Genomic DNA, 112,362 nt, shown 5'->3' with positions numbered 1-112,362 from the left:
GAGCAGCAGCACCTCGTCGGGCCCGCGCAGCAGCGCCTCCAGGACCAGCCGCTTCTGCTCACCGCCGGACAGCGTGCGCACCTCGCGCCACTGCGCCTTCTCGTACGGGACGCCGAGGGCCTGCATCGTGCACATGTCCCAGACCGTCTCGGCCTCGTACCCGCGCACCTCCGCCCAGTCGCTCAGTGCCTGCGCGTACGTCATCTGCGCGGCCTCGTCGTCGGTGGTGAGGATCAGCTCCTCGGCCCGGTCGACGGCGTGGGCGGCCTCCCGGATCCGGGGCTGGGCGACGGACACCAGGAGGTCCCGCACCGTGCGCTCGTCGCGCACCGAGCCGACGAACTGCTGCATCACGCCGAGTCCGCCGCTCACCGAGACCGAGCCGCCGTGCGGCTGGAGGTCCCCGGCGATCAGCCGCAGCAGCGTGGTCTTCCCGGCGCCGTTCGCCCCCACGAGGGCGACCACGGCACCGTCCGCGACGCGGAACGAAGCATCGCCGAGCAGCACCCGCCCGTCCGGTAGGTAGTACTCGAGATGGCCTGCTTCAAGATGTCCCATACAGAGCATTGTCACGGGCCGCGAAGCTGAGGCCCAACCGGTTTGCGTTCCGTCTAGGATTCGGCGCATGAGCTTTGGGCAAGGGGGGCCCTCCTGGGGGCCCGGGGGCACTGGGACTCCGGACTGGGCGGCGCTGGCCGAGGCATCCGCCGCACGCGCCAGGCGCAAGAAGTGGCTGATGATCGGCGGGGGCGCGCTGGCCACCGCCGCGGTTGCCGCGATCGTGGCGACCGCCGTCATCTCGACCAGCAAGAACGGCTCCGGCGGCACGTCCGGGAAGAACGCGAGCGAGCTGCCGTCGGCGACCGCTCTGCCGAGCGAGACGGCGGAGCCCGAGCCGTCGTTCTCCTCGGTCGCCCCGCTGCCCCCACCGGACCCGAAGGACTACATATCCGACGTGAAGAAGGACCGGGCGCCGGTCACCGTCGACGCCTTCTTCCCCGGCAAGAAGCTGACGATGGGCACCCGCGTCTACGCCAAGGGCGCGACGCACAGCACCACGAAGTGCGCCACGACCACCAAGGACGCACTGGGCTCGATCCTCACGAACAACGGCTGTGACCAGGTCATCCGTGCCACGTACAGCCGCAGCGGCGTGGCGGTGACCATCGGACTCGCGGTCTTCGAGACGGAGGCCCGGGCGAAGAAGGCCGCCCAGCAGGCCAGCGGCAGCATCGCCGCGCTCAGCGGCTCCGGTGTGCCGGCGTTCTGCCGCCCCGGTTCCGTCTGCCGCCGCACGTCCAACTCCTACGGCCGGTACGCCTACTTCGCGATCAGCGGCTTCACCAGCGGCAAGAGCGTCACCAAGGCCGACAAGAACGTGTTCGCCGTCGGCGACGACCTGACGAACTTCACGTTCCGCCAGATCCGCCACCGCGGCGAGGTCCAGGCCTCGGCCGCGGCCACCGCACCCACCACCTGACCTGACCCGCACGCCGTTCCGTCCCGTCACTTCTCCCGGATGAGGAGGACCGCTGCTGTGCGTCTCGTCTTCCTGGTCTCCTTCCTGCGCATCCTGCGCCACCGCGACGCGATCGGCGTCGACCTGGCGCCCGACGAGGCCGTGGTCCTGGACCCGCCGGACGCCCAGCTGCGCGCCGCCCTCACCGCGGCGACGGCGGGCGATCACACCCCGGCGCGGGAGCTCCTCGCCTCGACGCGGCTGCATGCCCAGTGGGAGCGCAGGGACGCGTACGTGAGCCGGCTGGCCCGGACCGCGCTGCACCACGACGGCTGGCTGGACACCTGGCTGGCGGAGTCCCCCGACGACCCCGACGCGCTCCTCGTCGTCGCCGATCTCCACCTCCACCAGGCGTGGAAGGTACGGACGGACGCCCGCGCGAAGGATGTCGAGCGGGACCAGTTCCAGGCGTTCTTCGCGCTGCTGGAGGACGCCGTACCGGTGATCGGCGCAGCGGCCGAGCTCAATCCCGCCGATCCGGTCCCCTGGCGCATCGCGCTCACCCACGCCCGCGGCACGCAGGCCCCGCGCGAGGTCTTCGACGCGTATCTCGCCGAGGCCGAGGCCCGCGACCCGCACCACTTCGGCTGCCATGCGCAGGCGCTGCAGTACCTGTGCGCCAAGTGGTACGGCTCGCACGAGGAGATGTTCCGGTACGCGGAGCGGGTGGCCGAGTCGGCCCCGCCCGGGTCCAGGCTGCACGCGCTGCCGCTCCAGGCGGCGCTGGAGTACCGGCTGTCCGAGGCGGACGGGCCCGAGGGCCCCGACCCGTACGGCCCCGAGGCCGACGCCGCCATCACCCGCGCCCTGGCCCTCTCCGACACCTACGACGGGGCGGGCGACCGCGAGGCGGCCGGCTTCCGCAACGACCTGGCCCTGCTGCTGCTCATGTCGGACCGGCCGGCCGAGGCCCTCGACGTGTTCCGGGCCATCGGCGTCCACGCGACCGAGCACCCGTGGAACCGGCTCGGCGACCCCCGTACCGAGTTCCTCGAAGCCCGGTCCGACGTCCGGCTCGACCTCGCCTCACGGATCCCGCTCTTCGGCCGCCCGCCCGAGCCGCCCGCCACCGCCCCGGACTGGGCGGCCCTGACCCCGCGCGCGGTCGCGATCGTCCCCGCACCCCCGGCCGCCGTGGCCCAGGCGGCCCTGATCTGCGGCTTCTCCTTGCGTACGGCCCCGGCGGGCGAGGGCTGCAGCTATGTCGAGGTGGTCCCCGAGGCCACCCGCGGCCGACGTGCGGCGCTGCTCCCGGAGGAGCCGCTGACGGCGGCGGCGGAGACCTTCACGACCGGGGAGAGCTGGCCCGCGCTGATCCTGCACCGCACCCCCGAGCGCTGCACCGTCACCGCCCTCCACCAGGGCCGGCAGGTCGCCACGCACACCTGGGACGCCGAGTCCCCCGCCCCCGACCACGCCGACGTGACCGCCGTCGCCGGCGAGCTCGCGCATCTGTACCGGGTGGCGGACCCGCGCCCCCTGGCCCACATCCTGCGCGCCACCGGCGACCCGGTCCGCCACCAGGCCGATCTGGTGACCGCCCTCGGTCTGCCGCCCGTACCGCCGGGGTTCGGCGGGGATACCGAGGTCCTCGGCGAGATCCCCGGCGCCCGGGTCCAGGCCCGCCGCTCCATCCTGGCGGGCATGCGCGACACGATGACGACGAGCACCGGCAGCCATCCGCGCGCGCCCCGCCCCGACACCCCGAGGACGGGCCGCTGGTGGCTGACCCGCTGCGCCGCACTCGTGGCCGTCGGCGCCGCCGCGGTCCTCGCCTGGTGGAGTCCGCGGATCGGCTGGTTCCGCTCCTCGCTGCTGAGCGGCGCGGCCCTGTACCTGGCGGGCACCCTCACGGCCGCCCTGCTCCGGCGCGGACGCACCGCCCCGTGACCGGCCGTCAGCAGCAACCGGCCCCCGGAAGCGTCCGCACATTGCGCGCCTCCACCGCCCTGGCCGCGAGCAACTCGTCGGCGGGGTAGGCGACTTCCTCCAGCGTCAGTCCGTGCGGCCGCACCACGTGCACCCCGGGATCGCGCACCCTGGCCGCCAGCACCTCGGCCGGCCAGGGAGAGGGCCGACGCCCGTCGCCCACGAACAGCATCGCCCCGACCAGCGCACGCACCATGTTGTGGCAGAAGGCGTCGGCCTGCACGGTCCCGGTGATGATCCCGGACGCCTCGTCACGTACCCAACTCAGCTTCTGCAGGGTCCGGATGGTCGTCGCACCCTCGCGCTTCTTGCAGTACGCCGCGAAGTCGTGCTCGCCCGTCATGTGCGCCGCCGCCGCGTTCATCGCGTCGAGGTCCAACTCCCGGTCGTGCCAGAGCACATGACCGCGCACCAGCGGATCCACCCCGCCGGGACCGTCCGAGATCCGGTACGCGTACCGGCGCCACAGGGCCGAGAACCGGGCGTTGAACCCGGCCGGTGCCTCCTCGATACGCCGGATCCGCACATCGGGCGCCATCCGCCCGGCCATCCGCCGCAGCAGCTTGTCCGCGTGCTCGGCCCACACCCCGGCCGGCAGGTCCACGTGCGCGACCTGGCCCCGGGCGTGCACGCCCGCATCGGTGCGCCCGGCGACGGTCAGGTCGTAGGTGTGCGCCGAGCGGGTCACGGTCCGCAGCGCATCCTCGATCTCGCCCTGGACGGTCCGCCGGCCGGTCTGCTTCGCCCAGCCCGAGAAGTCCTTGCCGTCGTACGCCAGGTCCAGCCGCACCCGGACGAAGCCGGGCTCCACCACGTCACTCACACCGCGATCCTCTCAAGATCCGTACACAGCGAAACGGGCCCGCACCGCCCCGAAGGGTGATGCGGGCCCGTCCAGAGGTCTCAGAACGCTCAGGCGTCCTTGGACTCCTCGTCGGCCTCGGCCGGCTTGGCGTCCTCGACGGACTCGACCGGGGTCTCGTCCTTCTTGAGGGCGTCTTCCTTGACCGCACGCTTCGTGGCAGCCTCGGCCTCACCGGTGGCGGCCTGCGCCACGGTCAGGGCCTCGACCAGCTCGATGACGGCCATCGGGGCGTTGTCGCCGCGACGGTTGCCGATCTTGGTGATACGGGTGTAACCACCGGGGCGGTTCTCGTACCGCGGGGCGATCTCGGTGAAGAGCGTGTGCACGATGCCCTTGTCCGTGATCGACTGCAGCACCAGGCGACGGTTGTGGATGTCGCCCTTCTTCGCCTTGGTAATGAAACGCTCGGCGACCGGACGCAGGCGGCGGGCCTTGGCCTCGGTCGTGGTGATGCGGCCGTGCTCGAACAGCGACTTCGCGAGGTTGTTGAGAAGAAGCTTCTCGTGCGCAGCGCTGCCGCCCAGACGGGCACCCTTGGCGGGCTGAGGCATGGTTTTCTCCTTGTGTGCTGCACCGGCCGTATCAGGTACCGGTGTCAGTTCCCGTGAGGCGGTCGCCACACGGAAGTGTGTGTCTGCCGGTCCGGCCCGAAATCAAGCCCGTCCGGCGATCGAGGGCAGAGCCCTCGTCCGGTCCGGGGCACCCGGAGAACCCGGGCACCCCAGCCGGAGGCGTACTAGTACTGCTCGGTCTCCACGAAACCGGCGTCCGCGTCGTCGTCCGCGCCGAACGCGTCGGCGGCGGCGGTCGGGTCGAAGCCGGGAGGCGAGTCCTTCAGCGCCAGGCCCATACCGGCCAGCTTCGCCTTGACCTCGTCGATCGACTTCGCGCCGAAGTTGCGGATGTCGAGCAGGTCCGCCTCGGAACGGGCCACGAGCTCGCCCACCGAGTGGATGCCCTCGCGCTTGAGGCAGTTGTACGAGCGGACCGTGAGCTCCAGCTCCTCGATCGGCAGCGCCAGATCGGCGGCGAGAGCGGCGTCCGTGGGCGAGGGGCCCATGTCGATGCCCTCGGCGTCGATGTTGAGCTCGCGCGCCAGACCGAACAGCTCGACCAGGGTCTTACCGGCCGACGCCATGGCGTCACGGGGACGCATGGCCTGCTTGGTCTCGACGTCGACGATCAGCTTGTCGAAGTCGGTGCGCTGCTCGACACGGGTCGCCTCGACCTTGTACGTGACCTTGAGCACCGGCGAGTAGATGGAGTCGACCGGAATCCGGCCGATCTCCTGGCCCACCTGCTTGTTCTGGACGGCGGAGACGTAGCCGCGACCGCGCTCGACGGTCAGCTCCATCTCCAGCTTGCCCTTGCCGTTCAGCGTGGCCAGGACGAGGTCCGGGTTGTGGACCTCGACACCGGCCGGCGGGGCGATGTCGGCAGCGGTGACCAGGCCGGGACCCTGCTTGCGCAGGTACATCACGACCGGCTCGTCGTGCTCCGAGGAGACGACCAGCTGCTTGATGTTGAGGATGAGGTCGGTCACGTCCTCCTTGACGCCCGGCACGGTGGTGAACTCGTGCAGGACACCGTCGATGCGGATGCTGGTGACAGCGGCACCCGGGATCGAGGAGAGGAGCGTGCGGCGCAGGGAGTTGCCGAGCGTGTAGCCGAAGCCCGGCTCCAGCGGCTCGATGACGAACCGCGAGCGGAACTCGTCAACGACCTCTTCGGTCAGCGACGGACGCTGAGCGATAAGCATGTGTGAATCCTTCAGTCGTGGGCGCCCACTATTTGACACCCGACAGATGAAACAAGGATACGGGCGGCACACCCCCGTAGGGGGCATACCGCCCGTACCCACGCTACTGACGCACGGCCGTCACCGGCCGTGGCGGATCAGACGCGGCGACGCTTCGGCGGACGGCAGCCGTTGTGCGGCGTCGGGGTGACGTCCTGGATCGAACCGACCTCCAGGCCCGTGGCCTGCAGGGAGCGGATCGCGGTCTCGCGGCCGGAGCCCGGACCCTTCACGAAGACGTCAACCTTGCGCATGCCGTGCTCCTGCGCGCGGCGGGCGGCCGACTCGGCGGCCATCTGCGCGGCGAAGGGGGTGGACTTGCGCGAGCCCTTGAAGCCGACGTGGCCGGCGGAGGCCCAGGAGATCACGTTGCCCGAGGGGTCCGTGATCGAGACGATGGTGTTGTTGAACGTGCTCTTGATGTGCGCGTGGCCGTGAGCGACGTTCTTCTTTTCCTTGCGACGCACCTTCTTGGCTGCGCCCTGACGACCCTTGGGGGGCATGTCTTGACTCCAGATGGAGAGGGGAGGTGATCGGTCCTACAGCGAAGACCGCTGGATGCTGCGGATGTCCGGCGAACCGGACGCTCGCAGTGCGTCCGCTGAGGACTACTTCTTGCCCGGCTTCTTCTTACCGGCGATCGCGCGACGCGGACCCTTGCGGGTACGTGCGTTGGTGCTGGTGCGCTGACCGTGGACCGGCAGACCGCGACGGTGGCGGATGCCCTGGTAGCAGCCGATCTCGATCTTGCGGCGGATGTCGCCCTGGATCTCGCGGCGAAGGTCACCCTCGGTGCGGAGGTTGGCGTCCACGTACTCGCGGATCTTGACCAGGTCCTCTTCGGCCAGGTCACGAACGCGGGTGTTGGGGTTCACGCCGGTGGTGGCGAGGATCTCCTTGGACCGGGTGCGCCCGATACCGAAGACGTAGGTGAGGGCAACCTCCACGCGCTTTTCGCGCGGGATGTCAACACCTGAAACGCGTGCCATTCAATGGCTCCAGTTGTTATGTCGGGGGTCTTCCGCAGCGCCACTCCCGACCGCCGACCTCTCGCGTGGAGAGGTGGTACGCCCGGGTCTCCGGCCCCCGCCGGAGGTGTCGTCAGCCGTGGCTTGGACGGGCACTGCGTATGTACGTTTACGTGCGTCGCGCGAAGTACTGCGAGATGCGAGGGGGTCGTGCGTCAGCCCTGGCGCTGCTTGTGGCGCAGGTTGTCGCAGATGACCATGACCCGACCGTGACGGCGGATCACCTTGCACTTGTCGCAGATCTTCTTGACGCTCGGCTTGACCTTCATGGGATGTCAGGTTCTCCGGGTCAGTGCCAGCACCCCGCCGAAGCGAGATGTGGGCAAGATCTACTTGTAGCGGTAGACGATCCGGCCACGCGTCAGGTCGTACGGGGAGAGCTCCACCACGACCCGGTCGTCCGGGAGGATACGGATGTAGTGCATCCGCATCTTGCCGGAGATGTGCGCGAGGACCTTGTGACCGTTCTGGAGTTCCACCTTGAACATGGCGTTCGGGAGGGACTCGATCACGGTGCCCTCAATTTCGATGGCACCTTGCTTCTTGGCCACGCTTCGCCTTTCGAATCGGCTACCTTGATCGACTTCCGTCACTCGTATGCGGACACACGGATGCACGAGAGCCGACGAGTCAGTCTACGTCAGCGGACTCCAAAAGACGAATCCGTCAAGTTTGCCCACCGCGGGAGATCCTTAGACCTCGCGGTGGCCGGCAATCACCCCAGGGGGTCGGGCGCCGCCTCCACTCCGTACTGCGCCAGCTTCTCGCGGCCGCAGTCCGGAGCGGTCAGGACCAGCGGGCCCTGCTCCGTGAGGGCGATGCTGTGCTCCCAGTGGGAGGACCAGGTGCCATCGGTGGTGATGACGGTCCACTCGTCCTCCAGCACCTCGGTGCGGGCCGTGCCGAGGGACACCATCGGCTCGATGGCCAGGCAGAGGCCCGGGACCAGCTTGATGCCCTTGCCGCGCTTGCGGGAGACGTAGTTCAGCACGTGCGGGTCCATGTGCATCTCGGTGCCGATGCCGTGCCCGCCGTAGTCCTCGATGATTCCGTACTTGCCCGTCGCCGGACGGGGCTGGCGGCGGATGTAGGACTCGATCGCCTTCGAGATGTCGACGAGGCGGTTGTTCACCTTCATCGCCGCGATGCCGGCCCACATCGACTCCTCGGTCACCCGGGAGAGCTCGATGAGCTCCGGAGCGTGACCGGTGCCGACGAAGGCCGTGTACGCGGCGTCGCCGTGCCAGCCGTCGATGATCGCGCCGCAGTCGATGGAGATGATGTCGCCGTCCTTGAGGACGGTCTTCTCGTCGGGGATGCCGTGGACGACGACCTGGTTCACCGAGGTGCAGATCGTCGCCGGGAATCCGCCGTACCCGAGGAAGTTCGACTTCGCACCGTGGTCGGCGATCACCTTGCGGGCGACCTGGTCCAGGTCCAGCGTGGTGGCGCCGGGGACCGCCGCCTCGCGGGTGGCCGCGTGAATGGCAGCGACCACCAGCCCCGCCTCACGCATCTTCGCGATCTGCTCGGGGGTCTTGATCTGCACCATTGCGCGGCGCCTTTCTGCATGAGCGGGGACGGGTATTCAACGATACGGCGGCAAACAGTCGGCCGCGGCGCCCAAGGACGCCGCGGCCGAATGCACTGCAAGTACTACGGGTGTGCTCTCAGCCCTCGTCGGACTTCAGAGCCTCCATGGCCCGCTCGGTCACATCGGTGACCTTGCCGAGCGCGGAGATGGTGACCACCAGGTCCTGCGCCCTGTAGTAGTCGATGATCGGCTCGGTCTGCGTGTGGTAGACCTCCAGCCGGGTGCGGACCGTCTCTTCGCTGTCGTCGTCGCGCTGGTACAGCTCGCCGCCGCAGGTGTCGCAGACACCCTCGGTCTGCGGCGGGTTGTACGTCACGTGGAACACGTGCGCGCTCTCGTTACGGCAGACCCGGCGGCCCGCGATCCGCTTCACGACCTCGTCCTCGGGTACTTCGAGGTCGAGCACCGCGTCCAGCTTTACACCCTCGTCCTTGAGCATCACATCAAGGGCCTCGGCCTGACCCACGTTGCGCGGGAAGCCGTCGAGCAGGAAGCCGTTGACCGCGTCCGGCTGGGACATGCGGTCCTTGGCCATCCCGATCGTGACCTCGTCCGGCACCAGCTGCCCCGCGTCCATGAAGGCGCGGGCCTGCTTGCCAAGGTCGGTGCCCTGGCTGATGTTGGCGCGGAAGAGGTCGCCCGTGGAGATGTGCGGAATCGACAGGTTCTTGGCAAGGTACGCAGCCTGCGTTCCCTTGCCGGCACCCGGCGGGCCGACGAGGACGATTCGCATCAGCGGAGGAACCCTTCGTAATTGCGCTGCTGGAGCTGACTCTCAATCTGCTTCACGGTCTCCAGACCCACACCCACGATGATCAGGATGCTCGTCCCGCCGAACGGGAAGTTCTGGTTCGCGCCACCGAAGCCTGCCAACGCCATCGTCGGCACAAGAGCGATCAGACCCAGGTACAGCGAGCCCGGCCAAGTGATCCTGTTGAGCACGTAGCTCAGGTACTCGGCAGTAGGTCGACCTGCCCGGATACCCGGGACGAAGCCACCATACTTCTTCATGTTGTCGGCGACTTCCTCGGGGTTGAACGAAATCGCCACATAGAAGAAGGCGAAGAAGACGATCAACAGGAAGTACGTCGTCAGGTAGTACGGGTGGGTGCCCTTGACGAAGTGGTCCTGGATCCAGGTCGCCCAGCCCGCAGTGGAGTTGGAGAACTGGACGATCAGGGCCGGGATGTAGAGCAGCGAAGAAGCGAAGATGACGGGAATCACACCCGCCTGGTTCACCTTCAGCGGGATGTAGGTGGATGTACCACCGTACGAGCGACGTCCGATCATGCGCTTCGCGTACTGCACCGGGATGCGGCGCTGGGCCTGCTCGACGAAGACGACGAGGGCCACCATCACGAAGCCGATCAGGATGACGGTGCCGAACTCGATCCAGCCGTCCGCGAGCTTGCCGCTCGTCTTGATGGCCCACAGGGCGCCGGGGAAGCTGGCGGCGATCGAGATGAACATCAGGATCGACATGCCGTTGCCGATGCCGCGGTCGGTGATGAGCTCACCGAGCCACATGACGGCGGCCGTACCGGCGGTCATGGTGATGACCATGACGACCGTGGTGAACATCGACTGGTTGGGGACGATCTGGTCGGCGACCGGGCAACCGCTGAAGAGCGCACCGCTGCGTGCGGTGGCCACCAGGCCGGTGCCCTGGAGGATGGCGAGTGCGACCGTCAGATAACGCGTGTACTGCGTGATCTTTGCCTGGCCGGACTGCCCCTCCTTCTTGAGCGCCTCGAGTCGGGGAATCACCACGGTCAGCAGCTGAAGAATGATACTGGCCGTGATGTACGGCATGATGCCGAGCGCGAAGATCGTGATCTGCAGCAGTGCACCACCGCTGAACATGTTCACCAGGCCGAAGAGGCTGTTGTTGCCCTTACTTGCCTGATCAACACAGGTCTGGACGTTCTCGTAGCTCACTCCCGGTACCGGGATGTGCGCCCCGAGCCGGTAGAGCACGATGATGCCGAGCGTGAAGAACAGCTTCTTGCGCAGGTCGGGCGTCTTGAACGCCCGGGCGAACGCGGTGAGCACGGTGCCTCCTGCGACCCCCGCGCAATGCGTAGAGGTGACGGTCTTGAGGATCGATGAATAAGTGATAGCCAAAGGGCCCAAGGCGCTTGCGCCCAGGGCTTACCACAGCAACGGAGGCCACCTTACCGGCGTACATGCCCCCCTAGGAACGACCAACCGGGGATGCCCCATATGAGAGGCATCCCCGGTCGGATGTTCAGGCCACCGAATGGTCCGAGTTGTCTCAGACGAGCTCGGTGACGGTGCCGCCGGCAGCGGCAATCTTCTCCTTGGCGGAGCCGGAGACGGCGTCAACCGAAACCTGCAGCGCTACGGAGATCTCGCCCTGTCCGAGGACCTTGACGAGGTGGTTGTTGCGCACAGCGCCCTTGGCGACCAGGTCGGCCACCGTGACCTCTCCACCCTCGGGGTAGAGCGTCGCGAGCTTGTCCAGGTTCACGACCTGGTACTCGGTGCGGAACGGGTTCTTGAAGCCCTTGAGCTTCGGGAGACGCATGTGGAGGGGCATCTGGCCACCCTCGAAGCGCTCCGGAACCTGGTAACGGGCCTTGGTGCCCTTGGTACCACGACCAGCGGTCTTACCCTTGGATGCCTCACCACGACCCACACGGGTCTTGGCGGTCTTGGCACCCGGGGCAGGCCGGAGGTCATGCGCCTTCAGCGGCTTGTTCTCCGCCATGTCAGTCGACCTCCTCAACCGTCACGAGGTGGCGGACGGTGTGAACCATTCCGCGGAACTCGGGGCGGTCCTCCTTGACAACCGAGTCGTTCAGGCGCTTGAGCCCGAGCGAACGCAGGGTGTCGCGGTGGTTCTGCTTGCTGCCGATGTACGACTTCGTCTGCGTGATCTTGAGACGGGCCATTACGCACCCGCTCCCGCACGAGCACGAAGCAGAGCCGCGGGGGCGACGTCCTCGAGGGGCAGACCGCGGCGGGCCGCGATCTCCTCGGGACGCTGCAGGCCCTGGAGGGCCGCCACGGTCGCGTGCACGATGTTGATCGGGTTCGAAGAACCGAGCGACTTCGACAGGATGTCGTGAACGCCGGCGCACTCCAGAACGGCGCGCACCGGGCCACCGGCGATAACACCGGTACCGGGGGAAGCAGGCTTGAGCAGAACGACGCCCGCAGCCTTCTCGCCCTGGATCGGGTGAGGGATGGTGCCCTGGATACGCGGAACCTTGAAGAAGTTCTTCTTGGCTTCTTCCACGCCCTTGGCAATGGCCGCGGGAACTTCCTTGGCCTTGCCGTAACCGACACCGACGGTGCCGTCACCATCGCCCACCACGACCAGCGCGGTGAAGCTGAAGCGACGACCACCCTTCACAACCTTGGCGACACGGTTGATCGCGACGACGCGCTCGACGTACGCGGTCTTCTCGGCGGCAGCAGCGCCGCCGTCACGGCCCTTCCGGTCCCGCCGCTCGCCGCCACCGGCACCGCTTCCGCGGCGCTGGGGTCCAGCCATTGGATTTACCTCTCTCTGTTACGTCCGCTGTGCGTAGGAACCGGGGCTTAGAACTTCAGCCCGGCTTCACGGGCGGCGTCAGCCAGAGCGGCAATCCGCCCGGCGTACTGGTTACCACCGCGGTCAAACACGACGGCCTCGACGCCTGCGGCCTTGGCACGCTCGGCGACCAGGGCGCCGACCTGCTTGGCCTGGCTGCTCTTGTCGCCCTCGCCACCACGGATGGAGACGTCCAGGGTCGACGCCGACGCGAGCGTGTGGCCCGCGATGTCGTCGATGACCTGAGCCACCATGTGGCGGTTCGAACGCGTCACAACCAAGCGCGGACGCTCCGGCGAACCGGAGATGTGCTTGCGGACGCGGATGTGGCGACGCTTGAGGGCTGCACGCTTGTACGCGTCGCCCTTGGCGATCTTTACGCCGTATGCCATCGCTACTTACCAGCCTTTCCGACCTTGCGGCGGATGACCTCGCCGGCGTACTTGACGCCCTTGGCCTTGTACGGGTCAGGCTTCCGCAGCTTGCGGATCTTGGCCGCGGTCTCGCCGACCTTCTGCTTGTCGATGCCCTCGACGGTGAACTTCGTGGGGGACTCCACCTTGAAGGTGATGCCCTCCGGGGCCTCGATCAGGATCGGGTGGCTGTAGCCCAGGGCGAACTCCAGGTTGGAGCCCTTCGCCTGGACGCGGTAACCGACACCACTGATCTCGAGCGCCTTGATGTATCCCGTGGTCACGCCGGTGATCATGTTCGCCACCAGCGTGCGGGACAGGCCGTGAAGGGCCTTGTTCTGACGCTCGTCGTTCGGGCGGGCGACGTTCAGGACGCCGTCCTCACCCTTGGTGACCTCGATCGGCGACGCGACGGTGTGCGAGAGGGTGCCCTTGGGCCCCTTCACCGCGACCGTGCGGCCATCGATGGTGACGTCCACACCGGCGGGAACCTGGATGGGGAGCTTGCCGATTCGCGACATGAGCTATTCCTCCGTTCCCGACTACCAGACGTAGGCGAGGACTTCCCCACCTACGCCCTTCTTGCTGGCCTGCTGGCCGGTCAGGAGACCGTGGGACGTGGAGATGATCGCCACGCCCAGGCCGCCGAGAACCTTCGGCAGATTGGTGGACTTTGCGTATACACGCAGACCCGGCTTCGAGATTCGCTTGATGCCGGCGATCGAGCGCTCGCGGTTCGGGCCGAACTTCAGCTCGAGGACGAGGTTCTTGCCAACCTCGGCGTCCTCGACCTTCCAGCCCGTGATGAAGCCCTCCTGCTGGAGGATCTCCGCGATGTGCGACTTGATCTTGCTGTGCGGCATCGTGACGTCGTCGTGATACGCCGAGTTCGCGTTACGCAGACGCGTGAGCATGTCTGCGATGGGATCAGTCATGGTCATGAGTTGGCCTTCGGCCTCTCTCGCCGGGGTTTCCTGTATGCGCCATCCCTCTCCCTACTCAGAGGCAGGACGGGTGCGGTGCGGGGACCTACGGCGTAGTAAGTCGGTCTTGGGCGGCAGGCGCCCAACCCCACAAGCCTACGGCATGTGAGGCCGGGCTCCTGCCGACCAGATGCTTACCGAGAGTCTCCGGTGATTCCCAACGCCCAAGGGGCGAAGGAGAATTACCAGGAGCTCTTGGTCACGCCCGGCAGCTCGCCACGGTGAGCCATCTCACGAAGGCACACGCGGCACAGGCCGAACTTGCGGTAGACGGAGTGGGGCCGGCCGCAGCGCTGGCAGCGGGTGTACCCGCGAACGCCGAACTTCGGCTTACGGGCGGCCTTAGCGATCAGAGCCTTCTTCGCCACGGTCAGTTCTCCTTGAACGGGAAGCCGAGGTGACGAAGGAGGGCACGACCCTCGTCGTCATTGGTCGCCGTGGTGACCACGGTGATGTCCATGCCCCGGACCCGGTCGATCTTGTCCTGGTCGATCTCGTGGAACATGACCTGCTCCGTGAGACCGAAGGTGTAGTTGCCACGGCCGTCGAACTGCTTCGGCGACAGGCCACGGAAGTCACGGATACGCGGAAGCGCGAGCGACAGCGTACGGTCCAGGAACTCCCACATGCGGTCACCACGGAGGGTGACGTGGCAGCCGATCGGCTGCCCCTCGCGCAGCTTGAACTGCGCGATCGACTTGCGGGCCTTGGTGACGGCCGGCTTCTGACCGGTGATCGTGGTGAGGTCGCGCACGGCGCCATCGATCAGCTTGGAGTCGCGGGCGGCGTCGCCCACACCCATGTTGACCACGATCTTGACCAGACCGGGAATCTGCATGACGTTCTCGTAGGAGAACTCCTCACGCAGCTTGCCGGCGATTTCCTCGCGGTAGCGCGTCTTGAGACGCGGCGCAGTGGTGGTAGTCATCAGATGTCCTCACCGGTGCGCTTGGCAACGCGGATCTTGTTGCCCTCGTCGTCAAAGCGGTAGCCGACGCGAGTAACGACCTTGTTGCCGTCCTTCTCAACAACCAGCTGCACGTTGCTGACGTGGACGGGGGCCTCGGTCGTCACAATGCCACCGGTCTGCGAACCGCGAGCGGTCTGACCGGCCTTGGTGTGCTTCTTGACCCGGTTGACACCCTCGACGAGGACGCGGTCCTGAGCAGGGTAGGCAACGATGACCTTGCCCTGCTTGCCCTTGTCCTTACCGGTGATGACCTGAACCAGGTCGCCCTTCTTGATCTTCATGCTTACAGCACCTCCGGCGCGAGCGAGATGATCTTCATGAACTTCTTCTCGCGCAGCTCACGGCCCACCGGGCCGAAGATACGGGTGCCGCGGGGGTCGCCGTCGTTCTTCAGAATGACGGCGGCGTTCTCGTCGAAGCGGATGTACGAGCCATCCTGACGACGACGCTCCTTGACGGTGCGAACGATGACGGCCTTGACGACGTCACCCTTCTTCACGTTGCCACCGGGGATCGCGTCCTTGACGGTGGCGACGATGACGTCACCGATGCCCGCGTAGCGGCGACCCGAGCCACCGAGAACACGGATGGTGAGAATTTCCTTCGCACCCGTGTTGTCGGCGACGCGCAGTCGCGACTCCTGCTGGATCACGTCTATCTCCTGATCGTCTGCCGGTTCCCGGCGGGGGCCGCTCCGTTACCGGAACGAACCCCCGCCGAGCCTGGCGGAACCTGCCTGAAGGGGAAGCCCCTCAGGAATTACTTGGCCTTCTCGAGGATCTCGACGATGCGCCACCGCTTCGTGGCGGACAGCGGCCGGGTCTCCATGAGGAGGACACGGTCGCCGACGCCGGCGGCGTTCTGCTCGTCGTGAGCCTTGAGCTTGTTCGTACGGCGGATGACCTTGCCGTACAGCGCGTGCTTGACGCGGTCCTCGACAGCGACGACGACGGTCTTGTCCATCTTGTCGCTGACGACCAGACCCTCACGGGTCTTGCGGAAACCGCGGTCGGTGTTCGTCTCAGTCACAGTGCTCTCGCTCATCAGACGCTCTCCACCGTCTCGATGCCGAGCTCGCGCTCACGCATCAGGGTGTAGATCCGGGCGATGTCCTTACGGACGGACTTGAGCCGGCCGTGGTTCTCGAGCTGTCCGGTCGCCGCCTGGAAGCGGAGGTTGAACAGCTCTTCCTTGGCCTCGCGGAGCTTGTTGAGGAGCTCCTCGTTGCCCAGCTCGCGCAGCTCGGACGTCTTGGTACCGGCCGACATCACGACTCACCTGCCTCGCGCCGAACAATCCGGCACTTCATCGGAAGCTTGTGAGCAGCGCGGGTGAGCGCCTCACGAGCAATCTTCTCGTTCGGGTAGGACAGCTCGAACATCACCCGGCCCGGCTTGACGTTCGCGATCCACCACTCGGGGGAACCCTTACCGGAACCCATGCGGGTCTCGGCAGGCTTCTTCGTCAGGGGACGGTCCGGGTAGATGTTGATCCAGACCTTGCCGCCACGCTTGATGTGACGGGTCATCGCGATACGAGCGGACTCGATCTGACGGTTCGTCACGTACGCCGGGGTCAGCGCCTGGATGCCGTACTCGCCGAACGCAACCTGCGTGCCACCCTTGGACATACCGCTGCGCTTCGGGTGGTGCTGCTTGCGGTGCTTGACCCTACGGGGGATCAGCATTTCGGTCAGGCCTCCGTTCCGGTGCTCTCAGCCGCCGGAGCAGCGGCGGTCGCCTCGGCCTTGGGGGCCTCGGCGGCCGGAGCCGACTGCTGCGGCTTGCGGCCGCGACCGCCACGCTCGCCACCACGGCCACCGCGGCCGGCCGGACGGTCAGCGCCGCCACGGGCCGGGCGGTTGCCCGCACGGGCAGCAGCGTTCTCGGCGCGGACCTCGGCGATGTTCTTGACGTCGCCCTTGTAGATCCAGACCTTCACGCCGATACGGCCGAAGGTCGTCTTGGCCTCGAAGAAGCCGTAGTCCACGTTCGCGCGGAGCGTGTGCAGGGGCACACGGCCCTCGCGGTAGAACTCCGAGCGGGACATCTCGGCGCCGCCGAGGCGACCGCCGCACTGGATCTTGATGCCCTTGGCGCCGGCCTTCATCGTGCTCTGCATGCTCTTGCGCATGGCACGACGGAAGGAGACGCGGGAGGAGAGCTGCTCGGCGACGGCCTGGGCCACCAGCTGAGCGTCCACCTCGGGGTTCTTGACCTCGAGGATGTTCAGCTGGACCTGCTTGCCGGTCAGCTTCTCCAGCTCGCCACGGATGCGGTCGGCCTCGGCGCCGCGGCGGCCGATGACGATGCCCGGGCGGGCGGTGTGGATGTCAACGCGGACGCGGTCGCGGGTGCGCTCGATCTCAACCTTCGAGATGCCGGCTCGCTCCATGCCCTTCGTCATCATGCGACGAATGGCAACGTCTTCCTTGACGTAGTCCTTGTACAGCTTGTCGGCGTACCAACGGGACTTGAAGTCCGTGGTAATGCCGAGCCGGAACCCGTGCGGGTTTACCTTCTGGCCCATTACCGGGTTCCTTCCTTGCTGCTGACGACCACGGTGATGTGGCTGGTCCGCTTACGGATCCGGTAGGCACGGCCCTGAGCACGCGGACGGAACCGCTTCAGGGTCGGGCCCTCGTCCACGTACGCCTCGCTGATGACCAGCGAAGAGGCGTCAGGGTGGTCGTAGTTGTGTGCAGCGTTGGCGATGGCGCTGTCGAGCACCTTGCCAACCGGCACGCTCGCGGCCTGCGGGGCGAAACGCAGGACCGCCTGAGCCTCCGTGGCATCCATGCCACGGATGAGGTCCACCACTCGGCGGGCCTTCATGGGCGTGACGCGGATGTACCGCGCCTGGGCCCTGGCTTCCATGGTTGTCCCTTCGGTGTGAGTCATAGTCGTTTCCACCCCGCGCTAGCGGCGCTTCGACTTCCGGTCGTCCTTGACGTGGCCGCGGAAGGTGCGAGTCGGCGAGAACTCGCCGAGCTTGTGGCCGACCATCGACTCGGTGACGAACACCGGGACGTGGATCTTGCCGTTGTGCACCGCGATGGTGTGACCCAGCATGGCCGGGATGATCATCGAGCGACGGGACCAGGTCTTGATGACGTTCTTGGTGCCAGCTTCGTTCTGGACATCCACCTTCTTGACGAGGTGGCCGTCGACGAAGGGCCCCTTCTTGAGACTGCGCGGCATCTAAACCCGCTCCTAGCGCTTCTTGTTCGTCTTGCGGCGGCGGACGATGTACTTGTTCGATGCCTTCTTCGGCGAACGAGTACGACCCTCCTTCTGACCCCACGGCGAGACCGGGTGACGTCCACCGGAGGTCTTGCCTTCACCACCACCGTGCGGGTGGTCAACCGGGTTCATCGCGACACCGCGGACGGACGGGCGAACGCCCTTCCAGCGCATGCGGCCGGCCTTGCCCCAGTTGATGTTCGACTGCTCGGCGTTGCCGACCTCGCCGATGGTGGCGCGGCAGCGGGCGTCGACCAGGCGGATCTCACCCGACGGCATACGAAGGTGGGCCATGGTGCCCTCCTTCGCCAGCAGCTGCACGGAGGCACCCGCGGAGCGGGCGAACTTCGCGCCGCCGCCGGGCCGCAGCTCGATGGCGTGGATGGTCGTACCGACCGGGATGTTGCGCAGCGCCAGGTTGTTGCCGGGCTTGATGTCGGCGGCCGGGCCGTTCTCGACACGGTCACCCTGCGACAGGCCACGCGGCGCGATGATGTAGCGCTTCTCGCCGTCCGCGTAGTGCAGGAGCGCGATGCGCGCGGTGCGGTTCGGGTCGTACTCGATGTGCGCGACCTTGGCCGGCACGCCGTCCTTGTCGTGACGACGGAAGTCGATCACGCGGTAGGCGCGCTTGTGGCCACCACCCTGGTGGCGAACGGTCACACGACCGGTGTTGTTACGGCCGCCCTTGCTGTGCAGGGGGCGGACCAGCGACTTCTCCGGCGTGGACCGCGTGATCTCGACAAAGTCGGCGACGCTGGAGCCACGACGGCCCGGGGTCGTCGGCTTGTACTTGCGGATACCCATTTCTCAGTCCTCGTCCGATTCCGGACGACTCGACCTCCGTTAGGAGGTCGGGCCGCCGAAGATGTCGATTCGGTCGCCCTCAGCGAGGGTCACGATGGCGCGCTTGGTGTCAGCGCGCTTGCCGAAACCGGTCTTGGTGCGCTTGCGCTTACCCTGACGGTTGATCGTGTTGACCCCGGTGACCTTGACCGAGAAGACCGCTTCGACGGCCTGCTTGATCTGGGTCTTGTTGGAGCCGGGCGCGACGATGAACGTGTACTTGTTCTCGTCGAGCAGCGCGTAGCTCTTCTCCGAAACAACCGGCTTGACGAGAACGTCACGCGGGTCGGAGTAGGTCTTGCTGGTAACGGTCGCCTCGCTCATCAGGCGTCGCTCCCTTCGGTCTCAGCGGTCTGGGGGCCAGACACGAAGGACTCGAAAGCGGCCTGGGTGAAGACCACGTCGTCAGAGACGATCACGTCGTACGTGTTCAGCTGGCCCGGGTCCAGGATGTGCACCTGGGGCAGGTTGCGTGCGGAGAGCCACGCGGCCTCGTCGTTGCGGTCGACGACCAGGAGCACGTTGTTGCGCTCCGAGATCTTGCCGAGCAGCGACTTGGCGGCCTTCGTGGAGACTCCACCCTCGACCACGCCGGTGACGACGTGGATGCGGGAGTGACGCGCCCGGTCGGAGAGGGCACCGCGCAGGGCGGCGGCCTTCATCTTCTTGGGGGTGCGCTGCGAGTAGTCACGCGGCTGCGGGCCGTGGACGACGCCACCGCCGACGAACTGCGGTGCGCGGGTCGAACCCTGGCGGGCGCGGCCGGTGCCCTTCTGGCGGTAAGGCTTGCGCCCACCACCACGGACTTCGCCGCGACGCTTGGTCTTGTGCGTGCCCTGACGGGCAGCTGCCAGCTGTGCGACAACGACCTGGTGGATCAGCGGAACGCTGGTCTTCGCGTCGAAGATCTCCGCGGGGAGCTCGACGGTACCGGCCTTGTCGCCTGCCGGCGAAAGGATGTCAATGGTGCTCATTACCTCAAGCCCCCTTGGCCGCGGTACGGACCAGGACGAGGCCGCCGTTCGGACCGGGGACTGCGCCCTTGATGAGGAGCAGACCCTTCTCCGCGTCAACCGCGTGGATGGTCAGGTTCTGGGTGGTGACGCGCTCGTTACCCATCCGACCGGCCATGCGCATGCCCTTGAAGACACGCCCAGGGGTGGCACAGCCACCGATCGAACCGGGGGAACGGTGCTTGCGCTGGACGCCGTGACCGGCGCCGAGGCCCTTGAAGTTGTGACGCTTCATGACACCGGCGAAGCCCTTGCCCTTGCTCTTGCCCGTGACGTCAACCTTGACGCCGGACTCGAACACCTGGGCGGTGATCTCCTGGCCCAGCGTGTACTCGCTGGCGTCAGGGGTGCGGAGCTCCACCAGGTGGCGGCGCGGAGTCACGTCGGCCTTGGCGAAGTGACCCTTGAGGGGCTTGTTCACCTTGCGCGGGTCGATCTCGCCGAAGGCGATCTGGACCGACTCGTAGCCGTCGCTGTCGTTCGTACGCACCTGCGTGACGACGCACGGACCGGCCTTGACGACGGTCACCGGGACAACCCGGTTGTTCTCGTCCCAGACCTGGGTCATACCGAGCTTCTCGCCCAGGACGCCCTTGATGTTCTTGCTCATCTCGGCCCGTCCCCTCAGAGCTTGATCTCGATGTCGACGCCAGCCGGCAGGTCGAGGCGCATCAGCGAGTCAACCGTCTTGGGCGTGGGGTCGAGAATGTCGATGAGGCGCTTGTGCGTCCGCATCTCGAAGTGCTCGCGAGAGTCCTTGTACTTGTGCGGCGACTTGATGACGCAGTACACGTTCTTCTCAGTGGGCAGCGGCACCGGGCCCGCGACCGACGCACCAGTGCGGGTCACCGTCTCGACGATCTTCTTCGCCGAGGAGTCGATGACCTCGTGGTCGTAGGCCTTGAGCCGGATGCGGATCTTCTGTCCCGCCATGGCTACTAGTAGTCCTGTCTCTCGTAACGCTCTGGAACCCGAGGTTCTGGTAACTCCGCCTCCGACCCACGCGGTCGGGCGTGTCGCATCCCCTCTACGAAAATCTCCCGAAGAAGATCCCAACCAAGGGGGTGCGGGCCTGAGACCGCGCTGCCGGGGGAGGAACCCCACCGGGCGCCTGGCCGGTGCCACACGTACGCTTCCCGAAAGATTCCCGTACGTCCGGCCCTTACAGGGCCGACGAGTACTGTGGGACTCGCTTCCGGTCCTCCCGGCGGGAGGCGCGCAGCATTGACACTCAACCGAGCAACCTGGCTAGTGTGCCATACGGCGCATGAGCCTGGCCAATCGGGCGGAGGATCTTACCCCCCGCGCCGCCGTGGTCAAACGCAGGCACGAACCGCGACCGCCCGATCCGGATATTCGGTCGAGTGCCACCGGCCCCCGCCCCTACAGTGACCGGCCGGGACGGCGACCGACGGGGGCAGGGAACATGCGTACGCATTATCCGCGGACCGCGCATCTGCCCTGGTCACCCGGGGCCACCTCGGACGACGTGCGGATCACCGACCTCGCCGGGCTGACCGGCTGCGAGGTCGTCGTCACCGAGAAGCTCGACGGCGAGAACACCACGTTGTACGCGGACGGGCTGCACGCCCGCTCCCTCGACTCCGCGCACCACCCCTCCCGGAACCGGGCCAAGGCGCTCCAGAGCCGCGTCGGCCCCCGCATTCCGGCAGGGTGGCGGATTTGCGGCGAAAACGTGTTCGCCCGCCACTCGATCCCGTACGAGGACCTGGCGAGCCACTTCTACGGCTTCTCCGTCTGGGACGGGGACCGCTGCCTGGACTGGGACCGGACCGTGGACTTCCTGCGCGACCTCGGCATCCCGACTCCGCCGGTGCTGTGGCGCGGCGTGTTCGACGCCCGGGCCGAGAAGGCGCTGCGTGCGCTGAAGCCGGACACGGAACGCCAGGAGGGATACGTCGTCCGCCCCGTCGAAGGCTTTCCGGCCGCGGCGTTCGGGCGGCGGGTGGCCAAGTGGGTGCGGCCGGGCCACGTGACGACGGACACGCACTGGATGCACGCGGCGGTGGTGGAGAACGGGCTGGGACCCGCCGCCGCCCTGTGGGCCGTGCGCTCGGGCGCCCCGGTGGACCCGGCGGCGCTCGCCGTCGCCGCGGGCACCGGTCCGGGCGACGCGGCGGCGGCCCTCGCGACGGCCGACGCCCTGGACGCGCTGGGCAGTACGGGTGACGACCGGCTGACCGGGGTGCTCGCCGCCCTGCTCCACCGCACCCGCCGGGCGGCCCTCGCGCCGGCGCTCGCCGGACCGCTCGGGATGCCGCTCGCCCGGCGGACCGCCGACCTGGTCGGCCTGTACCCCGCGCTGCACCGCCCCTGTCCGGACGAGGAGCGCCACGGCGGCCTGGCGCGCATGTCGCTCGCCGCCGACCTGCCGGTCCTGCACGCGCTGGCCGGGGTGCTGGCTGACGGGCCCGAGGCCCGCGAGCAGGTGGAGTGGTCGGCGCTGCACGCGGCGGATGTGGCGGAGCCGTCCGGCCTGCCCGAGGCCTTCGCGGACCTGGAGCCGGAGGCCGCGGCCCGCTGCCTGGCGCAGGCCCGCGAGGCGTACGCGCTGGGCCGCGTCACCACCGCGCAGGAGGCGGTCGCCGCGACCTGGCGATGGCGGTCCGGCGACTTCCCGCGCCTGATCCACCTCGCCGGCCCCTCCGGCAGCGGCAAGAGCACCTTCGGCCGCGCTCTGCCGGGCGTCGCCACGTACCTCTCGCTCGACGACCTGCGCGAGTCCCGCGGCTCGCGGTCCGGCCAGAGCGCCAACGCGGACGTGCTGCGCGAGGGGCTGCGGCGCCTGGACGCCGCCCTCGTCCCCGGCGCGACGGTGGTCTGGGACGCCACCTCGCTCAACCCGCACCAGCGCTCCCTGGTGCATGCCGTCGCCCACCGCCGGGACGCCCTGATCACCCACGCCGTGGCATGGGTGGGCGCGGACGAGCTGACCGCGCGCAACAACCGGCGCGCCCACCCGGTACCCCCGGCGGTCCTCTCCTCCCAGCTGCACCGCTTCGTCCCCCCGTATCCCGGCCGGGCCCACCGCACCTGGTACATCGGCACGAGCGGAACCGTGGAGGACCGGACCTGATGCGTACGAGCGAGGAGATCTACCACCGGGTCCGCTGGGACGCCCGGTTCGACCCGGCGCGCTTCGTCCTGGGGGTCGCCCAGCGCGGGCGGGACTCCAAGCGGGTGCCGCTGGAGCGGTTCACGCCGGGCGGGGACATCCCGTGGCACCGGGTGCTGTTCTTCGAGGCGGACGGCGAAGTGGTGTGGGACCGCTCCACGGGCACCGACCGGATCGACACCGCGGACGCGGGCCGGATCCGGACCCCGCGCCGACTGCCGTCCCCCTGCTTCACCTCCCGCACCCCGCACGCCTTCTCCCCGGTCACGGGCTCCTGGGAACCGGCATCCCCCGGCTCACCGGGCCCGTCCGCCGCGCTGACGGTCCTCACCTGGAACACCCTCTGGGACCGGTACGACAGCGACCGCATCGACACCGCTCGGCGCCGCCCGCTCCTGCTGGACGCCCTGCACGCGGCGGACGCGGACGTCATCGCGCTCCAGGAGGTGGAGCCCGCGCTACTGGGGCTGCTGCTCGACTGCGACTGGATACGGGCCGGGTACGTCGTCGCCACCGACCCGGCGGGCCATGACGTACCGGACTGCGGACTGCTGCTGCTCAGCCGGCTGCCCGTGAGCGAGGCGGCTCTGCACGTCCTCGGCCCGCACAAGGCGGTGACCGCGGCTGTCGTCGAGACGGCCGAGGGCCCCGTCACGGTGGCCGTGACCCACCTCAGCAGCGACCACTCCCCCGACGGTGCCACCCGCCGCGCCGCCGAACTGGGCGACCTGGCAACGGGGTTGGCCGGGATCGAGGGCGAGCTGCTGCTCGTGGGCGATTTCAACGACGGCGGGGACCACCCGCAGACCCGGCTGGCGATGACGGACGCGTGGACCGAGGTGCACGGCCCCGCCGACACCACCCCCACCTTCGACCCGTCCGTGAACCCCCTCGCCGCGATCTCCTCCCTGTCCGGCCGCGTCTCCCGGCTGGACAGGGTCCTGCGGCGTACGGAACGGCTGCGCGCCAGGTCAGCGGTACTGACCGGCGAGGTGCCGGACCCGGAGGGGCTGTACGTCTCCGACCACTTCGGGGTACGGGTGGAGCTGGGCCCGCCCGCACCGGCCGCCGATGCGGGTCTCGTCGCCGAGCGGGTCGCCACCGCCCTCCCCGGCGCCCGCATCCACGTCGTCGGCTCGCGGCGGATGGGCTGCGCGCTGCCGGACGCGGACCTGGACCTGGTGGCGGCGCTGCCGGGTGCCCCCGATCCGGCAGGCGTACGAGGGTCGCTGGCCGCCGCGTTCCCGGAGGCGAGGGACCTGCGCGAGGTGTCCGGCGCCCGCGTGCCCGGCCTGCGCTGGTACGCCGACGGCCTCCGGGTCGACCTGGTCACCGTGGCGAGCGGCACCCTCTCCCCCGCCGAGGCGGTGACCCGCCGCGCCGAGCTGGGCGACGCGGCGGCGGTCGCGCTGAGCGCGGTGAGCGACGCCGAAGCGGTGCTCGCGGCGGCGGATCCGCACCGGGACGCGTTCGCCGCTCTCGCCCGGGACGTCAAGGCGTGGGCCGCGGCGAGGGGCCTGGACTCCGCGCCCTGCGGCGGTCTGCCGGGCCTCGCCTGGTCCGTACTCGCGGCCCGTACCGCACACGAGGCAGGCAGCCTGCCGCCCCTCGCGCTGCTCCGGCACTTCTTCGCCACGTGGGCGGCGTGGGACTGGAACGATGCGGTGGGTCCAGGACCCGCCGGGGGCCCGGTCACGGTGCTGACCCCGACGGCTCCGGTGGGCCCGGCGACCCCGTCCGGGGCACCGGTCACGGTGCTGACCCCGACCGCCCCGGTGCGCTCCTGCACCGCACAGGTCTCCGCCGCGGGCCGCGATCTCCTTGCCGTGGAGCTGTACCGGGCCTGGGAGATCGTGGAGGCCGCGGAAGACGGCTCCGGCCCGCGGTCGCTGCTGTGCGCACCGCCGCACCTCCCTGACCTGCACCCTTCCTGGGCCCTCGCCTCCGCGCCCCCGGACGGCCCGGACGAGGGGCGGCTGCGCGGCCGCCTCCTGGCCCTGACCGCCGCGCTCGCCGCTGCCGGCGCCGCCGACTGCCGCATCTGGCCGCGCCCGCTCACCGTCGGCGACCGCACGGGGTACGCGATCGGGCTCGGCACGACCCCGCCACCGGCCCACCGGCTGGCGGAGATCGGGGCGGAGGTGCTGCGGGGCATCCGGGGGGCGTCGCTGGCGCCGGTACGTATATAGGGAGTCGGCGCCCGGCCCGAGGGACGGACCCCGCCCGCGCACCCGGCGCGAAGCCGGCCGCGGGAGCGGGCGCCGACGACGTCGGAGCGGAGGCCGCCCGGCCCCGCGACGCAGTTCCCTCCAGCCGGCCTGAACCGCACCGCGGCCCGGCGGTCCCTGTCCGGTGAATCCCTGACGACGCCAACTCCGCGTTTCCCTACAGTGGTTCGGACACCGGCCACGGGGGGCAACGATGGCGCAACCGGGTACGAGACGTCCGACTGTGCCGCCACCGGGGGCACCTCCCCGCCGGACTCCCGCACCTCTCTTCCGAGTCGTCCCCCGCGCGCGGCGCGGTGTCCTGTGGTGGCTGGGCTGGCTGGTGCCGGTGGTCACCGCGCACCGCCTGTGCTCACCGACCCACCCCGAGCGGGTCAGGGACCGTGTGCTCGGCAGGGCGCAGATCTGGCGCGGTGCACTCGGCCTCGCCCTGACCGTCGCCGCCTGGCTGGCCATCGGCCTCGTGCCGATGAACGAGATCCCCGGCCGCGTCTGGCAGAGCTTCACCTACACGGCCGGCTCCATGCTGATGGTCTTCAACCTCTGCGGCATAGCCGTCGCGTGGGCGCCCAAGGGCCGGAAGTGGGCCGCGGCCAAGATGTGGCGCGGCCCGCTCCTCGCCTACGTCCTCACGTGCGCGTCCTGGATGGTCTTCTTCCGGACCAGCCTCTCCGACTGGCCGCCGAACTCACCCCTGTCCGCCGTCGGCGGCCTGTGGACGGGCTCCTTCGGCCTGTACGGCCTGCTGCTGCTCGTCCTCAACGGAGGGCGTACCGCCGACGTCAACGACAGCCTGCCGGTCCTGCTGCCCACGTTCTTCATGCTCTGCCTGACCCTGCCCACGCTCGGCGACCCGATGTACGACAAGGTCCCCATGGCGGTGCGCCTGATCCTCGGCCTCACCGGCCCGGTGACGCTGGTCTTCCTCGCCTACTGGCAACTGCGACGCCTGCGTGTGCGGCACGGTGTGCGCTTCTCCGACCTGTCGCACGGACCCTGACCGCGTGCCGGGGCACCGCCTGGGCCCGATCCCCGCCCCGCTATCGTCCGAGGCCCCCGCGTGCGTCCGGGTGCGCCCTGCGCCAAGCCTTCATCGAGCGGTCCCACTCGTCACCGGACAGCGCGGTGAGCGAGGCCGGGAAGAGGCCGTCCTCCTCCTTCGCGATGTGGTGGTACAGCTCGTCGACCGCTTCCCGCAGCCGTACGACGTCCTCGCTGCGGCCCAGATCGACCCGGCCGAGGAACGCGGCGAGTTCGCGATGCTCCCGCACCAGTGCGTCGATGTAGCCGGCGTACTCCGCGTCGCCGCTCATCACCTCGAACAACCCCTGCTCCTCCCCCTGCCAATGGGCCCGCAACTCCCGCTCCATCCGGGCCACCAGTTCCGCCGCGGAGTCCCGGTCGCCGGAGTCCAGGGCGCGCAGGGCGCCTCCCGCCAGGTCGGTGACGGACTCGTGCTCCGCGATGAACTCCTTGATCAACGGGATCTCACGGCAGCCGCAGTAGTGGCACATGCGCCCACTTTAGGCAGATATAGAGCATTTCCTGGTGCCGCCTGCCCGGCCACCGGGCACCCGCGCTCTGACAGACTCCCGCCATGCATGTACGTACCACCCACAGCTGGGCCCTGCGCCCCGCCACCCCCGACGACGTCGAGGCCATAGCCGAGATCCGGGCCGTCGTGATGCGCCCCGACCTGACCCGCCTCGGCCGCTACGACGAGCACCGGGTGCGACAGAGGTTCCGGGACAGCTACGTGCCCGAGCACACCTCGGTGATCGTCGTCGAAGGCCGCTTCGCCGGCAGCGTCACCCTCCGCCCCTTCGATGACGGCTGGTGCCTGGAGAGCTTCTTCCTCGACGAGAGGCTCCAGGGACAGGGCATCGGCTCGGCCGTCCTGAGCACACTGCTGGAACGTACGGACGCCGACGGAGCGCCGGTCCGCCTCAACGTGCTCCAGGGCAGCGCGGCCCGACGACTCTACGAGCGGTACGGATTCGCCACGGAACGCGAGGACGCGATCGACGTGTTCATGGTGCGCCACCCTCACACACTCTAGGAACGACGAAGGGCCCCGTCCCACCGCTCGCGCGGTGGGACGGGGCCCTTCTGGTGCTCTTGTGCGGAGCTACCAGATCAGACGCTCAAGGACTTACTTGAGGATCTTGGTGACCTGGCCGGCGCCCACGGTCCGGCCACCCTCACGGATGGCGAACTTCAGGCCCTCTTCCATGGCGACCGGCTGGATCAGCGCGACGTCCATGAGGGTGTTGTCACCCGGCATGACCATCTCGGTGCCCTCGGGAAGGGTCACAACGCCCGTCACGTCCGTGGTACGGAAGTAGAACTGCGGGCGGTAGTTGTTGAAGAAGGGGGTGTGACGGCCACCCTCGTCCTTCGACAGGATGTAGGCCTGGGCCTGGAAGTCGGTGTGCGGCGTGACCGAACCCGGCTTGATGATGACCTGGCCGCGCTCGACGTCCTCGCGCTTGATGCCACGGAGGAGCAGACCGACGTTCTCACCGGCCTGGCCCTCGTCGAGCAGCTTGCGGAACATCTCGATGCCGGTGACCGTGGTGGTGGTCTTCTCGGTCTTGATACCGACGATGTCGACGGTCTCGTTGACCTTGAGGACACCACGCTCGATACGACCGGTGACGACGGTGCCACGACCGGTGATCGTGAAGACGTCCTCGATCGGCATCAGGAACGGCTTCTCGACGTCACGCTCGGGCTGCGGGATGGACTCGTCGACGGCCTTCATCAGGTCGAGAACGGTCTGGCCCCACTCGGCGTCGCCCTCAAGAGCCTTGAGCGCCGAGACCTTGACGACCGGAAGGTCGTCGCCCGGGAACTCGTACTCGGAGAGGAGCTCACGAACCTCGAGCTCGACGAGCTCCAGGATCTCCTCGTCGTCCACCATGTCGGCCTTGTTCAGCGCGACGACGATGTACGGAACGCCGACCTGGCGGGCCAGGAGCACGTGCTCCTTGGTCTGCGGCATCGGGCCGTCGGTGGCGGCGACAACGAGGATGGCGCCGTCCATCTGCGCCGCACCCGTGATCATGTTCTTGATGTAGTCGGCGTGACCCGGGCAGTCGACGTGCGCGTAGTGACGCGACTCCGTCTGGTACTCGACGTGCGCGATGGAGATGGTGATACCGCGCTGGCGCTCTTCGGGAGCCTTGTCGATCTGGTCGAAGGCCGAGGCCTCGTTCAGGTCCGGGTACGCGTCGTGCAGCACCTTGGTAATGGCGGCCGTGAGGGTCGTCTTACCGTGGTCAATGTGACCGATGGTGCCGATGTTGACGTGCGGCTTAGTCCGCTCGAACTTTGCCTTCGCCACTGGGTCCTCCTGCGGAGTGGTTCTGTACGCCTTGCTTCATCGGCGCCAGGTGATCTTTGCTGGGATGCCGGGGCCGGGGGCATTCGACGCATTGCTTGCGCGCCGCGTCAAATGCCCCACCAGGCTCCGGTGATAAGCCTAAAGCGTCAACTCGGGGAGTTACTCGCCCTTGGCCTTCGCGATGATCTCCTCGGCGACGTTCCGCGGAACCTCGGCGTAGGAGTCGAACTGCATCGAGTAGCTTGCGCGACCCGAGGTCTTGCTGCGGAGGTCTCCGACGTAGCCGAACATCTCCGAGAGGGGCACGAGGCCCTTCACGACGCGAGCGCCGCTGCGCTCCTCCATGGCCTGGATCTGGCCACGGCGGGAGTTGAGGTCGCCGATGACATCGCCCATGTAGTCCTCGGGCGTGGTGACCTCGACGGCCATCATCGGCTCCAGGAGCACGGGGGACGCCTTGCGGGCACCCTCCTTGAACGCCTGCGAACCGGCGATCTTGAAGGCCAGCTCCGAGGAGTCGACCTCGTGGTAACCACCGTCGAGAAGGGTGACGCGGACGCCGACCATCTCGTAACCGGCCAGGATGCCGAACTGCATGGCTTCCTGAGCACCCGCGTCCACCGAAGGAATGTACTCACGGGGGATGCGGCCACCGGTGACCTTGTTGACGAACTCGTAGGACGCGTCGCCACCCTCGATGGGCTCGATGGCGATCTGCACCTTCGCGAACTGGCCGGTACCACCAGTCTGCTTCTTGTGCGTGAAGTCGATGCGCTCGACGGCCTTGCGGATCGTCTCGCGGTACGCGACCTGCGGCTTGCCGACGTTCGCCTCGACGCGGAACTCGCGCTTCATGCGGTCGACGAGCACCTCGAGGTGAAGCTCACCCATACCACCGATGATGGTCTGGCCGGTCTCCTCGTCGGAGTGCACCTGGAAGGACGGGTCCTCCTCGGAGAGGCGCTGGATGGCGACACCCAGCTTCTCCTGGTCACCCTTGGACTTGGGCTCGATGGCGACCTGAATGACCGGCGCCGGGAAGTCCATGGACTCCAGGATGACCGGGTTCTTGTCGTCACACAGCGTCTCACCGGTGGTGGTCTGCTTCAGGCCCATGACGGCGATGATGTCACCGGCGCCCACCGACGCGATCTCCTCACGCTTGTTCGCGTGCATGCGGTAGATCTTGCCGATGCGCTCCTTCTTGCCCTTGACCGAGTTCAGCACCGCGGTGCCGGCCTCGAGGCGACCGGAGTAGATCCGGACGAAGGTGAGCTTGCCCAGGTGCGGGTCGCTCGCGATCTTGAACGCCAGGCCGGAGAACGGCTCGTCGTCCGAAGGCTTGCGCGAGATGACCTTCTCCGGGTCCTTGACGTCGTGGCCCTCGATGGCCTCGACGTCCAGGGGGGAAGGCAGGTAGCGGACGACCGCGTCGAGCAGGGGCTGAACGCCCTTGTTCTTGAACGCCGTGCCACAGAACACCGGGGTGACCGTGACGGAGTCCGCGGTGCCCTTCGACGCGAGGGTGATCCGGCGGATCGCCTCGTGCAGCTGCTCCTGGGTGGGCTCCTCGCCCTCCAGGTACAGCTCCATCATGGCGTCGTCGTTCTCCGAGACGGCCTCAAGGAGCTTGCCGCGCCATTCCTCGGCGGCCTCCTTCAGGTTGTCCGGGATCTCGACGACGTTGTACATCTCGCCCTTGGCGGCCTCTTCGGGGTACACGAAGGCCTTCATCGACACGAGGTCGACGACGCCCGTGAAGTCCGCCTCGGCGCCGATGGGGAGCTGCATGACGATCGGAACGGCGCCGAGGCGCGCGACGATCATGTCGACACAACGGAAGAAGTCGGCACCGGTGCGGTCGAGCTTGTTGACGAAGCAGATACGCGGCACGCCGTAGCGGTCCGCCTGACGCCACACGGTCTCGGACTGCGGCTCGACGCCGGCAACACCGTCGAACACGGTGACGGCACCGTCGAGGACGCGGAGCGAACGCTCCACCTCGACGGTGAAGTCGACGTGACCCGGGGTGTCGATGATGTTGATGGTGTGGTCAACATCATTGAGCGGCCAGTGACAGGTCGTCGCGGCGGACGTGATCGTGATGCCGCGCTCCTGCTCCTGCTCCATCCAGTCCATCGTGGCAGCGCCGTCGTGGACTTCACCGATCTTGTACGAAACGCCGGTGTAGAAGAGGATCCGCTCAGTGGTGGTCGTCTTGCCCGCGTCGATGTGGGCCATGATCCCAATGTTGCGGACCTTGGCCAGGTCAAGCGAAGTGGTGGCCATAAGGCTCAATCTTCTCTCGGTCTCGATGGGGTAAGCGACTACCAGCGGTAGTGCGCGAAGGCCTTGTTCGACTCGGCCATCTTGTGGGTGTCCTCGCGCTTCTTGACGGCAGCGCCAAGACCGTTGGAGGCGTCGAGCAGCTCGTTCATGAGCCGCTCGGTCATCGTCTTCTCGCGACGGGCACGGGAGTAACCGACGACCCAGCGCAGCGCCAGGGTGGCGGCACGACCGGGCTTGACCTCGATCGGCACCTGGTAGGTGGCGCCACCGACACGGCGGGACTTGACCTCGAGCGAGGGCTTGACGTTCTCAAGCGCGCGCTTCAGCGTGATGACCGGGTCAGCGCCGGTCTTCTCGCGGAGGCCTTCCATGGCGCCGTACACGATCCGCTCGGCGGTGGAGCGCTTGCCGTTGAGCAGGATCTTGTTGATCAGCGACGTGACAAGAGGAGAACCATAGACCGGGTCAATGATGACCGGGCGCTTCGGGGCGGGGCCCTTACGAGGCATTCTTACTTCTCCTTCTTGGCGCCGTAGCGGCTGCGGGCCTGCTTGCGGTTCTTGACACCCTGGGTGTCAAGGGAGCCGCGGATGATCTTGTAACGAACACCCGGCAGGTCCTTCACACGGCCACCACGCACGAGCACGATGGAGTGCTCCTGCAGGTTGTGTCCCTCACCCGGGATGTAGGCCGTGACCTCGATGCCGGAGGTCAGACGCACACGTGCGACCTTCCGGAGCGCGGAGTTCGGCTTCTTCGGGGTGGTCGTGAACACACGCGTGCAGACGCCGCGGCGCTGGGGCGAACCCTCGAGCGCGGGCGTCTTGTTCTTCTCGACCTTGTCCTGCCGGCCCTTCCGGACCAGCTGCTGAATCGTAGGCACTACTTCTCCGGTTTCTGTGTGCCGTCGGTGAAACTAACCTGGAACACCCACCGACCCACGCGGTCGGGTGTGTCGAATACTGCGGGCCACTCCCCTGGAGCAGTGGAAGCACAGATTGCGGTGGCCAAAGACGGACTCGCCGTGCGGTTGAGGACACGCACACGAGCCCAGGCACACCCCAGGCACAAGGTCTGAGCGTACCTACCTCATCGACTCCGGTCAAAACAAATGCTGTCCGCCCCGACACGCCCGGCCGGCCGTCCGGCTTGCCCTGACCCGTACGGCGTGCCACAGGGCCCCTCACGGGCCTCTCAGCGCCCTCCCGGGCTGTAACCACCGTACGCCGCATCCCGCCGGAGTGACGCATCGCACGCCGAAGGGCGGCCACCCCGTAACGGGATGACCGCCCTCCGGTCGTATCAAGCGACTCGCTTACTGGTTGTACGGACCGTAGTCGTAGTCCTCCAGCGGAACGGCCTGGCCGGAGCCCGTGCCGAACGGCGAGTAGTCGATGTCGTCGTAGCCGACGGCCGAGTACATCGCGGCCTTGGCCTCCTCGGTCGGCTCGACCCGGATGTTGCGGTAGCGGGACAGACCCGTACCGGCCGGGATGAGCTTACCGATGATGACGTTCTCCTTGAGGCCGATCAGGGAGTCGGACTTGGCGTTGATCGCCGCGTCCGTCAGGACCCTGGTCGTCTCCTGGAAGGAAGCCGCGGACAGCCACGACTCCGTCGCCAGCGAGGCCTTGGTGATACCCATCAGCTGCGGTCGGCCGGAGGCGGGGTGACCGCTCTCCTGGACCACACGACGGTTCTCGGTCTCGAACTTCGAACGCTCGACGAGCTCGCCCGGCAGCAGTTCCGCGTCGCCGGACTCGATGATCGTCACGCGGCGGAGCATCTGCCGGATGATGATCTCGATGTGCTTGTCGTGGATCGACACGCCCTGCGAGTTGTAGACCTTCTGGACTTCGCCGACCAGGTGGACCTGGACCGCGCGCTGACCGAGGATCCGCAGCACGTCGTGCGGGTTGGTGGCACCCACGGTGAGCTTCTGGCCCACCTCGACGTGGTCGCCCTCGCCCACCAGCAGACGGGCGCGCTTGGAGATCGGGAAGGGAATCTCGTCGCTGCCGTCGTCCGGCGTGACCACGAGCTTCTTGGTCTTCTCGGTCTCCTCGATCCGGACCCGGCCCGCGGACTCCGAGATCGGGGCGACACCCTTCGGCGTACGGGCTTCGAAGAGCTCGACGACTCGGGGCAGACCCTGGGTGATGTCGTCACCGGCCACACCACCGGTGTGGAAGGTACGCATCGTCAGCTGGGTACCGGGCTCACCGATGGACTGGGCGGCGATGATGCCGACCGCCTCACCGATGTCGACCAGCTTGCCGGTGGCGAGCGAGCGTCCGTAGCAGAAGGCACAGGTGCCGACCGCGGACTCACAGGTCAGGACCGAGCGGGTCTTGACCTCCTCGACGCCGGCGCCCACCAGGGCGTCGATCAGGACGTCACCGAGGTCGACGTTGGCAGGCGCGATGACCTTGCCGTCGACGACGACGTCCTCGGCGAGCATGCGGGCGTACACCGAGGTCTCGACGTCGTCCGTCTTGCGGAGCACGCCGTCGGCACCCTTGACCGCGATCTTCAGCTTGAGGCCGCGGTCGGTGCCGCAGTCCTCCTCGCGAATGATCACGTCCTGCGAGACGTCCACCAGACGACGGGTCAGGTAACCCGAGTCGGCGGTACGCAGGGCGGTGTCCGCCAGACCCTTACGGGCACCGTGCGTGGAGATGAAGTACTCCAGAACGGTGAGGCCCTCACGGAAGGACGCCTTGATGGGACGGGGAATCGTCTCGTTCTTGGCGTTGGACACCAGACCACGCATACCGGCGATCTGACGCATCTGCATCATGTTTCCTCGGGCACCCGAGTCAACCATCATGAAGATGGGGTTCGTCTTGGGGAAGTTCGCGTTCATCGCCTCGGCAACCTCGTTGGTCGCCTTGGTCCAGATCGCGATGAGCTCCTGCGTGCGCTCGTCCTTGGTGATCAGACCGCGCTCGTACTGCTTCTGGACCTTCTCGTCCTGGTCCTCGTAGCCCTTGACGATGGCCTTCTTGGCCTCGGGGACGACGATGTCCGCGACGGAGACGGTGACTCCGGAACGGGTGGCCCAGTGGAAGCCCGCCGCCTTCAGGTTGTCGAGCGTCGCCGCCACGATGACCTTGGGGTAGCGCTCGGCGAGGTCGTTGACGATCTCGGAGAGCTGCTTCTTGCCGACCGAGTAGTCGACGAACGGGTAGTCCTCGGGCAGCAGCTCGTTGAAGAGCGCGCGGCCCAGGCTGGTGCGCAGGCGGAAGGTGTCACCCGGCTGGTACTCGGGCTCGCCCTCCTCGGCGACCGGCGGCACCCAGCCACGCGGCGGGATGGTGCCCACCGGGAAGCGGATGTCGACGGACGACTGGAGCGCCAGCTCGCCGGCGTCGAACGCCATGATCGCCTCGGCCGTGGAGCCGAACGCGCGGCCCTCGCCCTTGGTGTCACGGAGCTCGCCGTCGGTGGTCAGGAAGAACAGACCCAGCACCATGTCCTGCGTAGGCATGGTGACGGGACGACCGTCGGCCGGCTTCAGGATGTTGTTCGAGGACAGCATCAGGATGCGGGCCTCGGCCTGCGCCTCCGCGGAGAGCGGCAGGTGCACGGCCATCTGGTCACCGTCGAAGTCCGCGTTGAACGCGGTGCAGACGAGCGGGTGGATCTGGATGGCCTTGCCCTCGACCAGCTGCGGCTCGAAGGCCTGGATGCCGAGACGGTGCAGCGTCGGCGCACGGTTCAGGAGAACCGGGTGCTCGGCGATGACCTCTTCCAGTACGTCGTACACGACCGTGCGGCCGCGCTCGACCATGCGCTTGGCCGACTTGATGTTCTGCGCGTGGTTCAGGTCTACCAGGCGCTTCATCACGAACGGCTTGAAGAGCTCCAGCGCCATGGCCTTCGGCAGACCGCACTGGTGCAGCTTGAGCTGCGGGCCGACGACGATCACGGAACGCGCGGAGTAGTCCACACGCTTACCGAGAAGGTTCTGACGGAATCGACCCTGCTTGCCCTTCAGCATGTCGCTGAGGGACTTGAGCGGGCGGTTACCGGGACCGGTGACCGGGCGACCGCGGCGGCCGTTGTCGAACAGCGCGTCGACGGCCTCCTGCAGCATCCGCTTCTCGTTGTTCACGATGATCTCGGGGGCACCGAGGTCAAGGAGACGCTTGAGGCGGTTGTTGCGGTTGATCACACGGCGGTACAGGTCGTTCAGGTCGGAGGTCGCGAAGCGGCCACCGTCCAGCTGCACCATCGGACGCAGGTCCGGCGGGATGACCGGCACGCAGTCGAGCACCATGCCCTTGGGCTTGTTGCTGGTCTGCAGGAACGCCGAGACGACCTTGAGGCGCTTGAGCGCACGGGTCTTCTTCTGGCCCTTGCCGGTACGGATGATCTCGCGGAGGCGCTCGGCCTCCTCGTCGAGGTCGAACGACTCGAGGCGCTTCTGCAGAGCAGCGGCACCCATGCAGCCGTCGAAGTACGTGCCGAAGCGGTCACGCAGCTCGCGGTAGAGCAGCTCGTCGCCCTCGAGGTCCTGGACCTTGAGGTTCTTGAAGCGGCTCCACACCTCGTCGAGGCGGTCGATCTCGCGCTGCGCACGGTCGCGCAGCTGCTTCATCTCACGCTCGGCACCTTCGCGCACCTTGCGGCGCACGTCGGCCTTGGCGCCCTCGGCCTCCAGCTCGCCGAGGTCGGTCTCGAGCTTCTTGGCGCGGTTCTCGAGGTCCGAGTCGCGACGGTTCTCGACCTGCTGGCGCTCGACGGAGACGTGGGCCTCCAGCGACGGGAGGTCGCGCGTGCGGCGCTCCTCGTCGACGAACGTGATCATGTACGCGGCGAAGTAGATGACCTTCTCAAGGTCCTTCGGCGCGAGGTCCAGCAGGTAGCCCAGGCGCGACGGGACGCCCTTGAAGTACCAGATGTGGGTGACGGGAGCGGCAAGCTCGATGTGGCCCATGCGCTCACGGCGCACCTTGGCGCGAGTGACCTCGACGCCACAGCGCTCACAGATGATGCCCTTGAAGCGGACACGCTTGTACTTGCCGCAGTAGCACTCCCAGTCCCGGGTCGGACCGAAGATCTTCTCGCAGAAGAGTCCGTCCTTTTCGGGCTTGAGCGTGCGGTAGTTGATGGTCTCCGGCTTCTTCACTTCGCCGTGGGACCAGGTCCGGATGTCGTCCGCGGTGGCAAGGCCGATCCGCAGCTCGTCGAAGAAGTTGACGTCGAGCACTTGTCGTCAATCCCTCTTTCGGGGGTTCGAGCCCCCTCGCTTCACGCGAGAAATCGGGGCACTTCAGCAATGGTCTGAACGGGTCCGGGGAGAGCCGGCCGGATCACGGGGATCCGGCCGGCCAACCCGTCAGACCTCTTCGACGCTGCTCGGCTCGCGCCGGGACAGGTCGATTCCGAGCTCCTCCGCCGCGCGGAAGACGTCCTCGTCCGTGTCGCGCATCTCGATGGACATGCCGTCCGAGGACAGCACCTCCACGTTGAGGCAGAGCGACTGCATTTCCTTGATGAGCACCTTGAAGGACTCGGGAATGCCGGGCTCGGGGATGTTCTCGCCCTTGACGATGGCCTCGTAGACCTTCACGCGGCCGGTCACGTCGTCGGACTTGATCGTCAGCAGCTCCTGGAGGGCGTAAGCGGCGCCATAAGCTTCAAGGGCCCACACCTCCATTTCACCGAAGCGCTGTCCACCGAACTGAGCCTTACCACCCAGCGGCTGCTGGGTGATCATGGAGTACGGACCCGTCGAACGAGCGTGCAGCTTGTCGTCGACGAGGTGGTGGAGCTTGAGGATGTACATGTAGCCGACCGAGACCGGCTCCGGGAACGGCTCGCCGGAGCGGCCGTCGAACAGGTTGGCCTTGCCCGAGGGCTGGACCAGCCGGTCGCCGTCGCGGTTCGGGATCGTGGCCTGGAAGAGGCCGGTGATCTCGTCCTCGCGGGCGCCGTCGAAGACGGGCGTGGCGACGTTGGTACCGGGGGCGACCTGGTCGGCGCCGATGAGCTGCAGGCGCTTGGCCCACTCGTCACCGAGGCCGGAGACGTCCCAGCCGCGGCTGGCGAGCCAGCCGAGGTGGATCTCCAGGACCTGTCCCGGGTTCATTCGGGACGGGACACCCAGCGGGTTGAGGATGATGTCGACCGGGGTGCCGTCCTCCAGGAACGGCATGTCCTCGATCGGGAGGATCTTCGAGATGACGCCCTTGTTGCCGTGACGGCCGGCGAGCTTGTCACCATCGGTGATCTTGCGCTTCTGCGCGACGTAGACGCGGACCAGCTGGTTCACGCCCGGCGGCAGCTCGTCGCCCTCTTCGCGGTCGAAGACGCGGACGCCGATGATCTTGCCGATCTCGCCGTGCGGCACCTTCAGCGAGGTGTCGCGCACCTCGCGCGCCTTCTCACCGAAGATCGCGCGGAGCAGGCGCTCCTCGGGGGTCAGCTCGGTCTCGCCCTTGGGCGTGACCTTGCCGACGAGGATGTCACCGGCCGTGACCTCGGCACCGATACGGATGATGCCGCGCTCGTCGAGGTCCGCGAGGACCTCTTCGGAGACGTTCGGGATGTCCCGGGTGATCTCCTCCGGGCCGAGCTTGGTGTCACGGGCGTCGACCTCGTGCTCCTCGATGTGGATCGAGGAGAGGACGTCGTCCTGCACGAGGCGCTGCGACAGGATGATCGCGTCCTCGTAGTTGTGACCCTCCCACGGCATGAACGCCACGAGCAGGTTCTTACCGAGGGCCATCTCACCGTTCTCGGTGGCCGGACCGTCGGCGAGTACCTGTTCGGCGACGACCCGGTCGCCCTCGGAGACGACGACCTTCTGGTTGACCGAGGTGCCCTGGTTGGAGCGCATGAACTTCGCGATGCGGTACGTGGTGTACGTACCGTCATCGTTCGTCACGGTGATGTAGTCCGCGGAGACCTCCTGGACCACACCGTCCTTCTCGGCCTTCAGTACGTCACCGGCGTCGGTGGCGCAGCGGTACTCCATGCCGGTGCCGACGAGCGGGGCCTCCGACTTGATGAGCGGCACCGCCTGACGCATCATGTTCGCGCCCATGAGGGCACGGTTGGCGTCGTCGTGCTCCAGGAACGGGATCATCGCGGTGGCGACGGACACCATCTGGCGCGGCGAGACGTCCATGTAGTCGACTTCGGTGCCGGGCACGTAGTCGACCTCTCCGCCACGACGGCGGACCAGGACGCGGGGCTCGGTGAAGCGGAGCTCGTCGGAGAGCGTCGCGTTCGCCTGGGCGATGACGTAACGGTCTTCCTCGTCGGCCGTGACGTAGTCGACCTCGTCGGTGACTTGGCCGTCGACGACCTTGCGGTACGGCGTCTCGATGAAGCCGAACGCGTTGACGCGGCCGTACGAGGCGAGCGAGCCGATCAGACCGATGTTCGGGCCTTCAGGGGTCTCGATCGGGCACATGCGTCCGTAGTGGGACGGGTGCACGTCACGGACCTCGAAGCCGGCCCGCTCACGGGACAGACCACCCGGGCCAAGTGCCGACAGACGGCGCTTGTGGGTGAGACCCGACAGCGGGTTGTTCTGGTCCATGAACTGCGACAGCTGGCTGGTGCCGAAGAACTCCTTGATGGAGGCGACGACCGGCCGGATGTTGATCAGGGTCTGCGGCGTGATGGCCTCGACGTCCTGAGTCGTCATGCGCTCACGCACGACGCGCTCCATCCGCGCCAGGCCCGTACGGACCTGGTTCTGGATGAGCTCGCCGACGTTGCGCAGACGACGGTTGCCGAAGTGGTCGATGTCGTCGGTCTCGACGACGATCTCCCGGCCCGACTCGCCGGTCGTCTCGGTCTCACCGGCGTGCAGCTTGACCAGGTACTTGATGGTCGCGATGACGTCGTCGGTGGTGAGCACGCCGGCGTCCAGCGGCTCATCGGCGCCGAGCTTCTTGTTCACCTTGTAGCGGCCGACCTTCGCGAGGTCGTAGCGCTTCGGGTTGAAGTAGAGGTTCTCGAGCAGCGTCTGAGCGGCTTCGCGGGTCGGCGGCTCGCCCGGGCGGAGCTTGCGGTAGATGTCGAGCAGTGCGTCGTCCTGGCCCTGGGTGTGGTCCTTCTCCAGGGTGGCGCGCATGGACTCGTACTCGCCGAACTCCTCGAGGATCTGCTCGGTGCTCCAGCCGAGAGCCTTCAGGAGGACGGTGACGGACTGCTTGCGCTTGCGGTCGATGCGGACACCGACCATGTCGCGCTTGTCGATCTCCATCTCCAGCCAGGCACCCCGGGACGGGATGATCTTGGCGGAGAAGATGTCCTTGTCGGACGTCTTGTCGATCGACGAGTCGAAGTAGACACCCGGCGAGCGGACCAGCTGCGACACCACGACACGCTCGGTGCCGTTGATGACGAAGGTGCCCTTGTTGGTCATGAGCGGGAAATCGCCCATGAAGACCGTCTGGGACTTGATCTCGCCGGTCTCGTTGTTGGTGAACTCGGCCGTGACGAAGAGCGGGGCGGCGAACGTGAAGTCGCGCTCCTTGCACTCGTCGATCGAGTTCTTGGGGGGCTCGAAGCGGTGGTCGCGGAACGTAAGCGACATCGACCCGGAGAAGTCCTCGATCGGTGAGATCTCCTCGAAGATCTCCTCCAGGCCGGACTTGGTGGGGACGTCTTGTCCACTGTCCAGAGCAGCCTCGACGCGAGCCTTCCAGGCGGCGTTACCGAGGAGCCAGTCAAAGCTCTCGGTCTGCAGCGCGAGGAGGTTCGGAACCTCGAGGGGCTCCTTGATCTTTGCAAAAGAGATGCGCAGCGGGGCGGTGCTGGCACCGTTGTTCGTATTCGCGGTCGAGGCGTTGCGCGAGGCGGCCAAGAGGGGGTCCTTCCGAGGGCTCGGACTCACTACGCGCGTACCGGTCCCAAACTGGACAGGTGGACAGATATCCCAGGTGAGGGACGAACGGTCCACGGTGCACAAGATGGGTATGCCCCTGGTGACGGGCAGGAGGCAGCTAACAGGCAGCGCAAAGGGTCAGTGTAGCCAAGCGGCACACTGATGTCCAGTCGGGGTTCTCAGAGACCCACGTTGCTCTCAACAGCTGTTCTCAACACCTATGTCTAGCCCTGCGCGGGGTGCGCTCTTCTTTACTGCCCTCTTCGTCATCGATCCATGCCTCGGATTCGGACCGATGTGACGACGCGCCTTGAGAATTGCGCGCCTCGCGCGGTTCGTCAAGGCCCCCCCTGCCCGGACGGGCCCCGAGACCCGGGGCCGCCGCCCCTCGACGCCGCCCGCGCCCCCCACGAGAGGCGCACGGCGAAGATCACCATACTCGTCAGCGTGGGAAGAGCAAGGCACCCACCGCGGGTACGCCGAAAGGCGACCACCCATACGGGTGATCGCCTTTCGCGAAGTGACGCCCGTGCCTTGCGGCACGGGGGTCCCAGAGGAGTCAGAAGACTCGCTGGGTCACTTGACCTCGACGGAGGCGCCGGCGGCCTTGAGGGACTCGGCAGCCTTCTCGGCGGCCTCCTTGGCGACCTTCTCGACGACGGGCTTCGGGGCGCCGTCGACGAGGTCCTTGGCCTCCTTCAGGCCGAGGGAGGTCAGCTCACGCACGACCTTGATGACCTGGATCTTCTTGTCACCGGCGGCGGTGAGGATGACGTCGAACTCGTCCTGCTCGGCCTCGGCCTCGGCGGCGGGGCCACCGGCGGCGGGACCGGCAACGGCGACGGCCGCGGCGGCGGTGACGTCGAACTTCTCCTCGAAGGCCTTAACGAACTCGGAGAGCTCGATGAGGGTGAGCTCCTCGAACTGGGCGAGCAGGTCTTCCTGGCTGAGCTTCGCCATGATGGCGTCCTTCCACTATTCGGCAGGTGCCGGATGTATATGTCGGCGGGCGTACGTGGAGCCCGCTGGACCGCTGAGCGAAATTACTCGGCGGCCTCGGCGGGAGCCGGAGTACCGGCACCGCCCTGCTCTTCCCGCTTGGCACGAAGCGCTTCCGCGGTGCGGACGAACTTCGACGGCAGAGCCTGGAAGAGCTGCGCAGCCTGAGTCTGCTTGCCCTTCATGGCGCCGGCCAGCTTGGCGAGCAGAACCTCGCGGGACTCGAGGTCCGCGAGCTTCTTGATCTCATCGGCGGACAGCGCCTTACCGTCAAGGACACCGCCCTTGATGATGAGGTTGGGGTTGTCCTTGGCGAAGTCACGAAGACCCTTCGCCGACTCCACCGGGTCACCGGTGACGAAGGCAACCGCCGTCGGACCTGCGAACAGGTCGTCCAGCGTGTCGATCCCGGCCTCGTTGGCCGCGATCTTGGTCAGCGTGTTCTTCACCACGGCGTACTGGGCGTTCTCACCGAGCGAACGGCGCAGCTGCTTGAGCTGTGCCACGGTGAGGCCCCGGTACTCGGTCAGCACGGCGGCGTTCGAGCTGCGGAACTGGTCCGCGAGCTCGGCTACCGCTGCAGCCTTGTCGGGCCTTGCCATGAGCGTGGCCTCCTTCCGGGTGATGAGGACCGCTCAAAAGGGCCCGGAAAAGACGAAACGCCCCGGCGCAGGCGCCAGGGCGAAGCTCGACCGAACGAAGTCCGGGAGCTTTTCCACAGTCACCTGCGCAGGTCGTCCGCATTCAACGGATCCTTCGGTTGCCGTCACCCTTGCGGGTTTCAGCAACGACCAGCGGTCTTTGGCTTCTGCAGAAGAGTACGCGACGGGGGTCGCGCCGAGCAAATCCGTCCCGGTTCGTGTGGTCCGAGAGGTTTGGAAGCCCCTCCTAGGAGGCACTCCCGGCCGCGCCCTGCTGCTGGAGCAGTTCCTTGAAACCGATGGTCTCGCCGGCCGGCGGCCGCTCGACCGAGACCTTGGTCCCGTAGTCGCTGTAGAACACGGTCGAGTTGAGTTCGCCGGTCTTCATCTGCCCGCGCTCGGTCTTCTTCACCAGCAGGTCGTTGCCGTCGACCCAGATGTCGACCTTCTCCGTGGTGATCCCGGCGTCGTTGAGCTGCTTCTTGAGAGCGGTCAGCTGAGCGGCGTCCAGCTTCGAGTTCTTGGCGGTCAGCTCGGCGACGTCGACCGTGCCGGAGTAGTGCGTGGCCGTGACACCGCGGACCTGCTCCTTACCGACCTCCTTCACATCGCCGGAGGCCAGCAGCGACTTCACTCCCTGGTCGGGAGTGGTGTTCTGCATCTGGTCCTTCATCGCCGCCCCGGAGGCGCCCCCGAGCTCGGCGAGGTCGTCGTAGGAGTAGCTGATCCAGCGCTTGCCACCGGTCTGCTGGGCCAGGGCGGCGCCCATGTCGGCCGCGTAGCCGTCCTTGAAGTAGCGCGCCTGCATCGTGCCGGTGCCGCCGGCCTTCTTCATGGTGTCGGCCATGGCGCCGCCGGTGTAGGTGATCTCCATGGTGCCGGTGATGCCGTCGCTCCAGTCGAGCGCCCCGGACTGCTTCATGGACATGGTGCTGCCCATGACCGTGGTGCCCTCGACCTTCGCCGAGTTCGCCGCACCGGTCTTCTTCTGTACGTCCAGGAGCGCGGCGATCGCGTCGACCTTCACCACGCCGCTGCCCTTGGCCCTGGCCTTGCTCGTGCCGTCGTCGTCCGATCCGCCGCAGGCCGCGACCGTCGTCAGCGCCGCGGCCACAGCCACGGCCGCACCCACGCGCCGCACGGTACTGGTCCTCATATCCGCTTCCACCCCTCGTTCGGCTCTCGGTCCCCGCACGCTAGCGCACGGCACCGACAGCGCCGGTACGTATATACGAGGACGGGCCCCGCACCTCGAAAGGTTGCGGGGCCCGTCCATGTCACACGTGACACGGCGGTCGTACGAGCACGGTGGCTCAGACGGCGGCCGGGTCCTCCTCGACGAGGAGGTTACGGGTGCGGTTGGAGTCCAGCGGGATGCCGGGGCCCATCGTGGTGGCCAGCGTGGCCTTCTTGATGTAGCGGCCCTTGGCGGCGGACGGCTTCAGACGGAGGATCTCCTCCAGCGCCGCTGCGTAGTTCTCCACCAGCTTGGTCTCGTCGAACGAGGTCTTGCCGATGATGAAGTGCAGGTTCGAGTGCTTGTCGACGCGGAACTCGATCTTGCCGCCCTTGATGTCGTTGACAGCCTTCACGACATCGGGGGTGACGGTGCCGGTCTTCGGGTTCGGCATCAGACCACGCGGACCGAGCACGCGGCCCAGGCGGCCGACCTTGCCCATGAGGTCCGGGGTCGCGACGACGGCGTCGAAGTCCAGACGGCCCTTCGCCACCTCGTCGATGAGCTCGTCGGCGCCGACGATGTCGGCGCCCGCGGCTTCCGCGGCCGCAGCACGGTCACCGGTCGCGAAGACCAGGACCCGGGCGGTCTTGCCGGTGCCGTGCGGGAGGTTCACGGTGCCACGGACCATCTGGTCGGCCTTGCGAGGGTCAACACCCAGGGCAAAGGCGACCTCGACGGTGCTGTCGAACTTCGTGGAGGCGGTGTCCTTGGCGAGACGGACGGCCTCGAGCGGGGCGTAGTTACGCGCCCGGTCGACCTTGGCGTCCGCAGCGCGGAGGTTCTTGCTGCGCTTCACTTCTACTCCTGTGGTTTCAGAGTGTGGAGTCGTGGTGCGGACCAGCGCTTGGTCCTACCACTGAGGGGTGGGGCTGAATCAGCCTTCGACCGTGATGCCCATGGAACGGGCGGTGCCGGCGATGATCTTCGACGCGGCGTCGAGGTCATTGGCGTTCAGGTCGGGGAGCTTCGTCGTGGCGATCTCGCGGACCTGGGCGGCCGTCAGCTTGGCAACCTTGGTCTTGTGAGGCTCGCCGGAGCCCTTGTCCACACCCGCGGCCTTGAGGATCAGCTTGGCAGCCGGCGGAGTCTTGGTGATGAAGGTGAAGGAGCGGTCTTCGTAGACCGTGATCTCCACCGGCACGACCATGCCACGCTGCGACTCGGTCGCGGCGTTGTAGGCCTTGCAGAACTCCATGATGTTGACGCCGTGCTGGCCCAGTGCGGGGCCGACCGGCGGGGCCGGGTTGGCCGCACCGGCGTTGATCTGGAGCTTGATAAGCCCCGTGACCTTCTTCTTCTTGGGAGGCATGTGCTCTCTCCGGGTCCTAGTGAGAGTTTTCGCCGTCATCCGGTCATCCGGATGCAGGCATACCGCACAACGATAACGGGTATAGCTGCGCGACCAAAAACCGAGCAGGTCAGACCTGCTGTGACAGCCGGTCTGACCTGCTCGGTAGGCATGTGTCCAGAAGCTGGCGAGAAACCGCTAGTTCTTCTGGATCTGGTCGAAGCTGAGCTCGACCGGCGTCTCGCGGCCGAAGATCTCGACGAGACCCTTGACCTTCTTCGAGTCGGCGTTGATCTCGTTGATCGTCGCCTGCAGCGTCGCGAACGGGCCGTCGGTGACGGTGACCGAGTCGCCCACCTCGAAGTCCAGCACCTGGACCTCGACCTTGCGGGACGGAGCCGGCTTGCCCTCGGCCTCGGCGGCCTCGCGGGCTGCCTTCTCCTCGGCCTCGGGGGCGAGCATCTTGACGATCTCGTCCAGGGTCAGCGGGTACGGGTCGTAGGCGTTGCCCACGAAGCCGGTGACGCCGGGAGTGTTGCGGACGACGCCCCAGGACTCGTTCGTCAGGTCCATGCGGACCAGGACGTAACCCGGGAGCTTGTTCTGGCGGACGTTCTTGCGCTCGCCGTTCTTGATCTGGACGATTTCCTCCTCAGGCACCTCGGCCTGATAGACGAACTCCTCCACGTTCAGCGAGACGGCGCGCTGCTCCAGGTTGGCCTTCACACGCTTCTCGTAACCGGCGTACGTGTGAATGACGTACCACTCGCCCGGGAGGGTGCGGAGCTCCTCGCGCAGGGCGGTGACGGCGTCGACGGGCTCGGCCTCTTCCTCGTCGGCGGCTTCCTCGGCCTCGGGGCTCTCGTCCTCGTCCTCGTCGTCACCGGCTTCGGCCTCGACGGCCTCGTCATCGGCTTCGTCGGCGAGGTCCTCGGTGTGCACGGCGTCCTCGGTGTGCACGGCGGCCTGCTCGGCGGGCTCGCCCGCGGCAGCGTCGGCAGCTTCAGCCTGGTCCGGCTCCACAGCGTCCGCCGCCTCGACGATGTCGAGCTCGTCCTCGGCGGACTCGAAGGCGCCCGCCGTCGGCTCGACGGCGTCGTTCAGGTTCGGGTCAGACACGGTGGCTGCTTCTTCCTGGATACAAATGGGTGGAACATGCGAAAGGGGCGCCCATGAGGCGCCCTCCGCGGGATCAGCCGAAGACGTACTTGATGACCCGCTGGAAACCGAAGTCAATCACGGTAACGAGACCAATCATGACGACGACGAACACAATCACCACTGAGGTGTATGTCGTCAGCTGGTTGCGAGTCGGCCAGACAACCTTGCGGAGCTCGGCGACGATCTGGCGGTAGAAGAGCGCGAGACGGCCCAGAGGGCCCTTCTTGCCGCGCTTTCCGCCCTTCCGGGTCTTCTTCTTCGACTCGGGGACTTCATCCTCGGCATCAGGCATGTCGATGGAGCCCACGGCGTCCGTCACGCTTCTCACCTGATTCCGGGTCATGGCCGTGCCGCGCCCGGTGGAGCCGCGCACGGCGGAGCATTGAAGTACGTACATGCGCACACATCCCGGCGAAGGAGTGTGTAGCAGGGCCGGAGGGACTTGAACCCCCAACCGCTGGTTTTGGAGACCAGTGCTCTACCAATTGAGCTACGACCCTTTGTGGTTTCCACCAACCTACCGCATGTCCCCGGATGCTTCGGGTGCAGGAACGGTGCGGCTGGTGAAGGCCAACGACAGGTGAGTGTACGTGCTCAGAGGCCCGGCGTCGAACAGATAGCTTCCCGACCGTTCCTGACCGATGCTGCACGATGCCGTTCCGGTTGGCTGTCCGCATGGTGTCGGAGTGCTGTCCGCTCCCTGAAACCCCTGTGCCGACGGGGAATCCGGTCTGGGAGCATGGGGGCATGAGCGCTGCTACTTCTCCCTCCGAGCGCCGGGTCTCCGCCCGCATCGGTGCCATCTCCGAGTCCGCCACCCTCGCCGTCGACGCCAAGGCCAAGGCCCTCAAGGCCGCCGGCCGACCGGTGATCGGCTTCGGTGCCGGCGAGCCCGACTTCCCGACCCCCGGCTATGTCGTCGACGCCGCGGTCGAGGCCTGCCGCAACCCGAAGTACCACCGCTACACCCCGGCGGGCGGGCTCCCCGAACTCAAGGCCGCCATCGCAGAGAAGACGCTGCGCGACTCCGGCTACGAGGTCGACGCCTCCCAGATCCTCGTGACCAACGGCGGCAAGCAGGCCATCTACGAGGCCTTCGCCGCGATCCTCGACCCGGGCGACGAGGTCATCGTCCCGGCGCCGTACTGGACCACCTACCCCGAGTCGATCCGCCTCGCCGGCGGTGTCCCGGTGGAGGTCGTCGCCGACGAGACCACCGGCTACCGGGTCTCCGTGGAGCAGCTGGAGGCGGCGCGTACCGAGCGTACGAAGGTCGTCCTGTTCGTCTCCCCCTCGAACCCGACCGGTGCGGTCTACAGCGAGGCGGACGCCGAGGCGATCGGCCGCTGGGCCGTCGAGCACGGCCTGTGGGTGCTGACCGACGAGATCTACGAGCACCTGGTCTACGGCGACGCGAAGTTCACCTCGCTGCCGGCGATCGTGCCCGAGCTGCGCGACAAGTGCATCGTGGTCAACGGTGTCGCCAAGACGTACGCGATGACCGGCTGGCGCGTGGGGTGGATCGTCGGCCCCAAGGACGTCGTGAAGGCCGCGACCAACCTGCAGTCGCACGCCACCTCCAACGTCTCCAACGTCGCGCAGGTCGCCGCGCTGGCCGCCGTCTCCGGGAACCTGGACGCGGTCGCCGAGATGCGCACCGCCTTCGACCGGCGCCGGCAGACCATCGTGCGGATGCTCAACGAGATCGACGGCGTGGTGTGCCCGGTGCCCGAGGGCGCGTTCTACGTGTACCCCTCCGTGAAGGCGCTGCTCGGCAAGGAGATCCGCGGCAAGCGCCCGGCCACCTCCGTCGAGCTGGCGGCGCTGATCCTGGACGAGGCCGAGGTCGCGGTCGTCCCGGGCGAGGCCTTCGGGACGCCGGGCTACCTGCGGCTTTCGTACGCGCTGGGTGACGACGACCTCGTCGAGGGCGTCTCGCGCATCCAGAAGCTGCTGGGCGAGGCCAAGGCCTGACGCCCCCGGATTCCGAAGAGCGGCCCCCGGCTCCGGCCGGGGGCCGCTCTCTCGTTCGCTCCCCTGTTCGATGGGCAACTCGATGGGGAAAGCGGCTACCGCGGCACCCCGTCCATGCGGCAAGATCTTTGGATGGAGCGTGATGTACGGCTGTTGCCCAAGGCCCACCTGCACCTGCATTTCACCGGGTCGATGCGGCCCACGACGCTGCTCGAACTCGCCGACAAGTACGGCGTGCGGCTGCCCGAGGCCCTGACCGGCGGCGAGCCCCCCAGTCTGCGGGCGACGGACGAGCGCGGCTGGTTCCGCTTCCAGCGGCTCTACGACATCGCCCGGTCCTGCCTGCGCGCTCCCGACGACATCCAGCGGCTGGTGCGCGAGGCCGCCCAGGAGGACGTGGCGGACGGCTCCGGCTGGCTGGAGATCCAGGTCGATCCCACCTCGTACGCGCCCCTGCTCGGCGGGCTCATTCCGGCGATCGAGATCATCCTGGACGCGGTGGACAGCGCATCCCGCGAGACGGGGCTGCCGATCCGGGTGGTGATCGCGGCCAACCGGATGAAGCACCCGCTGGACGCCAGGACCCTGGCGCGTCTCGCGGTGCGGTACGCCGACCGCGGCGTCGTCGGATTCGGCCTCTCCAACGACGAGCGCCGCGGCATGGCCCGTGACTTCGACCGGGCCTTCGCCATCGCCAGGGAGGGCGGCCTGCTGGCGGCTCCGCACGGCGGTGAGCTGTCCGGTCCGTCCAGCGTCCGCGACTGCCTGGACGACCTCGACGCCTCACGGGTCGGGCACGGGGTCCGGGCGGCCGAGGACCCGCGCCTGCTGCGCAGGCTGGCGGAGCGCGGGGTGACCTGCGAGGTCTGCCCGGCGTCGAACGTGGCGCTCGGCGTCTACGAGAAGCCGTCGGACGTACCCCTGCGCACTCTGTTCGACGCCGGTGTGCCGATGGCCCTCGGTGCGGACGACCCGCTGCTCTTCGGTTCCCGGCTGGCCGCGCAGTACGACCTCGTGCGCCGCCACCACGCGTTCACCGACGAGGAGCTGGCGGAGCTGGCACGTCAGTCGGTACGGGGCTCGGCGGCGCCCGACGCGGTGCGGGCGGAGCTTCTGGCGGGCGTAGACGACTGGCTGGCCAAGCCGGTGGGCCAAGGCTCGGGGACCGCCCTCAGGGCGTGAGCCCGCTCAGCAGCATCCGGGCGATCGAGGCGGCGAAGGCGTCGAGTGACTGCGGAGGGCCGCCGGTCTCCGTCGCGTCGTAGGCGAAGGCCCGCTGGGCGCAGGCCCCCATCAGCAGGGAGGCGGCGGCGTACGTGTCGGCCTCGGCCCGTACCCGGCCGGCGGACTGTTCGGCGCGCAGATACGCGTCGACTCCGCGGATGGGCATGTGGGGGCCGGTTCCCAGCTCGCGCATCGCCGCGGTGTGGCGCTCCTTGAGCCTCGGCTCGGCGTACAGGGACGCGGCGATCGGGAAGCTCTGCTCGTAGAAGAGGGCGGCCTCGCGGGCGATCTCGGTGAGATTCCGCTCCAGCGAGCCCTCCCCCTCCCCCGGGTCGGCCATCAGCCGCTTCAGGACGCCGTCGACCTTGGGCAGGCGTTCCTTCAGCACCACCACGAACAGCTCCTCCTTGCTCGGGAAGTGCTTGTAGAGGGCCGCCTCCGAGCAGCCGGCGGCCCGGGCGATCTCCTTGGTGGTGGCCCGGGCCAGGCCGATGGTGAGCATCAGCTGGTGGGCGGCGTCGATGATGCGGGCGCGGGCCGGCTTCTGCTCCATGTGCACTCCAACGAAGCTTGACGAGTGGGTGAGTACCCACTCACTCTAGAGGTGAGTGAACACTTACCCACCCGAGGAGGGTGTGCCATGAAGCTCACAGTGTTCGGCGCCACAGGCGGCATCGGCCAGGAGATCGTCCGCCAGGCGGTGGCGGCGGGGCACGAGGTGACGGCGGTGGTCCGTGATCCTGCGCGCCTGCCCGTGCCCCTCTCCGACGTCACCGTCCACACGGCAGCCCGCATCGACGATCCGGAGGCGCTGCGCGAGGCGGTCGCGGGCCGCGACGCGGTGCTCTCCGGCCTGGGCGCACGGGGCCGGAAGGCCGACGGGATCGCCGAGCGGCTGACCCGGAGCGTGCTGACGGCCATGGAGGTGGAGGGGACCCGGCGGCTGCTCGTGGTGAGCGCGGCGCCGGTCGCCCCGAAGCCCGCGGACGACCCGCTGCTCGACCGGATGATGCTCGCGGCGATCGGCGCGATCCTCAAGGAGCTCTATGCGGACCTCACCGCCATGGAGGCCGCGCTCGCGGCCTCCGCGACGGACTGGACGTCCGTACGGCCTCCGAAGCTCACCAACGGCCCGCTGACCGGCACCTACCGGACGGTCATCGGCAGCAATCCGCGCAGCGGCCGGTCCATCTCCCGGGCCGACGTGGCGCACGCGATGCTGGCGCTGATCGACGACCCCGCCGCGGTGAAGCAGGGGGTGGGCGTGGCGTACTGAGGGGCGGACTCCGTCACAGGCTCACGCCGACGGTCACCGGTTCGTTGACCAGCGTGACGCCGAAGGTCTCGTGGACGCCGGCGACGACCTCGCGCGCCAGGGCCAGCAGGTCCTCGGTGCTGGCCGCGCCCCGGTTGGTGAGGGCGAGGGTGTGCTTGGTGGAGATACGGGCCGGGCCGGAGCCGTATCCCTTGGTGAATCCGGCCCGGTCGATGAGCCAGGCCGCCGAGGTCTTGGTGAGTCCCTCGCCCGCGGGGAAGGCGGGGGGCGTCACGTCCGGCCCGAGGCGCTGCGCCACCCGGGCGCGGAATGCCTCGAACTCGTCGTGGCCGAGGATCGGGTTGGTGAAGAAGGACCCTGCCGACCAGGTGTCGTGGTCCTCGGGGTCGAGCACCATGCCCTTGCCGGCGCGGAGCCGGAGCACGGTTTCGCGGGCGGCCGCGGCGGGAACGCGCTCCCCCTCCTCGACGCCCATGGCGCGGGCCGTCTCGGGGTACTTGAGGGGCGCGGACAGACCGCCCGCCTCTTCCAGCCCGAACCGGACACGCAGCACCACGAACCGGTCGGGTTCGGCCTTGAAGCGGCTGTGCCGGTACGCGAAGGCGCACTCGGAGTTCGGGATGGTGACGGTCTCCCGGGTGTGGCGGTCGTAGGCGACGACCTCCGTGATGGTGGACGACACCTCCTGTCCGTACGCCCCGACGTTCTGGATCGGCGTCGCACCTGCGGAGCCCGGGATACCGGCCAGGCATTCCAGCCCGGCGAGACCGGCCTCCACGCTGCGGGTGACGGCGTCCGTCCAGACCTCTCCGGCGGCCAGTTCGAGCATCGCCCCGTCCAGCACGAACCCCTTGGTCGCGATGCGCAGGGCGGTGCCTTCGAAGCCCTTGTCGCCGATGACCAGATTGCTGCCGCCGCCGATGACCAGGAGCGGGGTGCCGCTGTCGTCGGCCTCGCGCACGGCTGCGACCACGTCGGCGTCGGTCGTCGCGGTGAGGAGGCGTGTGGCGGGGCCGCCGAGCCGGAAGGTGGTCAGGGGGGCGAGGGGCGCGTCGTGGAGTTCCTGCACGGGGACAAGAGTACGGTCCGCTGCCCCGCCGTCGGGGCGGGGCAGCGGACCGTACGGGCGTGCCGGGCTCTCAGGCGGCTACGGGGACCCGCGCCTCGGCCGGGGCGGACTCCCGCGCCGGGGTGCTGCGGCGGCGCGGAATCAGCAGGGCCACCAGCGCGGCGAGGGCCACGACTCCGGCGCCGATCCAGACCGCGGGAACGGTTCCGTCCGTGAAGGACTGCGCGGAGCCGTATCCGCCCTGCGAGGAGAAGACCGTGGCGAGCACGGCGATCCCGAGGGCACCGCCCACCTCGCGGAGCGCGTTGTTGGCGCCGGACGCGATGCCCTGTTCGCCGGGGCGGACGCTGGACATCACGAGGCTGGCGGCGGGTGCGAAGTACAGGGCCATGCCGACACCGCCGACGATCATTGCGGGCAGCTGCGAGACGTAGGAGGCGTCGGAGGCGAGGGTCAGGGCGAACAGTCCGAGACCGACGGCCTGGAGGGCGAGCCCCGTCACGACCACGGGGCGGCCGCCGAACCGGTCGGCGAGCAGGCCGGCGACGGGCGCCACCAGCATCGGCATCCCGGTCCAGGGCAGCATCCGCAGACCGGCCTCGGTGGGCGAGTAGCCCAGGACTCCCTGGAAGTACTGGCTGAGCAGGAAGATCGAACCGAACATGCCGAAGAACATCAGCAGGCTGGCCGTGTTGATCCCGAAGAACGCCCGGTCCTTGAAGAGGCGCATGGGCAGCATCGGGTTCTTCGCGCGGAAGCCGTGGCGGACGAATCCGCCGATGAGGACGGAACCGGCGATCAGGGCGGTCAGGACGGTGGGGCTGGTCCAGCCGTCGGCGTTGGCGTTGACCAGGCCGTAGACGATCCCGAAGAGCCCGCCGCTGACCAGGAGGGTGCCGGGCACGTCGAGCCGGGGGTCGGGGGCGTACGACTCGGTCAGGCGCAGCCGGGCGAGCGGCAGCAGGACCAGGCCGATCGGGACGTTCAGCCAGAAGATCCACTGCCAGGACATGTGCTCGGTGAGACTGCCGCCGATCAGCGGGCCGCTGGCCACCGCCAGTCCGGTCGCGGCACCGAAGATGCCCAGTGCGGCGCCCCGGCGGGCGGCCGGGACGGCGGCGGTGAGGAGGGTGAGCGTCAGCGGCATCATGATCGCCGCACCCACGCCCTGGACGGCGCGGAAGGCGATGAGTTCGTTGATGCCGGGCGAGAGCGCGGCCGCGGCGGAAGCGCCGGTGAAGACGGCGAGACCGATGGTGAAGAGCCGGCGCCGGCCGAACCGGTCTCCGAGGGAGGCGCCGAACATCAGCAGCACGGCGAAGGTCAGGGTGTACGCGTTCACCGTCCACACGAGCTCTTCCGGTCGCCCGCCGAGGCTCTCGCGGATGGACGGCAGTGCGGTGGTGACGACGAGGTTGTCGAGGGCCGCCATGAAGCCGGCCACGCTGGTGATGACAAGGGCCCAGACCGCTCCCGAGCGGCCCTTCGTGTGCTGGTCCACTGCTCCCCCTGAGGGTTAGTTATTGATGACTAACTTTCATGGACAGAAAACCGGGCCGAGCCCGGGTGGTGCCGTTCAGGCGTCCGGCCTGGCCGAGGAGTAGAACCCGGACCAGACACGGTGGCCGGCCGGAAAGCCGAGCGAGGTCAGCGTGTTGGCGAGCATTCCGTACGCGAGGAAGGTCGTCGTCTCGTCGACGTCGGCCCCGAGCGCGAGGTGCACGTCACCCCAGAGCCGGAGCCATCCGGCCCTCGCCGACTCGCCGAACTCGTGATCCCCTGCCGCCTCGGCCGCCGCCACGGCCGCGTACAGCTGCATCTGCATCAGCAGCTTGTCGGGGTCATGGAGGATCAGGCGCTGGTAGGCCGTCGCCATGGCATGGAGCGCCGCCTCGCCCTCCAGCCCCTCGGCAGCGTCCATGAACACCTTGCGGGTGTCCTCCAGGCTCCGCTCGGTAGCGGCCAGGAACATGGCCTGCTTGCTGGAGAAGAGGCGGAACAGGTAGGGCTGCGAGACGCCCACACGCTTGGCGATCGACTCGGTGGACGTGGCGCTGTACCCGCCGCGGGCGAATTCGGTGATCGCCGCACGGATGACGCTCTCGCGCCGCTCGTCTGCACTCATCCTTGCCATGCGAGTAAGTTAGTACTCAATCACTAACTTAGTCAACCGGTCCGTCGGCGCCGCGCATACGTGAGAAGCGCGACCCTCTTGGATCGCGCCCCACACATACGTAAGAGGCGCGACCTCCATGGACCGCGCCCCACGCATACGTAAGGGGCGCGGTCCCACGGACCGCGCCCCTTACAACACGTCACGGCGGCGTCAGCCGAGCTGCACCACGGCGCGGGACTGGCCCAGCACCTTCTTGCCGTCGCTCATCGCCGTCAGGTCGACCCGCACCCGCTTGTCGTCCAGCAGTGCGGCCACCTTGCCGCTGACCTCGATCAGCGCACCCTTGTCATCGTTGGGTACGACGACCGGCTTGGTGAAACGCACCCCGTACTCGACGACCGAAGCCGGGTCGCCGGCCCAGTCCGTGACCACGCGGATCGCTTCGGCCATGGTGAACATGCCGTGGGCGATCACATCGTCGAGGCCGACCTCGCGGGCGAACTTCTCGTTCCAGTGGATCGGATTGAAGTCGCCCGAGGCGCCCGCGTACTGCACCAGCGCCGCCCGGGTGACCGGGAAGGACTGCGGAGGCAGCTCCGTACCGACCTCGACCGAGTCGTAACTCACCTTCGCCGTCATCACGCCTCCTCGGCGGCGCGCGCCACCAGCTTCGTCCACGCCGTCACGACATGCTCACCGGACTCGTCGTGGACCTCGCCACGCACGTCCAGGATGTCGTTGCCCGCCATGGACTTGACCGCCTCGATCGTCGAGGTGACCGTCAGCCGGTCCCCCGCCCGCACCGGACGCACGTAGACGAACTTCTGGTCACCGTGCACCACCCGGCTGTAGTCCAGGCCCAGCTGGGGGTCCTGCACGACCTGCCCGGCGGCCTTGAAGGTGATCGAGAACACGAAGGTCGGCGGCGCGATCACATCGCTGTGACCGAGCGCCTTGGCCGCCTCGGGGTCGACGTACGCGGGATTGGCGTCGCCCACCGCCTCGGCGAACTCTCGGATCTTCTCCCGGCCCACCTCGTACGGCGGGGTGGGCGGATAGGTCCGTCCCACGAAGGACTGGTCGAGCGCCATGAGCTCGCAACCTCCTGATGAAAGACGAAGGGGCCGCAGTACAGCTACAGCCCCGTACAACGACACGAGGCCGCCCCCAATGGGGACGGCCTCGTGTACGAGCCTGATTCAGCGCGTTTCGCGGTGCGCAGTGTGCGAGTTGCAGCGCGGGCAATGCTTCTTCATCTCAAGACGGTCCGGGTTGTTACGCCGGTTCTTCTTGGTGATGTAGTTCCGCTCCTTGCACTCCACGCAGGCCAGCGTGATCTTCGGGCGGACGTCGGTGGCAGCCACGTGAGTGCTCCTTGGACGGACGGTGGACGGATGAACGCAAAAAAAAGAGTAGCCGATCGGAGGACCGACCCCACAATCGGCTACTGTTAGTAGCGGTGACCGGACTTGAACCGGTGACACAGCGATTATGAGCCGCTTGCTCTACCGACTGAGCTACACCGCTTTGATGACTGAGTCCCCCCGCCGAAGCGGGGTTTCCCGATCACCAGAGCCCCAATGCGGAATCGAACCGCAGACCTTCTCCTTACCATGGAGACGCTCTACCGACTGAGCTATTGGGGCGAGCGATGAAGACATTACACGGTCGGTCGCCGATCGCCCAAATCCGTTTCGAAGCCCCATCCCGAGCCCTTCGCCGGCACCGCTCCGAGCCCTTGCCCCGCACCGCTCCGAGCCCCTCGACCGGCCCTTGATCAGCCACTCGTCCACCCCTGGCCCCACACGTGAGGCGGAGTCCCCCGCGCATCACAGCGGAGTCCTCCGCGCACCACGGGGCCGCGCCGGTACGACTATTTCGCTCCTCCTCGAACCCGGCCGGGCGCCCCCCTAGGCTCGACTCACTCTGTGTGACCTTGTCCCCTTTCCAGGAGCCGCGATGCCCGACAGTCAGCCGCGGCAGCCGGACGACCACGCGGCCGACGCGACCCGCAGCCCGGAGGGCTCCGCGCTGACGCTCTGCGGAGCCCGTCTCGCCGACGGCCGCATCGTGGACGTACGGCTCGGCGGCAGCCGCATCGAGGCCGTCGGCACCGCCGGCAGCCTCGTCGCACCCGGCGCCCGCGTGGACCTCCGCGGCCACCTGCTGCTTCCCGCCCCCGCCGAGCCGCACGCCCACAGCGACACCGCGCTCACCGCGCTCACCGCCGACGGCGCCGGAGCCGATGCCCCCGGGCCCGCCTCACAGCACCCCGACGACGTCCAGCGGCGCGCCACCGAGGCCGCGTTGCTGCAGCTCGGCCATGGCGCGACCGCGCTGCGCTCGCATGTGCGGATCGGCGACATACAAGGTCTCGGCGCCCTCGAAGCCGTCCTGCAGGCCCGTCGCTCGCTTCGCGGGCTCGCCGATCTGACCGCGGTCGCCGTCCCCCGGCTGCTCACCGGCGTCGCCGGCGCCGGCAACCTGGCCATGCTCCGCGACGCGCTGAAGATGGGGGCCTGCGGGGTCGGCGGGTGCCCCGACCTGGATCCGGACCCGACGGGGTACGCGGAGGCCGTCCTGGAGGTCGCGGCCGAGCACGGCTGCCCCGTCGACCTGCACACGGACAGTGACGATGCCGCCTGGCTGGCCCGGTTCGCGGCGATGGCCGGCGGAATGCGGCACCGGGTCTCCGTCGGCCCCTGCGGCGGCCTCTCCCGGCTTCCCGGCGACGTCGCCGCCCGCGCCGCCGACCAGCTCGCCGCCTCCGGTGTGACGGTGATCTGCCTCCCCCAGGGCGGCTGCTCCGGGTCGGAGCACCGGGACACCGCCCCGGTACGGCTGCTGCGCGCGGCCGGGGTACGGGTCGCCGCGGGCAGCGGAGCCCTGCGCGACCTCGCCAACCCCGTGGGACGCGGCGACCCGCTGGAGGCCGCCTTCCTGCTGGCCTCGCAGAGCGGGCTACGGGCCGAACACGCCTACGAGGCCGTCTCCTCGGAGGCCAGGCGCGCCATGGGGCTGCCCGAGGTGCGGGTCGAGGCGGGCTTCCCCGCCGAGCTGCTCGCCGTACGCGGGGAACAGCTGGCCGGCGTGCTCTCGCTGGCGTACAGCCGGATCGTGGTGCACCGCGGCAGGGTGGTCGCCCGGACCAGCGCGGTGCGCGAGTACTGCGACTCGGAGGCCGACGGCTCGTTCGGACTGCCGCGCCAGGGAAGACCGGATTCCGGGACCGGCGGCGGGCCTTGAGCGCGGCGGCCCGCTCCGGCGTACCGTCGACACCATGCGCATTGTCATCGCAGGTGGACATGGTCAGATCGCGCTGCGGCTGGAGCGGCTGCTCGCTGCGCGCGGAGATGAGGCGGCGGGCATCATCCGCAACCCGAAACAGAGCGAGGATCTCCGGGCCGTGGGGGCCGAACCCGTGGTCCTGGACCTGGAATCGGCCACCGTGGAGGAGACCGCCGAGGTGCTGCGCGGCGCCGACGCCGCGGTGTTCGCCGCCGGGGCAGGTCCCAACAGCGGTACGGACCGCAAGGACACCGTGGACCGGGGGGCCGCGGTGCTCTTCGCCGACGCCGCGCAGCGGGCGGGGGTGCGGCGTTACGTCGTGGTCTCGTCCATGGGCGCCGACCCGGACCACCCCGGCAACGAGGTGTTCGACGTCTACCTGCGGGCCAAGGGAGCGGCGGACGCGGACGTGCGCTCCCGCTCGGCCCTCGACTGGACGATCCTGCGCCCCGGGATGCTGACCAACGACGCGGGCACCGGGCAGGTCCTGCTCGCCGCGTCGACCGGACGCGGCCCGGTCCCGCGCGACGACGTGGCGGCGGCGCTCCTCGAACTGCTGGACACCCCGGCCACGGCGGGGCTGACGCTGGAACTGATCTCGGGCAATGTGCCGGTGTCGGTCGCGGTGAAGGACATCGCGGGTAACTGACCGCTCCGGCCGCTCCGGGGTCGCGGGGTCGCGGGGAGCTCACTGCTCCGGCCGCGCCGGGGCGGCAAGGTCGCGGGGAGGTCAGTCGCCCTTCGCGGGACGGACGGTGATGCCGTGCCGTTCCAGCAGGGCGGCGGTGACCCCGTCGCCCTCGCGCAGCTCGCCGGCGAACGTACCGTCATAGACCGCGCCACGCCCGCAGGAAGGACTGCGGGCCATCAGCAGCGCCTCGGTGCAGCCCGCCTCGCGCGCGGCCTTCAGTGCTCGCCCGGCGCCGTCCACGAACGCCTCGGTCACATCGTGGCCGGTGTCGTCCACGACGCGGGCCCGGCCGTCCAGCACGTCGTGGCCGTCCCCGCCGACGATCTCGGCGGGACGGCGGGGCGTGGGCAGCCCTGCGGCGACCTCGGGGCAGAAGGCCACCGGCCGTCGCCCGCCGAGGGCCGCAGCCATCTCCGCGGAGGCCTTGCCGCGCCCGTCGAACCGGCAGGGCACACCCCGCAGACACGCGCTGACCAGTACGGATTCCATGTCACGCCCCTCGTCACGGCGCAACTGAGAAGACCCCCTCCGAAGGTCGGCGGCCTTCCCGGTCGTGCCCGTCGTCTGTCTGATCCGAGTCTTCTCTACGGCGGGTGCTCTCGGGGTACACACCTGGGAGAGCATGGCCGGGGAGAGTGCGCGCTCGACCGGCCAGGTGCAGGAAAATACGTCGCCCGTCCTCATGCCGGCTGAGAACAATGCCGAGCATGGGGACAGACATTCACGGCTTCATCGAGTGCCGCTGGGATCGCTGGCTGGACGAGGACGACCGCATGTGGTTCCAGGCCATCGACCTCTCGCACCTCTACAACGGACGCGACTACGTTGCCTTCGGATGCCTGTTCGGTGTCCGCGACACCACCTCATTCCGCCCACTCGCCGATCACCGCGGCCTCCCCCATGACGTGTCCAAGGAAGTTCTCACCGCCTTCGAGCCCTGGAGTGACGAGCTGCACGGCGAGTCCTGGATCACCTGGGCGGAACTGACAACCGTCGACTGGGACGAGGTCGCGAACGAGGTCGACAACTGCGTCCACGAGTACCACCGAAGCACTGACGGCAGTTGGAACATGCACGGACGGAACTCCGGCCTCACCCGCTTTGCCGAACTCTCCGGCCTCACCGACCCCCGACAGCTCTACTGCGCGGGCAGTCTCTATCCCGAAGACACCGAGTGGCAGGACGGCGACCGGCTCTTCCGCATCGGCCGCCTGCGGCGGAAGGACGCCGTACCCGACAGCGAATGGGGCGCTGTCCGGTCGGTCATGCGCACGCTGGCGAACCTGCACGGCGACGAGGGAGTCCGCCTGGTCGTCTGGTTCGACGGCTGAGGTGAGGTGCCGACGTGGCAAGTGGCCTGTGCGCTTGGGTCGACTTGCCAAAGGGGCCCTTCGAGTCACCGCACGGCAGGACCTGACGAGGCGCACGGCACCGAAAGGGTGCGCCCCTCACCGGTGTTCTGCCGGAATGCGGCTTTGTGGAAACGCGGCACACCCCTCGCTTGGGTGACAACTGCGGGTATCCCACGTCCTTCTGTGAGCGCCTGGCTGTACCGCAGGACGCCCCCGTGTTCGGCCAGCCATCTGCCCGCCCCCGGCGTGCCGATACGCCCACCCTGTTCAGCCGCAGCCCTGCACATCCGGTCTGGCACGATTCCTGACGAGCAGTCGATTGCCGCGGACACCGCACATTCAGGTCGCATGAACGGCTAGCCTGGCGGCACCAACGCGCATAGGGGGAGGCATTGGCAGGAGTAGAAATCTTGGCGGCGGTGGCAACTCAAGCTGCGAGTGTGGCCGCCCGGGACGCCTGGAAGAGTTTTCAGGCAACACGACAAGCCAAGGCCGGAACAGCTCCTCCGCCAGACGCCGATACGGCGACGGGCCCGGAGAAACCAGGTGAAGACTTCGGGCAGGGGGTTCCCCTCCCGCTTCCGGTCGAGGTGCCTACGGCACGGCAAGACCCGCTCGCTGACGTCTTGGAGGCGTACTACAACAAGGTGGGGCGAAGAGCTGATGTCAGCTTCTTCGCAGCGATCGGAGCCGCACTACTCGGATACCTCATCATCGCCGCCGGGATCGCGGTCGGCGTCTACCGCTCGGACGACATGGTGCTGGCTGTCGTCATGACGGCCTCCGGCGCCTTCTCCCAGGCGCTTTCTTTCTTCTTCTTCCGGAATCGGGCGGAAGAACGACGGATGATGCTTCAGGTTCTGGCAGACCTGCGGGACGACGCCGAGAAGAACGTCCGAGCTGCACGCTCACTGGCACTCATCGAGCAGATTCAACAGCCGCTCCTGCGGGACAACTTGACAGCAGCGGTCGTCCTGGAACTGAGCGGGGTTTCTGCGGACCTGAAGAATATCCACGACTCGATGAACCTCTTCGGCAATGAACGCGCGGCCCGCACCTCCGAATGAGGAAGACAAAGGGGGCGATGACCCGCACCATCTATGCGGGTCATCGCTGTGCGCAATAGCCATCTGACGGCCGTTGCGGCGCAGTACCCGATCGGCGCTCGGCCGATGGGGAACGACCTCGACCACGCGGCCGGTCCTGCTGAACCCGCTATACGTCCGAAGAAAGCCCCGGGGTCCGAGACGGATACACCGCCCCTCCGCCGCGCCATCAGCGGTCGACGCGGTCCACCCTCCGCTCGTGTGTCCCGGCTCCCCGGATGGCCCATCGGGCGCCCTCAAGCCTGCAGAGCGCTCTGCCGGCTCCCGCCGAGCCGGATCGGCCAACTCCTGAGACCGGGTGCAGGAGAACCGGGGCACGCAGAGACACACCTGACCGGTCGGTACGCCTTGACCCCTCCAGCGCCCATGTGACCCACATCACACATGCGCCTCTCCTCCGCTCAGGTCCTGGACGGACCCCCACGGAACGCACGCCCATGGCCGACCACACCAGCACCCGCCCCCTTCTCAGGTCCACGCGGAGGCGCAACAGCGGGCTGACGGCCGGATGGGCTCATCGCTGCGGGGACCAGGCAAGCCGAGAGCAAGACCCACCCCCCGGGGGACAACTGGGGGACGCGCCCTGATCGGACCAGACCTGGGATCGAGGCGGGATCAGGTGAGACAAGGTGACGTTTCGGCTACCTCGACACCGAGTCGCCGCACACACGAGAAAACCCCTTCCGACCAGCTTAAACAGCAGGTCGGAAGGGGCTTCACTTCCAGTGGCGGCGCCAGGGTTCGAACCTGGGTAGGCTGAGCCGGCAGATTTACAGTCTGCTCCCTTTGGCCACTCGGGCACACCGCCAAGGGATGCTGCCGTGAGACCCGCTTTGCGGCGGTGCTCTGTGGCAACGACGTAAACGATACCTGATGCCCGGGGGTGCTACGCCACTGGATTGACCAGCGGCCGGGACGGGCGCGGGTGGCTAGGCTTTGGTGGCGGCGTGGCGTCTGCGGGCGCCGTGACCGCCCCTGTAAGCACTTCCTTTCCAGCACCCCGATACAAGGAGCCACACGTCATGGCCGACTCCAGTTTCGACATCGTCTCGAAGGTCGAGCGGCAGGAGGTCGACAACGCCCTCAACCAGGCCGCCAAGGAGATCTCCCAGCGTTACGACTTCAAGGGCACCGGAGCCTCGATCTCCTGGTCCGGCGAGAAGATCCTGATGGAGGCGAACGGCGAGGAGCGGGTCAAGGCGATCCTCGACATCTTCCAGTCCAAGCTGATCAAGCGCGGCATCTCGCTGAAGTCGCTGGACGCGGGCGAGCCGCAGTTGTCCGGCAAGGAGTACAAGCTGTTCTGCACGATCGAGGAAGGCATCTCCCAGGAGAACGCCAAGAAGGTCGCGAAGATCATCCGCGACGAGGGCCCCAAGGGCGTCAAGGCCCAGGTCCAGGGCGACGAGCTGCGGGTCAGCTCGAAGAGCCGGGACGACCTGCAGGCCGTCCAGGCGCTGCTGAAGGGCCAGGACTTCGACTTCGACGTCCAGTTCGCGAACTACCGGTAGGACACGACGGCCCGGGCCCGGAGCGGAATGTGCCGCTCCGGGCCCGGACTGCATGTCCGAATACCGCCGGTCCCGGCGGTTCGGGCGAAGCAGACTGGTCCGTGGCAGCCGGTGTTACGGCTGGCCGACGGACGAGGAGAGGGACGAGTCATGACCATGTACGCGACGGTCGACAGCCCACTGGGTGAGCTGCTGCTGGTCGGCGAGGAGACTGCCGGACCCGCCGGGACCGCGGCGGGGATCGCGCTCGTCTCGCTCTCCCTGCCGGGCCAGAAGGGCGCGGCGGTCGTCCAGGAGGGCTGGCGGCACGATCCCTCGGCGTTCGACGGGATCGCCGCCCAGCTGCGCGAGTACTTCGAGGGGCGGCGGACCCGGTTCGACGTCCTGTACGCCGACGGCCGGGGCACGGACTTCCAGCGCCGGGTGTGGGCCGCGCTGGACGGTGTTCCGTACGGGGAGACGGTGTCGTACGGGCAGATCGCCGAGCGGGTCGGCGCCTCCGGGGCGGGCGTACGGGCCGTGGGGACGGCGATCGGGCGCAATCCGCTGCTCGTCGTGCGCCCCTGCCACCGGGTGATCGGTGCGGACGGGGCGCTGCGGGGCTACGCGGGCGGCCTGGAGCGCAAGGAGCGGCTTCTGGGGCTCGAGGGTGCCCTGGCGGCGAGCTGATGACCGGGCTCTTCCCCCGGCCGCGGGCCGTGGTCGCACCGGGTGCCGTACACGTACCCGAGTGGCTGTCCGTGGAGCAGCAGCGGGAGTTGGTGGCTGCGTGCCGGGAGTGGGCGCGCGGGCCCGTTCCGCTGCGGCACACGGCACTGCCGGGCGGTGGGGTGATGTCCGTGCGGACCGTGTGCCTGGGGTGGCACTGGCAGCCGTACCGGTACACCCGCACGGCGGACGACGTGAACGGCGCGCCGGTCGCCCCGTTCCCGGAGTGGCTCGCGGAGTTGGGGCGGGCGGCGGTGGCGGAGGCGTACGGGCCGGAGAGTCCGGTACGGACGTACGCCCCCGACGCCGCGCTGATCAATTTCTATGACGACGCCGCGCGGATGGGCATGCACCAGGACAAGGAGGAGCGGTCCGGTGCCCCTGTCGTGTCGCTCAGCATCGGCGACACCTGCGTCTTCCGTTTCGGCAACACGGAAAGCCGGGGGCAGCCTTATACGGACGTGGAGTTGGCCTCCGGGGATCTGTTCGTCTTCGGCGGGCCGTCGCGCTACGCGTTCCACGGAGTGCCCCGGATCCGTCCCGGGACGGCGGGTCCCGGAACGGGGATGAGCGGTGGCCGGCTCAATCTGACGCTGCGCGAGACGGGACTCGGCGTCCCGGGGTCGGAAGCGCGTCAGCGGCGCTCGCGGGAGTTCCCGAACAGCAGCCGGTAGCCGATCAGCAGGACGAGCGAACCACCGATGGCCGAGACCCAGGTCGCCGGGTCGAAGAAGTCCTCGTTGTCGATCGTGCGGTCCAGGAAGCGCGTCGCTATCCAGCCGCCCAGGAAGGCGCCGACGATCCCGATGAGGGTGGTCCCCACGAGGCCGCCGGGGTCGCGGCCCGGCAGCAGAATCTTGGCGATGACGCCGGCGACAAGCCCAAGAATGATCCAGCCAATAATGGTCATGCGTGCGAACCTACCCGTCACTCGGTCTTGGAATCCAAGACGTTCGAGCCGGTCGGGCGGTTGCGGAGCACCGGGTGTGAACGGGCCGGACTCCGCCCACCGCCCTGTTCGTCACCAGCCGGCGAACTCGTCGTCGGTGGAGACGATCTCCTTGCCGAACGGCATCAGCGAGACCGGGATCAGCTTGAAGTTCGCGATGCCCAGCGGGATGCCGATGATCGTGAGGCACAGGGCGATTCCGGTGGTGATGTGGCCGAGGGCCAGCCACCAGCCCGCGAGGACCAGCCAGAGCACGTTGCCCACGCAGGAGGGCGCGCCCGCGTCCCGGCGGTCGACGACGCGGTGGCCGAAGGGCCAGAGGGCGTAGAGGCCGATCCGGAAGGCCGCGAGGCCGAACGGGATGCCGATGATCGTGATGCACAGCAGGAGTCCCGCGAGCACGTAGCCGAGGAACATCCAGAAGCCGCACAGGACCAGCCAAATGACGTTCAGAATTGTCTTCACGGGCGATGACCTGCCATCTGCTCTAGTCGGGCGATGCGCTCCGCCATCGGCGGGTGGGTCGAGAACATCTTGGACATGCCCTGTCCGGGGCGGAACGGGTTCGCGATCATCATGTGGCTCGCGGTCTCGATCCGGGGCTCGGGGGGCAGCGGGAGCTGTTTGGTGCCGGCGTCCAGCTTCCGCAGGGCGCTGGCCAGGGCCAGCGGGTCGCCGGTCAGCTGGGCGCCCGAGGCGTCCGCCTCGTACTCCCTGGAGCGGCTGACGGCCAATTGGATCACGGATGCGGCGAGCGGGCCCAGGATCATGATCAGCAGCATGCCGAGGATGCCGGGGCCCTCGTCGTCGTTGGAGCGGCCGATCGGGATCAGCCAGGCGAAGTTCACCAGGAACATGACGACGGAGGCGAGCGCTCCGGCGACGGACGAGATCAGGATGTCGCGGTTGTAGACATGGCTGAGCTCGTGGCCGAGGACGCCGCGCAGTTCCCGTTCGTCCAGGATCTGGAGGATGCCGTCGGTGCAGCACACCGCGGCGTTGCGCGGGTTGCGGCCCGTCGCGAAGGCGTTGGGTGCCTGCGTCGGGGAGATGTAGAGCCGCGGCATGGGCTGGCGGGCCGCGGTGGAGAGCTCGCGGACCATGCGGTAGAGCTGGGGCGCCTCGAACTCGCTCACCGGGCGGGCGCGCATGGCGCGCAGCGCCAGCTTGTCGCTGTTCCAGTACGCGTAGGCGTTGGTGCCGACGGCTACGACGAGGGCGACGATCAGGCCCGTACGTCCGAAGAAGCTGCCGATGACGATGATGAGTGCGGACAGGCCCCCGAGGAGTACGGCGGTTCTCAGCCCGTTGTGCCGGCGGTGCACGGTACGCCCTCCAAGTGGTGCAGCAGGGGAACCCTTGCTTGGTGGTGCTCCACTCCCCAGTGGAGCCTCCCGTACTGGTCAACGCCAGGCGAGGAGAGCTAGTTCCCTTGTGCTCACTGCCGCGGGGCCCGGTCCGCTCCGGGTGTGGGCGCCGGAGCGGGCCGTAGGCCGTACGGGTGGAGGCGTGCCCGCGGGTCAGCGCTGGACGGGCAGTTTCGCGAGCGCCAGGGCCTCGGGGTCGGGCTCGACGTCACTGGTGCAGTGGGCGCAGCGGGAGGCGACGGCGGGGATGGCCGTGTAGCAGCGGGGGCAGTCGCGCAGGGCGGCCTTGATGTCGACCTGCTCCTGGTCCTTCTTGGCGGTGAAGCGGTCCTGGACCTTGGCCATGGGCACGACGACGCAGAAGTAGAGGACCGCGGCGGTGATGAGGAAGGCGATCGCGGCGCTGACGAAGAGGCCGTAGGGGAAGGTCACACCGTCGAACTTGAAGTGCGCCTTGCTGAAGTCGCCCGTTCCGCGGGTGATGATGCCGATCAGCGGCACGATGAACGCGTTGCTGAACCCGGTGACGACCGCGGTGAACGCGGCTCCGACGGCGAGGCCGATCGCCATCGAGATCACGTTTCCGCGCAGGATGAAGTCCTTGAACCCGTTCAGCACTGCTTCTGGCTCCTCTGTTGTGATGTGAAGGCTGTCTGCGCCGCGCGCGGGCATGACCCTGCCCTGTACGGGCCGTCGGGGGCAAACCGATCTTGGGCTCGTCCTGCGGCGCCGTCAGAACAGGTTGACGCCGGCGAATCTGAGGACGGTCTGCGGGGCACCCGACAGAGCGATGCCGGCGACGGCGGTGAGGACGATCGCGGCGGTGAGCGGGGCCGGGGTGCGGCGGGGGGTGACGGGCTGCTCCACGCCGTCCTCGGCGGGGCCGCGGAACAGGGCCGCGGTCCACCGGAGGTAGTAGTAGAGCGCGATCACGACGTTCACGGCCATGACGACGGCGAGCCAGCCGAGTCCGGCGTCGACGGCCGAGGAGAAGACCGTGACCTTGGCGAAGAGTCCGATGATGCCCGGCGGCAGTCCGGCCAGGCAGAGCAGGAAGAAGCCCATGGCGAGGGCGGCGAGCGGGCGGGTGGCGTACAGACCTCGGTAGTCGGCGATGCGGTTGCCCGGGTGGGTTCGGGCGACCAGGGCGGCCACCGCGAACGCGCCGAGGTTCACGACCGCGTACATCAGCGCGTACGCGACGGTGGAACCGATCTGCCGGTCCCCGGCGTACGCGGCCGCGGCGATCGGCACCAGGAGGTAGCCGGCCTGGGCGACGGACGACCAGGCGAGCAGGCGTACGGCGCTGCGGGCGCGGGTGGCGCTCTGGCGCAGCGCGGCGACGTTGCCGACGGTCATGGTGAGGGCGGCGAGGACGGCGAGGGCGGGGCCCCAGACGTCCGCGTACGAGGGGAAGGCGACCACGGTCACGAGGATGAGGCCGGAGAAGCCGACTGCCTTGCCGACGACCGAGAGGTAGGCGGCGATCGGCAGGGGGGCGCCGACGTAGGTGTCGGGCACCCAGAAGTGGAAGGGTGCCGCCGCCGTCTTGAAGGCGAAGCCGACGAGGGTGAGGGCGACGCCCGCCTCGGCGAGCGTGGAGAGCTGTCCGGGGACGTCGTCGAGGCGGGCGGCGATCTCCGTGAGGTGGAGGGTGCCGGTGGCCGCGTACACGAAGCTGACGCCGAGGAGCATCACGGCGGTCGCGACGACGGAGGACAGGAAGAACTTCAGCGCGGCTTCGGAGGAGCGCCGGTCGCCGCGCTTGATGCCGACGAGGGCGAAGGCGGGCAGCGAGGCGACTTCGAGCGCGACAACGAGGGTGGCGAGGTCGCGGGAGGCGGGCAGGAGTGCGGCGCCTGCGGCGGAGGACAGCAGCAGGAACCAGAACTCGCCGGCCGGGAGCTTGCGGGTGTCGCCGATGGAGAGCAGCGCGGTGAGCAGGGCGCCGCCGAGCACGAGGGCCTGGATGACCAGGGTGAAGTGGTCGGCGGTGTAGCTGCAGGCGTGTGTGCCGGTGGTGAGGCAGAAGGTGGACCGGTCGCCCTCGTGCAGGGGGATCAGGAGGGCGAGGGCGGCTACGAGTCCGGCGACGGCTCCGTAGCCGAGCAGTGGCTTGCGGGCCGCGGGCACGAAGAGGTCGGCGACCAGGACGACCAGGGCGACGGCCGCGACGGTGACCGGGGGCGCGATCGCGAGCCAGTCGACGGACTGGACGAGGCCGGTGCCGCCCTCGGCCGCGGACTGGACGAGGCTTGCTGCGCCGGTGGCGCTTTCGGCTGCCACGATCACGACTTGCCTCCTGCGAGGAGCTTCTGCACGGCCGGGTCGGTGAGGCCGAGGAGGACGGCGGGCCACAGGCCGGCGAGGACGGTGAGGGCCGCGAGGGGGGTCCAGGCGGCGAATTCGTAGCTCTGCACGTCGGCGATCGGGTGCGGCTCCTCGCGCTTGGCGCCCATGCAGACGCGGCGGACCACGACGAGGAGGTACGCGGCGGTGAGCAGGGTGCCGAACGCGGCGATGGACATGAAGGTGAGGAAGGCGGGGCGGCTCAGTCCCGCGGCGGGGTCGAAGGCTCCGAACAGGGCGAGCATCTCGCCCCAGAATCCGGCGAGCCCGGGCAGGCCCAGGGACGCGACCGCGGCGAACGCGAGAAGGCCGCCGAGGCGGGGCGCGCGGCCGTAGAGGGCGGCGCCGGTCGCTCCGGCGAGGGTGTCGAGGTCGGCGGTGCCGTACCGGTCCTTGACCGCGCCGACCAGGAAGAACAGCAGGCCGGTGATGAGGCCGTGGGCGATGTTGGCGAAGAGCGCGCCGTTGACGCCGGTGGGGGTCATGCTCGCGATGCCGAGGAGGACGAAGCCCATGTGGCCGACGGAGGAGTACGCGATCAGCCGCTTGAGGTCGCCCTTGGCGCCGGGCCGGGCCAGCGCCAGGCAGGCGAGCGAGCCGTAGATGATGCCGGCGACCGCGAAGGCCGCGAGGTAGGGCGCGAAGGTGTGCATGCCGTCGGGGGCGATCGGGAGCAGGATCCGGACGAATCCGTACGTGCCCATCTTCAGCATGACGCCGGCGAGGAGGACCGAGCCGACCGTCGGGGCGGCGGTGTGGGCGTCGGGGAGCCAGCTGTGCAGCGGCCACATCGGGGTCTTCACCGCGAGTCCGACGCCGATCGCGAGAACGGCGACGACCTGCACGGACGAGGTGAGTCCGCGGCCGTTGTCAGTGGCGAGTGCCACCATGTCGAAGGTGCCGCTCTTCAGTCCGATGAGGAGCAGGCCCAGCAGCATGACGACCGAGCCGAGCAGTGTGTAGAGGATGAACTTCCAGGCGGCTGCCTGCTTCTGCGCACCGCCCCAGCGGGCGATGAGGAAGTACATCGGGATGAGCACCATCTCGAACGCCAGGAAGAACAACAGCAGGTCGAGGACGGCGAAGGTCGCGAGGGTGCCGGACTCCAGGACGAGGATCAGTGCGACGAAGGCCTTCGGGGAGGGGCCTTCGGGCATTTTGAAGTAGCTGTAGAGCGCGCAGAGGAAGGTCAGCAGCGCGGTCAGTACGAGAAGGGGGAGCGAGATGCCGTCGATGCCGAGATGGATGCGGACGTCGAGCGCCGGGATCCAGCTGATGTCGGTGGTGGCCTGCATCTTCGACGGATGGTCGTGGTCGAAGCCCAGGGCCAGCACGATCGCCGCGATGAGGATGACGCCGGTGACGGTCACGCCGTGGCGGAGCACGGCCTGGTCAGGGTGCCTGCCCTTCAGCCCGGGCGGGGCCGGGAGCAGGGCCGCGACGGCCCCCAGGAGCGGGGCGACGACGATGAACGCCAGAAGGAACTGCATCACGGATGCGCTGATATCGATCACGGCTCACGACCCGGCGTTGACGTTGGCGAAGACGACGGCGGCGACCGCCAGGACCAGCGAACCGGCGAGCAGTGCGCTGAGGTAGGTCTGCACGTTGCCGGTCTGCGCGCGGCGGACGGCGGTGCCGAGCCAGCGTGCGCCGGTGGCGGAGCCGCGTACGTAGGTCTCGACGACCTCGCGGTCCAGGAAGCGGACGAGGCTCGCCGCGGCCTGGACGGGGCGGACGAACAGGGCCGCGTACAGGGCGTCCAGGTGGAAGCCGGTGGCCGCGTGGCGGTGGAGCGGGCCGAGCAGCAGGCGGCCGGGGTCGGCCGGGTCGGGGGCGTCACCGGCGGTTCCGTAGGCGGCGGTGTGGCTCTCGATGGCCTCGATCTCGACGAGGGCGGGTTCCGCGTCGGGGTGGGCGACGACCGAACCCATGGGGGTGCGGGCGGCGAGCGCCGTGGTGTGGCGCCAGGCCCCGTAGGTGACGAGGCCGCCGACGAGTCCGACGCCGGTGGATAGCACGGCGGTCGTCAGCGAGGGGGTGAGGCTGTGGCCGTCGAACCAGTCGGTGATCACGCCCACGGTGAGTCCGAAGGCCATGGTGGGGACGGCCAGGACCCACAGGACCGAGGTCATGGCGACGGGCTGCCTGCCATGGTCGGGGGCCTCGGCGCCACGGCCGCGGAAGGCGAGGAGCCACAGCCGGGTGGCGTACGCGGCGGTGAGCACGGCGGCCAGGAGGCCGGCGACGAGCACGGTCCAGCCGGCGGCGGCCGGGGCGACGTGCCGGTCACCGAGGGCGGTGTGCTCGGCGGCGACGAGAACGGCTTCCTTGGAGAAGAAGCCGGCGAACGGCGGGATGGCGGCCAGCGCGAGGAGGGCGACCGTCATCGTCCAGTAGGCGTCGGGAATGCGCTTGGCCAGGCCTCCCATGCGGGACATGGCGGCCAGCGAGTTGGTGCCGGCGGCGTGGATGACGACGCCCGCTGCGAGGAAGAGGACGGCTTTGAACGCGCCGTGCGAGATGAGGTGGAAGACGGCGGCGCCGCGGTCCCCGACGGCCAGGGCGCCTGACATGTAGCCGAGCTGGCCGATGGTCGAGTACGCGAGGACGCGCTTGATGTCGTCCTGGGCGAGGGCGGCGAGCCCGGAGCCGATCATCGTGACGGCGGCCATGACCGCGAGGACGACGAGTGCGGCACCGGATTCGGCGAAGACGGGGAGGAGCCGGGCCACGAAGTAGATACCGGCGGCGACCATCGTCGCCGCGTGGATCAGCGCGGAGACGGGGGTGGGGCCGGCCATCGCGTCGGGCAGCCAGGTGTGCAGCGGGAACTGCGCGGACTTGCCCGCGACACCGGCGAGGAGGAGCAGGGCGATCAGGGTGGGGTGGTCGAGGCCGCCGTGGGCGACGGCACCCAGGATGCCCGTGATGCGGAAGGTGCCGGTGTCGGCGGCGAGGGCGAACAGGCCGATGAGGAAGGGGACGTCGCCGAGCTTGGTGACCAGGAAGGCCTTGAGGGAGGCGGCGCGGGCCTCGGGCGTCTCCCAGTAGTGGCCCACCAGGAAGTACGAGCAGATGCCCATGATCTCCCAGCCGACCAGGAGCACCATCAGGTCGCCGGAGTAGACGACGAGCAGCATCGCGGAGGTGAAGAGGGAGACGAGCGCGGCATAGGAGGGGTAGCGGGGGTCGTCGCGCAGGTACGCCGTCGAGTAGATCTGCACACAGCTCGCGACGAGGGCGACCAGGACGGCGACGAGGACGGCGAAGCCGTCGAGGTGCAGCGCGAGGTCGATCGGGACGGAACCGGTGGGGGTGAGCTGCGTCGCGGCGTCGATGGCCGGCCCGCCGCCCTGGCGTGCGGCGACGACCGCGGCGACGACGAGGGCCACGAGGGAGGGCAGCACGGCGAGCGGCCGGACGTAGCCCGGTGCGGTGCGGCCGAGGAGGAGGCCGGCCGCCGCACCCAGGAACGGGAGAAGGGGGACGAGGACGGCGAGCGTCGTGGTGGTCACGCGGTGGCCTCTGCCTTCTTTGCCTTCCCTGCCGGAGCAGTGGCCTGGTCTTCGGGGGCGTCGGCTTCGTTCTCGTCGTCCGGGTCGTCCGGGAGTGCTTCGGCCTCGTCGGTCTCGGCGGTGTCGCGGAGGCGGTCGACGTCGGAGCTGCCGCGGTTGCGGTACACGGCGAGGACGATCGCCAGGCCGATGCCGATCTCCGCCGCCGCGATGGCGATGGTGAACAGGGTGAGGGCCTGGCCGGAGTGCAGGGCGTCGCGGAGCCAGACGTCGAAGGCGACGAGGTTGAGGTTGACGGCGTTGAGCATCAGCTCGACGGACATCAGGACGAGGATCGCGTTGCGGCGGGCGAGCACTCCGTACAGCCCGGTGCAGAAGAGGAGGGCGGCGAGCACGGCGGGATAGGCGAGGTGCATCAGCTCTGGTCCTCTCGGCTCGTGTTCTCTCGGCTCGTGCTCTTCCGTGCCGCGTTGTCCGGGATCGCCTGCTCCCGGCCCTTGCGGGACAGGACGATCGCGCCGACGAGGGCGGCGAGCAGCAGGACGGAGAGCGCTTCGAAGGGCAGCACCCAGTGCCGGAAGAGGAAGGAGCCGGTGGCCTCGGTGGACCCCTGCGCCGGACCGTCCAGATCGATCCAGGTGGTGCGGAAGGCGTCCACGACGACCCAGACGAGGGTCCCCGCCGCGGCTGCGGCGACCGCGAGGGCGACCCAGCGGTTCTCCGAATCCGCGTCCGGGGAGCGGCCGATGGGGGCCCGGGTGAGCATCAGGCCGAACAGGAGGAGGACGACGACGGAACCGACGTAGATCAGTACCTGCACCCAGGCGATGAACTCCGCGGTGAGCAGGAGGTACTCGACGGCGAGACCGCCGAGCGCCACGATCAGCCAGAGGGCGGCGTGCACCAGTTGTCTGGTCGTGACGGTGACGAGGGCCGCGCCGAGGGTGGCGATGCCGACGAGAACGAAGGCGATCTCGACCCCGGTCGGGGAGAGGAAGCCGGGGTGGCTCGCGGCGGCGGCGAGGGCGGAGCCCGGAGTGGCGCCGAAGGCGGCGCCGGGGGTAGCTCCGAGGACGGCGCCGGTGGCGGTGATCACGCCGGTCCCTCCTGATCCGTGGGGTCGGGCGGGGCCGGTGCGGCAGGCGGGGCTGCCTCGGCCGCTGCTTCCTGTTCGCGCTGGGCGCGGAGCTTGTCCGCCGTCTTGCGGGCTGCGGCGATCTCCTTCGGCTCCTCGGCGGACGGGTCGAGCGCCGGAGGCTCCGGAACCGTCCACATCCAGTCGCGCAGTTTGTCGCGCTCATGGGTGAGTTCGAGGATGTCCGTCTCCGCGTACTCGAACTCCGGCGACCAGAAGAGCGCGTCGAACGGGCACACCTCGATGCAGATGCCGCAGTACATGCAGAGGGAGAAGTCGATCGCGAACCGGTCCAGCACGTTGCGGCTGCGCTCGCGGCCGCCCGGGACCGCTGCGGGCACCGTCTCCTTGTGAGAGTCGATGTAGATGCACCAGTCCGGGCACTCGCGTGCGCAGAGCATGCAGACCGTGCAGTTCTCCTCGAACAGCGCGATGACGCCGCGGGAGCGGGGCGGAAGTTCGGGCTGCACGTCCGGGTACTGGGCGGTGACGGTCTTCTTCGTCATTGTCCGCAGGGTGACGGCGAGGCCCTTGGCCAGACCTGAGCCGGGGATCGGGGGCACTAGTTGATCGCCACCTTCACGATGCCGGTGAGCGCGATCTGCGCGAGAGCGAGCGGGATGAGTGTGGTCCAGGCGAGCTTCTGGAGCTGGTCCTCGCGCAGCCGCGGATAGCTCACGCGCAGCCAGATGACGACGAAGGCGAGGATGCCGGTCTTCAGGAGCGTCCAGACCCAGCCGAGTCCGTCGGCACCCAGCGGGCCGTGCCAGCCGCCGAGGAAGAGAACGGTGGTGAGTCCGCACAGCACGACGATGCCCGCGTACTCGGCGAGCAGGAAGAGCGCGAAGCGGAGGCCGGTGTACTCGGTGTACGCGCCGAAGATGATCTCCGAGTCCGCGACCGGCATGTCGAAGGGCGGGCGCTGGAGTTCGGCGAGCCCGGCCACGAAGAAGACCAGGGCACCGACGATCTGCCAGGGCAGCCACCACCACTCGAAGGCGTTGAGGATGCCGGGGAGGGAGACGGTGCCGGCCGCCATCGCCACGGAGGCGGCGGCGAGCAGCATCGGCAGTTCGTACGCGAGCAGCTGCGCTGCGGTACGGAGGCCGCCGAGCAGCGAGAACTTGTTGGCGGATGCCCAGCCCGCCATGAGGGAGCCGAGCACGCCGACCCCCATCACCGCGAGCACGAAGAAGATGCCCGCGTCGACGACCTGGCCGACCGCGCCCTCACTGGGGCCGATCGGGATCGCGACCAGGACGAGGAGGTACGGAAGCAGCGCGACGGCGGGCGCGATCTGGAAGACCCGGCGGTCGGCCTCCGCCGGGACGATGTCTTCCTTCTGCGCGAACTTCACGCCGTCCGCGACGAGCTGGGCCCAGCCGTGGAAGCCGCCGGCGTACATGGGCCCGAGGCGGCCCTGCATGTGGGCCATCACCTTGTGTTCGGCCTGACCCACGACGAGGGGGACGACCATGAACACGGCGAAGACGATGACGAGGCGTAGGGCGACGTCCAGTACGTCGTTCACTCGGGGTCGCCTCCGGCGGGGGTGTTGGGGGGCTGCGGGGACGGAGGGGGCTGGGGGGACGGAGGGGCCTGCGGCGTTTGGGGCGCTTGGGGCGTCTGGCGCGTGTGCTCAGTGGGTGGTTCGGGAGCCGGCTCGGTGGGGGCCGGTTCGGGCGTGGGTTCGCCGGAATCAGCGGTGTCACCGGAGTCGCGGGAATCGCGGGAATCGCGGGAACTGCCGGGCCCAGCGGTCGGCTCGTCGAACGCCGGGCGGGCGTCGTGCCACGGTGCGTCGGATGCCGGGGCCGAGGGTGCACGGGAAGCGGGAGCCGACGCCCCGCCCGTACCCGGCCCGGACTCCGTACCCGGCCCGGACTCCGGACTCGTGCCCGCACTCGGCACGGACCGCGGACCCGAATTCGGTCCAGTCTCCGAACCCGCACCCGGCCCGGGCTCCGTGCCCGCCGCTGTCTGCTGGCTGGCCGAGCCCTGTGACGCGCTGCGGGTGCGGCGCGGGGGCGCGGTTCGGGGCGCCGGCTCCACAGCCGAGGCCGACGGCGCGTCCGGGCCCGTGTCCGGACCCGCGCCCTGAGCCGTGTCGGGTGCGGCCGGAGTTACCGGTGTGGCAGGCGTGGCGTCGCTCGCGCTGCGGGTGCGACGGGCCGGGCGGTCGCCCGCGGGCCTGGCCGCACGCGCCGGGCGGGCGGGGGCCGGCGGGAGCTGGCCCTTCAGGGGGCCCCATTCGTTCGGGTCGGGAACGCCGGGCGGCAGCATCGTGCGGCGCTTCGGGCCGCCGTGTTCCGACTCGCCCGGCTCCTTGGCGCCCGGCCATGCCTTCGCCACGCGCGCCGCGAGGACGAAGTCCTTGCGCAGGGGGTGGCCCTCGAAGCCCTCGGGCAGCAGCAGCGGCACCAGGTGCGGGTGCCCGTCGAAGCCGATGCCGAACATCTCGTGGGTCTCGCGCTCGTGCCACGCGGCACCGGCGTACACGCCGATCGCGGTGGGCAGCACGGCCGCCTCGTACGGAACCGTCGTACGGACCAGCAGCCGCCGGACGCCCCCGCCCTCGGCCGGCAGCGCGGCGACATGGGCGCAGACGCGGAAGCCGGTGCCGGGTTCGTCCACGGCGCTCAGCCAGTCGAAATAGGTGCAGCCGAGCCCGTCGCGCGCCGTTTCGAGGGCGGCGATCCAGGACGCGGCCGGCACATCGACGGTCAGCAGTTCGTACGCCTGCTCCGCTGTGGCGTCCTCGCCGAAGATCTCGGTGACGGCGTCCGGCAGCCGGTCGTACTTGTCGGTGCTCTCTGTGCTCTCGGCGGCGCTCACTTCCGCCCCTCCCCCGACGGACCGGACGGATCCGGCTGACCCGGCTGACCCGGCTGACCCGAAGAACCCGACGGACTCGCCGACTCCTGCGAATCCGACGAACCCCGCGCACCCGACGAACCCGGTGCCGGCGGTGCGGAGACCAGTCCGCTGCGGAGCGCGGCGGTGGAGGGCCGGCCGCCGCCCGTCGCGTAGCGCTCGCCGAGCGACTCGCGCGCGATCTTCTCCTGGAGCTTGAGGATGCCCTGGAGGAGGGCTTCCGGCCGGGGCGGGCAGCCGGGCACGTAGACGTCGACCGGGATGATCTGGTCGACGCCCTTCGTCACGGAGTACGAGTCCCAGTACGGGCCGCCGCAGTTGGAGCAGGCGCCGAAGGAGATGACGTACTTGGGCTCGGGCATCTGCTCGTACAGCCGCTTCACCGCGGGCGCCATCTTGTCCGTCACCGTGCCGGAGACGATCATGAGGTCGGCCTGGCGGGGGCCCGGCGCGAAGGGGATCACACCGAGCCGGATGAAGTCGTGGCGTGCCATCGAGGCGGCGATGAACTCGATGGCGCAGCAGGCGAGTCCGAAGTTGAAGACCCAGAGGCTGTAGCGGCGGCCCCAGTTGAGGACCACCTTCATCGGCTCGGGCGCGAGCCGGGACAGCACGCCCAGGCGCTTCGGCTCCGGGAGGAACGTGGGTACGGGTTCGGCGTCCGCCTCCGGTCCGGGGTGCGGGTGGCCGGAGGACGACTGGCCTGTCACGTCCATTCGAGGACGCCCTTCTTCCATGCGTAGAGCAGTCCCACGGCCAGGAAACCGAGGAAGACGAACATTTCCACCAGCGTCGTCGCGCCGTATCCGGGCGCGGCGAAGACGGTCGCCCACGGGAACAGGAAGATCGAGTCGACGGCGAAGATCACATACAGGAAGGCGTACACGTAGTAGCGGACCTGGGTGTGTGCCCAGCCCTCCCCCACGGGGTCCACGCCGCATTCGTAGGTGAGGAGCTTCTCCGGCGTCGGCACCACGGGACGCAGCAGCCGGCCGGCTCCGAAGGCGACGGCGACGAACAGCACGCCGATCACCGCGAGCAGTCCGACCACCGAGTAGCTGTGGAAGTAGTCCGACGCGAGAACGATCGGTCCCGGCAGGTCCGTCACGTCCGGCAGGTCCGTCACGTCCGGCAGTTCTGCCACGTCCGGCACGTCCGCCCCCTCGCTCCCTCGAAACCCGTCCGACGATCTGTACGCACGGGAGTCTAGGCCCTGTAAAGGAACGGTAAGCAGTTGCGTCGGGCAACTGGTAGGGATATCCCTACTGCGCCCCCACCCACGAGCCCCATGGCGTCGGGAGGCCGGGCCCGGCAGGCTGGACGCATGACCACGAGCCCCCAGGTACCCGACCACGACGGGCCGCCCCCTGTCCGCTCCGCCTTCGACCGGTGGACGTGGAAGGAGATCGCGCATCTCCTCGCCAATCTCCCGATGGCCGTTGCCGGATTCGTCTACACCGTGCTGATGGTCTCCATCGGTGTGGGGCTCGCGGTCACGGTGATCGGTCTGCCGTTGCTGGCGCTGGGGCTCAAGGGGGCCCGGCTGCTGGGGCGGGCCGAGCGGGGCCGGGCGCGGGGGCTGCTCGGGCTGCGGATCGACGAGCCGAGCCCGATGACCGGGGTCCGCCGGGAGGAGGGGTTCTTCGCCTGGCTGTGGTCGAGTCTGAAGGACCCGGTCGGCTGGCGCGCGGTGCTGTACTGCTTCATACGGCTGCCCTGGGGCGTGGTCACGTTCGCGGTGACGCTCGTGAGTCTCTTCGTCCTGTGGCCGGTGCTCCCCTATATGGCGCGGCTGATGACCAACGCCGACCGCGGCATGGTCCGCGGGCTGCTGTCGCCCTCCGACGAGCTGGAGCGCCGGATCGCCGAGCTGGAGTCGGACCGCGGGGTGGTCGTCGACACGGCCGCCGCAGACCTGCGCCGCATCGAACGGGATCTGCACGACGGCGCCCAGGCCCGGCTCGTCGCCCTCGCCATGGGTCTGGGGCTGGCCAAGGAGAAGCTGACCGACGACCCGGAGGCCGCCGCCAGAATGGTCGACGAGGCGCACGGTGAGGTGAAGGTCGCCCTCCAGGAACTCCGCGACCTGGCCCGCGGCATCCACCCCGCCGTCCTCACCGACCGGGGCCTGGACGCCGCACTCTCCGCCATCGCCTCCCGCTGCACCGTCCCCGTCACGGTCCGGGTGGATCTGCCGGGGCGGCCGGCGCAGGCCATCGAGGGCATCGCCTACTTCACCGTGTCCGAGCTGCTGCAGAACGTCAGCAAGCACAGCGGGGCGCGTGCGGCGTCCGTCGACGTGTGGCGCTCGGCGGACCGGCTGCTGATCCAGGTCACCGACGACGGCCGGGGCGGGGCCTCGATGGACGGCGGTACGGGGATGGCGGGGCTCGCCGAGCGGCTCGGGGCCGTCGACGGACTGTTCGTCCTCGATTCCCCGGACGGCGGCCCGACGACCGTCACCGCGGAGCTGCCCTGGCGCGACCGGGAGAGCGAGAAGACCGCGGCGGGCGCCCGAACGGCCTGACCCCGACGGCCGGCGGGACAGGGACCGGGACCGGGACCGGAGGCGGAGGCGGAGGCGGAGGCGGAGGCGGAGGTGCGGTGCGGTGGGGTGGGGAAAACCCCCGGCCCAACAGGGATACGGCCCTCATGGTGCGCAGGCGCCCGGCCCAGCACTCTTGAAGCAGACACCCCGGACCCGCCGGCCCGGTGGCCGCAGACCCGCGGGCCCGGTGGCCAGTGGCCGGACGCCCGTGGGCCCGATGGAACAGACGCAGCAGACCGAGCAGGCGAAGCAGAAGCCGATGCAGCAGAAGCCGAAGCGGAAGAAACGGACGGAACCCATGGCCACGGCATACGGACCGGACACACGGACCCCCCAGCGGTCGGGTAGCGGTCCGGAGGGCCGCCTCGGGGCGAAGCACGTCCTGCCGCCCGCGCTGCGCGCCCCGGTCGAGGCCAGGACCTGGCGCGAGTTCGGCTACCTGATGCTGAGCCTGCCGATCAGCATCGTGCTGTTCGTCTTCGCGATCACCATGACCTCGGTGGGTACCGGACTGCTGATCACCTTCCTGGGCATCCCGGTCCTGGCCGCCGGCCTGGCCGCGTGCCGCGGCTTCGGCGCGCTGGAGCGGGCCCGGGCGCGAGGCCTGCTGAAGCTGGACGTGGCCGATCCCGCACCGGTGCGGGGCCGGACCGGCGGTCTGATGTCCTGGGTCGGGGCGGTCCTCAAGAGCGGGGTGTCCTGGCGGCACCTGCTCTACGCGCTGCTGCACTTCCCGTGGGCGGTCTTCGCCTTCAGCGTCTCGCTGTCCCTGTGGGCGTGGGGCTGGGCGGCCCTCACGTACCCGTTGTGGCACTGGGTCTTCCCCACCTACACAGGGGTCGAGGGAGTGCAGCTGTACGGGGACGCCACCCACCAGGTCTACCTGGACTCGTCCGTCGAACTCGCCCTGACCAGTGCCTTCGGGCTCGTCCTCGTCCTCGTCACGGCGTGGATCATCCGCGGTCTGGCCGCGGTGGACCGGCTGATGGTGGCCGGGCTGCTGGGCCCGTCGCGCCTGGCGACGCGTGTCACGGAGCTGGAGTCGGACCGCGGGGTGGTCGTCGACACGGCCGCCGCAGACCTGCGCCGCATCGAACGGGATCTGCACGACGGCGCCCAGGCCCGGCTCGTCGCCCTCGCCATGGACCTGGGGCTGGCCAAGGAAAAGCTGACCGACGACCCGGAGGCCGCCGCCAGAATGGTCGACGAGGCGCACGGTGAGGTGAAGGTCGCCCTCCAGGAACTCCGCGACCTGGCCCGCGGCATCCACCCCGCCGTCCTCACCGACCGGGGCCTGGACGCCGCACTCTCCGCCATCGCCTCCCGCTGCACCGTCCCCGTCACGGTCGAGGTGGACCTGTCCTCCCGCCCCGCGCAGGCCATCGAGGGCATCGCCTACTTCACCGTCTCGGAGCTGCTGCAGAACGTCAGCAAGCACGCCCGTGCCACCCGCGCCTCGGTCGACGTGTGGCGGACGGCGGACCGGCTGATGCTCCAGGTCACCGACAACGGCCGCGGCGGCGCCGACCTGGCAGCGGGCAGCGGTCTGGCCGGGCTGACCGAGCGGCTGGACGCGGTGGACGGGATCCTCGTCGTCGAGTCCCCCGCGGGCGGTCCGACGAAGGTCACGGCCGAGCTGCCGTGGCGTGGCTGACCTCTCCCGTGCCCGGTCGCCGGGCGGACCGTACACCGGTCCGCCCGGCGACCGGCCGTTTCGGTCCGTCCCGCGGCCGGCCCGCCACGACGCAACTCGGCGAAGGCTCGCGGCGTCACTGCCGGTACTGGGATGCTGGACGGCATACGGGCGGGACAGCGGACGAGTGAACGAGCGAACAGTGGGGGATTCAGCGTCGTGGTGGAGGACAGGGTGCGCGTAGTCATCGCCGAGGATTCGGTACTGCTCCGGGAAGGACTCACCCGGTTGCTGACCGATCTCGGGCATGACGTCGTCGCGGGGGTCGGCGACGCGGAAGCGCTGATCAAGACGGTGGGCGACCTCGCCGGGCAGGACGCGCTGCCCGATGTGGTGGTCGCCGATGTGCGGATGCCGCCGACACACACCGACGAGGGCGTACGGGCCGCGGTGCGGCTGCGCAAGGAGTATCCCGGGATCGGGGTGCTGGTCCTTTCGCAGTACGTCGAGGAGCAGTACGCCACCGAGCTGCTGGCCGGGTCCAGCCGGGGCGTGGGATATCTGCTCAAGGACCGGGTCGCCGAGGTCCGCGAGTTCGTCGACGCGGTGGTCCGGGTGGCCCAGGGCGGCACCGCGCTGGACCCCGAGGTGGTGGCGCAGCTGCTGGGCCGCAGCCGGAAGCAGGACGTGCTGGCCGGGCTGACGCCGCGTGAGCGCGAGGTGCTCGGCCTGATGGCGGAGGGGCGGACGAACTCGGCGGTGGCCAGGCAGCTCGTGGTGAGCGACGGCGCGGTGGAGAAGCACGTCAGCAACATCTTCCTGAAGCTGGGGCTGTCTCCCAGCGACGGCGACCACCGGCGTGTCCTGGCCGTCCTGACCTATCTGAACTCCTGACCGGCGCGAATCCCTGACCGGCCAGAGCCCCTGACCGGCCCGGACTCCCGACCTGTCCGAACTCCCGACCTGTCAGACGCTCCTGACCTACCTGAACCTCCGACCTACCTGAACCCCTGATGCCGCACGCCATTATCTGACACCCTGTCAGATAATGGCCGCCCGGGCTGCTCCCTGGGCCGGACGAGACGTCCTCGTCCGGCCCGGGGAGGGGTGCGGGCGGGCGTGAACGAGCGGAACCGACGGTTCACCCCCGAATGTCTCCAGCGAGGGTCCGCCGGGGATCCGGGCGGCTGGTGAATCATGACGGAACAGCACCGAAAAGCGTCTCAAAAGGCCGTCCATCATGTGATCGGCCCCAGGTAGGCGACCCTTACAGACGTAGGGTGGGGCTGGGGACCGCCGGCGGGCCGGATGGTTCCGAGCCACCGCGCCGAGGGAGGTCCAGTAAGTGACCAGCCAGGTCAGTAGCCCAGCCGAACAGGCCGACGAGGCCAGTGAGGCACTCGTAGGGGGACAGCGTGCCCCCCAGTCCGCAACAGCAGGCACCGGCGAGAAAGAGATCCGCCGCCTGGACCGGGTGATCATCCGCTTCGCGGGTGACTCCGGAGACGGCATGCAGCTCACGGGTGACCGGTTCACCTCGGAGACCGCGTCCTTCGGGAACGACCTCTCGACGCTGCCGAACTTCCCCGCCGAGATCCGCGCCCCCGCAGGAACCCTGCCGGGCGTGTCCTCGTTCCAGCTCCACTTCGCCGACCACGACATCCTGACGCCCGGCGACGCGCCGAACGTTTTGGTGGCGATGAATCCGGCCGCGCTCAAGGCCAACATCGCCGATGTGCCGCGCGGCGCCGACATCATCGTCAACACCGACGAGTTCACCAAACGGCCGATGGCGAAGGTGGGTTACGAGACCAGCCCGCTGGAGGACGGCTCGCTGGAGGCGTACAACCTCCATCCGGTGCCGCTGACCACGCTCACCATCGAGGCGCTGAAGGAGTTCGGGCTCTCCCGCAAGGAGGCCGAGCGCTCCAAGAACATGTTCGCGCTCGGGCTGCTCTCCTGGATGTACCACCGGCCGACCGAGGGCACGGAGACGTTCCTGCGGGCCAAGTTCGCCAAGAAGCCGCAGATCGCCGAGGCGAACGTGGCGGCGTTCCGGGCCGGCTGGAACTTCGGGGAGACCACCGAGGACTTCGCGGTCAGCTACGAGGTGGCCCCGGCGACGCACGCCTTCCCCACCGGCACCTACCGCAACATCTCGGGGAACCTCGCCCTGTCCTACGGCCTGATCGCCGCGGGCCGGCAGGCGGATCTGCCGCTGTATCTGGGCTCGTACCCGATCACCCCGGCCTCCGACATCCTGCACGAACTGTCCCGGCACAAGAACTTCGGCGTACGCACCTTCCAGGCCGAGGACGAGATCGCCGGGATCGGTGCCGCGCTCGGCGCGGCGTTCGGCGGCAGCCTGGCGGTCACGACCACCTCCGGCCCCGGTGTGGCGCTCAAGTCCGAGACGATCGGCCTGGCCGTCTCCCTCGAACTCCCGCTCCTCATCATCGACATCCAGCGCGGCGGCCCCTCCACCGGGCTCCCGACCAAGACCGAGCAGGCCGACCTGCTCCAGGCGATGTACGGGCGCAACGGCGAGGCCCCGGTCCCGATCGTGGCCCCCAGGACCCCGGCGGACTGCTTCGACGCCGCGCTCGACGCCGCCCGGATCGCCCTGACCTACCGCACCCCGGTGTTCCTGCTCTCCGACGGCTACCTGGCCAACGGCTCCGAGCCCTGGCGCATCCCCGACGTCGGGGAACTCCCGGATCTGCGCGTCCAGTTCGCCGGCGGTCCGAACCACGAACTGGCCGACGGCACCGAGGTCTTCTGGCCGTACAAGCGCGACCCGCAGACCCTGGCCCGCCCCTGGGCCGTCCCGGGCACGCCCGGTCTCGAACACCGCATCGGCGGCATCGAGAAGCAGGACGGCACCGGCAACATCTCCTACGACCCCGCCAACCACGACTTCATGGTCCGCACCCGCCAGGCCAAGATCGACGGCATCGAGGTCCCGGACCTGGAGGTCGACGACCCGGCGGAGGCGAAGACCCTGGTGCTCGGCTGGGGATCGACGTACGGCCCCATCACGGCCGCCGTCCGCCGGCTGCGCGCCGGCGGGCAGACGATCGCGCAGGCCCATCTGCGCCACCTCAACCCGTTCCCGCGGAATCTCGGCGAGGTACTGAAGCGTTACGACAAGGTGGTCGTCCCCGAGATGAACCTCGGGCAGCTGGCCACGCTCATCCGGGCCAAGTATCTGGTGGACGCGCACAGTTACAACCAGGTCAACGGCATGCCGTTCAAGGCCGAGCAGCTTGCGACGGCCCTCCAGGAGGCCATCGATGCCTGAGACCAACGAACTCCTCCAGCTGGTGCCGAAGACCGAGGCCAAGCAGTCCATGAAGGACTTCAAGTCCGACCAGGAAGTGCGCTGGTGCCCCGGCTGCGGTGACTACGCGGTCCTCGCCGCCGTGCAGGGCTTCATGCCCGAGCTCGGACTGGCGAAGGAGAACATCGTCTTCGTCTCCGGTATCGGCTGCTCCTCCCGCTTCCCGTACTACATGAACACCTACGGGATGCACTCGATCCACGGCCGCGCCCCGGCCATCGCCACCGGACTCGCCTCCTCCCGGCGGGACCTGAGCGTCTGGGTGGTCACCGGTGACGGCGACGCGCTGTCCATCGGCGGCAACCACCTCATCCACGCGCTGCGCCGCAATGTGAACCTGAAGATCCTGCTGTTCAACAACCGGATCTACGGCCTCACCAAGGGGCAGTACTCCCCCACCTCCGAGGTCGGCAAGATCACCAAGTCGACACCGATGGGCTCGCTCGACGCACCCTTCAACCCGGTGTCCCTCGCCATCGGCGCAGAGGCCTCGTTCGTCGCCCGTACCGTCGACTCCGACCGCAAGCACCTCACGAGCGTGCTGCGCGCGGCGGCCGACCACCCCGGTACGGCACTGGTGGAGATCTACCAGAACTGCAACATCTTCAACGACGGCGCGTTCGAGGTCCTGAAGGACAAGGACCGGGCCCAGGAGGCGGTGATCCGCCTGGAGCACGGCCGGCCGGTCCTGTTCGGCACGGACGACTCCAAGGGCGTCGTACGGGACTCCCTGACGGGCGATCTGAAGGTGGTCGCGGTCACCGAGGAGAACCGGTCGCAGATCCTCGTCCACGACGCGCACGCGGCGTCGCCGACGACCGCCTTCGCGCTCAGCAGGCTGGCCGACCCGGACACGCTGCACCACACCCCGATCGGGGTGCTGCGCGACGTGGAACGGCCGGTCTACGACACCCTCATGGCCGACCAGCTCGACACCGCCGTCGAGCAGCAGGGCAAGGGCGACCTCGGCGCGCTGCTCGCGGGCAACGACAACTGGACGGTCATCGGCTAGGGGCCTTCGTTGACGAGAGGCTCGGGGAGCCCCTCGTACAGGAACGGCCGGTGCGGCCCCGGGGACCTGTCTCCGGGGCCGCACCGCGTCGCCGAACGGGCAGTCTTCCGGAGTGTCCGGTGATGCCGGACCGCGCACCGGCCCACCGCCGCGCACCATGTGGCCATGGCTCTGGACCGTCCGGCGTACCGCGTCAAACGACATCTGCTCGGCCCACCGCTGACCACCGAGCACATCAGTGACGAGAAGCTGAGCAACCGGACGGCGCTCGGGGTGCTCGCATCCGACTGCATCAGCTCGTCCGCGTACGGCTCCGAGGAGATGCTCCGGGTCCTCGTGCCCGTCGTGGGCGCCGCCGCGTTCACGCTCCTCATGCCGGTGACCTTCGCGATCCTCCTGGTCCTGGTGCTTCTGACGCTCTGTTACAGCGATGTGGTGACGATCTACACGCGGGCCGGCGGGTCGTACGTCGTCGCCCGGGAGAACTTCGGGCCGAACGTCGCGCAGATCGCCGCCGTGGCGCTGCTGGTCGACTACATCGTCACCGTCGCCGTGCAGGTCTCCGCCGGCACGAACGCGCTCATCTCGCTCGCCCATCTGGCCGGGGGCGGCTTCACCGGCCTGGACCACCTCCAGCTGCCGGTCTCGGTCGCCGTGATCCTGATCCTCGCGTACGGGAACCTGCGCGGGGTCCGCGAGGCGGGGCGCCTCTTCGCGTTGCCCGCCTACCTCTTCATGGCCGCCGTCGGCCTGATCCTGATCGCCGCCGCGCTGCGCGGGCTGACCGGCGGACTGCCGCACGCCGATCTGCACGCCGCCGGGGTCGTGCCGCTCGGCACCCCGCAGGACGGGTGGCTCTACGGCGCCTCGCTCTTCATCGTGCTGCGCGCGTTCGCCAACGGCGGCTCGTCGCTCACCGGGCTGGAGGCGATCTCCAACGGCATCTCCGCGTTCCGCGAGCCCCAGGGCCGCAACGCCCGCCTCACCCTCATCACCATGAGCGTGATCCTCGGCATCCTCGTGCTCGGCGTCTCCACGCTGGCGCACTACACCCATGCCGTCCCGTACACCGACGGCACACCGACCGTCATCGCGCAGGAGGCCCATCTCGCCTTCGGCGACGGGGTGCTCGGCACGGCCGGGCTGGTCTTCGTGCAGCTGGCGACCGCGCTGGTCCTCTACACCGGGGCCAACACCCCTTTCACCGGCTTTCCCTACCTGGCCAGTTTCGTCGCCGAGGACCGGTTCCTGCCGCGGGTGCTGACCCGGCGAGGGCACCGCCTCGCGTTCTCCAACGGCATCATCGCGCTGACCGTCGTCTCACTGGCGCTGCTGCTGGCGACCGGGGCGAGCGTGGACAAGCTGGTGGCGCTGTACGCGATCGGCGTGTTCACCGCGTTCACCATGGCGGGGGCCGGACTCACCGTCCACCACCTGCGGCGCCGGGAGCGGTACCGCAGGGGGAAGATCGCGCTCAACGGCCTTGCCGCGGCGACCTCGGCCGCCGTCGTGCTGATCTTCGCCGTCACCAAATTCACCGAGGGCGCCTGGCTGGTCGTGGTGATCTTCCCGATCGGGGTGTGGGCGCTGACGCGGATCAACCGCGAGTACCGGCGCGAGGCCGCCGTGCTCCAGGGCATCCAGGCCCCGGGCGCGGACCGGGCCGACTTTCGGCACCATCTGGTCATGGTCCTCGTCGAGACGCTCGACCTGGCGACGCTGAAGGCCCTGCGCTACGCCCATGAGCTGCGCCCCGACGAGATCCGGGCGGTGCACTTCGCGATCGACGAGGCGTACGCCGGGCGGCTGGCCGCCCGCTGGGAGGCGACGGCCGCCACCTCGGTGGCGCTGGCTCTGGTGAACTGCCCGGACCGGCGTCTGCGCCATGCGATGAAGGAGCTCGCGCACCGCACCACCGAGGACGGGGACACCTGGCTGACGGTCCTGGTGCCCCGGCGTACGTACAGCAATCCGCTCGGCAAGATGCTGCACCGGGGCACGGGCGAGAAGATGGCGAAGACGCTGGCGCAACTGCCGCACGTCGTGGTGACCATCCTGCCCTACGACGTCTCGCGGGAGCTGCGGGCGCTGGAGGAGCGGCGCCGGCACCGGACGGTCTGACGTCCGGAGGGCCGCACCGGCTGCCCGGGCCGTGACCGCTCAGCCGGTGCGGCCGTCCTTCTGCGCGTCGTAGGCCGTGCGGGCCGCGTCCACCGCGTCCAGGCTCCGCTCCGACCAGCGGGCCAGGGCCCACACCTGCTCGGCGGCCTCCCGGCCCAGCTCGGTGAGGGTGTAGTCGACCCGGGGCGGGATGACCGGCTTCGCGTCCCGGTCCACGAATCCGTCCCGCTCCAGGGTCCGGAGCGTCTGCGTCAGCATCTTCTCGCTGACGCCGCCGACCTCGCGGCGCAGCTCACTGAAGCGGTACGAGCGCTCCAGCAGGGCAGCGAGCACGAGGACGCCCCAGCGGCTGGTGACGTGTTCGAGCACCAGCCGGGACGGGCACATCGGCTCCCGTACAGCGGCCGGTCGCTCCAGGTTGCTTACGCTCATGCCAGTACCTTACCTCAAAGTGGGTACTTTCCTTTAGTTAGCGCCACCCCTAAGGTGAGTACCAGAACGCACGAACAGAAGCATGAGCATCTAAAGAGGAGAAACACCCCATGAGCATCGTCGTCACCGGAGCCACCGGAGAGCTCGGCCGCCTCGTCATGGAGCAGCTGCTGACCACCGTCCCCGCCGACGGCATCGCCGCCGTCGTCCGCGACAAGGACAAGGCCGCCGGCCTCGCCGCCCGCGGCGTCGAGCTTCGGATCGCCGACTACAACCACCCCGAGACGCTGGCCGGGGCCTTCCGGGCCGGTGACCGGGTGCTGCTCATCTCCGGCAGCGAGGTCGGCAGCCGCGTCGCCCAGCACACCGCGATCATCGACGCGGCGAAGGCGGCGGGCGTGGCGCAGCTCGCGTACACCGGCATCCTGGGCGGCCCCGACGCGGACGTCCAGCTGGCGGCCGAGCACAAGGTGACCGAGCAGCTGATCCTCGACTCCGGCCTGCCGTACACCTTCCTGCGCAACGGCTGGTACACGGAGAACTACACCGCGAACCTGGCCCCCGTGCTGGCCCACGGGGCCGTCGTGGCCAACGCGGGCGAGGGCCGGATCGCCTCCGCCTCCCGCGCCGACTACGCGGCCGCGGCCGTGGCCGTGCTGACCGGCGAGGGCCACCTCGGCCGGGCCTACGAGCTGAGCGGGGACGTGGCCTGGTCGCTCGCGGACTACGCCGCCGAGATCGCCAGGGCCTCCGGCAAGGAGATCGTCTACAAGGACGTCCCGGCCTCCGCCCACCAGGAGATCCTGGTCGGCGCCGGTGTGCCCGAGGCCTTCGCGGCGATCCTCACCGACGTGGACGAGGGCATCCGGCGCGGACTGCTGGCCGGCACCAGCGGCGACCTGACCCGCCTGATCGGCCGGCCGACGACTCCCCTCGCCGAGACGGTCGCCGCGGCGGTCGCCGCCCAGTAATCAATCACCGGGGCGCACACCACGCCCGGACCCGGGCACACCACGCACCCCCGGCACGCACCCGTGCGCCCGGGCCCCGCGTCCGAGTCCGGGCGCACCACCCGCCCCCGCAGGCACTCGGACACACAGCCCGCCCGGGTCCGGGTCCCGGTGTCATGACCGTCTGGCGATACGGCAATGACACCGGGCCCGGTCGGCGCTACCTTCGTCAGGTTGACGGAGTCGTCGACCGACACCTGCCAGGAGGGGCCCGTGAAGGGAAAGAACGAAGAGCGGGCGGGACTCCTGTCCGGCATCGCGGCCTACGGCCTGTGGGGCGTCGTTCCGCTCTTCTGGCCCCTGCTGAAGCCGTCCGGTGCGGTCGAGATCCTCGCCCACCGCATGGTCTGGTCCCTCGGCGTCGTCGGCATCGCCCTGCTCGCCCTGCGCCGCTGGTCCTGGATCGGCGAACTGGTCCGGCAGCCGAAGAAGCTGGGGCTGATCACCGTCGCCGCGGCTGTGATCACCGTCAACTGGGGGCTGTACATCTGGTCCGTGAACAACGGACACGTCGTCGAGGCCTCCCTCGGCTACTTCATCAACCCGCTGGTCACCATCGCCATGGGTGTCCTGCTCCTCGGTGAGCGGCTGCGCCCGGCGCAGTGGGTGGCGGTCGGCACCGGCGTCGCCGCGGTGCTCGTGCTGGCGATCGGCTACGGGCAGCCGCCGTGGATCTCGCTGGTCCTGGCCTTCTCGTTCGCGACGTACGGCTTGGTGAAGAAGAAGGTCAACATGGGCGGCCTGGAGTCGCTCACCGCCGAGACCGCCGTGCTGTTCGTGCCCGCGTTCGGCTATCTGGTGTGGCTGGGCACGCAGGGCGAGTCGACCTTCACCTCCGAGGGCGCCGGCCATGCGGCGCTGCTCGCGGCGACCGGCCTGGTGACGGCGATCCCGCTGATCCTGTTCGGGGCGGCGGCGATCCGCGTACCGCTCTCCACCCTCGGCCTGCTGCAGTACCTGGCGCCGGTCTTCCAGTTCGTCCTCGGAATCGTGTACTTCCACGAGGCGATGCCCCCGGAGCGGTGGGCCGGCTTCGGGCTGGTCTGGCTCGCCCTCACGCTGCTGACCTGGGACGCGTTGCGGACGTCGCGGCGCACCAGGGCGCAGGCGCAGGCGGCACGACTGGCCGCGGCGAAGAAGGCCGCCCCGGTGACGACGGAGACTCCGACCCCCACCCAGATCATTACCTAGTTGCTTTTTTAACTCGGTTGCGTTTCCCTTGGGATCCACGGACGCAACCGAGGAGCACGCATGCCCACATCCCCGACCACGGTGCTGATCGTCGGCTCCGGGCCGACCGGACTGACCCTGGCCATCGATCTCGCCCGGCGGGCCGTCGATGTGACGATCATCGACAAGGCCCCGCAGTTCCCGCGCAGTTCCCGGGCCAAGGGCCCCAACGCGCGCTCGCTGGAGGTCCTGGAGGACCTCGGCGTCGTCGAGGAGGTGCTGGCCGCCGGCTCCGCGCCGCTGCCGATGCGCAAGTACCGGGGCGGGGTGGCGATCGCCGACGCCGCCCCCTTCGCGGACGTGCACCCGACACCGGACTCCCCGTACGCCCGGCCCCGGACGGTGGCGCAGTGGCGGCTGGAGGAGATCCTGAGGGACCGGCTCGCGACGTACGGCGTACGGGTCGGACTCGGCCGCGAACTCGTGGGACTGGCACAGGACGACACGTCCGTGACCGCCGCGCTCGCCGACGGCGGGGAGATCGGGGCGCGGTACGTCGTCGGCTGCGACGGCGGCCACAGCGCGGTGCGCAAACTGCTCGGCATCCCGTTCGAGGGAAAGACGGACGAGACGCAGATGATGGTCTGCGGCGACGTCGAGGCCGAGGGGCCGGACCGCGGATTCTGGCACCAGTGGTTCGACGAGGACGGCGCCGTGATGCTCTGCCCGATTCCCGGCACCCGGTCGGGCTGGTGGTTCCAGGCCGGCCCGGAGACCGACGGGTCCGGCGCCCCCGTACCCCCGTCGCTGGAAAGCTTCCAGCGACTGTTCGCCAAGCACACCGGCCTGCCGGGCACCCTGCTGTCGCAGGCGGAGCTGCTCTCCACCTACCGGGTCAACGAGCGCATGGCGGACCGTTACCGCGTGGGCCGGGTGTTCCTCGCGGGTGACGCCGCGCACGTGCACTCGATCGCGGGCGGGCTGGGCATGAACACCGGCATCCAGGACGCGTACAACCTCGGCTGGAAGCTCGCCCGGGTCGCTTCCGGGCAGGCGGACCCCGCCCTGCTCGACACGTACGAGGAGGAGCGGCTGCCCGTCGCGGCCGGCGTCCTGGACCTCAGCGCGGAGCGGCTGCGGGCCACCATGGAGGCGATCAAGAAGCCCGGCGGCGGCCTGGACACGGCGGTCACGCCGCAGACCCGCAACCCCGGGGACGGCTACCCCTGGAGCTCGCTGGCCCGCCTCGGCGCCACGGCCCTGCTGCGCGCGGGCGACCGCGCCCCGGACGCACCCTGCCGCGACCTGGCCGGCGGCGCCCCCCGCCGGCTGTTCGAGGCCTTCACCGGGCCGCACTTCACCCTCCTGGGCTTCGGCGCGGGCACGGCACCCGCGCTGCGGGAGGCATCGGCCGCGTACGCGGGCGAACTGCGCGCGTACGGGGTGGACGTGGACGACGCGCACGGCCTGGCCGATGACGGCGGCCACGCCCGCTCGGCGTACGGCATCGCGCCGGACGAGGACCTCCTGGTCCTCGTCCGGCCGGACAACCACGTCGGACTGATCGCCCCGCCCGGCGAACTGCGGGCGATCGGGGAGTACCTGAGTGCTGCGGCATTGGAGCGAGCTTGAGCGCGTCACCGTGGGTAATCCATCCTTGACGCACAGTTTATATTTTCCTCACACTTATGACCCGACCCCTGCGCACCTCCGGGACGTCACGCACGCTCCTGCGCACCGCGACCACCACCGCCGCTCTGTCCGCCCTGACGCTCCTCGCCTGCGGGATCGCTCCCACCGCGGGCGCGGACGACACGGTGCAGACCGTCCACCCGTCGGGCCTCGGCCCGGCGGGCCCCTGGTTCCGGCTCCAGGAAACGACCCCCGACCGGGACCCCGGCATCCACGAGGTCTCCCCGAAGCCCGACCCGGTCCACCTCAACGGCAGCCTGCACCTGGCCATCGGCCCGGGCGAACAGGCCCAGGCCGCCCACTACTTCAACGCGACGTGGACGCCCAAGCCCCTGCAGCCGCTGCTGGACGCGGGCATCTCGTACTGGGCGTACACCTCCAGCGAGGGCTCCAGCGCCACCGACATCGGCGCCAACCTGCAACTCCCCGCCTCCTGCGGCGGGTTCACCACCCTGTCGTTCGAGCCCGGCGACAACACCGATGAGCAGGGCGCGGCACTGAAGCCGGACACCTGGCAGAAGTACCGGTTCACCGGGGACTCCGTGATGCGGACCTCGAACGCCGTGGTGGGCATTCCGGCGGGCGGAAACGCCCCGCTGTCGCACTTCATCGCGGAGTGCGAGGGGGCGTACGGGGTGATCGCCAACATCGGGCGGCTCGGCGACGCGGCGAACGGACGGCTGAACACGTACGTCGACAACATCACGGCCGACGGCACCATCTGGGACTTCGCCGTCACCGGCAAGGCGACGGCCGCGCTCACCGTGCCCGAGGAGATCCGGGCAGGGGACGGCCCCCGCCCGGCCGACGCCTCCTACTCCGACCCGGCGGACGGCCCGCAGTACCCGGGCATCGGGACCCGTCTGACCCTCAAGGGGCCGGCGGGTCTCCACGCGGACCAGCTCACCGTCATGTCCGAAGGCGCCGAAGTCCCCCTCACCCAGGGGACGGACGGGACGCTCATCGGCGAGCTGCGGACGAACCTCCGGGCGGGCGGCACGCTGGAGCCGGGCGGAAAGGCGGGCGCCGCGTTCACCCTCGCCGCCGCCGAGGGCGCGCCCACCGGCCCGCTCGACGTGACGACCGAACTGACCGTCACCATCGCCGGTGTCGACGGGCCGCAGCGCACCGGCGTCAGCGCGACGGACCGCACCCTGATCACGGCCGAGGACGTGGAGCCCAGCCCCTCGCCCAGCCCTACCCGGACCCATCACCCCAAGCCGACCCCGCCGGGCGGCGACCACGGCAACGGCGGCGGTCACGGCAACGGCCACTGGGGCGGCGGCCACGGCAACGGGAGCGGCGGCCACGGCAACGGCCCGATGCCCAACGGCCCGGTCGACGCGGGCGACGGCTCCACCGCCCTGACCGGCACCGGCTCCACCGGCCTCTCCGGTACGGGCCTGGCGGCCGCCGGGGCGGCCGGGCTGCTGGCAGTGGCGGGCGCCGCTCTCGGCGGGCTCCGCACGGTCCGGCGCCGGCGCGGTTGAGCGCCCGCACCCAGCGGGAACGGCCCTCATGGCGGCCGTTCCCGCGCCTGATCGCGGCGGCCGGGCTCGTCCCGGCCGCCGCGGCGGCACTCGTCCTGCTCCTGGGCTCCCCCCTGACCGAGCCCCGCACCCCCGACGCACCCCGGTCCGGCGCCGCCGCGTCGCCCGCGAAGCCCACGGCCGCCGCCCGCCCCGTCCGCGTCGACATCCCCGGACTCGGAGTCAGCGCGCCCCTGGTGGACCTGACTCTGGACAGCCGGGGCAAGCTCGGCGTACCCGACCCGGCGGAGCGCAACCTGGCGGGCTGGTACCGGGACGGGGTGACCCCGGGATCCCCGGGCACCGCGATCGTGGTCGCCCACGTCGACACCCCGACCGGACCGGCCGCCTTCGCCGGACTCGACACGCTGCGCCCCGGCGCGACGGTCGGCGTGCGCCGGGCGGACCGGACGGTCGCGGCCTTCCGTGTCTACGCCGTCGAGGAGTTCGAGAAGAGCGACTTCCCCAGCACCCGCGTCTACGGCCCGTCCGAGGACGCCCAGCTCCGCCTCCTCACCTGCGGCGGCGCCTACGACCCGGCCGCGGGCGGCTATCAGTCGAATGTGGTGGCCTTCGCACGCCTGGTCTCGGTCCATCCCCCGGAATCCACCGTTCCGGGCGAGAATGTCCCCCATGACTCTTGACTGGAAAGTCGTCATCGACGCCGCCGACCCGCACGCCCAGGCAGGCTTCTGGTCGGCGGCCCTCGGCTACGAGATCGAGGACAACAGCCCCCTGGTCGAACGCCTCCTGGGCCTCGGAGCCGTACCGGAGGCGATCACGACGACCGCGCACGGACGGCGGGCCTGGCTGGACCTGGCCGCAGTGCGGCACCCGGACGACCCCCACGAGGCGGAGAGCGGGACGGGACTGGGGCGGCGGCTGCTGTTCCAGCGCGTACCGGAGCCCAAGACCGTGAAGAACCGGCTCCACCTCGACCTGCACGCCGGACCGGAGCGCCGCGAGGCGGAAGTGGCCCGGCTAGAGGGGCTGGGCGCGAAGGTGCTCCGCGAGGTGGCGGAGCCGGGCGGAACGTGGACGGTGCTCAGTGACCCGGAGGGCAACGAGTTCTGCGTGCAGTGACCTGGGTCCGCCCCTGACGACCTCGCGCACGAGGGGCGCCGCCGCAGGTCAGCGGCTTGCTCCACGGCGTCGCCCGAGTCATTGGCCTGCGCGGACCCGGCGACGGCCGCTGGCGCGGGAGGTCCTCAGTCCCGGGCCCGGCGCGCGTCCACCGACGGCCGCGCGTCACCGCCGTCCGCGCCCAGGCCCGCGAGCAGGCGCAGTCCGTCCTCGGCGGGACTGCCGGGGGCCGCGGACAGCACCAGCAGTTCCATGCCCGACTCGTCCGGCAGCGCGAAGTTCTCCTGGTGCAGTTCCAGCAGTCCGACCAGCGGGTGCCGGTACGCCTTGCGCCCATGGGTGCGGGCGCGCACGTCCGCGCGGGCCCAGAGGCGGCGGAAGCGCTCGCTGCCCATCGCCAGCTCGCCGATGAGGGAGGCCAGGCGGGGGTCCTCGGGATACCTGCCGGCAGCCAGACGCAGATGCCCGACCGCGTCGAGGGTGCAGCTCTCCCAGTCCGCGTAGAGGCCGCGCTCGGTCTCCTCCAGGAAGAGGTGCCGGGCGGTGTTCAGACCCGGCACCGGCCGGCCGTAGAGGAGCCCGGCGAGGCGGTTCCCGGCCAGCACGTCCAAGCGGTGGTCCATGATCAGCGCGGGAGCGTCGACGACCAGGTCGAGGACGCGCAGCACCTCCGGCCGCACCCGCCCGCCCGGCACCTTCACGCGGCGGCGGCGCTGCCGGGCGAGCCGGTGGAGGTGCTCCCGTTCGGTCCCGTCGAGGCCGAGCACCCGGGCGAGCGCGTCGAGGACCTGCTCGGAGGGCTGGGTCGCCCGGCCCTGTTCCAGGCGTACGTAGTAGTCGACGCTGACTCCGGACAGGTGGGCGACCTCTTCGCGGCGCAGCCCTTCGACGCGGCGGCGGCTGTCGGTGGGGATGCCGACGGCCGACGGGTCGACCCGGGAACGCCGGGTCCGCAGAAAGCCCGCGAGATCGTCCATTCCTCCAGTATCGCCTCGGTGCCGCCCGGGAAGGTGGCCCTGCCGGTACCAGGAAGTCCGGTCCTACGGAAGCGGCGCCCCTGAACACCGGACGCCCGGACGTCTTGAATCGGAGGCACCGACACCCGATCCGAAGGACATCCCATGAAGACGCTGATCGTCCACGCCCACCCGGAGCCGAAGTCGCTCAACGGCTCGCTCAAGGACCTCGCGGTGTCCACCCTGGAGGCCGCCGGGCACGAGGTACGGGTGAGCGATCTGTACGCCATGAACTGGAAGGCGGCCGTGGACGCCTCGGACTACGGCCCCGACGCCTCCAGCCCCCTGAGGGTCGCCCGGGACTCGGGCCGGGCCTTCGACGCCGGGACGCTCACGGCGGACGTGCGCGCCGAGCAGGAGAAGCTGCTCTGGGCCGACACGGTCATCTTCCAGTTCCCGCTGTGGTGGTACTCGATGCCCGCGATCCTCAAGGGCTGGGTGGACCGCGTGTTCAGTTTCCACTTCGCGTACGGCGTCGGTGAGCACAGCGACTCCAAGTACGGCGAACGCTTCGGCGAGGGCACGCTCGCCGGCCGCAGGGCCCTGCTGTCGGTGACGGTCGGCGGCCAGGAGTCGCACTACGCCGCTCGCGGGATCAACGGTCCCATCGACGACCTGCTGTTCCCGATCCAGCACGGCATCCTCTACTACCCGGGCATCGAGGTGCTGCCGCCGTTCGTGCTCTACGGCACCGACCGGATGACCGGAGAGGACTTCCCGGACGCCGCCAAGGCCTGGGAGCAGCGCCTGCTCACGCTGGAGTCGACCGAACCGATCGCGTTCCGGCGGCAGAACTTCGGTGACTACGAGATCCCCTCGCTTCACCTGAAGGAGGGCCTGGAGCCGGCGGGCCGCGCGGGCTTCGGCCTGCACGTGCGCGGCTGACCTCGTGCGCCGGCGCTCCCGCCGGACGGTGCGCACGCGGAAACCTGTCGCTCTCCGCCGAAGGCGCACGGGCCACCCGCCTGCCCGGGCCCGGCGCCGGTCCCGGCGCGGCCGACGCCTCCGCCCGGGGCACTGCCGGCGAGCTCGTCCTCATGCTCCACGACCGCATCCTCCTCGACTCCGTGGAGCTCGACGGCGACCGGCGCGTCTGGACCGGCTCAGCGCCCGGGACCCGGACGAGCAGGACCTGTCCTTAGTCTTGGCCCATGCCCTTCCCGCCCGCGTACTCCCTCGTCGCCACGGACCTGGACGGCACTCTGCTGCGCCAGGACGACACCGTGAGCCCCCGTTCCCGCGCCGCGCTCCGTCTGGCCGCGTCGGCCGGGGCCCGGCACCTGGTGGTGACCGGGCGGCCCGTACCGGGCGTGCGGGAGCTGCTGGCGGGGCTGGGGTACGAAGGGCTCGCCGTCTGCGGGCAGGGGACGCAGTTGTACGACGCCGGGGCGCGGCGCACCGTCCGGGCGGTCACGCTCGACCGTGAGGCGGCGGACGCGGCACTCGGGAAGATCGAGGCCCAGGTGGGGACCGTCTTCGCCGCCGTCGATCAGGACGGGGCCGACGGGCGCACGCTGATCGAGCCGGGGTACCGGATGCCGCACGCCTCCCTGCCCGCACAGCGCACCCGGCACCGGGGCGAGCTGTGGGCGGCGCCGGTCGTCAAGGTCCTCATCCGCCACCCCGAGCTGGGCGACGCCGCGCTCGCCGCCGCGGCACGGGCGGTCGTCGGGGATCTGGCCACCGTGACGCACTCCGGGCCCGGGACGGTCGAGCTCCAGCCGTACGGGGTCGACAAGGGCGCCGGGATCGCGCTGGCCGCCGAGGAGCTGGGCGTGGACCTCGCCGCCACGATCGCCTTCGGCGACATGCCCAACGACCTGCCGATGTTCCATCGCTGCGGGTACGGGGTGGCCATGGCCAACGCCCATCCGGAGCTGCGCGCGGCGGCCGACGAGGTGACCCTGTCCAACGAGGACGACGGGATAGCGGTCGTCCTTGAGCGGGTCTTCGGGGGCTGACCCTCCGCCGCGTAAGGCCCGGCCGCGCGGTGGGGTACCGGCCGCCCGTCAGGCCTCCGGCGCCAGCCGCGCCCCCACCGACCGGAGCACGTGCCCGACCAGGGCCGTCACCGTCTGCGCGTCCTGCATCGGCTTGCGCAGGACGTGGCGGTAGTAGACCGGGCCGTACAGCATCTCCACCGCGAGGCGCAGGTCCGCGCCCGGCGGGATCTGGCCCTGCTCCTGTGCTCCGCGCATCCGGCCGACCGCCGCCTCGAAGCGCGGGTCGATCAGTTGTGTGCGGACCGTTTCGGCCAACTCCTCGTCGTGGTGGAGCTCGGAGAGTATGCCGGCGTACGCGGGGCCGAAGGGCGGCTCGGCCAGGAACTTCACCGCGCCCGCCACGTGCGCGCGCAGGTCCTCGGCGATGTCGCCGGTGTCGGCGAACGGCGTGGCGATGGTCAGCGCCTCCGTGAACGCCTCCAGCAGCACCGCGCTCTTCGACGGCCACCAGCGGTAGATCGTCTTCTTGCTGACACCGGCCCGGGCCGCGATGGCCTCGACCGTGACGCGGCCGTACCCCTTCTCCGTGCAGAGATCGAGGGCGGCCTCCAGCGTCGCCCTGCGGGAGCTCTCGCTCCGGCGCAGCGAACTCGGCGATGTGATCATTCGGTGAGCATAGGTCTGTTTGCGCCAATCCTTGTTGACAGTCCGTCGCCAGAAGTCGAACAATGCTCAGGCGGGAAACGGAACGTACCGTGTCGGCTCGTTCCTTACCTTTCGCACCGTTCGTGCCGTTCGTGCCGCGACGAGCCGATCGGGGGACGGCTCGCCGGCCGACGGTACGGCCATCGGAGCCGCTCCCGTCAGGCGGTGATGTCCTTCGCCGTGAACCTGGCCCACGCCGCAGAGCCGAACACCGCCGCGTACAGCGCCTGCAGCTCCAAATTCTTCAGCACCTCGTCCCAGTAGACGGGGGCGCGCATCAGGTCCGCGAAGGACAGCCAGTAGTGCGGGAAGAGATACGGATGGATCCCGCTCAGCTGCGGAATGGTGTCCAGGATCTGCACGGTGATCAGCACCCCGACCGTCGCCGCCATGGCCGCGATCCCGCTGTTGGTGAGGGTCGAGACGAAGAGTCCGAGCGCCGCGAAGCCGATCAGCGACGCCGCGACCGCCACCGCGACGAGCCCCGCCCTCAGCAGCCCCTCGCCGAAGCCGATCCGGGTCCCGGAGATCGTCGTGACCTCGCCGACGGGGAAGAGCAACGCGCCCACGGCGAGTGCGGAGGCCGCCACGACCAGGGTCGCGACCAGGCAGAAGGCCAGGGTGGAGGCGTACTTGGCGAGCAGCAGCCGGGTCCGGCCGGCGGGCGCGACCAGCAGGTAGCGCAGCGTTCCCGCGTTGGCCTCGCCCGCGATCGCGTCGCCCGCGACGACGCCCACCGCCATCGGGAGGAAGACCGGAAGGGTCGCGGCGAGGGAGGCGAAGACCAGGAAGAGGCCGTTGTTGGTCACCTGGGAGAGGAACGCTGGCCCTCCCCCGCCCCCGCCGGGACCGGTCGGCGAACCGTCGGCCGTCTCGATGCGGACCGCGATCCCGATCAGTACGGGGACGGCGGCCAGCACGCCGAGCAGGGCGAGGGTGCGCCATCGGCGCAGCGTGGTGGTCAGTTCGGAGCGAAGGATGCCGAGCGTCCACAGCGGATTGCGCCGGACCTCAGCGGTCCGGACGGAGGCGAGTTCAGCCTGCGACATCGAATCCCTCTCCGGTGAGTGCGACGAAGGCGTCCTCCAGCGAGGCCCGTTCGACGCCGAAGGACCGGACCCGGACCCCGGCCTCGACCAGGGCGGCGTTCAGGTCGGCGAGCTCGACGGAGCCGTCGGGGGCGTCGGCCCGGACCCGGTCGCCGTCCAGGGTGATGCCGGTGATCCCGTGCTCCTTCAGGACGCGGGCGGCGTCGGCCGGGTCCGGCGTGGTGACGGCGAGCCGCCCGAGGGTGCCGGCGGCGAGGTCGGCGACGGGCCCCTGGGTGATCAGCCGGCCCCGGGCCATGACCGCCGCGTGGGTGCAGATCTGCTCGATCTCGTCGAGGAGGTGGGAGGAGAGGAAGACCGTGGTGCCCTCGGCGGCCAGCTCCCGGACCAGGGCACGGATCTCCCGCATGCCCTGCGGGTCCAGGCCGTTGGTCGGTTCGTCCAGGACGAGCAGCCGGCGGGGCCGGAGCAGGGCAGCGGCCAGGCCGAGGCGCTGCTTCATGCCCAGCGAGTACGCCCTGGCCTTCTTGCCGGCCGCGGCGGCGAGTCCGACCCGCTCCAGGGCGTCGCCGACGCGGGCGTTCCGGGTGCGGGGGTCGGCGGTGGGGTCGGCGCGGTCGTAGCGCACGAGGTTGTCCCGGCCGCTCAGGAACCCGTACAGCGCGGGGCCTTCGATGAGCGCCCCGACCTGGGGCAGCACGGTACGGGCCGCACCCGGCATGGGGTGGCCCAGGACGGCCGCGGTGCCGGACGTCGGGTCGATCAGGCCCATCAGCATCCGGATCGTGGTGGTCTTCCCGGAGCCGTTGGGCCCGAGGAAGCCGAAGACGCTGCCGCCCGGGACGGTGAGGTCGAGCCCGTCGACGGCGAGCTGGCCGCCCCGGTAGCGCTTGGTGAGCCCCTGCGTCTCGATCACGGGCGCGGTGTCGGCCCCTGTCATGTCTACTCCCCAGATCGCGCCCGCCCCGCCCCGCCGTACGGAGGCTACGGCGGGACGGGGCGGTGCCGGTGCACGGGACCGCGTGCGAAGTGGTGTCAGCCGGCGTTGTTCGCCGCGTTCACCAGCGCGTCCTTGGTGACCGCGCCGACGTACACATGGCCGTCGTCCGTCATCAGGGCGTTGACCAGGCGGGTCTTGAAGACCGTGCCCGAGCCGAACTTCCCGGTGACCTTGTCGCCGAGGGCGTCCAGGAACTGCTGGGCCCCGGCCGGTACGTCGCCCGACTCGGCGGACGGGAGGGCCGCCCCGCCGGGGGTCTTGATCTCGGCGATGGTGTTCCAGCCCTTGCCGATCACGTTCATGCCGTCGAGTGCGCCCAGGTCGCCCCGCGCCTTCTCGGCCTCGGCCTTCCCGTGCTCCTTCGCCTCGTCCGCCTCGGTCACCTCGGCGCCCTTGGGCGGGGTGAAGGAGAACGAGGAGGCGTCGGGCTTGCCGAAGTCGACGGAGGTGAACCCGGCGTCGACCACCGCCTTGCCGCCGCTGCTGGGCCGCAGGGTGAACTTGAGCGGCACGCCGTTCTCCGCGTCCACCGCGACGGTGATCGAGCCGATCGTGGAGCCGCTCTGCTCGGGCTTGATGACCAGCCGGTACGCGTCGCGCCCGGCGACCTGCGCGGTGCCGTCGACCGTGACGGACGTCGTGCCGTCGGCGGCCTTCAGCGCCTGCTCCGCCAGGGCCTTCGGGGTGGTGGGCACGCCGTCGGGGGCGGCCTGTTCCTTGCCCGCCCTGTCGTGTGCCTTCCCGGCGTTCTGCGCGTGGTAGACCGCGTTCGACTTGCTGTCGTACGCCCAGACCTGGTCCCCGTTGTGGATCAGGCTGTACTCGGAGGCGTCGTCCAGGATGGACACCCGCTGCTTGTCGGGGCCGTCGGCGGCCACCCGGAGGGTGTGCGTGCCGGACGCCAGCTCCGTCAGCCTGGTCTGCGGGTCGGCGCTCGCCGAGCCCTTGTCGCCCGCGCCGTCCGGGAGGAAGGAGCCGGCCAGGCCGCCCAGCGAGGGGATGCCGAGGTCGGTGCTGATCTTCACCGTGCCGGAGAGCTGCTGCGTGTCCGAGGCGGCGATCTTCTCGATGAGTTCCTGCGCGGTGATCTCCGGCAGATCGGGGTCTCCCGAGTTCGCGAGCGCCGGGACCAGGCCGATCGTCGCGGCCGCCACCCCCGCCACCGCGAACGGGACGATGTAGCGCACCGCCTTCCGGCGGCCCGCGACGGCACCCGTGGTGCCGGGCGCTGCCGTGCCGTTGGTGCCTGCGCTGTCGTTCGGTGCCATGTGTGCCCTACCTCCGTGGTCGGCGGCTTCCGTCCGGATGCACTCGTCCACTCCGTGCCGCCATTCTCACCCGTTTTGGTCAGGAGTGGTTGTTCTCCATCTGACCAAATCAGGCGGCTTCAGGCGTCAGCCCGCGGGAGCAACTCCGCGTACCTCTCCGGGATGACACCGGGCGGTGGCTCCCGCGCCACCCCGTAGGGGTTCCGGCGCGGGGCGCTCAGCCGGCGCGGTGCACCACGGCGTCGCACATCTCTTCGAGAGCGTCCTTGGCGTAGCACGAGGGCAGCGGCGTCAGGGTGGCCCGCGCCTCCTGGGCGTACCGGACCGTGTCGCGTCGTGCCTGGTCGAGCGCCGGGTGGGCGCGGAGCCGGCGCAGCGCCTCGTCGAGCCTGCCCGGTTCGCCGAGGTCGCCGTCCAGCAGCTCGACGAGCTCCAGGTCGTCCGGCTTGCCATCGGCGGCGGCCTGCGCCCTCAGGTGGAGGACGGGCAGGGTCGGGATGCCTTCGAGGAGGTCGGTGCCGGGGGTCTTGCCGGACTCATGGGAGTCGGAGGCGATGTCGAGGACGTCGTCGGCGAGCTGGAAGGCGACGCCGAGGCGCTCGCCGTACTGGGTGAGGATGTCGGTCGTCGACTCGTCGGCGCCGGACATCATCGCGCCGAACCGGCAGGCGACGGCGATCAGCGAGCCGGTCTTGCCGCGCATCACGTCGAGGTAGTGCTCGACCGGGTCGCGCCCGTCGCGCGGGCCGGCGGTCTCCAGGATCTGGCCGGTGACCAGGCGCTCGAACGCCTCCGCCTGGATGCGGACGGCCTCGGGGCCGAGGTCGGCCAGGATGTGCGAGGCGCGCGCGAAGAGGAAGTCGCCGGTCAGCACGGCCACCGAGTTGCCCCAGCGGGAATTGGCGCTGTCGACTCCGCGGCGTACGTCCGCCTCGTCCATCACGTCGTCGTGGTACAGCGTCGCGAGGTGGGTCAGCTCGACGACCACGGCGGCGGGCACCACGCCCGGGGCGTCCGCGTCGCCGAACTGGGCGGCGAGCATCGCCAGCAGGGGCCTGAACCGCTTTCCGCCCGCGCGCACGAGGTGCTGGGCGGCCTCCGTGATGAAGGGCACCTCGCTCTTGGTGGCATCGAGCAACCCCGACTCGACAGCAGCCAAACCGGCCTGGACACCGGCCTCAAGAGCCTGGTCCCGCACGCTCAGTCCGAACGGCCCGACGACGGTCACGAGGGGATCTCCTGTCTGCTGACGATCACACGGAATGTCGATGTGTCGCTGTCATCACTCAAGTCAGCGTATCCGGTCCCCTTTGGATCACCGTGGGCGCCTTCCCGCCACCGCCGGTATGTTCGGGATCAGCTCATACGATCAGGAGTTGTCCCTTTGTCCCACACCGCCGCAGACACCGAACCCACCCAGCCTCCGCCGGGCGACGACCATGCCTTCTTCGGCCAGCCACGGGGCCTGATGACCCTGTCCGGCCTGGAAGTCTGGGAGCGGTTCTCGTTCCTCGGCATGCAGGCGATCCTGGTCCTCTACTTCGCCGACACCGTCGCCAACGGCGGCATGGGGATGGAGGCCGGCACCGCCGCGTCCGTCTCCGCCGCCTACGGCACCCTCGTCTACCTGGTCTCCGTGGCCGGCGGCTGGCTGGCCGACCGGATCCTCGGCTCGTACCGCGCCGTCCTGTACGGCGGCATCCTCATCGCCTGCGGGCATTACGCCATGGCGGTGCCCACCGATGTCATGACCTGGGTCGGCCTGGGACTGATCAGCGCCGGAACGGGCCTGCTCAAGCCCAATGTCGCCACCATGGTCGGCAAGCTCTACCGCACCGACGACGAGCGCCGCGACGCCGGCTTCGCCCTGTACTACATGGGCATCAACATCGGCGCGTTCCTCGGCCCGCTGATCACCGGCTGGCTCGGCGACCACGCGAGCTGGCACTGGGGTTTCTCCGCCGCCGCCTTCGGTATGACGCTCGGCCTGATCCAGTACGTCCTGGGCCGCCGTCACCTGGCCGGGCGTAAGCACGCCGCCGAATTCCCGCTGGCCCCCGGACCCATGCGCCGGGCGATCCGGCTCATCGTCCTCGGAGTCGTCGTGGTCGCCGCCGTCGCGACCGCGCTGGCCCTCGCGGGCTGGCTCACCATGGACCGCTTCGTCGACCTGCTCACACTCGTCTCCGTGATCGCGCCGGTCGTGTACTTCGTGGTGATGTTCCGCAGCCCCCGGGTCACCGCGGAGGAACGCGGCAGGCTGCGCCCGTACGTGGTGCTGTTCCTGGCCTCCGTCGTCTTCAACTTCATCCTCTTCCAGGCGTACTCGACGATGATGCTGCTCGCGTCGACCAACGCCCGTACCGAGATCTTCGGCTTCCACTTCCCGGCCAGCTGGTACGCCTCCGCGCTCGGCGCCTTCGAGGTGGCACTCGCCCCGGTGGTCGCGGCCGTCTGGGCGAGGATGGGGCCCCGCCAGCCGCACGCGTCCAACAAGATCGCGATCGGGGTGATCCTCGGCGGGCTCTCGTTCCTGCTGATGGTCCTGCCCACCTCCGGGCACGCCGACGACACGTACAAGATGGCCGCCTGGTGGATCGTCGGCTCGTACCTGCTGCTCGGGCTCGGCGACATCCTGCTGGAGACCTCCGGCATGTCCGCGACCACGAAGCTCGCCCCGAAGGCGTTCGCCAGCCAGACGATGGCCCTCTGGTTCCTCTCGCTGGCCCTCGCCAACGGCATCCAGGCACAGATCGTGAAGCTCTACGGCGAGGTCTCCAACCCCGCCTACTTCGGTGTCAATGGCGCTATCGCGGTGGCCGCCGGTGTGGCCGTCATCGCCGCCGCACCCTGGCTCAAGCGCACCATGCACCCCGTCCGCTGAGGAACGAGGTATCCCCCCATGCACATCCAGACCGCGTTCCCGTACGAGACGACCCGCGAGGACCTCTACATCCCGCTGCCGGACGGCACCCAGCTGTACGCCCGGATCTGGCGGCCGGTGACGGACGAGCCCGTCCCGGCGCTGCTGGAGTACCTGCCGTACCGGCTGAGCGACTGGACCGCGCCGCGCGACTGGCAGCGTCACCCCTGGTACGCGGGCCACGGCTACGCCTCGGTCCGGGTCGACGTGCGCGGCCACGGCAACAGCGAGGGGATGCCGGGCGACGAGTACGACGCCACGGAGCTCGCCGACGGGGTGGCCGTCATCCACTGGCTGGCGCAGCAGGAGTGGTGCTCGGGCCGGGTCGGCATGTTCGGCATCTCGTGGGGCGGATTCAACTCGCTCCAGATCGCCGCGCTGGCCCCCGAGCCGCTGAAGGCGATCGTCACCGTCTGCTCGGCCGACGACCGCTACGACAACGACGTCCACTACATGGGCGGCTCGGTCCTCGCCGTGGACATGCACGCCTGGGCGGCGACCATGCTGGCCTTCGTCTGCCGGCCGCCGGACCCCGCGGACGTCGGCGACGACTGGCGGGAGATGTGGCTGAACCGGCTCGAAGCCGTGGACCCCTTCATCCACACCTGGCTGGCGCACCAGACGCGCGACGCCTACTGGAAGCACGGCAGCGTCTGCGAGGACTACTCCGCCATCGAGGCGAACGTCCTCGCGGTGGGCGGCTGGCACGACCCGTACCGCGACACCGTGCTCCGGCTCGTCGAGCACCTGGACCCGGCGAAGGTCCGCGGGCTGATCGGGCCCTGGTCGCACCAGTACCCCGACCGCGGGCTCCCGCCCGGGCCCGGCATCGGCTTCCTCCAGGAGACGCTGCGCTGGTGGAACCAGCATCTGAAGGACCAGGACACCGGCGTCATGGCGGAGCCGCTGCTGCGGTCCTGGATCAGCGAGTCGCACCGTCCGGCCACGGTCTACGAGACGCTGCCGGGCCGCTGGGTCGGGGACACCAGCTGGCCCTCGGAGAACGTCGCGCCGGTCGCGTACGCCCTCCAGGGCGGGCCGCAGATCGTGGACTCGCCGCAGCAGACGGGGCTGGACGCCGGGCGGTTCTTCCCGTTCGGCAACGACGCCGACCTGCCGCCCGACCAGCGTGACGAGGACGCCAAGTCGCTCTGCTTCGAGTTCCCGGTCGAGGGTGCCCCGATCGAGATCCTGGGCCGCCCCCGGGTGAAGCTGCGGATCCGGATGGACGTCCCGCGCGGCCAGGCGATCGCCCGGCTCTGCGACGTCGCCCCCGACGGCGCCTCCACCCTCGTCACCCGCGGCGTCCTCAACCTCGCCGCCCGCGACGGCCGGGACCGCACGGAGGACTGGCCCGTCGGCGAGACCGAGGACGTCACCTTCGACCTGAACGGCATCGGGCACACCTTCCCGCCCGGCCACCGGATCAGGCTCGCGGTCTCCTCCTCGTACTGGCCCTGGATCTGGCCGCAGGCCGGCTCGAAGGGCTTCACCCTGGACGCCGACGGCAGCTTCGTCGAACTGCCGGTGCGCCGGCACACCGAGGACCCCTCGATCCGCTTCGAGGAGCCCGAGCAGTCCGAGCCCCTGGGCGTCGTCTTCCCCGTCACGCTCGACGAACAGCGCCCCGAGCGGCTGGTGGTCCGTGACGTCGCCAAGGGCGAGTGGCGGATGGAGGTCGACCCGCGCTACGGCGGCACCCGCGTCTATCCGGACGGTCTGGAGTTCACCGAGGACGCGGTGGAGACGTACACGATCCAGGAGGGCGACCCGCTCTCGGCGCACACCCGATCCGACTGGACGATCCGGCTGCACCGGCCGGAGATGTCCTGGGACGTGCTGGTGGAGACGCGCTCGGAGATCTCCGCGGACGCCGACGACTTCATCACCTCCAACGAGGTCGTCTGCAAGGAGGGCGGCGAGGTCGTCTTCCACCGGACCTGGGAGAAGCGGATTCCGCGCACGTCGGGCTGAACCCCGCCGCCGTATCCCCGCGTTCGCGGGGATACGGCGGAACTTTCCGGGCATTGGGGATGATTGAGGCACTGCCGCTGGGGGATGTCCCCCACGTAACGTGTCCCCCAAGCGACCTGGAAAGCGAGGCAGCAACAGATGCCCGAGCAGAGCAGCCCGCTCGAACTGGCCGAGGGCGATCCCTTCGGTCCGCACAACCTTCCGTACGGCGTCTTCTCCACGCCCGACCGGCCCGGCGAGACGCGGGTCGGCGTGCGCATCGGCGGCCACGTGCTGGACGCCGGGGCGGCCGCGCACGCGCTGGGTTCTCCCTATGCCCAACTGCTGGCCCAGCCGGACCTGATGCCCCTGCTCGCGGCCGGCCGCACGGCCTGGCGGGATGTGCGCCGGGCCCTGACCGCCTGGGTGACGGTGCCGGCCCACCGCGCGGACATCGAGCCGCTGCTGCACCCCGTCGGTTCCGTCACGCTCCATCTGCCGTACCGGGTCGCGGACTACGTCGACTTCTACGCCAGCGAGCACCACGCCACCAACGTCGGCCGCATCTTCCGCCCCGACGGCGACGCGCTCACCCCCAACTGGAAGCACCTGCCGATCGGTTACCACGGCCGGGCCGGCACCGTCGTCGTCTCCGGTACGGACGTGGTGCGCCCGGCAGGGCAGCGCAAGGCACCCGCCGACCCGGCGCCCGTCTTCGGCCCGTCCGTCAAACTGGACATCGAGGCCGAGGTCGGCTTCGTCGTCGGCGTCGGCTCGGAGCAGGGCCGTCCGGTGCCGCTGGCCGACTTCCGCGAGCACGTCTTCGGCCTCTCGCTCCTCAACGACTGGTCGGCGCGCGACATCCAGGCCTGGGAGTACGTCCCGCTGGGCCCCTTCCTCGGCAAGTCCTTCGCGACGTCCGTGTCGGCGTGGGTGACACCGCTGGAGGCCCTGGACGCGGCCCGCACCGCGCCGCCCGCACGCGACTTCCCGCTGCTGCCCTACCTCGACGACGCGGACGAGGAGGAGCCCGGCGGCTTCGACCTGCGCCTCTCCGTCGCGATCAACGGCCAGGTCGTCGCGGAGCCGCCGTTCTCCACCATGTACTGGACGGCCGCCCAGCAGCTGGCGCAGATGACGGTGAACGGCGCCTCGCTGCGCAGCGGCGACCTGTACGGCTCCGGCACCATCAGCGGCGCCGAACCGGCCCAGCGGGGCTCCCTGCTCGAACTCACGTGGAACGGGCGCGATCCGCTCGACCTCCCGCAGGGCAAGCGGACGTTCCTGGAGGACGGCGACACGGTGACGCTGACGGCCTGGGCCCCCGGCCCGGACGGCACCCGCGTCGGCCTCGGCGAGGTCACCGGACAGATCGTCTCCGCGCCATGACCCTGCCCCCCGGCCCCACGTTGCCCGAGGAACTGCTGCTGCTCGCGCTGGACCCGCAGCGCGGCACACCGTACTGCCGCAACCGGACCCTCGAATACGCGCTGGCCGGGGCGGCCCTGGCGGAGCTGGAGCTGCAGGGGCGGGTCACCGGACAACGCGGCGAGATCCGGACGGTCGACCCGCTGGAGCCACCGGACCCGCTCCTGGCCGCCCTGATGCGGAGCCTGCCCGCTCCGGGCAAGGGCCGCTCGGGCGTCTCGGCCCAGGGCTGGGTCCGGCGCGCCGGGCAGTCGGTCGGGGGCATGTATCTGGAGGCGGCGGTGCAGCGCGGTGTCCTGCTCCGGGAGACCCGCCGCTTCCTCGGGCTGGTGCCCTACCACCGCCACCCGGCGGGGCCGCAGAGCTACGCGGAGCACGTCCGGGAGCGGTACGCGGCGGCCGAGCTGGCCGGGCTGCCGGACCACCGCAGCCGCGCCCTGGCCTCGCTCGTGACGGCGGCCGGGCTCGACCGGCATGTGCCCGGGGCCGGAAGGGCGTCCCGCGCGGCGATGCGGGCACTGATCCACGAGCAGTGGCCCGCCCACGCGGTCTACCGCAACGTCCGCCGGGACGCGTCGGACAGGTCGGGCCGCTCCGTGGCCCGCCGGACGGGAGTTGGCGGGGCGTGACGCCGCCCCGGTGGCGGATCTTTCCGCCGCGGACCGCATCCGCGCAGGTCACAGCCGTCCCGTAACGGCCCCCAAGTGGCGCAACACTGTGGCAACACCATCTCCGCCACGGCGTCGGTATGGTCCACCGCATGCCAGCCGAACGCATCCGTGAGCACACCGTGCCCGTCGCCGCCGCCCGCCGGCGCCGGCTGCGCGCGGACGGTGCCCGGCTCCTCGCCGACCTGCTGCGCCACCAGGTGCGCACGGGTGCGTTCCCGGGTGGCGTCCTGCCGTACGAGGACACCATCGGCACCGACTACCGCGTCTCGCGCAACACCGTCCGCCAGGCCCTCGATCTGCTGCGCGGCGAGGGGATCGTCGAACGGCAGCCGGGCGTCGGCACCGTCGTCGTCGGCGAGAAGTACCCGCACGCCGTGGACCGGCTCCAGGGACTCGCCGAGACCCTGCGCGAACACGGCCGGGTCACCAACGAGGTCCGTACCGTCGGGCCCGTCCCCGCACCCGCGCCCGTCGCCCGGCGGCTCGGCGTCGAGGAGCACACCGACGTGCTCTACATCGAGCGCCGCCGGCTCCTGAACGGGCTGCCGCTCTCCCTCGACCTCACCTACGTCCCGATGGACCTCGGCGCCGGGCTGCTCGGCGCCGACCTGGAGAACACCGATGTGTTCCGGCTGCTGGAGTCGCTGACCGGGCAGCCGCTGGGCAGCGCCGACATCACCCTGGAGGCCGTCAATGCCGACGCGCACTCCGCCGCCGTCCTGGAGACCCCGCGCGGCTCCGCCGTCCTGATGCTGGAGCGCCTCACCCATCTCGCCGACGGACGCCCAGTCGACCTGGAGTTCATCCGCTTCCGCGGTGACCGCATCAGCATGAACGGCGTGCTGCACCGCAGCTCCTGAACCCCTCCCTCACCCCTTTCCTGGAGACCGCCATGCCTCTGGCGCCCCAGCGGGCCGACGTGCCCGTGACCATCGACGAGTCGAAGTGCATCGACGGCTGCACCCTCTGCGTCGACATGTGCCCGCTCGACTCCCTCGCCATCCACCCGGACAGCGGCAAGGCCTACATGCACGTCGACGAGTGCTGGTACTGCGGCCCCTGCGCGGCCAGGTGCCCCACCGGCGCGGTGACCGTCAACATGCCCTACCTCCTGCGCTGAAAGGCCCGACTCCCATGCGACGCAAGGCATTCGGCGCCCTGTCCGGCGCCGCGCTGCTCCTCACGCTCACCGCGGGCTGCGGCGGCGGGGCGAGCGCGGACGACGGCGGCACGGTCACGGTGACCGTCGGCTACCAGTCACGGACCATCAACACGGTCACCGCCGGCACCCTGCTGCGCTCCCTCGGCTACTTCGAGGACGAACTGCGCAGCCGCGGAAAGCGGGACGGCGTCAGGTACGAGGTGAAGTGGCAGGACTACGCCACCGGCGCACCGATCACCGCGCAGATGACCGCCGGAAAGATCGACATCGGTTCCATGGGCGACTTCCCGCTGCTCATCAACGCGGCCCGGGGCAAGCAGCTCGACCGCCCCACCCGGCTCGTCTCGGTCACCGGCTACAACCTGGCCGGCGGCCTCAACACGGTCGTCACCGCCCCGGACTCGAAGCTGGACTCCCTCACCGGCCTGCGCGGCAAGAAGGTGTCGACCAGCGTCGGATCGGCGGCGGACGGCACCCTCGTCCGCGCGCTCCAGCAGGCCGGGCTCGACCCGGAGAAGGACATCCGCAAGCTCAACCAGCAGCCCGCGGTGGGCGCTTCGGCGCTCCAGGCCGGCAGCGCGGACGCCCTCTCGCAGTTCGTCGCCTGGCCCGGACTGCTCGCCTTCCAGGGCCGGGCGAAGGCGCTGTACGACGGCGCCGAGCTGAAGCTGCCGACCTTCCACGGGGTCACGGTCCGCCAGGACTTCGCGAAGAAGCGGTCCGCCGTGGTGGAGGACTTCCTGCGCGCCCAGGGCCGGGCGACCGAGTACCTGCACGCGCACCCGGTGGCGGCGTCCGAGTCGGTCGCGAAGGCCACCGGCCTTCCGGCCGAGGTCGTCCACCTCTACAACGGCGCCCAGGGCATCGCCACCTTCGACACCACCCTGAAGCCCGCCCTGATCGCCGCCCTGAAGAAGGACGTCCCGGTGCTGCGCTCGGCGAAGCTCGTCGGTGACGTGGACGTGGACGCGTTCGTCGACGACAGCTATGTGAAGCGGGTGTACGGCTCCGGCTACGCGAAGGCCCTCGCCGCCGGTCCGCCCGCACGCCGCGGCGGCGAGGTCTGGCTGAAGGGGAAGGACACCACGACGGCGTTCGCCACCTCCGCCGAACTGCTGCGGTACGTGGCCGCGCACCGCGACGCGGTCCGGGTGGCGTACGTCCCCGACGCGTCGACCGGCACCCTCTGGTTCGCGGACCGGGCGGTGTGGGTCGCCGACGGGGACGCGCTGCGGCCCCATGTCACCGAGTCCGCGGCCCGCGCCGATGTGAAGGCCCACCCCGGCGCCCGCACGGTCCCGTACGCCACCGCGCTGAGCCTGGCCCGGGGCGCGTCATGAGCGGCCGGTGGTCCCTCGTCCGGCGCGCGCTCTCGCTGGTCGCGGCGCTCGGCCTGTGGCAGGCGCTGACCTCCTACGACGTCAACCTGTGGCTGCGCTTCGAGCAGTTCCCCACGGTCACGGAGGTGGCCCGCGCCTACGCGGACCGGATCACGGGCGACGCGTACTGGCAGGACCTCACCGACAGCCTGACCCGGATCGTCACCGGGTTCGCGCTGGCCGCCGTCCTCGGCGTCACCGCCGGCACGGCGATCGCCCGCTCGCGGCTGGCCGCCGACCTGCTCGCCCCGGTCCTCGAAGTGCTGCGCCCGGTCCCGGCGATCGCGCTCGTCCCGGTCGCGATCCTGCTCTTCCCCAGCAACGAGCAGGGCATCGTCTTCATCACCTGCACCGCGGCGTTCTTCCCCGTCATGGTCTCCACCCGGCACGCGGTGCGGGCGCTGACGCCGGTATGGGAGGAGGCCGTCCTGACGATGGGCGGCGGACGGTGGCGGATCCTGTGGTCCGTCGTGCTGCCCGGGGCGCTCCCCGGCATCCTCGGCGGGCTGTCCGTCGGCATCGGGGTGTCGTGGATCTGCGTCATCTCGGCCGAGATGATCTCCGGCGAGTACGGCGTCGGCTACCGCACCTGGCAGGACTACACCGTCGTCGACTATCCGGGCGTCTTCGTCGGCATGGCCACCATCGGACTGCTCGGCTGGCTGACCTCGACGGCCGTGGAACTGCTCGGCCGCAGGCTGACACGGTGGCTGCCGCGTACGGAGAACCGCCCGGTGGCTCCCGCACGCCGCCGGCCCGCCCCGGCGGCGGCCGCCGTCCTCTCCGTCCCCACGGCACAGGAACGGGTGCGTTCATGAGCACGAACCTCCACGGTGTCCGGCTCACCCTGCGCGACGCCACGCTCGGCCGGGCCGGGGTGCCCGTCCTGGACGGGGTCGACCTCGACGTCGTACCCGGCGAGATCCTCACCGTCGTCGGCCCGTCCGGCTGCGGGAAGTCGACGCTGCTGCGCACCCTGGCCGGGCTGCTGCCGGCGCTCGGCGGCGAGGTGAGCCAGGACGGCGAACCCGTCACCGCGCCCCGCGCCGAACGGGCCCTCGTCTTCCAGGACGACGCGCTGCTGCCCTGGCGCACGGTCCGCGCCAACGTCGAACTGCCCCTCGCCATCCAGGGGGTGGGGCGCGCCGAACGACGGGAGCGCGCCGCGGGCTGGCTGGCCCGGGTCGGCCTCGCCGAGCACGCCGCCAAGCTCCCGCACCGGCTCTCCGGCGGTCAGCGCCAGCGCGTCCAGCTGGCCCGTGCCCTGGCCGCCGGGCCCCGCGCGGTCCTGATGGACGAGCCGTTCGGCGCGCTGGACGCCCAGACCAGGGCCGGGATGCAGCAGCTGCTCGTCGAGGTGCTCCGGGGCACCGGCGCCACGGTCGTCTTCGTCACGCACGACGTGGACGAGGCGCTGTTCCTCGGCGACCGCGTCGCGCTCCTGTCGACGGGCCGGGTGCTGTCCGTGCCCCGTCCCCGCGAACGCGCCGCCCACGCCGATCCGGCGACGGTCGCGCTGCGCCGCGAGGTCCTGGAGTCGCTCGCCCGGGCCCTCTGAACTCCCGCCTCCCGTCCGTCCCCTGTCCGCCCCCCTCTCCCGGCCCCGGCCTCCCCCTCCCGAAAGGCATGTCCCCGTGCAGATCCCCGCCCTCGCCGACGCCGAGGAACTCTCCTGCGACGTGCTGGTGGTCGGCGGCGGTACGGCCGGCACGATGGCGGCCCTCACCGCCGCCGAACACGGCGCCTCGGTCCTCCTGCTGGAGAAGGCCCACGTGCGCCACTCCGGCGCGCTCGCCATGGGCATGGACGGCGTGAACAACGCCGTGATCCCGGGCCGCGCCGAGCCCGACGACTACGTCGCCGAGATCACCCGCGCCAACGACGGCATCGTCGACCAGTCCACCGTGCGGCAGACCGCGACGCGCGGCTTCGCCATGGTGCGCCGGCTGGAGTCGTACGGGGTGAAGTTCGAGAAGGACGAGCACGGCGAGTACGCGGTGCGCCAGGTCCACCGCTCCGGCTCGTACGTGCTGCCGATGCCCGAGGGCAAGGACGTGAAGAAGGTCCTCTACCGGCAGCTGCGCCGCCGCGAGATGCGCGAACGGATCCGGATCGAGAACCGCGTCATGCCGGTGCGCATCCTCACCGGCGACGACGGCCGGGCCATCGGCGCGGCCGGCTTCAACACCCGCACGGGTCAGTTCGTCACGGTCCGGGCCGGGGCCGTCATCCTGGCCACGGGCGCCTGCGGACGGCTCGGCCTGCCGGCCTCCGGCTACCTCTACGGTACGTACGAGAACCCCACCAACGCGGGCGACGGCTACGCCATGGCGTACCACGCGGGTGCCGAGCTGACCGGCATCGAGTGCTTCCAGATCAACCCGCTGATCAAGGACTACAACGGCCCGGCCTGCGCCTACGTCGCCAACCCCTTCGGCGGCTACCAGGTCAACCGGCACGGCGAGCGCTTCGTGGACTCCGACTACTGGTCGGGCCGGATGATGGCGGAGTTCGCGGCCGAGGTCGCCTCCGACCGGGGGCCGGTCTATCTGAAGCTGAGCCACCTGCCGGAGGAGTCCGTCAGCGCGCTGGAGACGATCCTGCACTCCACCGAGCGGCCGACCCGTGGCACGTTCCACGCGGGACGCGGCCACGACTACCGCACCCACGACATCGAGATGCACATCTCCGAGATCGGCCTGTGCGGCGGCCACTCGGCCTCCGGCGTCCGCGTCGACGACCACGCCCGCACCACGGTGGACCGGCTCTACGCGGCCGGCGACCTCGCCTGCGTGCCGCACAACTACATGATCGGCGCGTTCGTCTTCGGCGATCTGGCGGGCGAGGACGCGGCCCGGTTCACGGCGTACGAGGGCGAGCTCCCGGCCGACCAGCTCGCCGCCGCCCACGAGCTGGTCTACCGCCCGCTGCGCAACCCGGACGGGCCGCCGCAGCCGCAGGTCGAGTACAAGCTGCGCCGCTTCGTGAACGACTACGTCGCCCCGCCCAAGTCCGGTGCCCGGCTCTCGATCGCCCTGGAGTCGTTCGAGCGGATGCGGACGGATCTCGCGGAGATGGGCGCGAAGACCCCGCACGAACTGATGCGGTGCGCGGAGGTGTCGTTCATCCGGGACTGCGCGGAGATGGCGGCCCGCTCCTCGCTCGCCCGCACGGAGTCCCGCTGGGGCCTCTACCACGAGCGCACGGACCATCCGGAGCGGGACGACGCGGACTGGTTCCACCACCTGGACCTGTACAAGTCGCCTTCCGGCGCCATGGAGTTCACGGCCCGGCCGGTGGCTCCGTACCTGGTCCCCGTGGAGGGGTTCGCGCCGGCCGGGGGGCCGGTACGGCGGATCGGCGAAGTGGTGCCGGAGGGGGTGGGGACGGCGGGTGCGCGGGACGCGGCGCCGGTGTCGGCGTCCGCCCGGACGCCCGCGCCGCAGGCCCCCGGACCCGTCTCCTCCACCTCCCCGCGCATTCTGGAACTGCTGGCCCTGAACGAGGGCGAGCCCGGGCTGGCGGCCCTCACCCCCTACCTGGCCGACCCCGACCCGGCGGTCCGGCGCGCGGCAGTCGCCGCGCTCACGGAGTCGACCCCGCCCGGCGCGGGTCCGGCCCTGGCGGCCGCGCTCGCCGACCCGGCCGCGCCCGTGCGCACGGCCGTCGCCGCGTCCCTGCGGGAACTGGTCGAGGTGCTGGAACCCTCGCCCGCCCTCCGCGCGCCCCTGGTCACCGCGCTCTCCTCGGCCGACCCGGTGGTCCGCGCCGCCGCCCTGGACACGCTGCGGGCGCTGCGGCTCGGCGACGCGGAGCTGTACGGCGGCACGCTCACCGACCCGGATCTCGATGTACGGGTCGAGACCGTCCGGGCCCTGGTGTCCGTGGACGCGGTGGGCGGCCTGGTCCGGGCAGCCTCCGACGCGGCACGCGAGGTACGGGTGGCGGTGGCGAAGGGGCTGGCCGCTGTCCGCTCCCCCGCGCCGGGCCCTCTCGGGCCGCTGCTGGACGACCCGGACGCGCTGGTGCGGGCGGCGGCCCTGGCGGCGCTCGCGGGGACGGGGTGCCCGCCCGCGTACGCCGAGCGGGCGGTGGCCGCGCTGACGGACCCGGCCTGGCAGGTCCGCGCGGGTGCGGCGACGGCGCTCTCCTCGGCGGACCCGGCTCTCGCGGTGCCCCCGCTCGCCGGTGCGCTGGTCGACCCGAACGCCGATGTGCGCAAGGCGGCGGTGCTGGCCCTGCTGCGCCACCCGGGCGACTCGGCGGCGCGGAAGGCCCTGGCGGGGGCGGTCACGGATGCGGACGCGGATGTGCGGGCGTATGCGGGGCGGGGGGTGGGGGTCAGGAGCGCGTGAGTCGTTCACACGTACAGGGGAGCCGCTTTCGGTTCCCTGCGGATACGCTGAAAAGTCCGCGCGACTCCGTCCATGGGAGCACTAATGAGCGTCGGCCCCGAGGCCCCCGAGCCGCGGTGGGTGGTCCCGCCCGAGGGCGGCTGGACCGCCGATGACCTGGACACACTCCCGAATGTAGGCCCGCCGCGCGACCCGCCCGTCTCACTCGTACTCCGGGGGCTCCTCGTCCCAGCCGAACTCGGCGCCGTCGAAGGCGGCCGACGGGGCGGCCGGCTGGGCGGGGCGGGCGGGTCCGGCCGGAGCGGGCTTGCGGGTGGGGGCCGAGGTTGTCTGCGCCTGGGGCTCCGTGGTCTCCCCAGTCGCCGGGGTTGTCTGCGCCTGGGGCTCCGTGGTCTCCGCAGTCGCCGGGGTTGTCTGCGCCTGGGGCTCCGTGGTCTCCGCAGTCGCCGGGGTTGTCTGCGCCTGGGGCTCCGTGGTCTCCGCAGTCGCCGGGGC

Annotated in this window: 115 protein-coding genes, 4 tRNA genes and 1 pseudogene (1 of these 120 cut by a window edge); 40 read left to right on the top strand and 80 right to left on the bottom strand. The window is 69.8% G+C overall.

Going from position 1 to position 112,362, the window contains the following annotated elements; all coding sequences use genetic code 11:
• Positions 1-558: the 5' portion of an ATP-binding cassette domain-containing protein gene (locus ACGFZA_RS01340; protein WP_326738115.1), read on the bottom strand. The gene continues 1,062 nt to the left of window position 1, outside the view; only the first 558 of its 1,620 coding nucleotides appear in the window; its start codon is at positions 556-558; the stop codon falls past the left edge of the window.
• A gap of 67 nt (positions 559-625) precedes the next feature.
• On the opposite strand from ACGFZA_RS01340, the gene ACGFZA_RS01335 reads away from it, so the two are divergent.
• A complete protein-coding gene (locus tag ACGFZA_RS01335) occupies positions 626-1,480 on the top strand; it encodes a hypothetical protein (protein ID WP_393676364.1) in 855 nt (284 codons plus the stop codon).
• A 57-nt stretch (positions 1,481-1,537) separates the two neighbouring features.
• Positions 1,538-3,409: a hypothetical protein gene (locus ACGFZA_RS01330; RefSeq protein ID WP_393676362.1), complete on the top strand. Its 1,872-nt coding sequence runs from the start codon at positions 1,538-1,540 to the stop codon at positions 3,407-3,409.
• A 7-nt stretch (positions 3,410-3,416) separates the two neighbouring features.
• Here ACGFZA_RS01330 and truA read toward each other — a convergent pair whose 3' ends face one another.
• From truA to rpsJ, 31 genes are all read right to left on the bottom strand, one after another.
• Positions 3,417-4,271, bottom strand: coding sequence for a tRNA pseudouridine(38-40) synthase TruA (gene truA / locus ACGFZA_RS01325; RefSeq protein WP_385274707.1), 855 nt, complete (start codon positions 4,269-4,271; stop codon positions 3,417-3,419).
• Positions 4,272-4,360: 89 nt separating this feature from the next.
• Positions 4,361-4,864, bottom strand: coding sequence for a 50S ribosomal protein L17 (rplQ, locus tag ACGFZA_RS01320; RefSeq protein ID WP_136328425.1), 504 nt, complete (start codon positions 4,862-4,864; stop codon positions 4,361-4,363).
• A 185-nt stretch (positions 4,865-5,049) separates the two neighbouring features.
• The gene (locus ACGFZA_RS01315; RefSeq protein ID WP_003966937.1) at positions 5,050-6,072 is read right to left on the bottom strand and encodes a DNA-directed RNA polymerase subunit alpha; all 1,023 of its coding nucleotides are present in this window, start codon (positions 6,070-6,072) and stop codon (positions 5,050-5,052) included.
• Between the two features lie 137 nt (positions 6,073-6,209).
• Positions 6,210-6,614: a 30S ribosomal protein S11 gene (rpsK, locus tag ACGFZA_RS01310; RefSeq protein ID WP_003956432.1), complete on the bottom strand. Its 405-nt coding sequence runs from the start codon at positions 6,612-6,614 to the stop codon at positions 6,210-6,212.
• A gap of 105 nt (positions 6,615-6,719) precedes the next feature.
• Complete coding sequence (gene rpsM, locus ACGFZA_RS01305) at positions 6,720-7,100, bottom strand: 30S ribosomal protein S13 (protein WP_014047799.1); 381 nt, start codon at positions 7,098-7,100, stop codon at positions 6,720-6,722.
• A 194-nt stretch (positions 7,101-7,294) separates the two neighbouring features.
• Positions 7,295-7,408 carry a 50S ribosomal protein L36 gene (rpmJ, locus tag ACGFZA_RS01300; protein ID WP_003956441.1) on the bottom strand — a complete coding sequence of 38 codons (114 nt, stop codon included), beginning with the start codon at positions 7,406-7,408 and terminating at the stop codon, positions 7,295-7,297.
• Positions 7,409-7,468: 60 nt separating this feature from the next.
• Positions 7,469-7,690 (bottom strand): translation initiation factor IF-1, encoded by a 222-nt coding sequence (gene infA, locus ACGFZA_RS01295; RefSeq protein ID WP_003956442.1) that lies wholly within the window; start codon positions 7,688-7,690, stop codon positions 7,469-7,471.
• Between the two features lie 164 nt (positions 7,691-7,854).
• On the bottom strand, positions 7,855-8,691 hold the full coding sequence (map, locus tag ACGFZA_RS01290) for a type I methionyl aminopeptidase (protein ID WP_385274710.1): 837 nt from the start codon (positions 8,689-8,691) through the stop codon (positions 7,855-7,857).
• A 118-nt stretch (positions 8,692-8,809) separates the two neighbouring features.
• Positions 8,810-9,466 (bottom strand): adenylate kinase, encoded by a 657-nt coding sequence (locus ACGFZA_RS01285; RefSeq protein ID WP_385274713.1) that lies wholly within the window; start codon positions 9,464-9,466, stop codon positions 8,810-8,812.
• Complete coding sequence (secY, locus tag ACGFZA_RS01280; protein WP_351003254.1) at positions 9,466-10,785, bottom strand: preprotein translocase subunit SecY; 1,320 nt, start codon at positions 10,783-10,785, stop codon at positions 9,466-9,468. Before secY ends, ACGFZA_RS01285 begins: the two co-directional genes overlap by 1 nt.
• Before the next feature lie 223 nt (positions 10,786-11,008).
• Positions 11,009-11,464 (bottom strand): 50S ribosomal protein L15, encoded by a 456-nt coding sequence (gene rplO, locus ACGFZA_RS01275; RefSeq protein WP_018550610.1) that lies wholly within the window; start codon positions 11,462-11,464, stop codon positions 11,009-11,011.
• 1 nt (position 11,465) lies between these two features.
• Complete coding sequence (gene rpmD / locus ACGFZA_RS01270) at positions 11,466-11,648, bottom strand: 50S ribosomal protein L30 (protein ID WP_003966943.1); 183 nt, start codon at positions 11,646-11,648, stop codon at positions 11,466-11,468.
• Positions 11,648-12,253: a 30S ribosomal protein S5 gene (rpsE, locus tag ACGFZA_RS01265; RefSeq protein WP_018101216.1), complete on the bottom strand. Its 606-nt coding sequence runs from the start codon at positions 12,251-12,253 to the stop codon at positions 11,648-11,650. The genes rpmD and rpsE overlap by 1 nt, the downstream gene beginning before the upstream one ends.
• Positions 12,254-12,300: 47 nt before the next feature.
• A complete protein-coding gene (gene rplR, locus ACGFZA_RS01260; RefSeq protein ID WP_018550612.1) occupies positions 12,301-12,684 on the bottom strand; it encodes a 50S ribosomal protein L18 in 384 nt (127 codons plus the stop codon).
• Between the two features lie 2 nt (positions 12,685-12,686).
• On the bottom strand, positions 12,687-13,226 hold the full coding sequence (gene rplF / locus ACGFZA_RS01255; protein WP_148020235.1) for a 50S ribosomal protein L6: 540 nt from the start codon (positions 13,224-13,226) through the stop codon (positions 12,687-12,689).
• A 21-nt stretch (positions 13,227-13,247) separates the two neighbouring features.
• Positions 13,248-13,646, bottom strand: coding sequence for a 30S ribosomal protein S8 (gene rpsH, locus ACGFZA_RS01250; protein WP_018519291.1), 399 nt, complete (start codon positions 13,644-13,646; stop codon positions 13,248-13,250).
• Positions 13,647-13,870: 224 nt separating this feature from the next.
• Positions 13,871-14,056, bottom strand: a complete 186-nt coding sequence (locus ACGFZA_RS01245) for a type Z 30S ribosomal protein S14 (protein ID WP_003948630.1) — start codon at positions 14,054-14,056, stop codon at positions 13,871-13,873.
• Between the two features lie 2 nt (positions 14,057-14,058).
• Entirely contained in the window at positions 14,059-14,616 is a 558-nt protein-coding gene (gene rplE, locus ACGFZA_RS01240) for a 50S ribosomal protein L5 (protein ID WP_018550615.1), read from the bottom strand.
• A complete protein-coding gene (rplX, locus tag ACGFZA_RS01235) occupies positions 14,616-14,939 on the bottom strand; it encodes a 50S ribosomal protein L24 (RefSeq protein WP_018550616.1) in 324 nt (107 codons plus the stop codon). Before rplX ends, rplE begins: the two co-directional genes overlap by 1 nt.
• A gap of 2 nt (positions 14,940-14,941) precedes the next feature.
• Entirely contained in the window at positions 14,942-15,310 is a 369-nt protein-coding gene (gene rplN, locus ACGFZA_RS01230) for a 50S ribosomal protein L14 (RefSeq protein WP_003966950.1), read from the bottom strand.
• Between the two features lie 107 nt (positions 15,311-15,417).
• Positions 15,418-15,702 carry a 30S ribosomal protein S17 gene (gene rpsQ, locus ACGFZA_RS01225; protein ID WP_148020234.1) on the bottom strand — a complete coding sequence of 95 codons (285 nt, stop codon included), beginning with the start codon at positions 15,700-15,702 and terminating at the stop codon, positions 15,418-15,420.
• Positions 15,702-15,926: a 50S ribosomal protein L29 gene (gene rpmC, locus ACGFZA_RS01220; protein WP_024494976.1), complete on the bottom strand. Its 225-nt coding sequence runs from the start codon at positions 15,924-15,926 to the stop codon at positions 15,702-15,704. The genes rpsQ and rpmC overlap by 1 nt, the downstream gene beginning before the upstream one ends.
• A complete protein-coding gene (rplP, locus tag ACGFZA_RS01215) occupies positions 15,926-16,345 on the bottom strand; it encodes a 50S ribosomal protein L16 (RefSeq protein WP_003966953.1) in 420 nt (139 codons plus the stop codon). Before rplP ends, rpmC begins: the two co-directional genes overlap by 1 nt.
• A gap of 5 nt (positions 16,346-16,350) precedes the next feature.
• Entirely contained in the window at positions 16,351-17,187 is an 837-nt protein-coding gene (gene rpsC / locus ACGFZA_RS01210; RefSeq protein WP_219569010.1) for a 30S ribosomal protein S3, read from the bottom strand.
• Positions 17,187-17,534 carry a 50S ribosomal protein L22 gene (gene rplV, locus ACGFZA_RS01205; RefSeq protein ID WP_026290933.1) on the bottom strand — a complete coding sequence of 116 codons (348 nt, stop codon included), beginning with the start codon at positions 17,532-17,534 and terminating at the stop codon, positions 17,187-17,189. Before rplV ends, rpsC begins: the two co-directional genes overlap by 1 nt.
• 42 nt (positions 17,535-17,576) lie before the next feature.
• On the bottom strand, positions 17,577-17,858 hold the full coding sequence (gene rpsS, locus ACGFZA_RS01200; protein ID WP_015610726.1) for a 30S ribosomal protein S19: 282 nt from the start codon (positions 17,856-17,858) through the stop codon (positions 17,577-17,579).
• Between the two features lie 12 nt (positions 17,859-17,870).
• A complete protein-coding gene (rplB, locus tag ACGFZA_RS01195) occupies positions 17,871-18,707 on the bottom strand; it encodes a 50S ribosomal protein L2 (protein ID WP_385274725.1) in 837 nt (278 codons plus the stop codon).
• 39 nt (positions 18,708-18,746) lie between these two features.
• Entirely contained in the window at positions 18,747-19,070 is a 324-nt protein-coding gene (rplW, locus tag ACGFZA_RS01190) for a 50S ribosomal protein L23 (protein ID WP_014154589.1), read from the bottom strand.
• A complete protein-coding gene (gene rplD, locus ACGFZA_RS01185; protein WP_326658572.1) occupies positions 19,070-19,720 on the bottom strand; it encodes a 50S ribosomal protein L4 in 651 nt (216 codons plus the stop codon). Before rplD ends, rplW begins: the two co-directional genes overlap by 1 nt.
• Before the next feature lie 4 nt (positions 19,721-19,724).
• The gene (gene rplC / locus ACGFZA_RS01180) at positions 19,725-20,369 is read right to left on the bottom strand and encodes a 50S ribosomal protein L3 (RefSeq protein WP_136328436.1); all 645 of its coding nucleotides are present in this window, start codon (positions 20,367-20,369) and stop codon (positions 19,725-19,727) included.
• 14 nt (positions 20,370-20,383) lie between these two features.
• Positions 20,384-20,692 carry a 30S ribosomal protein S10 gene (gene rpsJ, locus ACGFZA_RS01175; RefSeq protein ID WP_003948644.1) on the bottom strand — a complete coding sequence of 103 codons (309 nt, stop codon included), beginning with the start codon at positions 20,690-20,692 and terminating at the stop codon, positions 20,384-20,386.
• Positions 20,693-21,185: 493 nt separating this feature from the next.
• Here rpsJ and ACGFZA_RS01170 point away from each other — a divergent pair, with 493 nt between their 5' ends.
• The 3 genes from ACGFZA_RS01170 to ACGFZA_RS01160 all read left to right on the top strand — a co-directional run bounded on the left by ACGFZA_RS01170 (position 21,186) and on the right by ACGFZA_RS01160 (position 26,123).
• Positions 21,186-22,856, top strand: a complete 1,671-nt coding sequence (locus tag ACGFZA_RS01170; protein WP_393676351.1) for an RNA ligase family protein — start codon at positions 21,186-21,188, stop codon at positions 22,854-22,856.
• Positions 22,856-25,084, top strand: a complete 2,229-nt coding sequence (locus ACGFZA_RS01165; protein WP_393676349.1) for a poly(A) polymerase — start codon at positions 22,856-22,858, stop codon at positions 25,082-25,084. The genes ACGFZA_RS01170 and ACGFZA_RS01165 overlap by 1 nt, the downstream gene beginning before the upstream one ends.
• Before the next feature lie 367 nt (positions 25,085-25,451).
• Positions 25,452-26,123, top strand: a complete 672-nt coding sequence (locus ACGFZA_RS01160) for a hypothetical protein (RefSeq protein ID WP_393676347.1) — start codon at positions 25,452-25,454, stop codon at positions 26,121-26,123.
• Between the two features lie 40 nt (positions 26,124-26,163).
• Here ACGFZA_RS01160 and ACGFZA_RS01155 read toward each other — a convergent pair whose 3' ends face one another.
• The gene (locus tag ACGFZA_RS01155) at positions 26,164-26,637 is read right to left on the bottom strand and encodes a hemerythrin domain-containing protein (RefSeq protein WP_385274739.1); all 474 of its coding nucleotides are present in this window, start codon (positions 26,635-26,637) and stop codon (positions 26,164-26,166) included.
• An 83-nt stretch (positions 26,638-26,720) separates the two neighbouring features.
• Between ACGFZA_RS01155 and ACGFZA_RS01150 the strand changes: the two genes are divergently transcribed.
• Complete coding sequence (locus tag ACGFZA_RS01150; protein WP_393676344.1) at positions 26,721-27,182, top strand: GNAT family N-acetyltransferase; 462 nt, start codon at positions 26,721-26,723, stop codon at positions 27,180-27,182.
• Between the two features lie 93 nt (positions 27,183-27,275).
• On the opposite strand, the gene tuf is transcribed toward ACGFZA_RS01150, so the two are convergent.
• The 14 genes from tuf to ACGFZA_RS01080 form a co-directional block, all read right to left on the bottom strand.
• Entirely contained in the window at positions 27,276-28,469 is a 1,194-nt protein-coding gene (tuf, locus tag ACGFZA_RS01145) for an elongation factor Tu (RefSeq protein ID WP_136328443.1), read from the bottom strand.
• A 159-nt stretch (positions 28,470-28,628) separates the two neighbouring features.
• Positions 28,629-30,758 (bottom strand): elongation factor G, encoded by a 2,130-nt coding sequence (gene fusA, locus ACGFZA_RS01140; protein ID WP_385274746.1) that lies wholly within the window; start codon positions 30,756-30,758, stop codon positions 28,629-28,631.
• 38 nt (positions 30,759-30,796) lie between these two features.
• Entirely contained in the window at positions 30,797-31,267 is a 471-nt protein-coding gene (gene rpsG / locus ACGFZA_RS01135; protein ID WP_014047773.1) for a 30S ribosomal protein S7, read from the bottom strand.
• A 2-nt stretch (positions 31,268-31,269) separates the two neighbouring features.
• On the bottom strand, positions 31,270-31,641 hold the full coding sequence (gene rpsL / locus ACGFZA_RS01130) for a 30S ribosomal protein S12 (RefSeq protein ID WP_003948652.1): 372 nt from the start codon (positions 31,639-31,641) through the stop codon (positions 31,270-31,272).
• Between the two features lie 432 nt (positions 31,642-32,073).
• Positions 32,074-35,973 carry a DNA-directed RNA polymerase subunit beta' gene (locus ACGFZA_RS01125; RefSeq protein WP_266781646.1) on the bottom strand — a complete coding sequence of 1,300 codons (3,900 nt, stop codon included), beginning with the start codon at positions 35,971-35,973 and terminating at the stop codon, positions 32,074-32,076.
• Between the two features lie 129 nt (positions 35,974-36,102).
• On the bottom strand, positions 36,103-39,588 hold the full coding sequence (gene rpoB / locus ACGFZA_RS01120; protein ID WP_385274751.1) for a DNA-directed RNA polymerase subunit beta: 3,486 nt from the start codon (positions 39,586-39,588) through the stop codon (positions 36,103-36,105).
• Positions 39,589-40,185: 597 nt separating this feature from the next.
• Positions 40,186-40,569: a 50S ribosomal protein L7/L12 gene (rplL, locus tag ACGFZA_RS01115; protein ID WP_350999315.1), complete on the bottom strand. Its 384-nt coding sequence runs from the start codon at positions 40,567-40,569 to the stop codon at positions 40,186-40,188.
• Between the two features lie 83 nt (positions 40,570-40,652).
• Positions 40,653-41,210, bottom strand: coding sequence for a 50S ribosomal protein L10 (gene rplJ, locus ACGFZA_RS01110; RefSeq protein WP_148020214.1), 558 nt, complete (start codon positions 41,208-41,210; stop codon positions 40,653-40,655).
• Between the two features lie 286 nt (positions 41,211-41,496).
• Entirely contained in the window at positions 41,497-42,405 is a 909-nt protein-coding gene (locus tag ACGFZA_RS01105; RefSeq protein ID WP_393676339.1) for a hypothetical protein, read from the bottom strand.
• A 157-nt stretch (positions 42,406-42,562) separates the two neighbouring features.
• The gene (rplA, locus tag ACGFZA_RS01100; RefSeq protein ID WP_385274758.1) at positions 42,563-43,285 is read right to left on the bottom strand and encodes a 50S ribosomal protein L1; all 723 of its coding nucleotides are present in this window, start codon (positions 43,283-43,285) and stop codon (positions 42,563-42,565) included.
• A gap of 78 nt (positions 43,286-43,363) precedes the next feature.
• On the bottom strand, positions 43,364-43,798 hold the full coding sequence (gene rplK, locus ACGFZA_RS01095; RefSeq protein WP_010058817.1) for a 50S ribosomal protein L11: 435 nt from the start codon (positions 43,796-43,798) through the stop codon (positions 43,364-43,366).
• Positions 43,799-43,975: 177 nt separating this feature from the next.
• The gene (nusG, locus tag ACGFZA_RS01090; RefSeq protein ID WP_393676336.1) at positions 43,976-44,896 is read right to left on the bottom strand and encodes a transcription termination/antitermination protein NusG; all 921 of its coding nucleotides are present in this window, start codon (positions 44,894-44,896) and stop codon (positions 43,976-43,978) included.
• Positions 44,897-44,969: 73 nt separating this feature from the next.
• The gene (gene secE / locus ACGFZA_RS01085) at positions 44,970-45,257 is read right to left on the bottom strand and encodes a preprotein translocase subunit SecE (protein WP_073732696.1); all 288 of its coding nucleotides are present in this window, start codon (positions 45,255-45,257) and stop codon (positions 44,970-44,972) included.
• A 108-nt stretch (positions 45,258-45,365) separates the two neighbouring features.
• Positions 45,366-45,438, bottom strand: a tRNA-Trp gene (locus ACGFZA_RS01080).
• Positions 45,439-45,685: 247 nt separating this feature from the next.
• Between ACGFZA_RS01080 and ACGFZA_RS01075 the strand changes: the two genes are divergently transcribed.
• Both ACGFZA_RS01075 and ACGFZA_RS01070 read left to right on the top strand, forming a co-directional pair.
• Positions 45,686-46,912, top strand: coding sequence for a pyridoxal phosphate-dependent aminotransferase (locus ACGFZA_RS01075; RefSeq protein WP_393676334.1), 1,227 nt, complete (start codon positions 45,686-45,688; stop codon positions 46,910-46,912).
• A gap of 132 nt (positions 46,913-47,044) precedes the next feature.
• On the top strand, positions 47,045-48,094 hold the full coding sequence (locus tag ACGFZA_RS01070; protein ID WP_385274767.1) for an adenosine deaminase: 1,050 nt from the start codon (positions 47,045-47,047) through the stop codon (positions 48,092-48,094).
• Here the strand turns inward: ACGFZA_RS01070 and ACGFZA_RS01065 are convergent.
• Positions 48,084-48,689, bottom strand: a complete 606-nt coding sequence (locus ACGFZA_RS01065) for a TetR/AcrR family transcriptional regulator (RefSeq protein WP_393676331.1) — start codon at positions 48,687-48,689, stop codon at positions 48,084-48,086. The genes ACGFZA_RS01070 and ACGFZA_RS01065 overlap by 11 nt on opposite strands.
• Before the next feature lie 87 nt (positions 48,690-48,776).
• On the opposite strand from ACGFZA_RS01065, the gene ACGFZA_RS01060 reads away from it, so the two are divergent.
• Positions 48,777-49,412: an NAD(P)-dependent oxidoreductase gene (locus ACGFZA_RS01060; protein ID WP_393676329.1), complete on the top strand. Its 636-nt coding sequence runs from the start codon at positions 48,777-48,779 to the stop codon at positions 49,410-49,412.
• Positions 49,413-49,425: 13 nt separating this feature from the next.
• On the opposite strand, the gene ACGFZA_RS01055 is transcribed toward ACGFZA_RS01060, so the two are convergent.
• The 8 genes from ACGFZA_RS01055 to ACGFZA_RS01020 all read right to left on the bottom strand — a co-directional run bounded on the left by ACGFZA_RS01055 (position 49,426) and on the right by ACGFZA_RS01020 (position 54,243).
• Positions 49,426-50,481 carry a UDP-N-acetylmuramate dehydrogenase gene (locus ACGFZA_RS01055; protein WP_385274776.1) on the bottom strand — a complete coding sequence of 352 codons (1,056 nt, stop codon included), beginning with the start codon at positions 50,479-50,481 and terminating at the stop codon, positions 49,426-49,428.
• A gap of 70 nt (positions 50,482-50,551) precedes the next feature.
• Positions 50,552-51,982: an MFS transporter gene (locus ACGFZA_RS01050; protein WP_385274779.1), complete on the bottom strand. Its 1,431-nt coding sequence runs from the start codon at positions 51,980-51,982 to the stop codon at positions 50,552-50,554.
• Positions 51,983-52,057: 75 nt separating this feature from the next.
• Positions 52,058-52,606 carry a TetR/AcrR family transcriptional regulator gene (locus ACGFZA_RS01045; RefSeq protein ID WP_393677586.1) on the bottom strand — a complete coding sequence of 183 codons (549 nt, stop codon included), beginning with the start codon at positions 52,604-52,606 and terminating at the stop codon, positions 52,058-52,060.
• Between the two features lie 201 nt (positions 52,607-52,807).
• Complete coding sequence (locus ACGFZA_RS01040) at positions 52,808-53,236, bottom strand: MaoC family dehydratase (RefSeq protein ID WP_393676326.1); 429 nt, start codon at positions 53,234-53,236, stop codon at positions 52,808-52,810.
• Positions 53,236-53,688, bottom strand: a complete 453-nt coding sequence (locus tag ACGFZA_RS01035; protein WP_385274785.1) for a MaoC family dehydratase N-terminal domain-containing protein — start codon at positions 53,686-53,688, stop codon at positions 53,236-53,238. The genes ACGFZA_RS01040 and ACGFZA_RS01035 overlap by 1 nt, the downstream gene beginning before the upstream one ends.
• 108 nt (positions 53,689-53,796) lie before the next feature.
• Positions 53,797-53,961 carry a 50S ribosomal protein L33 gene (gene rpmG / locus ACGFZA_RS01030; RefSeq protein WP_003956487.1) on the bottom strand — a complete coding sequence of 55 codons (165 nt, stop codon included), beginning with the start codon at positions 53,959-53,961 and terminating at the stop codon, positions 53,797-53,799.
• A gap of 90 nt (positions 53,962-54,051) precedes the next feature.
• Positions 54,052-54,124: transfer RNA gene (locus ACGFZA_RS01025), tRNA-Met, on the bottom strand.
• Between the two features lie 46 nt (positions 54,125-54,170).
• Positions 54,171-54,243, bottom strand: a tRNA-Thr gene (locus ACGFZA_RS01020).
• Positions 54,244-54,556: 313 nt separating this feature from the next.
• On the opposite strand from ACGFZA_RS01020, the gene ACGFZA_RS01015 reads away from it, so the two are divergent.
• Both ACGFZA_RS01015 and ACGFZA_RS01010 read left to right on the top strand, forming a co-directional pair.
• Positions 54,557-55,843, top strand: coding sequence for an amidohydrolase family protein (locus tag ACGFZA_RS01015; RefSeq protein ID WP_393676323.1), 1,287 nt, complete (start codon positions 54,557-54,559; stop codon positions 55,841-55,843).
• A 34-nt stretch (positions 55,844-55,877) separates the two neighbouring features.
• On the top strand, positions 55,878-56,534 hold the full coding sequence (locus ACGFZA_RS01010; protein ID WP_385274791.1) for an SDR family oxidoreductase: 657 nt from the start codon (positions 55,878-55,880) through the stop codon (positions 56,532-56,534).
• 81 nt (positions 56,535-56,615) lie between these two features.
• Here ACGFZA_RS01010 and ACGFZA_RS01005 read toward each other — a convergent pair whose 3' ends face one another.
• Positions 56,616-57,065, bottom strand: a complete 450-nt coding sequence (locus ACGFZA_RS01005) for a DUF523 domain-containing protein (protein WP_385274794.1) — start codon at positions 57,063-57,065, stop codon at positions 56,616-56,618.
• A gap of 218 nt (positions 57,066-57,283) precedes the next feature.
• Between ACGFZA_RS01005 and ACGFZA_RS01000 the strand changes: the two genes are divergently transcribed.
• Positions 57,284-57,907: a hypothetical protein gene (locus ACGFZA_RS01000; protein WP_393676321.1), complete on the top strand. Its 624-nt coding sequence runs from the start codon at positions 57,284-57,286 to the stop codon at positions 57,905-57,907.
• A gap of 461 nt (positions 57,908-58,368) precedes the next feature.
• Positions 58,369-58,995, top strand: a complete 627-nt coding sequence (locus tag ACGFZA_RS00995; protein WP_385274800.1) for a hypothetical protein — start codon at positions 58,369-58,371, stop codon at positions 58,993-58,995.
• Between the two features lie 765 nt (positions 58,996-59,760).
• Here the strand turns inward: ACGFZA_RS00995 and ACGFZA_RS00990 are convergent.
• Positions 59,761-59,842, bottom strand: a tRNA-Tyr gene (locus tag ACGFZA_RS00990).
• Between the two features lie 214 nt (positions 59,843-60,056).
• Here ACGFZA_RS00990 and ACGFZA_RS00985 point away from each other — a divergent pair.
• The 3 genes from ACGFZA_RS00985 (at position 60,057) to ACGFZA_RS00975 (ending at position 61,927) form a co-directional block, all read left to right on the top strand.
• Positions 60,057-60,545: a YajQ family cyclic di-GMP-binding protein gene (locus ACGFZA_RS00985; RefSeq protein WP_352123418.1), complete on the top strand. Its 489-nt coding sequence runs from the start codon at positions 60,057-60,059 to the stop codon at positions 60,543-60,545.
• Positions 60,546-60,695: 150 nt separating this feature from the next.
• A complete protein-coding gene (locus ACGFZA_RS00980) occupies positions 60,696-61,214 on the top strand; it encodes a methylated-DNA--[protein]-cysteine S-methyltransferase (protein ID WP_393676318.1) in 519 nt (172 codons plus the stop codon).
• Positions 61,214-61,927 (top strand): alpha-ketoglutarate-dependent dioxygenase AlkB family protein, encoded by a 714-nt coding sequence (locus tag ACGFZA_RS00975; RefSeq protein WP_393676316.1) that lies wholly within the window; start codon positions 61,214-61,216, stop codon positions 61,925-61,927. Before ACGFZA_RS00980 ends, ACGFZA_RS00975 begins: the two co-directional genes overlap by 1 nt.
• On the opposite strand, the gene ACGFZA_RS00970 is transcribed toward ACGFZA_RS00975, so the two are convergent.
• The 14 genes from ACGFZA_RS00970 to ACGFZA_RS00905 all read right to left on the bottom strand — a co-directional run bounded on the left by ACGFZA_RS00970 (position 61,888) and on the right by ACGFZA_RS00905 (position 74,553).
• Entirely contained in the window at positions 61,888-62,163 is a 276-nt protein-coding gene (locus ACGFZA_RS00970; protein WP_148020198.1) for a GlsB/YeaQ/YmgE family stress response membrane protein, read from the bottom strand. The two genes, ACGFZA_RS00975 and ACGFZA_RS00970, sit on opposite strands and share 40 nt — an antisense overlap.
• A gap of 111 nt (positions 62,164-62,274) precedes the next feature.
• On the bottom strand, positions 62,275-62,667 hold the full coding sequence (locus ACGFZA_RS00965; RefSeq protein ID WP_326738076.1) for a YccF domain-containing protein: 393 nt from the start codon (positions 62,665-62,667) through the stop codon (positions 62,275-62,277).
• Entirely contained in the window at positions 62,664-63,527 is an 864-nt protein-coding gene (htpX, locus tag ACGFZA_RS00960; RefSeq protein WP_385274811.1) for a zinc metalloprotease HtpX, read from the bottom strand. The genes ACGFZA_RS00965 and htpX overlap by 4 nt, the downstream gene beginning before the upstream one ends.
• 195 nt (positions 63,528-63,722) lie before the next feature.
• Entirely contained in the window at positions 63,723-64,187 is a 465-nt protein-coding gene (mscL, locus tag ACGFZA_RS00955; RefSeq protein ID WP_385274814.1) for a large conductance mechanosensitive channel protein MscL, read from the bottom strand.
• A 114-nt stretch (positions 64,188-64,301) separates the two neighbouring features.
• Positions 64,302-65,861: an NADH-quinone oxidoreductase subunit N gene (locus ACGFZA_RS00950; RefSeq protein ID WP_393676312.1), complete on the bottom strand. Its 1,560-nt coding sequence runs from the start codon at positions 65,859-65,861 to the stop codon at positions 64,302-64,304.
• The gene (locus ACGFZA_RS00945; protein ID WP_393676310.1) at positions 65,858-67,432 is read right to left on the bottom strand and encodes a NuoM family protein; all 1,575 of its coding nucleotides are present in this window, start codon (positions 67,430-67,432) and stop codon (positions 65,858-65,860) included. The genes ACGFZA_RS00950 and ACGFZA_RS00945 overlap by 4 nt, the downstream gene beginning before the upstream one ends.
• A gap of 3 nt (positions 67,433-67,435) precedes the next feature.
• Positions 67,436-69,436, bottom strand: a complete 2,001-nt coding sequence (locus ACGFZA_RS00940) for an NADH-quinone oxidoreductase subunit L (RefSeq protein ID WP_393676308.1) — start codon at positions 69,434-69,436, stop codon at positions 67,436-67,438.
• Positions 69,433-69,852 carry an NADH-quinone oxidoreductase subunit NuoK gene (gene nuoK, locus ACGFZA_RS00935; RefSeq protein WP_385274826.1) on the bottom strand — a complete coding sequence of 140 codons (420 nt, stop codon included), beginning with the start codon at positions 69,850-69,852 and terminating at the stop codon, positions 69,433-69,435. The genes ACGFZA_RS00940 and nuoK overlap by 4 nt, the downstream gene beginning before the upstream one ends.
• Complete coding sequence (locus tag ACGFZA_RS00930; RefSeq protein WP_393677584.1) at positions 69,852-70,409, bottom strand: NADH-quinone oxidoreductase subunit J; 558 nt, start codon at positions 70,407-70,409, stop codon at positions 69,852-69,854. Before ACGFZA_RS00930 ends, nuoK begins: the two co-directional genes overlap by 1 nt.
• A 119-nt stretch (positions 70,410-70,528) precedes the next feature.
• Entirely contained in the window at positions 70,529-71,134 is a 606-nt protein-coding gene (locus tag ACGFZA_RS00925) for a NuoI/complex I 23 kDa subunit family protein (RefSeq protein WP_385274829.1), read from the bottom strand.
• Positions 71,134-72,102 carry an NADH-quinone oxidoreductase subunit H gene (locus tag ACGFZA_RS00920; RefSeq protein WP_385274831.1) on the bottom strand — a complete coding sequence of 323 codons (969 nt, stop codon included), beginning with the start codon at positions 72,100-72,102 and terminating at the stop codon, positions 71,134-71,136. Before ACGFZA_RS00920 ends, ACGFZA_RS00925 begins: the two co-directional genes overlap by 1 nt.
• The gene (locus tag ACGFZA_RS00915; protein WP_393676305.1) at positions 72,099-73,406 is read right to left on the bottom strand and encodes an NADH-quinone oxidoreductase subunit C; all 1,308 of its coding nucleotides are present in this window, start codon (positions 73,404-73,406) and stop codon (positions 72,099-72,101) included. The genes ACGFZA_RS00920 and ACGFZA_RS00915 overlap by 4 nt, the downstream gene beginning before the upstream one ends.
• The gene (locus ACGFZA_RS00910; protein WP_385274835.1) at positions 73,403-74,161 is read right to left on the bottom strand and encodes an NADH-quinone oxidoreductase subunit B; all 759 of its coding nucleotides are present in this window, start codon (positions 74,159-74,161) and stop codon (positions 73,403-73,405) included. Before ACGFZA_RS00910 ends, ACGFZA_RS00915 begins: the two co-directional genes overlap by 4 nt.
• On the bottom strand, positions 74,152-74,553 hold the full coding sequence (locus ACGFZA_RS00905; RefSeq protein WP_393677582.1) for an NADH-quinone oxidoreductase subunit A: 402 nt from the start codon (positions 74,551-74,553) through the stop codon (positions 74,152-74,154). The genes ACGFZA_RS00910 and ACGFZA_RS00905 overlap by 10 nt, the downstream gene beginning before the upstream one ends.
• A 216-nt stretch (positions 74,554-74,769) precedes the next feature.
• On the opposite strand from ACGFZA_RS00905, the gene ACGFZA_RS00900 reads away from it, so the two are divergent.
• The 6 genes from ACGFZA_RS00900 to ACGFZA_RS00875 all read left to right on the top strand — a co-directional run bounded on the left by ACGFZA_RS00900 (position 74,770) and on the right by ACGFZA_RS00875 (position 84,099).
• Entirely contained in the window at positions 74,770-75,972 is a 1,203-nt protein-coding gene (locus tag ACGFZA_RS00900) for a sensor histidine kinase (protein WP_393676302.1), read from the top strand.
• 319 nt (positions 75,973-76,291) lie between these two features.
• Complete coding sequence (locus ACGFZA_RS00895; protein ID WP_393677580.1) at positions 76,292-77,647, top strand: sensor histidine kinase; 1,356 nt, start codon at positions 76,292-76,294, stop codon at positions 77,645-77,647.
• Between the two features lie 213 nt (positions 77,648-77,860).
• A complete protein-coding gene (locus ACGFZA_RS00890) occupies positions 77,861-78,520 on the top strand; it encodes a response regulator transcription factor (RefSeq protein ID WP_148022109.1) in 660 nt (219 codons plus the stop codon).
• A 451-nt stretch (positions 78,521-78,971) separates the two neighbouring features.
• Positions 78,972-80,927 carry a 2-oxoacid:acceptor oxidoreductase subunit alpha gene (locus ACGFZA_RS00885; RefSeq protein ID WP_385274840.1) on the top strand — a complete coding sequence of 652 codons (1,956 nt, stop codon included), beginning with the start codon at positions 78,972-78,974 and terminating at the stop codon, positions 80,925-80,927.
• A complete protein-coding gene (locus tag ACGFZA_RS00880; protein WP_385274843.1) occupies positions 80,920-81,978 on the top strand; it encodes a 2-oxoacid:ferredoxin oxidoreductase subunit beta in 1,059 nt (352 codons plus the stop codon). Before ACGFZA_RS00885 ends, ACGFZA_RS00880 begins: the two co-directional genes overlap by 8 nt.
• A 165-nt stretch (positions 81,979-82,143) precedes the next feature.
• The gene (locus ACGFZA_RS00875) at positions 82,144-84,099 is read left to right on the top strand and encodes an APC family permease (RefSeq protein ID WP_393676299.1); all 1,956 of its coding nucleotides are present in this window, start codon (positions 82,144-82,146) and stop codon (positions 84,097-84,099) included.
• Between the two features lie 39 nt (positions 84,100-84,138).
• On the opposite strand, the gene ACGFZA_RS00870 is transcribed toward ACGFZA_RS00875, so the two are convergent.
• Positions 84,139-84,531, bottom strand: coding sequence for a winged helix-turn-helix transcriptional regulator (locus ACGFZA_RS00870; RefSeq protein ID WP_393676297.1), 393 nt, complete (start codon positions 84,529-84,531; stop codon positions 84,139-84,141).
• Between the two features lie 110 nt (positions 84,532-84,641).
• Between ACGFZA_RS00870 and ACGFZA_RS00865 the strand changes: the two genes are divergently transcribed.
• The 6 genes from ACGFZA_RS00865 (at position 84,642) to ACGFZA_RS00840 (ending at position 91,015) form a co-directional block, all read left to right on the top strand.
• Positions 84,642-85,502, top strand: a complete 861-nt coding sequence (locus tag ACGFZA_RS00865) for an SDR family oxidoreductase (protein WP_393676295.1) — start codon at positions 84,642-84,644, stop codon at positions 85,500-85,502.
• 252 nt (positions 85,503-85,754) lie between these two features.
• Complete coding sequence (gene rarD / locus ACGFZA_RS00860; protein WP_385274855.1) at positions 85,755-86,732, top strand: EamA family transporter RarD; 978 nt, start codon at positions 85,755-85,757, stop codon at positions 86,730-86,732.
• A 60-nt stretch (positions 86,733-86,792) separates the two neighbouring features.
• A complete protein-coding gene (locus ACGFZA_RS00855; protein ID WP_393676293.1) occupies positions 86,793-88,343 on the top strand; it encodes an FAD-dependent monooxygenase in 1,551 nt (516 codons plus the stop codon).
• Positions 88,344-88,399: 56 nt separating this feature from the next.
• Entirely contained in the window at positions 88,400-89,893 is a 1,494-nt protein-coding gene (locus tag ACGFZA_RS00850; protein ID WP_393676291.1) for a hypothetical protein, read from the top strand.
• Positions 89,890-90,576 carry a class F sortase gene (locus tag ACGFZA_RS00845; RefSeq protein ID WP_393676289.1) on the top strand — a complete coding sequence of 229 codons (687 nt, stop codon included), beginning with the start codon at positions 89,890-89,892 and terminating at the stop codon, positions 90,574-90,576. The genes ACGFZA_RS00850 and ACGFZA_RS00845 overlap by 4 nt, the downstream gene beginning before the upstream one ends.
• The gene (locus tag ACGFZA_RS00840; RefSeq protein WP_385274867.1) at positions 90,557-91,015 is read left to right on the top strand and encodes a VOC family protein; all 459 of its coding nucleotides are present in this window, start codon (positions 90,557-90,559) and stop codon (positions 91,013-91,015) included. The genes ACGFZA_RS00845 and ACGFZA_RS00840 overlap by 20 nt, the downstream gene beginning before the upstream one ends.
• A 125-nt stretch (positions 91,016-91,140) precedes the next feature.
• Here the strand turns inward: ACGFZA_RS00840 and ACGFZA_RS00835 are convergent, their stop codons facing one another.
• Entirely contained in the window at positions 91,141-91,992 is an 852-nt protein-coding gene (locus ACGFZA_RS00835; protein ID WP_393676287.1) for a helix-turn-helix transcriptional regulator, read from the bottom strand.
• A 144-nt stretch (positions 91,993-92,136) separates the two neighbouring features.
• Between ACGFZA_RS00835 and ACGFZA_RS00830 the strand changes: the two genes are divergently transcribed.
• On the top strand, positions 92,137-92,916 hold the full coding sequence (locus ACGFZA_RS00830) for an NAD(P)H-dependent oxidoreductase (protein WP_393676285.1): 780 nt from the start codon (positions 92,137-92,139) through the stop codon (positions 92,914-92,916).
• Positions 92,917-93,182: 266 nt separating this feature from the next.
• On the top strand, positions 93,183-93,992 hold the full coding sequence (locus ACGFZA_RS00825) for an HAD family hydrolase (RefSeq protein ID WP_393676283.1): 810 nt from the start codon (positions 93,183-93,185) through the stop codon (positions 93,990-93,992).
• A 48-nt stretch (positions 93,993-94,040) separates the two neighbouring features.
• Here the strand turns inward: ACGFZA_RS00825 and ACGFZA_RS00820 are convergent, their stop codons facing one another.
• From ACGFZA_RS00820 to ACGFZA_RS00800, 5 genes are all read right to left on the bottom strand, one after another.
• Positions 94,041-94,640 (bottom strand): TetR/AcrR family transcriptional regulator, encoded by a 600-nt coding sequence (locus tag ACGFZA_RS00820; protein WP_385274880.1) that lies wholly within the window; start codon positions 94,638-94,640, stop codon positions 94,041-94,043.
• A gap of 197 nt (positions 94,641-94,837) precedes the next feature.
• The gene (locus tag ACGFZA_RS00815) at positions 94,838-95,728 is read right to left on the bottom strand and encodes an ABC transporter permease (protein WP_385274883.1); all 891 of its coding nucleotides are present in this window, start codon (positions 95,726-95,728) and stop codon (positions 94,838-94,840) included.
• Positions 95,715-96,668: an ATP-binding cassette domain-containing protein gene (locus tag ACGFZA_RS00810; RefSeq protein ID WP_385274886.1), complete on the bottom strand. Its 954-nt coding sequence runs from the start codon at positions 96,666-96,668 to the stop codon at positions 95,715-95,717. The genes ACGFZA_RS00815 and ACGFZA_RS00810 overlap by 14 nt, the downstream gene beginning before the upstream one ends.
• Before the next feature lie 95 nt (positions 96,669-96,763).
• Positions 96,764-97,996: an outer membrane lipoprotein carrier protein LolA gene (locus ACGFZA_RS00805; RefSeq protein WP_393676279.1), complete on the bottom strand. Its 1,233-nt coding sequence runs from the start codon at positions 97,994-97,996 to the stop codon at positions 96,764-96,766.
• A 217-nt stretch (positions 97,997-98,213) separates the two neighbouring features.
• A complete protein-coding gene (locus tag ACGFZA_RS00800) occupies positions 98,214-99,224 on the bottom strand; it encodes a polyprenyl synthetase family protein (RefSeq protein ID WP_385274892.1) in 1,011 nt (336 codons plus the stop codon).
• Between the two features lie 156 nt (positions 99,225-99,380).
• Here ACGFZA_RS00800 and ACGFZA_RS00795 point away from each other — a divergent pair, with 156 nt between their 5' ends.
• The 10 genes from ACGFZA_RS00795 (at position 99,381) to ACGFZA_RS00750 (ending at position 111,867) form a co-directional block, all read left to right on the top strand.
• The gene (locus ACGFZA_RS00795) at positions 99,381-100,880 is read left to right on the top strand and encodes a peptide MFS transporter (protein ID WP_385274895.1); all 1,500 of its coding nucleotides are present in this window, start codon (positions 99,381-99,383) and stop codon (positions 100,878-100,880) included.
• A gap of 18 nt (positions 100,881-100,898) precedes the next feature.
• Positions 100,899-102,893 carry a CocE/NonD family hydrolase gene (locus ACGFZA_RS00790; RefSeq protein WP_393676276.1) on the top strand — a complete coding sequence of 665 codons (1,995 nt, stop codon included), beginning with the start codon at positions 100,899-100,901 and terminating at the stop codon, positions 102,891-102,893.
• A 138-nt stretch (positions 102,894-103,031) separates the two neighbouring features.
• A complete protein-coding gene (gene fahA / locus ACGFZA_RS00785) occupies positions 103,032-104,261 on the top strand; it encodes a fumarylacetoacetase (RefSeq protein WP_393676274.1) in 1,230 nt (409 codons plus the stop codon).
• Positions 104,258-104,929, top strand: coding sequence for a GPP34 family phosphoprotein (locus ACGFZA_RS00780; protein WP_385274904.1), 672 nt, complete (start codon positions 104,258-104,260; stop codon positions 104,927-104,929). The genes fahA and ACGFZA_RS00780 overlap by 4 nt, the downstream gene beginning before the upstream one ends.
• 131 nt (positions 104,930-105,060) lie before the next feature.
• Entirely contained in the window at positions 105,061-105,831 is a 771-nt protein-coding gene (locus ACGFZA_RS00775; protein ID WP_393676272.1) for a GntR family transcriptional regulator, read from the top strand.
• Between the two features lie 32 nt (positions 105,832-105,863).
• Entirely contained in the window at positions 105,864-106,091 is a 228-nt protein-coding gene (locus ACGFZA_RS00770; protein WP_014054080.1) for a ferredoxin family protein, read from the top strand.
• A 14-nt stretch (positions 106,092-106,105) separates the two neighbouring features.
• A complete protein-coding gene (locus tag ACGFZA_RS00765; protein WP_393676269.1) occupies positions 106,106-107,473 on the top strand; it encodes an ABC transporter substrate-binding protein in 1,368 nt (455 codons plus the stop codon).
• Positions 107,470-108,330: an ABC transporter permease gene (locus ACGFZA_RS00760; RefSeq protein WP_393676267.1), complete on the top strand. Its 861-nt coding sequence runs from the start codon at positions 107,470-107,472 to the stop codon at positions 108,328-108,330. Before ACGFZA_RS00765 ends, ACGFZA_RS00760 begins: the two co-directional genes overlap by 4 nt.
• The gene (locus tag ACGFZA_RS00755) at positions 108,327-109,070 is read left to right on the top strand and encodes an ABC transporter ATP-binding protein (RefSeq protein ID WP_385274919.1); all 744 of its coding nucleotides are present in this window, start codon (positions 108,327-108,329) and stop codon (positions 109,068-109,070) included. Before ACGFZA_RS00760 ends, ACGFZA_RS00755 begins: the two co-directional genes overlap by 4 nt.
• Positions 109,071-109,146: 76 nt before the next feature.
• Positions 109,147-111,867, top strand: coding sequence for a fumarate reductase/succinate dehydrogenase flavoprotein subunit (locus ACGFZA_RS00750; protein ID WP_393676265.1), 2,721 nt, complete (start codon positions 109,147-109,149; stop codon positions 111,865-111,867).
• A gap of 201 nt (positions 111,868-112,068) precedes the next feature.
• On the opposite strand, the pseudogene ACGFZA_RS00745 reads toward ACGFZA_RS00750, so the two are convergent.
• Positions 112,069-112,362, bottom strand: a pseudogene (locus ACGFZA_RS00745) (hypothetical protein); the annotation flags it as partial.

This window comes from Streptomyces sp. NPDC048211 (assembly GCF_043202315.1).
Taxonomy (GTDB): domain Bacteria; phylum Actinomycetota; class Actinomycetes; order Streptomycetales; family Streptomycetaceae; genus Streptomyces.
The sequence above is the reverse complement of the archived record's forward strand: the minus strand, read 5'-3'. Positions and strand labels throughout refer to the sequence as shown.

Bases quoted from the DNA above. Each gene is read 5' to 3' on its own strand.
- ACGFZA_RS00805 (WP_393676279.1), bottom strand. From the start codon at position 97,996: ATGGCACCGAACGACAGCGCAGGCACCAACGGCACGGCAGCGCCCGGC.
- rpsE (WP_018101216.1), bottom strand. From the start codon at position 12,253: ATGGCTGGACCCCAGCGCCGCGGAAGCGGTGCCGGTGGCGGCGAGCGG.
- ACGFZA_RS00810 (WP_385274886.1), bottom strand. From the start codon at position 96,668: ATGACAGGGGCCGACACCGCGCCCGTGATCGAGACGCAGGGGCTCACC.
- rpsK (WP_003956432.1), bottom strand. From the start codon at position 6,614: ATGCCCCCCAAGGGTCGTCAGGGCGCAGCCAAGAAGGTGCGTCGCAAG.
- ACGFZA_RS00780 (WP_385274904.1), top strand. From the start codon at position 104,258: ATGACCCTGCCCCCCGGCCCCACGTTGCCCGAGGAACTGCTGCTGCTC.
- ACGFZA_RS00775 (WP_393676272.1), top strand. From the start codon at position 105,061: ATGCCAGCCGAACGCATCCGTGAGCACACCGTGCCCGTCGCCGCCGCC.
- ACGFZA_RS00760 (WP_393676267.1), top strand. From the start codon at position 107,470: ATGAGCGGCCGGTGGTCCCTCGTCCGGCGCGCGCTCTCGCTGGTCGCG.
- rplV (WP_026290933.1), bottom strand. From the start codon at position 17,534: ATGGAAGCCAGGGCCCAGGCGCGGTACATCCGCGTCACGCCCATGAAG.
- ACGFZA_RS01070 (WP_385274767.1), top strand. From the start codon at position 47,045: ATGGAGCGTGATGTACGGCTGTTGCCCAAGGCCCACCTGCACCTGCAT.
- ACGFZA_RS01010 (WP_385274791.1), top strand. From the start codon at position 55,878: ATGCGCATTGTCATCGCAGGTGGACATGGTCAGATCGCGCTGCGGCTG.
- ACGFZA_RS01060 (WP_393676329.1), top strand. From the start codon at position 48,777: ATGAAGCTCACAGTGTTCGGCGCCACAGGCGGCATCGGCCAGGAGATC.
- ACGFZA_RS01000 (WP_393676321.1), top strand. From the start codon at position 57,284: ATGGGGACAGACATTCACGGCTTCATCGAGTGCCGCTGGGATCGCTGG.
- ACGFZA_RS00815 (WP_385274883.1), bottom strand. From the start codon at position 95,728: ATGTCGCAGGCTGAACTCGCCTCCGTCCGGACCGCTGAGGTCCGGCGC.
- ACGFZA_RS00850 (WP_393676291.1), top strand. From the start codon at position 88,400: ATGACCCGACCCCTGCGCACCTCCGGGACGTCACGCACGCTCCTGCGC.
- rplB (WP_385274725.1), bottom strand. From the start codon at position 18,707: ATGGGTATCCGCAAGTACAAGCCGACGACCCCGGGCCGTCGTGGCTCC.
- nuoK (WP_385274826.1), bottom strand. From the start codon at position 69,852: ATGCACCTCGCCTATCCCGCCGTGCTCGCCGCCCTCCTCTTCTGCACC.
- ACGFZA_RS00765 (WP_393676269.1), top strand. From the start codon at position 106,106: ATGCGACGCAAGGCATTCGGCGCCCTGTCCGGCGCCGCGCTGCTCCTC.
- ACGFZA_RS01040 (WP_393676326.1), bottom strand. From the start codon at position 53,236: ATGACGGCGAAGGTGAGTTACGACTCGGTCGAGGTCGGTACGGAGCTG.
- rplK (WP_010058817.1), bottom strand. From the start codon at position 43,798: ATGCCTCCCAAGAAGAAGAAGGTCACGGGGCTTATCAAGCTCCAGATC.
- map (WP_385274710.1), bottom strand. From the start codon at position 8,691: ATGGTGCAGATCAAGACCCCCGAGCAGATCGCGAAGATGCGTGAGGCG.
- ACGFZA_RS01105 (WP_393676339.1), bottom strand. From the start codon at position 42,405: ATGAGGACCAGTACCGTGCGGCGCGTGGGTGCGGCCGTGGCTGTGGCC.
- ACGFZA_RS00865 (WP_393676295.1), top strand. From the start codon at position 84,642: ATGAGCATCGTCGTCACCGGAGCCACCGGAGAGCTCGGCCGCCTCGTC.
- ACGFZA_RS01045 (WP_393677586.1), bottom strand. From the start codon at position 52,606: ATGAGTGCAGACGAGCGGCGCGAGAGCGTCATCCGTGCGGCGATCACC.
- ACGFZA_RS01075 (WP_393676334.1), top strand. From the start codon at position 45,686: ATGAGCGCTGCTACTTCTCCCTCCGAGCGCCGGGTCTCCGCCCGCATC.
- ACGFZA_RS00840 (WP_385274867.1), top strand. From the start codon at position 90,557: ATGTCCCCCATGACTCTTGACTGGAAAGTCGTCATCGACGCCGCCGAC.
- ACGFZA_RS00820 (WP_385274880.1), bottom strand. From the start codon at position 94,640: ATGATCACATCGCCGAGTTCGCTGCGCCGGAGCGAGAGCTCCCGCAGG.
- rplL (WP_350999315.1), bottom strand. From the start codon at position 40,569: ATGGCGAAGCTCAGCCAGGAAGACCTGCTCGCCCAGTTCGAGGAGCTC.
- ACGFZA_RS00910 (WP_385274835.1), bottom strand. From the start codon at position 74,161: ATGGACGTGACAGGCCAGTCGTCCTCCGGCCACCCGCACCCCGGACCG.
- rpmD (WP_003966943.1), bottom strand. From the start codon at position 11,648: ATGGCCCGTCTCAAGATCACGCAGACGAAGTCGTACATCGGCAGCAAG.
- rplD (WP_326658572.1), bottom strand. From the start codon at position 19,720: ATGAGCACCATTGACATCCTTTCGCCGGCAGGCGACAAGGCCGGTACC.
- rplJ (WP_148020214.1), bottom strand. From the start codon at position 41,210: ATGGCAAGGCCCGACAAGGCTGCAGCGGTAGCCGAGCTCGCGGACCAG.
- ACGFZA_RS00855 (WP_393676293.1), top strand. From the start codon at position 86,793: ATGCCCACATCCCCGACCACGGTGCTGATCGTCGGCTCCGGGCCGACC.
- ACGFZA_RS01170 (WP_393676351.1), top strand. From the start codon at position 21,186: ATGCGTACGCATTATCCGCGGACCGCGCATCTGCCCTGGTCACCCGGG.
- fahA (WP_393676274.1), top strand. From the start codon at position 103,032: ATGCCCGAGCAGAGCAGCCCGCTCGAACTGGCCGAGGGCGATCCCTTC.
- rplR (WP_018550612.1), bottom strand. From the start codon at position 12,684: ATGGCATACGGCGTAAAGATCGCCAAGGGCGACGCGTACAAGCGTGCA.
- rpsH (WP_018519291.1), bottom strand. From the start codon at position 13,646: ATGACCATGACTGATCCCATCGCAGACATGCTCACGCGTCTGCGTAAC.
- ACGFZA_RS00770 (WP_014054080.1), top strand. From the start codon at position 105,864: ATGCCTCTGGCGCCCCAGCGGGCCGACGTGCCCGTGACCATCGACGAG.
- ACGFZA_RS00835 (WP_393676287.1), bottom strand. From the start codon at position 91,992: ATGGACGATCTCGCGGGCTTTCTGCGGACCCGGCGTTCCCGGGTCGAC.
- ACGFZA_RS01150 (WP_393676344.1), top strand. From the start codon at position 26,721: ATGCATGTACGTACCACCCACAGCTGGGCCCTGCGCCCCGCCACCCCC.
- ACGFZA_RS00900 (WP_393676302.1), top strand. From the start codon at position 74,770: ATGACCACGAGCCCCCAGGTACCCGACCACGACGGGCCGCCCCCTGTC.
- ACGFZA_RS00980 (WP_393676318.1), top strand. From the start codon at position 60,696: ATGACCATGTACGCGACGGTCGACAGCCCACTGGGTGAGCTGCTGCTG.
- ACGFZA_RS00985 (WP_352123418.1), top strand. From the start codon at position 60,057: ATGGCCGACTCCAGTTTCGACATCGTCTCGAAGGTCGAGCGGCAGGAG.
- ACGFZA_RS01005 (WP_385274794.1), bottom strand. From the start codon at position 57,065: ATGGAATCCGTACTGGTCAGCGCGTGTCTGCGGGGTGTGCCCTGCCGG.
- ACGFZA_RS01335 (WP_393676364.1), top strand. From the start codon at position 626: ATGAGCTTTGGGCAAGGGGGGCCCTCCTGGGGGCCCGGGGGCACTGGG.
- ACGFZA_RS01065 (WP_393676331.1), bottom strand. From the start codon at position 48,689: ATGGAGCAGAAGCCGGCCCGCGCCCGCATCATCGACGCCGCCCACCAG.
- rplF (WP_148020235.1), bottom strand. From the start codon at position 13,226: ATGTCGCGAATCGGCAAGCTCCCCATCCAGGTTCCCGCCGGTGTGGAC.
- rpsG (WP_014047773.1), bottom strand. From the start codon at position 31,267: ATGCCTCGTAAGGGCCCCGCCCCGAAGCGCCCGGTCATCATTGACCCG.
- rpsM (WP_014047799.1), bottom strand. From the start codon at position 7,100: ATGGCACGCGTTTCAGGTGTTGACATCCCGCGCGAAAAGCGCGTGGAG.
- rplE (WP_018550615.1), bottom strand. From the start codon at position 14,616: ATGACTACCACCACTGCGCCGCGTCTCAAGACGCGCTACCGCGAGGAA.
- rpsS (WP_015610726.1), bottom strand. From the start codon at position 17,858: ATGCCGCGCAGTCTCAAGAAGGGGCCCTTCGTCGACGGCCACCTCGTC.
- ACGFZA_RS00755 (WP_385274919.1), top strand. From the start codon at position 108,327: ATGAGCACGAACCTCCACGGTGTCCGGCTCACCCTGCGCGACGCCACG.
- ACGFZA_RS00830 (WP_393676285.1), top strand. From the start codon at position 92,137: ATGAAGACGCTGATCGTCCACGCCCACCCGGAGCCGAAGTCGCTCAAC.
- rplC (WP_136328436.1), bottom strand. From the start codon at position 20,369: ATGAGCAAGAACATCAAGGGCGTCCTGGGCGAGAAGCTCGGTATGACC.
- rplQ (WP_136328425.1), bottom strand. From the start codon at position 4,864: ATGCCTCAGCCCGCCAAGGGTGCCCGTCTGGGCGGCAGCGCTGCGCAC.
- rplW (WP_014154589.1), bottom strand. From the start codon at position 19,070: ATGAGCGAGGCGACCGTTACCAGCAAGACCTACTCCGACCCGCGTGAC.
- ACGFZA_RS00825 (WP_393676283.1), top strand. From the start codon at position 93,183: ATGCCCTTCCCGCCCGCGTACTCCCTCGTCGCCACGGACCTGGACGGC.
- rpsJ (WP_003948644.1), bottom strand. From the start codon at position 20,692: ATGGCGGGACAGAAGATCCGCATCCGGCTCAAGGCCTACGACCACGAG.
- rplO (WP_018550610.1), bottom strand. From the start codon at position 11,464: ATGGCGGAGAACAAGCCGCTGAAGGCGCATGACCTCCGGCCTGCCCCG.
- ACGFZA_RS01155 (WP_385274739.1), bottom strand. From the start codon at position 26,637: ATGTGCCACTACTGCGGCTGCCGTGAGATCCCGTTGATCAAGGAGTTC.
- ACGFZA_RS00790 (WP_393676276.1), top strand. From the start codon at position 100,899: ATGCACATCCAGACCGCGTTCCCGTACGAGACGACCCGCGAGGACCTC.
- rpsC (WP_219569010.1), bottom strand. From the start codon at position 17,187: ATGGGCCAGAAGGTAAACCCGCACGGGTTCCGGCTCGGCATTACCACG.
- rpmJ (WP_003956441.1), bottom strand. From the start codon at position 7,408: ATGAAGGTCAAGCCGAGCGTCAAGAAGATCTGCGACAAGTGCAAGGTG.
- ACGFZA_RS00875 (WP_393676299.1), top strand. From the start codon at position 82,144: ATGGCTCTGGACCGTCCGGCGTACCGCGTCAAACGACATCTGCTCGGC.
- rpsQ (WP_148020234.1), bottom strand. From the start codon at position 15,702: ATGAGCGAGAGCACTGTGACTGAGACGAACACCGACCGCGGTTTCCGC.
- ACGFZA_RS01035 (WP_385274785.1), bottom strand. From the start codon at position 53,688: ATGGCGCTCGACCAGTCCTTCGTGGGACGGACCTATCCGCCCACCCCG.
- ACGFZA_RS01315 (WP_003966937.1), bottom strand. From the start codon at position 6,072: ATGCTTATCGCTCAGCGTCCGTCGCTGACCGAAGAGGTCGTTGACGAG.
- ACGFZA_RS01165 (WP_393676349.1), top strand. From the start codon at position 22,856: ATGCGTACGAGCGAGGAGATCTACCACCGGGTCCGCTGGGACGCCCGG.
- ACGFZA_RS00880 (WP_385274843.1), top strand. From the start codon at position 80,920: ATGCCTGAGACCAACGAACTCCTCCAGCTGGTGCCGAAGACCGAGGCC.
- rpmC (WP_024494976.1), bottom strand. From the start codon at position 15,926: ATGTCGGCCGGTACCAAGACGTCCGAGCTGCGCGAGCTGGGCAACGAG.
- fusA (WP_385274746.1), bottom strand. From the start codon at position 30,758: ATGGCCACCACTTCGCTTGACCTGGCCAAGGTCCGCAACATTGGGATC.
- ACGFZA_RS00970 (WP_148020198.1), bottom strand. From the start codon at position 62,163: ATGACCATTATTGGCTGGATCATTCTTGGGCTTGTCGCCGGCGTCATC.
- ACGFZA_RS01015 (WP_393676323.1), top strand. From the start codon at position 54,557: ATGCCCGACAGTCAGCCGCGGCAGCCGGACGACCACGCGGCCGACGCG.
- ACGFZA_RS01285 (WP_385274713.1), bottom strand. From the start codon at position 9,466: ATGCGAATCGTCCTCGTCGGCCCGCCGGGTGCCGGCAAGGGAACGCAG.
- ACGFZA_RS00975 (WP_393676316.1), top strand. From the start codon at position 61,214: ATGACCGGGCTCTTCCCCCGGCCGCGGGCCGTGGTCGCACCGGGTGCC.
- ACGFZA_RS00870 (WP_393676297.1), bottom strand. From the start codon at position 84,531: ATGAGCGTAAGCAACCTGGAGCGACCGGCCGCTGTACGGGAGCCGATG.
- rplX (WP_018550616.1), bottom strand. From the start codon at position 14,939: ATGAAGATCAAGAAGGGCGACCTGGTTCAGGTCATCACCGGTAAGGAC.
- ACGFZA_RS00895 (WP_393677580.1), top strand. From the start codon at position 76,292: ATGGCCACGGCATACGGACCGGACACACGGACCCCCCAGCGGTCGGGT.
- rplP (WP_003966953.1), bottom strand. From the start codon at position 16,345: ATGCTGATCCCCCGTAGGGTCAAGCACCGCAAGCAGCACCACCCGAAG.